Here is a 114,144-nt window from a genome sequence, read left to right on the forward strand (position 1 = left end):
CGATTGTAGCGTTTAATAAAGGCAACTCGGGTGGGACAGGTCCTTCGGGCGCAGCATCCTCTGAAGGGCGAGTTGCATAAATCCATTCGCTAACTCTCGTTCCACCGCGGCGAGAGGTGACAGTGTAGCCCCGGCTGAATAACTCCTCATAAACAATCTGTATGGTTGAACGGGAAACGCCAATTAAAGAAGCGAGTTCGCGGGAGGGGAGTAGCAATTCACCTGGCTGCCATTTTCCAGAGGTAATATTATGGATCGCTTGGTCCAGCAGCTGCTGCCAGATTGGACGTTCGTCATCTCGGTTTACGATTAGCATTGATTCACCTTCAATGTTTTTGTTGGAATTTAATAACAAATCATTGGCTGATATGCTATCATGGCAATCGTTTCTTTTGCAACAAGACAGTTGGAGGACGACTTTTTCTTATGCTGTTTTAAAATTGTCACAAATCGTTTCTATTTCCTGTGACCAGAATCACATGTGTATCTGTGAACCTCCCGTACACTTGAAATATAGAGAGTACGAAGCACTTCAAGGAGGTTCTACAATGTTAAGCCAAAAAACCATTGAAATCATAAAATCAACCGTTCCTGTACTAGAGGTGCACGGAACTGCCATTACAAAACGTTTTTATCAAATGATGTTTGCCAAGCACCCTGAGCTTCTCAACATTTTCAATCACGCCAATCAAAAGCAGGGAAGACAGCAAACAGCTCTGGCAAATGCGGTGTATGCTGCGGCTTTGTATATTGATAAGCTGGAAACAATTCTGCCTGTTGTGAAGCAGATTGGACACAAGCACCGCAGCTTGGGAGTGAAGGCCGAACACTACCCAATCGTCGGAGAAAACCTGCTTGCTGCGATCAAGGACGTACTTGGGGATGCCGCTACGGACGAGATTATACAGGCGTGGGCGGAAGCGTATGGCGTCATTGCGGATGCCTTCATCGGTGTAGAACACGAAATGTATGAAGAGGCGGGCGGGCAGCCTGGAGGTTGGGCAGATTTCAGAGAGTTTATCGTCCAACGCAAGGTGAAGGAAAGCGACGTGATCACTTCCTTTTATCTGGTTCCGGCAGATGGTCAACCGATTTCCAGCTATGAGCCAGGGCAGTATGTCAGCGTCAAGGTAGAATTACCAGGCGAGCAATATACACACATTCGCCAGTACAGTCTCTCTGATGCGCCAGGGAATGCGTACTACCGCATTTCTGTCAAACGCGAGGACGCAATGCAAGATAAGCCGGCAGGAAAAGTATCCGTTTATTTGGCTGAAGAAGTGAAGGAAGGAGATAGCTTGCAGCTGTCTGCTCCGGCTGGAGATTTTACCTTACAGCAAGAGGACAGCCGTCCGGTTGTGCTGCTTAGTGGCGGTGTAGGATTGACCCCAATGATCAGCATGCTGAACACACTGATCAAATCGGGAACAAACCGTCCGATCACCTTCATTCACGCAGCCAAAAACGGAAATGTGCATGCTATGAAGCAGGCAGTAGAGGAGCTGGCCACAAAACATCCGCAGCTCTCTGTTCACTGGTGCTATACACAGCCGACCGAACAAGATCGATTGAACGGTGCTTTCCAGAAAGAAGGATATATCGACTTGCCGTGGCTGCAAAAGGTCATCGATACAAAAGAGGCGAGCTACTATTTCTGTGGTCCAATTCCATTCATGAAGACAATCAACGGTGCTCTGTTGGAATGGGGAGTGCCAGCAGAAGATATTCATTATGAGTTTTTTGGTCCGGCAGCGACCTTGGCATAAAGAGGCTCTTACGAAAAAAGCCCCAGCTTACTCGCGATTCGCAGCTTGAGCGCGCAGCAGCCGATTTACTGTCTCGCGGCGAAGCCCGATGAGCTGACCGATTTCATCCTGAGTTAGCAACTCTGAGAGCGAAGCGACAGGGATGAATGTCTGAAACCAAAGCTGGAGCTTGCGAAGCTTTTCAGCAGGAGAGACTTCAGTCAGTTGGTCGATACGCTGCTGCATCATTCGCAGCTTCCCTTGCAGCTGTAGCGCGATATCACGGCACTTTTCAGGATTGTCATCCAAATGGCGATACCAATCAGGGGCAGACAGCACTTCGATCTCACAGGTCACGAGAGCGATTGCTGTCCCGTAATAGGGATTCGGGCTCATCAACGAATGATGCGGAATGATCTCATCTGGAACGATGATGTTGACCAGCGTCAATGCTCCGTCTGCATGTACCCGAACGATTTTTAACAGACCGCTCTTCAGATGATAGAGCGGTCCAGTTTCTCCTTGTCGAAACAGGACTTCTCCCTTGTGCAGGATCATGGGTTTCTCCTCGATTCTCTACGTTTTTCTCTAGCAATTATAGCAAGCCCGGCAGGAGGAAGTAAGCAAGCGTAAAAAGCAGTTTGCCGCTTTTTTAGGCTTGCTACAGCAAGGATGCCTTTTGCTATAATGGGGAAATCACAGCTGGATAAAGGGAGTTGTCTGATGCTCAACTTTTTTACATGGGTAGGCTCCATAGTGGGGGTACTCACACTCGGATTGATTGGCTATGTGGCTTACCGCTACTGGTACCATATGGGTCAGCTTCCGAAGCCGGAGTTTCGTCATCTGGACACGAAAAAGCCAGTGCCTGCCGAATGGAGTCATGATGAGGTTACATTTACATGGATCGGCCACTCGACGATTCTGTTGAATATGTTTGGTACGAAAATACTGACGGATCCGGTTTTGGGCGAGAAGCTGGGGATTAAGCTTGCAGGTGTCCATTTTGGTCCCAAGCGCTTTACGCCTCCTGCCCTCGACTTTGCTGAAATCGGCGAGGTAGATATCATTTTGCTATCGCATGCCCATATGGACCACGTCGATCTGCCTACCTTGCAGAAAATAGCGAATCGTTCCACTCATGTCATTACGGCAAACCAGACGAGCAAGCTGTTCAAGCATATGCCATTTGGTTCATATGAGGAAATGCAGCCGGGGGAAGCCGTTACAACCAAAGAAGGACTGAAGATTACGGCGATTCCTGTTCGTCATTGGGGCAATCGCTTTCCATGGAATCATGAGTATGGCTACAACGGCTATATGATTGAGAAAAATGGCGTGCGCATCCTCTACCCAGGTGATACTGCTTATATCTCCATGGAAAATTTGCCAAAGCAATTCGGACCTATTGATCTGGTGTTCATGCCGATCGGCGCCTACAGGCCGGACTCGTATCAAGCCGCGCATTGTACGCCAGAGCAAGCATGGCAAATGTTCAAGGAGACCAAAGCGAAGTGGCTGGTGCCTATTCATTGGAATACGTTTGTGCTCTCGCGTGAGCCAGTTGATGAGCCGTTCGAGCGTCTGTTGGCAGCAGCGGGGGACGAGAGGGACAGAATCGTTGTTGAAAAACAAGGGGAGACGTTTTCGATCCCTGTTCAATAGGTGTAAAAAAGCTGGCGACTGCTTACATGGCAGTCGCTTTTCTAATGATATGAATAAATGGGGAGGGAATAGCTACCTTATTATAGAAATATTTTTATCGAAGGAGTTTTTTGAGGAGGGGTACATATGACAAAAGCATTGCCACAACGCTGGGATATGGATGTGATTTTTCCTGGTGGTAGTGAATCGGAGGATTTTCGGTCGTTTTTAGGGACTGTGGAAGGGGATATTGCGAGCCTGAAAGCACGTTTCGAGCAATCTGGCGCAGGTTTGCATGAAACAGCGGCTTTCAAGGAAGTCGTCACTCATGTTCAAAGCATTGCCGTACGTGTGAGACAAGCAGGTGCATTCATTTCCTGCCTGACTGCTCAAAATGTAAAGGATGAGCCAGCCAAGCTGCTGAGTGGGCGTGTAAAGAGCATCTCGGCTGCGTTTGGTGCAGTATTGACGCGCTGGGAAGAACAACTGCTGGCTATCGACGAGGCTGCATGGGAGAATCTGCTGGCAGACGAAGAATTGCAACCGCTTGCTTTTGTACTGAATGAGCGCCGCCGCCGTGCACAGGAAAAGCTGTCTCCTGAACAAGAAGTGCTGGCAAATGATTTAGCTGTAGACGGGTATCACGCTTGGCAAGATTTGTACAATGCGGTCGTGGGACGTATGACCATTGAGGTTGAGGTCAATGGAGAGACGAAGCAGATGTCTGTGGGGCAAGCTTCTAATCTGATGAGCAGTCCTGACCGTGCTGTTCGTGCCCATGTTTTTGAAAAGTGGAAAGAAGCTTGGGGCAAGGAAACGGAGCTGTGCGCGCAGGCGCTGAATCACTTGGGTGGTTTCCGTCTCGCTCTCTACCGTCATCGCGGCTGGGATTCCGTCCTGCGTGAGCCACTGGATATTGGACGCATGCAGGAAAAAACACTCGACGCGATGTGGCAGGCCATCGACAATCGCAAGGATCGTCTGGTTGCCTACCTGGAGCGCAAGGCAAAGCTGATCGGTGTAGACAAGCTGAGCTGGTACGATGTAGGAGCTCCAGTCGGTAAGGTACATAAAGAAGTGTCTTACGATGAAGCAGCTGCTCTGATCGTGGAGCACTTCAACCGCTTCAATCCGAGCATGGCTGAGTTTGCGCAAAAGGCATTCGATGAGGGCTGGATCGAGGCAGAGGATCGTCCTGGCAAGCGCCCAGGCGGATTCTGCACGAGCTTCCCAGTCAGTAAGCAGTCTCGCGTGTTCATGACGTATGCGGGAAGCGCAAGCAATGTATCCACACTGGCACATGAGCTGGGGCATGCGTATCACCAACAAGTCATGTGGGATTTGCCAGCCCTTAACCAAAACTATGCGATGAACGTAGCGGAAACAGCATCGACCTTCGCAGAGATGATCCTTGCTGACGCCGCTGTAAAAAATGCAGCGAATGACGATGAAAAGCTGGTGCTCTTGGAAGATAAGCTGCAATCCATCGTCGCGTTTTTCATGAACATCCACGCTCGCTTTATTTTCGAGAAAAACTTCTACGAGAAGCGCAAAGAAGGTCTCGTTAGCGCGGCTGATCTCGACCGAATCATGGAAGAGGCACAAAAGCAAGCGTACAACGGCGCTTTGGCAGATTATGAGCCGCACTTCTGGGCATCCAAGCTGCATTTCTATATCACATCGTATCCGTTCTACAACTTCCCGTACACATTCGGGTACTTGTTCAGCATGAGTGTCTATGCGCGTGCGCTTGAAGAAGGCGAGAGCTTCGCGCCCAAATACGATGCACTGCTGCAAGATACGGGCCGCCTGATGGTAGAAGACTTGGCGAAGAAGCATCTCGGCGAGGATATGACGACAGTTGAGTTCTGGCAAAAAGCTGTTGATTTGGCTGTGGCAGACATCGACGAATTCCTGCGTCTGACAGAAGAAGCATAAATTCACGAATAAATAAGCGCCAAGCAGTCTGTCGCTACTCTGACAGGCTGCTTTTTTCGTTGAGAGATTGTTAATATTGCAGACGAAATCTTCGGATAACTTTTACCTGCGGTTTATAGAATCCTCGCTATTTTTTCGTACAGTAATAGGGAAGAGAGTACTTGTAAAGGGAGGCATCGTAATGGACACTGGCAGTCATCTTTTGTTGGGTGTCACACTGGCGGGCTTAGCTCATATCACGCCGGCAGTGGCACATGATCCGGCGCTTGCTCAAGCGCTGATGGTCGCAACGGTAGTGGGATCTCATGCCCCGGATTTCGACACTGTGGCCAGACTTCGCGGTATTTCTTTTTACATTCGCTTTCATCGAGGAATTACTCATTCGATTCCCGCTTTGTTTCTGTGGCCACTGATTATCAGTCTTCCTCTTGCCTGGGGGTTTGGTCTTATGGGGCAGTTCGGGATTTTGTACGGATGGACGCTGTTGGCTGTTATGCTGCATGTTTTTCTCGATATGCTAAACGCCTATGGAGTTCAATGTATTCGCCCCATTAGCAAGCGCTGGGTTCATTTGGATGTACTTGCGATTTTTGAACCACTGGTGTTCGCGGTTCATCTGGCAGCGGCGATATGGTGGATAGCTTTTAACGGAGATCCCAGCGTGCTGTTTCCGATAGCATATGGAATGACGCTCGTGTATATTGGCGTGCGGGCTTGGCAGCATCACCGTAACGTCAGACGGGTAGTAAGGGCATTAGAAACGAGTGGCATATCCCATGTTTTCCCGAGCATGCATCCTTTTCACTGGCGATTCGTCGTAGAGACGGAGGAACTTTTTTACACAGGGAGAATCGAGTATGCACGTGTGATACTGGAGGATGTGTATCCGAAGCAGCAGCGTGATGCAATCATTCAGGCTACCGTCGGTGTGGACGGCGTTCGTGCTTTTCTTGGATTTGCTCAACGAATCCACGTCACGTGGAAGGAGATTCATGACGGTTATGAAGTCACGTGGAGCGATGTGCGCTTTTGGTACAACCGCAAGCTGCCATTTGGCGTAGATGTTGTCTTGGATCGTGATTTGAACGTCGTTAATCATCGGTTGGGCTGGCGAAAAAAAGCGTGGGACCCGCCGTTTGTATAAGGGAAGCTAGTATAGGTAAGCCCCGTCAGTTTGGTGAAGCTGGGGGCTTACTTTTTTTGCGTGACCAAGGTGCCTCAGCGTCTGCTTCTTGCATGGTTTCAGTAAAGCTTTCTTCTCCTCCACTATGATGACCCCATTCATAAGGACCTTTACAGGCTATTCTAACGAAATGGCGCTATGCAAAATCTAACAAGAATGATACACTGAAAAAAACTAAACGTTCGATGGTGATAGAATGAATGAGTTGTATTCGATCAGAGTAGAATGGTCTCCTGCGTATGAATGTATCATTAGCCTCTACACTTACATTTACGAGAAGGAGCGCAAGCATTATTTGCTTGGTACAGCTTGGAAAGAGGAGACAAAACAAAAGCTCCCGGCGTCTTTTGCAGATGAACTCGCAGATGAACGCTGGGAAGTTCTCCACCGCTTAGTATTGCTAGTAGCGCAATCCCCCCAGACCAAATCCGTCGAAGAATTTCTTGGGTGGCTGGAGAACATCCCTCCCGGTGAAATTTATGAGCGTCTCGCGCCATGGGTGGAGACGATCCCGCTGAACTTGGGGGAAATTCGTGATCACAGCCTATCGTTGCTTACCCGGTGGAATGAGCATTATTTTTCGAAGGTGGACCCACGCATTTTGGAGAGTCTGCAACGGAGCGCCGATGAGCTGATGGTCCGCGCCAAAGAAACGCCTCCAATCGATTTGGTTGATCATGTAACGAACGGCATCTGGATTGAGCCGATGCCAGATTTGCGAGAGGTTGTACTGATCCCGCAATATCATTGTGCCCATTCTTCTGTTCTCGACTTTTATCGGGGGCTTGCCACTTGCATGTACCCTGTCAAAGATGCGGCAACAACCAAACCACAGCCGCTCCTGGAGCTGTTGCCTATCACACAGTGCCTCGCGGATGAAAAGCGCCTGCAAATCTTGCGATGCCTGGCAAAAAAGACGTGCACTCTCGGTGAATTGCAGAAGCAAGTATCCTTAGCAAAAAGCACCGTCCATCATCATGTAACGGCGTTGCGCAGAGCGGGGCTGATTCGTGCTCATTACACAGGAAGTACGACGATTTCCTACTACAGTCTGCGAGAAGCCTTCATCGAGCGTCTCCCGGGTTTGCTTCGTTCCTTCTTCCATACATCAGAGTGATTTTGCTTACGTAAATGGCATGATTTTGTTTAGAGGGTAGGTTGAATCAGTATGAGCAAAATAAGGCAAGTGTGGGAGGCGTATCACCCGATTGTTCATCTTTTAATGGCAGGGACGGTGTTCGTTCAGCTCACCCAATCGATGAGTATCCCTTTTCTGGCCATCTATCTCGGTGAAACGACGAAGCTCTCTCACGCCTATATTGGACTGATTATCGGTGCAGGTCCTTTAGCTGGAACAGTCGGGGGATTTGTTGGCGGGATTCTCTCGGATTTGTTTGGCAGACAAAAGCTGATGTTTTTTTCCTTGCTTGCTATGGCGTGCTCGATTATCGGCTTCATTACAGTGGCTCATCCGATCGGTTTGCTGTTAATTAGCTTAGTTATGGGATTGGCGGCATCGATTTTTGGGACGGTTTCAAAAGCGCTGATGGGTGACTTGACTCCCGAGCATAAACGTTTTCGTGTGTTCTCGAATCGCTATCTTGCGAACAACCTAGGCTTCGCGATTGGTCCTATGCTTGGTGCTTTTTTGGGGATTTCCGGGAGCAATCTGGCATTTATTCTGACTGCGGTATCCGTAGTGAGCTTTGCCGTCATTTTATTAGTGGCCTGTCGGAGATGTGGCGTAACCGATGATGGTGGGAGGAATGGAGAGGTAGAGCGAGCCAGTTTGGCTGAGATCTGGCAAGTGCTCAGAAGGGATGTCGTCCTTCTTGCATTTGTCACAGGCGGAATTCTGTTAGTGACGGTTTACGGTCAGATGTCTGTTACGCTCTCCCAATACTTGCGGGAAAACTTCTCGGAGGGAGTCGCCTTGTTTGGAACATTGATGAGCGTCAACGGATTTACCGTCTTGCTTTTGCAAATTCCTTTAACGAGGCTGGTTGAGCGGTATTCCTTGTTTGCGAGGATAGCGGGTGGTGCTGTACTGATGGCCATAGGAGAAGTCGGCTTTGCTTTTTCGCCAGATTGGGCTTGGTTTATTACAGCAATGATCGTTTTTACGATCGGGGAAATCTTGATCGTTCCGGCTGAATATGCGCAAATCGACGAGATCAGTCCCGCAAACATGAGAGGGACTTACTATGGGGCACAAAGCGCAACGATGCTGGGCAGCTTCCTTGGACCATGGACAGGTGGCATGGTGCTCACCGCATATGGTGGCCCCGTGATGTTCTTGGTTATGGCAGTATTAGCTCTGGTCAGCTTGATCTTTTATTGGTTAGGACGCAGATTGCATGAAAAGCGAAAGCAGCTTACAAATGCGATTGTAGAGACTGTTATGTAGCTTCTTGCTGATTGATTGAAATTGTCGTATAATGGAAAGTATCTTTTTCAAAAGGGGACGTTTTGATGTCGGTGTGTGTTCTTAACTAAGCAATTGGATAGGGTACTCCCAGTATTTTAGCAAAAACCACATTTTATGTAGGCTTATTTGCTATGGAAAAAGGGAGGCCTTGATTAGTTAAGAACTTACGGTCATCCATCTACCCATTTGCTCGACTACGGGAACCGTGCTCTTACGCACGGTTTTTTTGCGTGACTATCCACGCGCACGTAGCGAACGTATGCCCTCAAGGCGGAGATGAACGAATGTTCATGCTCTGCCTTTTTTGCATGCATCGATGGGTCTATCCCTTTTGAAAAGAGGTTTTCTACATGAAAAATTATATCGAAGACACCTATAAACAAGTGCGTTTACAAGAAGGTCAACGAGTGATCGAACAGTTTCTGCTTGCGTGTTATTTTCATCCGGGTTTGCCTACGAAAGAGCTGGCGAGAAAAGTACTCTTGCCTGTACCTGTGGCAACTGCGATCAAAAAAGAGCTGATCAAGGCAGGTGCCATACAGCAGGGGAGCGGAGTGAGATGTACCGCAGAAGGGGAGGCGTACATTGAGCAAAAGCTAGGGTATGGTGGGCTGGATCGAGAGCTGTACGAGAAGCTAATGGGAGACGACGAAGCTTGGAAAACCGAGCTGGCTGACTTGCAAGCGGAGATGGAAACGATTTTCGCTGGGCGTCCGCAAGTCGATGTACAGATCGATCAGTCTAAGTGCACAGTCGAGACGAGCTTGCGCAGGGCAATCCTATGCTTGCGGCATCAGAGCCTGGTAGGGAAAAAAATATTATGCGTCGGGGATGATGATTTGGTCAGCATCTCACTGGGGCTTTTGCTTAAGCGCTTGTTTCCAGAGAAGCAGCAACGTCCAGAGCAAATTGACGTAGTCGATATCGATGAACGCTTCCTCCAGTACATTACGGATGTGTCCAAGCAAAAAGAATTGACTGTAGCCTGCCATCAGGCTGATTTGCGGCAGCCGCTGCCGAAGAAGCTGCAGGGTGGGTACGATTGCTTTTTCACAGATCCACCTTACACGCTGCAAGGAATGGCTTTGTTTTTATCCCGCGGAATCAGTGGGCTGCAAAAGCGAAAAGGACTGTCCATCTTCCTGTCCTTTGCGCATAAATCGCCTGATTTCACGCTGAATATGCAACGGGAGTTCGTGCTGGCAGGCTTGACCGTACGAGAGGTGCTCAGTCATTTCAATGAATACGAAGCGGCCCAAATGATTGGAAACAAGGGACAGATGATCGTGCTGACCACTACAGAGCTGACGGCTCCAACGATCAAGCATCCATTTCTGGAGTCGCTGTATACAGGCGAAGAAACTCCTTCCAAGCGTGAGTATCAATGCAAGCGTTGCAAAAGATCGGTCCAGGTAGGGGCACAGGCAAAAATAGTGACAATCGAACAATTGAAAAAACGCGGCTGCCCTCGTTGCAAGCACCAGAGCTTTGAGCTGTTGTCCCGTCGAAGAGCACAAGACTGATTGTACGCAAGTGGGCATATCGTAGTGGTGGAGGGGAGGGAGAATAAGAGAAGATGGCTTACGAAAAGGCGTTTTCTTTATTACGGATCGCGACGGGAATCTTGTTTTTCATCCATGGCATAGCCAAACTACAAAAAGGAATGGATGCTGTTGTGATGACGTTTGGCGATCTCGGCTTGCCGGGGTGGCTGGCGTATCTGGTTTTGATCGTAGAATTAATTGGTGGTCTCGCGCTGATCATCGGAGTCGGGGCGAGATATGCTGCCTGGGGATTAGCTGCAATCATGGCAGGAGCGATTGTGACGGTAAAATGGGAGAAAGGCTTTGTCGGCGGTTATGAGATGGATTTGATCCTGTTGCTTGTCACGATTTGTGTGGGTCTAAAAAGGTGAAAAAGAGATCCGGCTGAACCAGTAAGCGGTCAGCTGGATCTCTTTTTTTAAACAAACAGCTCGTAATACTCAGGAGAAACGTTATCTAAAAATGGACTTTTTTCACCCGAATAGTAAAGGTGAAGCTCGTGCATGGCACGTGTACATGCCGTGTAAAAAAGCTTGCGTTCACTTTCTTCGCCATAGCATGTGGCGGAAGCATCATAAAGGATGACCGCATCGAACTCTACGCCTTTTGCCAAGTAAGAGGGAATGATCAAGATTCCTTTCTCAAAGGAAAGAGTGGCGGGCTTGATCAAGCGAATCGGCAAGCTCTCCTGCAAAGCGTCATGGACGATTTGGGCTTCCTCTAGCGTTTTTGTGATAACAGCGATCGTCTGATGACCACGATCGGTGAGCTCATGTATACGTGCTGCGATTTGATCGGCATGAGCTTGAGGTGATGTCACTTTGGTTAGTGTTGGCAAGCGGCCGTCGCGCATAAAAGGCTCAATCGTATGCCCATCTCGTAAAAGTTGTCGTGTAAACAAAACGATGGGATAGGTGGAGCGGTAGCTTTTGGTCAGGACGAAGGTCTCCGTCTCTTCAGGCTCAAATAGGGATGTGACAGAATCAAAGCTATTCTGGTAATACGCATGAGCGTAAATCGCCTGATTCCAGTCTCCCAGCACGGTCATTTTGGCACGGGGAAACAAGCTCTTGATGAGAGCAAACTGAAAAGCGGAGTAGTCCTGGGCTTCATCGAGAAATACATGACGGACGAGGTTGTTCGTCTGCTTTCCCTCCAAGCGTTCCTGCAAATACAAATAAGGAGGGATGTCTTCACATGCCAAATACTGTTGCTCTAAACGCGCTGTTGTCTGTTCGCACACTGCGGGCCATTTTTCCAATCCATCATGTTGGAGAGTATTTGGAGCAAGCGTCCCGAGCAAGTCAGGTGACAAAAAAAGCTGGCGGTAAATAGCGAGCGTATCAATAAATTGAAGTTCACGGATAAAATCGCGCAGAAGCTGAAACTGCTTTTTGACGATCCATGTGGCTAAGAGCTCCTGCTCGCGTTCGAAGTCATCGAAGGTATCCTCCCGAAACTGCTTTTTGCGGCGAAGGGATTGATAGGCAGCTACGTAAGCTTCTCGATCAAGCAGCTCCATTTCATCCTCTACCCATGATTTTGGTCGTTCATTTTGTTCCAGTTTTTTCAGCTCTGTCAGCAGTGATTTCGCAACGAGTACCATCCGATTGGGGATCGGCAGACTCGTATCGAGAGAATAAAACAGCTCATGGATGTGAGCCGCACTGATTAGTGTCTGGTTTCTAAATGTAACGGGGCGAAACATAATTCCAGATTGCTTCAAGCTATTCGCGTATTCATCCATAGCCTGCAAAAACAAGGAGCTTGATTTGAAACGGATTCCTAAAAGCCTCGCCTCGTATCCAGACTGATCACTTGCTGTCAGTACATACTCCATCTGTTCAAGCGGGTTTTCCAGGCGGAAGTCGTCACCGAGACGATGCTCCGCGTATTCCTGAAAGGTCGTTTGCTGCATATTTTCCTCGCCGAGCTCAGGAAGAACGGTCGAGACATAGCTGTTAAACAAAGAGTTGGGCGAAAACAAGACGATTTGCTCTGCGGTCAATGTCTTGCGGTAACGGTATAACAAATAAGCGATTCGTTGCAAAGCCGCAGACGTTTTTCCGCTACCGGCAGCTCCAGAGACGATGACGAGTCGGCTGCGTTCGTTGCGGATAATGCGGTTTTGATCCCGTTGGATCGTGGCTACGATGCTTTTCATCTGCGAGTCAGCCTGTTTGCCGAGTACCTCCTGAAGCAATTCGTCGCCAATCGTCACGCCCGTATCGAACAGGTGCAGCAATTTGCCGTCGCGAATAATGTATTGTCTTTTGCACGTAATCTCTCCATTTATGCTTCCACTTGGGGTATTGTACTCTGCTGGCCCCGGCGAATAGTCGTAATACAGACTGGAGATCGGTGCGCGCCAGTCGTAGACGAGAAACTCCTCGTCGTTTTTATCCAGCAAGGAAGCAATGCCGAGATAGATGGCTTCTGGCTTCGATTCCAGCTCTTCTTGAAAATCAATCCTGCCAAAATAGGGAGAGTGCAACAATCGCTGTAGCGTACGCAACTGATTTTGGGCATGGCGATGGATGCGTTCACGCTCGGACAGGACTTCCGCTTGCTGCTTGATACTGGCGTAAGTCTCGACAGCTTCGATGGCATCCTCGAAGTTGACAGTCACATCGTCCCAAAAATGCTTGCGAATTCCGATGATATCCTCGCTCACGACATTCACATGCTCTTTGAGGTCATCTATTCGGTTCTTTATCTCTGAGATGACTCGTTCAACACGTTGTTGTTCGTTTTGCCGATCTTGATCAGTCACGCTCATGGTACCGCTCCTTTTTCGTTCCCCATTTTTGGCCTGAAGGTTTGACAATCGAAAGTGAATGTGGTACTATTATATTGGAGATAAAATAGTTACATATCATCGATTGACCGACAGACCAATTCTCATTCTATCACGTGAAAATTGGCTTTTCAACATGGTGTAGGAAAAATACAAAGTGAAATGACAGGGAACTCCTTTGGGGGTTCCCTTTTTTGTTGCGGTTAGACTTGTCCGCTAAGCATTCCAGTGAGAGCTACCCATATACGGGTTGTTCCCACCAGTCTATTGAAAAGTAAAAGGATGTCTTCTCACCAGTATTTGGAACGCGAACGATGAGTGCCATTCCAGGTCCGAGAATCCACTGACCGCCAGGGGTCGCCTCAACGGTGGAGGACGCCGGAATGATTCGCGTGGCGGTATGAATGTGATCAGAAAAGGTATCCGTCATACCAGTGCCATGCAAAAGTTGTCCTTGGGCGGCGGGACAAGCGGGGAGTTGAATATAACCAGAAGTCACTTGACGTGAGAGAGTCGTACCAGTGATAGAGGAGGCTTTGCCAAACAAGAAATGTGCTTCTATCGGGTGCGGGGATGGACTGGTGATCATCCAGTGGTGGACAAATAAATGAACACCGGAGCGTAAGGGATTCGACAAGGCAGCGATCCCGATAGCCCCATCGCCCACGTTTATTTTTTCCGACTGCCCCATGAAGTATTTGCATTGATCCGCCATCGACATCGCGTACGGAATGTGAACACTCCGACTCAGCTGTTCCGTAGCAGATGGAGTGGGAAACGGATAGTACCCCATCTGCATGTAGACATCTGGTATTGCGCTATAAAAGTACGAGGGGCGAGTATAGGAGGGCTTTGTCATGATTTCCTCTCCTTGTGAGTGGGGTAACTGCTAACCCTACAGCATATGGCAATCATTCATGGAGGGTGTCAGGGGCTGGCGATATTTGCATAGCAGGTTTCGCTGAAGTCATGGCGGATAGAAAAAAGGCTGGGAGCAATATCCCAACCTTTTGCAAGCATATGAACTCTTTCGTTTACGACACGGTTTTCCAGGCATGGATCGCAAGCAATGCCCAGCCAGCGAGGAACAATACACCGCCAATCGGCGTAATCGCTCCGAGAACCTTAATACCAGTCATCGCGAGCGTGTAGAGACTGCCGGAGAAGATCAAGGTTCCGGCTGCAAAGCACCAGCCTGCCCAGACGAGGCCAGAAGAATCCGGATACCATTTTAGCAAGAGGGCAACCAGCACCAGAGCCAGCGCATGTGTTGTCTGATAGGTCACGCCCGTATGGAAAATGCCCAGCGAATAGTCGTCCAGTTTTTCCTTCAGTGCATGTGCTCCGAATGCTCCTAACGCAACCGAAAGAAATCCACTGATACTGCCAAGCATCAAAAACAGCTTCATTAGTGCGTCACTCCTTTATTCACATTACCTGTACATTTGTCTGTTCTCTATTCTAACGTAAAAATCCAAGTTCAAAAAGTCGGCTTTTCAGCACCGAGAAAGTGGCAGAATTACTTCGTGATCAAAAGTCGATTTTTTGAACAACCGCTAAAGCCCAATTGTAATTTGGTGAACATGCCTTGGACTGCCATACAAGCCGCTTGTCAATCTCCGACATAGAGTAAAGTATCGCAGTGGCAACGCTTACAGGCCGCTGCGACGGGAGGTGACGTAATATGAACAAATGGATTTCCAATGTTGGCGGACTCCTCGGTGGCTACGCATTGTTGAAAGCGCCGTTGGAAGGTTCCTTCCTTAATGGGTTGGACCCGTTGGTGGATGGAGTTGGTCTGATCACTGTGGTCGTATTTGCGGGAGCCCTTATTTATTCTGGTGTGCGCGACTGGTTCCAAGGCTAAGAAGGTAGGACGAAAAACAAATCAAGGGTGTCTCCAGTCGGGGATGCCTTTTTTTCTTCGGAAGGCTGGCGTCTTTTAGCGCGGTCCCCCATATACATAAAGTAGACCGACGGCAAAAGGGGGAGGCGAAACGATTTGACCAACGACGAGCGCAAAGAACTGGAGCGATCCATTGACGAAATTACCGAGATCGCCAAAGGGTTCAATCTCGATTTTTACCCGATGCGATACGAGATATGCCCGTCTGACATCATTTATACATTTGGCGCGTATGGAATGCCCACCAGATTTTCGCACTGGAGTTTTGGAAAGTCCTTTTACAGGATGAAACTGCAATATGACCTGAATCTGAGCAAAATTTACGAGCTCGTCATCAACTCCAATCCTTGTTACGCGTTTCTTTTGGACGGCAATTCCTTGATCCAAAACAAGCTCATTGTTGCTCACGTCCTTGCTCACTGCGATTTTTTCAAAAACAATGTGCGCTTCTCCAACACGAATCGGGATATGGTCGAAAGCATGGCGGCCAGCGGAGAGCGGATTCGACAATACGAGATCGAGTACGGCAAGGAAGCTGTGGAAAATTTGCTCGATGCGAGCTTGGCGATTCAGGAGCATATCGATCCGAGCTTGCTGCGTCCGAAGCTGCGTTGGAAACGAGAGCCAGAGGAGCCGAACAAGAAGACGAGGAACGAACGGCACTCCCCTTATGACGATCTCTGGGGATTGGACCGCAGAGCAAAAGAGGAAGCCGAGCCGGTAAAAGCACCACGCAAATTCCCGCCAGAGCCGGAAAAAGACCTGTTGCTGTTCATTATGGAATACAGCAATATCCTAGACGATTGGCAGCGGGATGTGCTGACGATCATCCGGGATGAGATGCTGTATTTCTGGCCGCAGATGGAGACGAAGATCATGAACGAAGGATGGGCCACCTACTGGCATATGCGCATCCTGCGGGAAATGGAGCTGACAGAATCGGAGACGATCGAGTTTGCCAAGCTGCATTCCTCTGTCATTCAGCCTTCGACGACGAGCATTAATCCGTATCATCTGGGCCTGAAAATTTTGGAGGACATTGAAAAACGCTGGGATAATCCGACGAAGGAAGAGCAGGAGCGCTTTGGACGCAAGCCAGGAGAGGGACGCGCGAAAATTTTCGAGGTGCGCGAGCTGGAGTCCGACATTAGCTTCATTCGCAACTTCCTGACCAAGGACCTCGTCAGTGATCTCGATTTGTATATGTTTGGCAAGCAGGGAAACGATTGGGTTGTCGCGGAAAAGCAGTGGGAGAAGGTACGGGATGGTCTTGCAGGCACACGGGTTAATGGGGGATTCCCTTATGTACTCGTGCACGATGGGGATTACTTACGCTCCGGCGAGATGTACTTGAAGCATCATTTCGAGGGGCTGGAGCTGGATGTCAAATACGTAGAAAAAACATTGCCTTACATCTATAACTTGTGGGGAAAATCTGTTCATTTGGAATCGATGGTGGAGGATCGACAAGTGTTGTTTACGTACGATGGCAAGAAGGTGCACCGCCGCTTTTTATAGGGGGAAAAAGGCCGCATGCCCGGTGGAAGCTAACCGAGCGTGCGGCCTTTTCTATGCATCCGAACTAGGACAATTGATCCGTAATTCCGATATGACTGCTGATCCCGCCGTCCATGGTGATGCTCGCTCCGTTGATGTATCCACTATGCAGTCCGACGAGATGATAAATCATCTGGGCGATTTCCAACGGTTGAGCTACGCGTTTGACCGGGCTTTTGGCGATGACCCGATTCATGTAATCTGAAATATCCTCCGGCCGCACGCCCATCGCGGTATCCACATATCCCGGACAGATGGCATTACAAGTAATCCCGTGCTCTCCCCATTCGGCAGCGATTGTTTTCGTATAGCCGATCATGCCGTGTTTGGAAGCGACGTAAGTGGACGAATGTGCAGAGCCTAGCAAGCCCTGAATGGAAGCGATGTTTACGATTCGCCCGTAGTTCCTTTCTTTCATCTTGGGCAACAGGTTTCTGCAAAATAGGAATACACTCTTCAAGTTGGTATTCATGATCCAATCCCACTCTTCATCGGAGACCTCATCGACTCGGTGGAATGGACCGCCAACTCCGGCATTGTTGACCAAGATGGTGATATCTCCGAAATGCGATTCTACTAGCTGGATGGCTTCTTCAACCTGCGCTCGTTGACCGACATCACAGCGAACGGACAAGGCTTGACCGCCTGCGTGATTGATTTCTTGGGCGACGAACTGTGCTTTTTCTTCTTGTACATCAAGAACAGCGACGCGTACCCCATGTTGAGCCAAAAGCTTTGCGGCTGCTGCCCCGATTCCATTGCCTGCTCCTGTGATGATTGCTGCTTGCTGCATTTGTAAACTCTCCTTATTCATCTGTGATTTAGAGAACGCCTTTAGGCGGAAGGATTTTGACTTCATCGATTCGAACGTGGAGGGGACGGGAGGCGATATCTAACACGGTATCTGCCACATCTTTTGGTACGAGCATCGCACTCGGATCAAAAAAATGCCGGTCCTCCGTCATATTTGTATGAACGGCGCCCGGAAAAATGGTGGAGACTCTTACATTGTCGTTTTTCCATTCTTCATTGCAAATTTGGGAAAAGCCTTGGACAGCGAATTTCGAAGCACCGTAAACGCCGTTTTCCGCAATGGGAATATACCCTGAGACACTAGAGATATTGATGATACGGCCTCCGTGAGCTTTCATGACCTTGTATCCTTCGCGGCTGCAAAGAAAGAGTCCGGTTACATTGGTGCGGAAAACATTCTCCCATTCATCCAAGCTTGTTTGTTCAACAGGCTTAAACACGCCGACTCCCGCATTGTTGACGAGAACATCTAGACGTCCGTATAACCTTTGTACTTGCGCAAATAAAGCAAGGACACTTTGCTCGTCAGTCACGTCTAGCAGTACATTCGTCACACTTCCCGGTTCAGCGTGTGCAATTTCATTTGGATGAGGCGCGGTTCGAGAGGTTGCCCAAACGATCGCTCCTTCTTCTGCCAGAACATTTGCCATCTCAAGGCCCAATCCTCGGCTGGCTCCTGTGATGACCACGACTTTATTCAGTAGTTTCATGTGTACCTCCGTATAATGAAACGTCCATTCCAATAACTGATTTTACTAAACGATTTTTAATGGTATAAAACTTTGTCCCTACCAACAAGCGCCAAAGGAATGAAATTCGGTAAAAACAGTAGGATTTTGCTGGGCAGGAACTAGGCATTTAATCGTGGAAAGCTTTGGTAGTAAACCTAATTCACCCTGGGAGGCTCTTTCTATGGAAAAGTATGCGGCTGTTATCGGATCAGGTGTTATGGGGCACGGAATCGCGCAGCTATTCGCATTGGCTGGATATCGTGTTTCTCTTTATGATTTGCAGGAAGAGTTTTTGATAAAAGCGAGAGCTAGTATCGAGCACAGCCTTTCCCTTCTGGTTGCAGAAGGAATAATTGCAGATCAGTCTAAAGCAGCGGCGCTCGAGCATATCATCCTGACCACGGATTTGCAAGCGGCAGTATCTGCTGCTGAAATCATCACAGAAGCAATACCTGAAGTCCTCGAGCTAAAGTGGAAACTGTTTGAAAAGCTGGAGCAATACGCAAGGCCAGATGCGATTATTGCTTCCAATACGTCTACGTTTTCGATTGCGCGACTGATCGAAAAAGCAACTACGCCACAACGTTTTATCATTACACATTTTTTCAATCCGGCTCAATTGGTTCCGCTAGTCGAGGTAGTCAGACACGAGAAGACCGCGCAGGAAGTGGTTCACAAGACGATACAGCTGATGGAAGAGATCGGGAAGTCTCCGGTTTTGCTGAAAAAGGATGTACCGGGCTTTATCTCCAATCGGCTGCAAACAGCCTTGATGAGAGAAGCTTTTCATTTGCTCGCAGAAGGTGTGGCAGATGCAGCCCAGATCGATACGGTGATGAAGGAAGGAATTGGTTATCGTTGGGCTTTTGTAGGGCCTATTGAGACGGCGGATTTTGGCGGACTCGATACGTGGAAGCGCGTGATGGATAACCTGGCCCCAGAGCTGGATGCTTCGACAAAAGCACCCGCCATCATTGAAGAAAGAGTAGCAGAAGGCAATCTCGGAACCAAGACCGGAGCAGGTATTTACTCGTATGAGGATACGTCTGTCTCAGAAAAGCTTCGTGTACGTGACGAACAGTTCATCCGTTTAGCGAAAATGAAGCGCGGTTGAAGTAACTTACAGATAAATTTCGCTGCTAAACAGTCAACTAATACCGACCGTCCTGTCTACCTTACATAAGCAGGGCGGTTTTTCTATGGCTCGGGATCGGTATAATCCTCGTTTTTTTTATACCTATGACAGTTCTATATATTTTTTGCTTAATTAACCTTCCTTCGTTACCGATATAAAAAATTAGGACTTCACCAACATGAAACGTTTTCCAAATACAACTTAGAAAGAAGATGAAATGAAGTGAAAGTTAACCTTAGGAATTGGCTTCGAAGCTATCGAACCAAACTCATCATCACATTTCTCTTGATTCTGTTAGTCCCTTCCCTTGTCGTTGGAAGCCTGGCTTACAATCAAGCGAAACAAGAAATTGAAAAACAGATTATGGACAGCGCCAACGAAAACGTCGATTTGGTCAACTCCATCGTCAGCAGTACGTTTGAGGGCAAAAAGAAGGATGCTGACCATTTGGCAAAAGAAATTACACCTGGCGTGAAATCAGCTGATGTTCAAGAAGAAATCATGCAACATTTGGATATGTATATGGGTATGCATGCGGATGTGTCCAGTATCAGTTTGGGAACGGCTGACGGACAGTATTTCCGCGCTCCCAAGCAAGAAGTACAGGCAGGGTTTGATCCGCGGACGAGAGACTGGTACAAGAGAGCGATGGAGAAAAAAGGGACTGTTGTCGTTACAGAGCCATATATTTCGGCGGTATCAGGTGAGGTTTTAGTAGCGGTAGCAAGAACGACAGACGATGGCGCGGGGGTAATCTGCATTACAGTTGGGATTGAACAGATCAAACACCTGGCAAACTCAGTCAGCATCGGTTCAGATGGAGATGTCATCGTAGTGGACAGCAATAAGAAGTATGTCGTCCACCCGGAAAATCAGGCAGGAACAGCGGCACAAGAGGTTTTTTACGACAATATGTACCAAGGAGAAGCAGGTCAATTCAATTACGAGGAGCAAAGCATCCCGAAAAAGATTTACTATGTGACGAATCCAGCTACTGGCTGGAAAATCGCCGGTTCGATGTACCTGTCAGAGGTTGAGGATGCTGCACAGCCGATTTTCGCGCAAACATTTTGGACGATTACAATCTGCTTGCTGCTGGGAGGACTCATTGTAGCAGCTGTAATGCGTTCCCTTCTCCAGTCCATCCAAGAAGTGAAAGTACATGCCGTCAGAGTGAGCCAAGGTATTTTGACTGACCCGATTAAAGTGCGGTCAACCGATGAAATCGGTGAGCTCGGCCATGCGTTTAATACGATGCAGGATAACTTGCGGGCGCTTATTTCAGATGTCGAGACTAGAGCGGAGCAAGTAGCAGCTTCTTCGGAGCAATTAACCGCGAGTGCACAGCAGACGAGCATTGCAAACGAGCATGTAACGACTGCTGTCCAGGAGGTAGCTGGCAGCGCGGAACAACAAACGAGCGGAATCGACCAAAATGTTCGCTCATTGCAGGACATTTCAGAAGGGGTCACACGTATTGTAGAGAGTGTCAATGTGTTGTCGGATACTGCTCAGCAAACGACGATTCAGGCGGAAGAGGGTGGCAGCTTTGTCGCTCAGGTCATGAGTCAAATGAAGTCGATTCATGAATCGGTAGAACAGTCGGATCGCATGACCAAATCGCTCTATGATCGTTCGAAAGAAATTGGCACGATCTCGGATGTCATCAGCGGAATTGCCCAGCAGACAAATTTGCTGGCATTGAATGCAGCGATAGAAGCGGCGCGGGCAGGTGAGCATGGTAAAGGCTTTGCGGTTGTTGCTACAGAGGTGCGGCTGTTGGCTGAGCAATCACAATTGTCGGCCAAGCAAATTTCCGAATTGATCACAGAGATTCAACGGGAAACCAAGCAATCCGTCGACAACATGGAAAAAGTCAGACTGGATGTGGCAGCAGGCTTGAACGTTTCGGAGGAGACGATTCACAAGTTTGAAGGCATTATGGAAAGCACCAGACTAACCAATCCACATATCGCAGAGGTTTCCTTGATCGCGCAGCAAATCTTGGCTGCTGTTCAGGAAGTAACCGCGACAGCCAATGTGCTCGTCACCATCGCGAAAAGCAATGCCGAAACAGCCGAGGAAGTAGCAGCCTCTACTGAGGAACAACTCGCTTCCATGCAAGAGATCTCATCCTCCGCTCAATCCTTGTCGTCGTTGGCGGAAGAGCTGAAAGTTTTGATCAATAAGTTTACCTATTAATCTGTGTCCTTAAACAAGCGAAGCGCCCTGTCTCTTGGCATACGAGCAGGGCGCTTTGGCGTATAGATATGATAACATATGGGCAACACAAGCGATATGGAACGAGGAGATGTGAACGATGAACATGAGGATCAGAATAGAACAAGCAGATGATTATTCCGCTACTGAACGGGTCGTAAAAAGTGCATTCGTGAATGCAGAGTTCACGGATCGCAAAGAACATGAATTAGTGTCTCGCATCAGAAAATCGGATGCATTCATCCCCAAGTTATCTCTAGTCGCGATTGATGATGAGAATCAGAAGATCGTGGGACATATTCTTTTGTCAAAAATAAACATTCGCAATGACAATCAGAGCATAGAGTCACTCGCGCTTGCCCCAGTTTCAGTCTTGCCCGATTACCAAAGCAAAGGTATCGGAAAGAAGCTAATCCTCGAAGCCCTCCAAAAAGCCAAAGAACTGGGACACCACTCCGTTGTTGTCCTCGGACACCCCGAATATTACCCGAAGTTTGGCTTCCAAAAAGCCTCCCGATGGGGAATAAAAGCACCTTTCGAAGTGCCAGATGAGGTATTTATGGCATTGGAGCTGCAAGAAAATGCCTTGGCCAATGTTTCGGGAGTTGTTGAATACTCTCGTGCATTTTTTGAATAGGTAGGGATTATTCATGAAAAGAAGCGCAGTAGATCGTTGATGCCATCTACTGTGTCTCTTCATTCCTAATTATGGTAATATGAAGTGCCTACCAATTCGAGAAAAAACGAATCGTATGTCGGAGGGGAAAAAGGAAGCAATGGAACTCAGGGGAAACGAATCGATCGTGCAAGAGAATATAGCGGCAAACCTATTCAGAGGAATGGAAGGAGTAGGTGGGAGGTTAATGATTACGAGTGAAAGACTCTATTTTCAACCACACAGTCTCAATATTCAAACACAGCCTCTCGAATTAAACTTGAAAGATATTGCGGCAGTTGAAAAGCGGAATACGTTGTTCGTGATCCCAAACGGAATGAAAATCAAGATGCATAACGGACAAGAGCATAAATTTGTTGTGTGGAAACGAGCGGAGATCATCGGAATGATTCAGGATACAAAAATGAAGCAAAAAATGACGGTGATCATTAAGACGAGGTGAGCTATCCGTTCCATGAAAATCGCCCTGCCACAACCAAAACAGAGCAGGGTGATTCCCACATCTTACAAGTCCTTTGCAACATGCGGTTTGCTATAATGACTGGTACCCCCACCGCCAACCAATACTCTTCCACCTTGTCTGAAGATGAGCAATTTCCGTGAGCCATCTGAGAGCAGTACAGTGATTTTTGCTCGATTCGCTGTTGCAATATAAATAACGTAACCACTTCTGGAGATTACCGTTCGCCAGTTGCGATCGAATTCAGAGCGCAGAACCCGATTGGAATACACTTGGTTTTCCACGCGTCTTGCGGTGATTCTTTTGTTTTTCATCGAGTCTAAGCACCTCCTGTCAATCTATCCTATTCAAGGGAAAGAAAAAGGAATGGACAAGAGTTGTAGGCGATTTTACTATTTTCGTTGCAACCACACAGGAAGCATTCTATGATAACATCAAGGACGGTATTCATCGTAGGAAGCCGTAAAAAAGGAGTGAAAGACAATGGCAAAAAGCGCAGCACGCAAGCAACGGGAAAAACTGGCTCGTGAAGGCAAAAGAAACCCAGAGCTCAACAGAAGCATTTTCGCTTTTGCAGACATGAGACAACGGACGACGAAGACGAGAGCAGAAAAACTGAATCAACAGAAGCACAAAAGGTCGTTATCCTACCAAAGTGATGATGGCCTTTTTTATTTGCGTGCGAAGCTTGTTGCAATCGTATAACATTGAGTAAGATGGTGTATCTTGAGCTTGGTGGTGAGTGATAGATGAATCGAAAATGGTTGTTTGTCATCTTTATCTTGAGTGTTCTTGGTATTGGCAGTGCCGGCATGGGCATCTTGCAAATCGAAGACTCGATCAAAGCGCAACAAGTAACTTCTATTCCTACCACTATGGAGAATACAGCATTAGATTCGCAAGATGCGAGTTGGCTCGAAAAATCGGAACACAGATCATTTGAAAGCCTCGTTCATGATGGATATTATTACGTTCCAATTGAAGAGGAGCTAACTGAAACCAATCTAGATAGCGAGCTTGGGGTAGTAAGCAGAATAGGCGAATGGAAGGAGACCAGAGAGGGCGATACTCCCTTCTACGTACCGGGCAGTACATACTACACGATAAAAGGCATACCAGATAAGAACAAAATCGCAATTGAAATCGTCAGTAAAGAAAGCAAAAAATATCAGGTGCTGGAAAAAGGTTATCCAGTTCCAAAGTGAGGCATGGCATCTATGAATAACACCATTCACCCAGAATGCGCGAGAGCCATTCAACATCTCCTCCAGCTGAAGGACCCAAAACGCGAAGACTTTTTGGCGCTGAAAACGTACGGTAATGACCGCTATTCGGCAATGGGCTGGGAGGAGCTACAGACGTACATCAATGAAAAGACCGTCATCATTGTCGAGCAGTTTGAAAATGAACAAAATATTATGTCCGCCCTGCGTTGGGTAGCGAGAGGATTGCCGGTTTGGCTAGCGATTCGAAAAGTACGGGCGGATTATTCTGTGTATGGATACAAGAAGTAGTCTGTCTATCAAAAAAATATATGCAAATAATAGAAATAATACTGCACGGAGGAAAAGATAGGTCTATTATTGTCAGTATCAGAAATTTTGGAGGGAGACATCATGACAGAATACTTACTTAGCTTACTACAAATCATTATGATCAACCTGGTCTTGAGCGGGGACAATGCAGTGGTTATTGCTCTGGCCTGTCGCAACCTGAGTCCAGAGCTGCAGAAAAAAGCCACTTTTTGGGGGAGCTTCGGTGCAATCGGATTGCGGATCATCCTGACCTTCATTGCTATCTGGCTGTTGAAAATTCCGTTTGTCCAAGTCGTTGGAGGGCTTTTGCTCATCTGGATTGCGGTCAAGCTGTTAAAAGGTGAAGATGAGGAGAGTCATATTGGTGGGGGAGCGAGTTTTGTTGAGGCACTCAAAACCATTATTTTTGCCGATCTGATTATGAGTCTGGACAATGTCATCGCCGTAGCTGGAGCAGCGAACGGGAACCTGATTTTGGTCATCATCGGTCTTGCCATCAGCATTCCCCTCATTATTTGGGGCAGCCAGTTGTTGATGAAGCTGATGAACCGTTTTCCCATCATCGTATTATTGGGGGCGGCTTTGCTTGGATATACAGCAGGAGAAATGATTGTAGGAGACAAAGCAGTTGGCAGCTTCCTGGAGGGGGTAATGCCTTCGCTGCATATGATTTTGCCGGTAGCATTGGCACTTCTGGTAATTGTGATTGGAAACTATTTGAAAAGGAAGGAGAAAAATGTGTTAAATAAAGAAGTGACAAATAATCATGCGGAGACCCTATAGCTATGGAATATCGCGATTGGTACATTCTCCAAACCTTGTATCAGGAACAAAACATTACAAAGACAGCCGAAAGCTTGTATTTGTCCCAGCCCGCACTGACGAAAAGACTGCGGCAGATTGAAAAAGAATTTGGCGTACAGATCGTGCAACGGGGGAGTAGAGGCGTTCATTTCACTCCTCAAGGCGAGTACCTGGCCAAATGTGCGGATGAAATGCTCCTCAGACTGCGCAATATCAAGGAGCATGTCTTGAACATGGGCGACGAGGTCAATGGTACGCTCCGGCTGGGAGTTTCCAACTATTTTGCGAGGTACAAGCTCCCGATGATCTTGAAAAAGTTCAAGGAAGCCTATCCAAATGTCGAGTACAAGGTAATGACCGGATGGAGCAAAGACGTCTACAAGTCCGTGTATAATCAGGACGTTCACGTAGGCTTCGTCCGGGGAAGCTACAACTGGTCCGACCAAAAGTACTTGCTGTTCGAGGAATCGGTCTATGTCGTTTCCACAGAGCCCATTCATCTCGACGACCTGCCCAGCCTGCCGCGAATCGACTATGAGACCGATCCGATGCTGCGGGCGTTAGTGGACGACTGGTGGACCGAACGATTTTCACAACCACCGCTGATCGGCATGGAGGTCGACAAAGCAGATACATGCAGTGAAATGGTAGCAAACGGTTTGGGGTACGCCATCCTTCCACGAGGCGTACTGAATGGCAAAGACGATCTGCACATGATTGAGCTGACCACTGCGGAGGGAGAGCCGATCAAGCGAAGTACCTGGATGTTTTATCATGCCGACTCAATGGACTTGCAAATGGTCAAGGCATTTGTACGCTTCATGGAGCAGGGAGAGATAGCATTCATTGATTAAGCAAGGAAAAAGAAACTGCTGGGAACTCTCTTAATGGGGCCAGCAGTTTTTTATTATTCACACAAGGAATCGCCAACGATAACCATTTTGTATTTTTGCTGCGCGAACAATTGTTTTACACTAGGTGTACCCCCACCCTAGAAGCTTCACACAACGTCGGATAATAGGAGAGGGAACGCTTATGTTGCTACGCATGCTGTTTACATTGCTGCTCGGATCACTGGGAGGCTGGCTGTTTGCTACCATTCACAGCCCACTTCCTTGGCTGCTCGGAGCGCTAGTTACGACAGTTATCTGTAATATGCTTGAGGTCAAAAATCTTTGGATTCCCCGTTGGTTTCGTCAAGCGGGATTGACAGTGATCGGGATCACCCTTGGTCTGCGAATGACATCTGAAATCGTCGAGACGATGACGGGACACATCGGTTTGATGCTCATCACCACGATTTTGACCATCTTGTTCAGTTTGGTGAACGCTTGGATATTTTACAAGGTCTGCCGAGTAGACGGAATAACGGCGATCTTCAGCAATATTCCCGGCGGTTTATCGGAAATGGTGTCGGTGGGGCAAATGGCAGGAGGAAATCAACAAGTCATCACGATTTTCCACTCGATCCGTGCGATCAGCGTCGTGCTTTGTACCCCTTATCTCGTGACATTTCTACCTACGCATGCTGCTATTCAGACGGCTACTACAGAACACATGCTGGGGATTGGGCAGACAGTCATGATTTTAATGGCTGGTCTCATTGGAGCGTTGATTGCATCGCGCTGTTATATACCTGCTCCGTTCTTGCTAGGTGCCTTGCTCGTGACCGCTTTGATTTCGATGAATACATCGCTTGTGGGAGAGAGTCCTGCGTTGCCAAGCATCTTGGTCCAAGGCGCCCAAATATTCATCGGGGTCAGCATCGGTCTTGGCTTCAAACGAGAGGACATCGCCAAAAACCGCCGATTCTTTCTGTTCGGTCTCATGCATTCCCTGTTCTTGTTCGTCATGGTGATTGTGCTTGCCATCGGCATTTCTTACGTGACTGCAACCGATATCGTGACGGCGATTTTGGCTACGGTACCAGGTGGGCTTGCCGAAATGAGCTTGACTGCCTTGGCGACAGGAGCCGATCCGCTCTTAGTGACGGCGTTTCATCTGTTTCGTTTGGTCCTTGTCCTTACGCTATTTTCCTTCGGCGCTCGTGCATGGACGAACCGCCACAGCACGATCAAACAGCCAAAGGAGACCAGTGCCTGACGCGGTACTACAGCCGAATAAATGGCAAGGCCTGTACGTTCCCTGATTGGAACGACAGGTCTTTTTGGCGTGAAAAAAATGAAAATAATCGTAAATATGGTGTTTATCCAAATTATCTGAACAAACTAAGAAGCGTTTTTAATCGGATGCTATGATCGGAAATCAGTGAAATACATCTCTTACGATGGCGGCGGAGAAGCGATCGCATCTCTCTTGGGTGGCAATGCTGACGTACGGGCAACAGATGTATCCGGTTCGGGTGAATACTTGAAATCCCGCAAAGTAAGAATCCTGAGTGTTTCTTCCCCTGATATTTGGACTAAAAGATATGACGCCAGATGCTGTTGCTTACAAAAATGTTCAAGGAAACCCTGGGCTTTCTCGGAATGGCGAAATAAAAAGATGTGTTTCTTCTCCTCCTTCATTCTGGATTCTGCTACGAACAGGAGGAAACATACGTGAGCAAAACATTTGACCGCTTCGCCAGTCTGATTTTTCTCTTGTTGGGCGTAGTATTTTTGCGGTTGAAAAAGAAGAAGAGCAGGTCGTTTCCATCCAAGTGATGAGTGGATGGCGTTGATTGAGAAGCCAGAATGATAAGGACGATGCTTCTAAGCTGTCCCCGCTTACAATCGAGCGGGGGTTTGTTTTTTGTATGGGTACGCAAGTAACGATTCGTAATGATAAGGGGGCTTTCAAGACGGTTTTTTAGCATTATTTTTTGGATATCTTGCTTCTGTATTTACTATTCGTTTGAATTCGGTCAATATAGAGTACGAATGGTCTATATGAAGGAAAATATGCTACTATAACCACAGGAGGTATGTGATGGATGAGGTTGACCTGAGAATTGTTCAATTGCTCGAGGAAAACGGAAGGATATCTCATGAGGAAATCAGCAAGCTGCTGCACATCTCGCGACCGGCTGTCCACCAACGGGTTGCCAAGCTTGAAAAGAATGGCGTCATTAAGGGATACCGTGGCATCATTGACTGGAGAAAATTAGAGCAAAGGCTGAAAGTATTGATCTTCGTCAAAGCAAGATGTCAGGACTTCAAAGAAATCACAGCAAAGATTATGGACGTTCAGGTACCGAACGTGACCATCATTGAATGCCAACGACTCGCGGGAGAGTGGTGCATGATGATAAAAGTACGTGCAACGGCACCGGAAGATATCACCAATCTGATCGATGAAATGGTCCAATATGACGAAATACTGGAAACATCTACGACTTTCATCTTGTCGACGATCTACGAGGATGGCCGGAAAGAAATTTGAAAACCAAGGTGGAAACACAATGACAGGAATAAAAGATTCGAAATTATTTGTCGTTACGATTGCGTTGCTAGCGGTCTACCTGTTTTGGGGAGGCACTTATCTCGGAATGAAGATCGCCATTGAATCGATGCCACCCTTTATTATGGCGGGGGCGCGATTTTTTCTAGCGGGATCGATCCTGTTCCTGATCGGGCGTTGGAAAGGAGCTGAGTTGCCCAGTGCTGCAGAATGGAGAGGGGCAGGAATTGTTGGGGCGTTGCTGCTTCTCGGAGGTAACGGTGTCGTCGCATGGGCACAGCTCAAGGTACCGTCAGCAATCGCGTCCTTGCTAATCGCTACGGTTCCATTGTGGATTCTCGTTTTCAACTGGATCGGTGGCAGCAAGCAAAAGCCAACAGCTGGAGTCATGGGTGGAATCCTGTTTGGTTTGGCGGGAATCGCTGTGCTGGTTGTCCATCCTGAGAGCACAGGCAATCAAGGGATTGATACTATCGGAATCTTGGCGCTCCTGTTTGCCTCGATCTGTTGGGCAGTGGGATCGCTGTATTCGCGCCATGCAAAGCTCCCTGCATCACCGATAATGGCGACGGCCCTGCAAATGATCATCGGAGGAAGTTTGCTGGGGATCGCGTCGCTGTTTCTTGACGATTGGACGAAGCTGCATATATCGGAGATCACCCTGCGTTCCTGGATTGCCTTTGGCTATTTAGTTGGATTTGGTTCCATTGTCGCCTACACGGCGTACATTTGGCTTTTGAAAAATGCAGAGCCTTCCCTGGTCTCCACGTACGCCTATGTGAACCCGATTGTTGCAGTATTTCTAGGCTGGCTGATCGCTGATGAACAATTGACAAGCCAAACCTTGATAGCTGCTGTCATGATCATCGCAGCCGTTGCCATCATCACGATGTTTCGGGAAAAACGTCCAGGTGCGGCACAAACGACAGTAAGAAAAGAAAAAGGGAAGCTTCAGGTTCATAAATGAAGCTTCCCCTTCTTTTTGCCATCAGGCATTATTTGGCCGTTTTTTGCGGAACCCAGTGGTATTTTTTTCCGGAGCCCGACGGTTTCGTAGAACGTCGTGAAAGTCGACTTTCGTAAACAGCTTGTCCACTGCTGTTTGATCATTGGTTGTATGTTGCTGTAAGCTGACGTCTCGAATTTGCAACTGGCGCCCGTTTCCATCCGAATGGTTTCGGCTATCGGTTGAATCATCTTGGAAGGATGATCGGTCTCAAAGGCTGAGATGATGCGTTCGTCCATAGCAGATAGCTTGGCGACTGACATAGCTTGCTGTCCAATATAGCGATCCAAAATGTCATCTAATATGAAGGAAAATAAAGCAGTTCCTATCCCCATGCTGATCAGGACAACGATAGAAATGAGCAGAACCATTTGAGTCAAGAGGCTGATGCGGGCTTTCACATTTGTGACACAAAGTAAATTTATAACAACATGATAGCCAATAGGTTTATGAAAAAAGTTTTGACAAATTTTTTATAAAAAATTGAACAAAATATGAACAACAAGTGAATATTATGTTACAATAAGAGCATAAAACAAAAACGGTCACGCAAAAAATCTATGATGATAGGGGTTTTGTGTTATGAATAACGATCGAAAAGCAGCAGATGTATTAAGATGGATGGCTTGGACGGTATTATTCGCCGGTGCTGTTATTATGGCTTTCACTGCAAGCGATTTCAGATCGGAGAACTTGCCGTTGATGGTGTCGATCGGATTTTTGATCGCTGGCATGAATATCTTCATTATGAGTACGGTGTTTCGCTTGATGACGCTAAAAAGAACTGACGCCTAATTAATTTAAAATAGTCCCATAGTACCTCTCATTTTCTTCATTATTAGTGAGAGGTTTTTTTATTTATACGGAAATTTCCCGTCAGCCAACTGAGCTGGCGTTTTTTTTATTTTTTTATTAAAAGTGAAAAGAAAACTTGACAATCAAAATTGGATGAGATGACCAAAAATGGGTGCTGAAAATCATTAAAGGAGAATCCTAACAAGAATATGATCAACTCGTGACTGCTATGTGAACACTTTGTAACAGAAAAGCTACGAAATATTGAACGTCGTTAAAAACAAGTACAAAAGCTCGCAGACTCTGATAGTATGTATATGCGGCAAATAGTGAAGTTCACTTGTGTTAAAAAACCCCTATTGTGAGGAACTCTCGAAAAGTGTGAATGCACGTTAAAGAAAGAAGGTTTTCCAAAACCTCGTTCGAGACCTCTCCATAGAGAGTGACTGCACTATCGACATATGTGAGGCAAAGTTCACCTGAAAAGAACTGCGCTCTCAAAGTATTACATGCTCGTTGTTTGTGACTAGGAGGGATTAGGAGAATGAGCGGAGGAAAAATGCTGAGGCATATCCAGTTTTGGATCTTGGCAGTGTTGGGCACCGTTCTGCTGACAGGCTGTGGTAGCGAATACCTCGTCTTGAATCCAAAAGGACCTGTAGCAGAAACGCAGTACAATCTCATTATTATTTCCACGATATTGGTCGCTATCATTATCGTTCCGGTTATTGCGCTTACCGCTTTCATTGTATACCGTTATCGGGATACACCGGGCAATAAAGCAAGTTACAAGCCGGAGTGGGCACACAGTACAACCCTAGAGGTAATTTGGTGGATTATTCCTATCGTTATCGTCGCATTGCTGGGTTACTTTACTGTCCGTGATGTTTATGTGTTAAAAGAGAACCCGAATAAAGAAGTTGCCCCTATGACCATTCAGGTTACGGCTTTGGACTGGAAATGGATGTTTACGTATCCAGAACAAAATATTGCAACTGTTAACCATCTGGAGATTCCAGCAGGCGTACCGATTCGCTTCCAGGTATCTGCTGATGCACCGATGAACTCTTTCTGGGTTCCAGAATTGGGTGGACAGATTTATGCGATGGCGGGGATGGCTACCGAGCTGTATCTGCAAGCAGACGAACCAGGTACATTCGCTGGATTTAGCTCCAACTTCTCTGGTGAAGGCTTCGCCAAAATGCAGTTCGATGTAGTGGCAAAACCAAAAGATGAGTTTGAAAAGTGGGTTAAAGAAGTAAAAGGTACAACTCCAGCTATGACGAAGGCAGATTATGAAGAACTTCGCAAGCCTGGCGTGACAGATAAGTTTACGTACTCTGCATTCCCAGAAGGGATGTTTGAAGAGATCGTTGCGAAATATGGCCATGGTCACGATATGGACTATGTGATGGAGAAAATGCCTGCGCCTGCAGGTGAAAAGTCTTCTAGTGAGACTTCGCTAAATACGCATCAAAAGACTGAATCGCACAACATGCATGGAATGAATCATTCCAGTATGAACCACTAGGCGAGAGGGAGGAGGAATACCACGTGTGGGAGAACATTAAGGATTTTGCATCCACGTTCTTTGTAACAGGTGACCCACTGATTTACGGTGCGGACGTATCGATTGTACTGACCATCATTGCAATCTTATTCGTTCTGACCAAGTATAAAAAATGGGGTTGGCTATGGCGTGAATGGTTGACTACAGTTGACCATAAGCGTATTGGTATTATGTATTTGATCGCATCGCTTCTGATGCTGTTCCGCGGTGGGGTTGATGCCCTGCTGATGCGTGTACAACTGGCATTCCCGAACGTAGAATTCCTGCACTCGGATCACTATAATGCCATCTTTACGACTCACGGTACGATCATGATTTTGTTCATGGCGATGCCGATGATGTTTGCCTTGTTTAACATGGTAGTACCGCTTCAACTCGGTGCTCGAGATGTAGCGTATCCGTTCTTGAACGCACTCAGCTTCTGGCTGTTTATGCTCGGTGCGATGCTGTTCAACCTTTCGTTCGTAATCGGGGGCTCCCCAGACGCTGGTTGGTTGTCTTACCCGCCATTGTCACAAAATGAATTCAGCCCTGGACCAGGTCAGAACTTCTATATTTGGGGGATTCAAATCTCCGGTATCGGTAGTTTGGCGACAGGGATTAACTTTATCGTAACGATTCTCAAAATGCGTGCACCTGGCATGAAGCTTTCCAAAATGCCATTGTTTAGCTGGTCCGTATTGTCCAGCTGCATTATGATTATCTTCGCTTTCCCAATTTTGACTGTAACATTGGCTCTGTTGTTCCTTGACCGTTTCGCAGGTGCCCACTTCTTCACAATGGACGGCGGCGGTAATCCGATGATGTACCTCAACCTCATCTGGATGTGGGGTCACCCTGAGGTATATATCGTAGTAGTACCAGCTTTCGGTATTTTCTCCGAAATCGTGGCTACGTTCTCACGTAAAAAGATTTTCGGATACAAATCAATGGTTTGGGCGATGATGATCATTGCCGTTGTATCGTTCTTTACATGGGCTCACCACTTCTTTACGATGGGTACGAGCGCAAGTGTTATCGCCTTCTTTGCGATATCAACGATGATTGTTGGGATCCCGACCGGGGTTAAGGTCTTTAACTGGCTGTTTACAATGTATCGTGGTCGGATATCCTTTAAACAACCAATGCTGTGGACCATTGCCTTTATCCCGTGCTTCGTAATTGGTGGAGCGACAGGGGTAATGCTGGCAGTAGCTCCGGCAGACTATCAGTATCACAACAGTTACTTCTTGGTTGCCCACTTCCACCAAGTATTGATCGGTGGGGTAGTGTTCGGTTACCTGGCTGGTATTTACTACTGGTGGCCAAAACTGTTCGGTTTCAAGCTCGACGAGAAACTGGGCAAATGGGGCTTCTGGTTCTGGAATATTGGTTTCTACGTGTGCTTTATGCCACAATACGCGCTCGGCTTCATGGGTATGACTCGCCGTTACTACACATACGGTTGGGATCGCGGTTGGGCAGACCTGAACCTGGTATCCACTGTTGGGGCATTCATGATGGGTATCGGTTTCATCTTCCAAGTATGGCAAATCGCTTACAGCATCAAGCATGGTGAGCGCGACACGACAGGCGATCCATGGAATGGTCGTACGCTGGAGTGGTCGATTCCGTCACCTGCACCGTTCTACAACTTTGCTGTTGTTCCACAAGTGAAAGAAATGGATGACTGGTGGGAAACAAAAGAAGCAAAAGCAAATGGCACCTATAAAGAACAACCGGCCAAACTGGAGCCGATTCATATGCCGAAGAACTCTGGAATTCCGTTTATCATGTCGAACTTCTGGTTCTTGGTAGGCTTTGGTTTCACATTTGGTTGGGTTTGGATGGCCGTCATTGGATTCATTGGAGTATTCGCATGCATGTGGGCACGCTCCTTCCAATACGACACGGATTATTACGTACCGGTGGAGGAAGTGCGTCGCACTGAGGCTTCACTGGGGAGGGTGGTGTAACGATGGCGCAGCAACATGACCATGGTCACGGCCACGACCATCATGAAGAGCATGAGCAACTTAAGGTTCTCGGTTTTTGGATTTTCGTTGTAACAGACTGCGTGTTGTTCGGTACGTTGTTTGCAACATATGCGGTAATGATGAATAGTTTTGCTGGTGGACCAACTGGACAGGAATTGTTCCAGCTGCCAGGCGTTATTGCTTCAACCTTCATCTTGTTGACAAGTAGCTTTACCAGCGGTCTCGCTGTTCTGGCGATGAACAAAGGCAACGTCAAGCAGCTGATTGCTTGGCTGGCTGTAACTGGTCTTTTGGGACTGTCTTTCGTAGTGTTGGAAGTCACTGAGTTTATGCACTTGATGAGCGAAGGCGCAACCATGGCGACTAGCGGCTACTGGTCCGCTTTCTACACACTGGTTGGTACACACGGATTGCACGTAACGCTTGGTCTGTTCTGGATGACTGCGTTGATGATGCAGCTGAAGCGTCGTGGAATCTCTGCGGTTACTCGCCGCAAAATTACCAACTTTAGCTTGTACTGGCACTTCCTTGACGTTGTGTGGATCTTCCTCTTCACAGTCGTTTACTTGATGGGGGTGATGTAAGGTGGCACAACATCAAAACCATGGCGGACATCATAGTCACGGATCGATGAAAGAGTACGTAATCGGTTTTATCCTGTCGATCGTGCTCACCATTATCCCACTCGTACTGGTCATGAACCCGATTTTGAGTAAAACGGCGACCGTGATCTCGATCTTGGTAATGGCGGTCTTGCAGTTCGTAATTCAGTTGGTCTTCTTCATGCACATCCGTGAAGGAGAAAAACCACGCTACAACGTACAGACATTGATTCTTGGACTTGTGATTGTATTTACAATCGTTGCAGGTTCCCTCTGGATCATGTTGTTTAACAAATATTAATCAGTTAAGAGCGTGGCACAGGCGATTCGTTGCTTGTGCCGCGTTTTTTTGTTTATAATTTGTAGCTGTCGTGGAGGGAAGAAGCTGCTTTTGTTAAACGTACTGCTAATGCCAGGAAGGATTTTAGCAGGACATAGTTCAAAAATTAAGATATCAAGAAAACATTGAGGTGAGAATATGTACACATGCATGGTTTGCGGGTACGATGGATTGGATTTTCCGCAGAGAGATAAACGTGGGTACGCGAGTCAAGAAATTTGTCCTTGCTGTTTTTTTCAATCAGGTTTTCACGATGATGCGCTGACTGAGCCATTTACAATCGAGGAGTTTAGACAAATATGGATCGAAGAGGGGGCAAAATGGTTTAGTAAAGATGGGAGAAAACCCGAAAACTGGGATTATAAAGAACAGCTAAAGAGGATCAATGTTCACATCTAAGGGCTGGTAGCTCTCGCTCCTTTCGACTATAATAGAAAGAATTTTACGCCAAAATGTGCAAGGGGAGTGAAGTCGATGGCTGGGCAACTGTATTTAATGAAGCCTTGTGCAGAACTTCAAGCAGAGTATATTTCCTTCTACGAAGAGTGGAAAGAAAGCGGAGAACCTATCGTACCGTGGGTGGTGGATCGGGAGCCCTATGATTTTCCTGCGTATCTGGAATTTCTGGAGAGTGAGAGCAGCGAGGAAAATCTTCCGGATGGCTATGTTCCTCATTCGACGTATTGGCTCGTGAATGAGGAGCGGCGCATATTGGGGACGGTGAATATTCGTCATCGTCTCAACGAGCGTCTACGCAAAAACAGCGGGCATATCGGATATGGAATTCGGCCTTCGGAGAGACGCAAAGGATATGCGACGGAAATTTTAGCGCAAGCCTTAAACATCACGAGCGAGCTGGGGATAAAGGAAGTACTGGTGATTTGCGATTATGATAATGTTGCATCGGAGAAAACGATTCGGAAGAACGGCGGCGTTTTTGAGTCAGAATGTACAGACGACGATGGATTGTTAATTCGTCGCTTCTGGATTACACAATCTTCGTAAAAGAAGAGGGCTATCTCATTGTCCGTTACAAGACGTTTCAGATAGCCCTTTCCCTGTTTATTCGTCTACCTTGTATGCAATCAATTTGCGTACCCATTGCTCCATCTCGTCAAGAATATAGTCTGGGGGTGGGGTTTTTCCGTCTTTTTTTGGGAGGACGAGCCATTGTAATGGTTTTGGGACATGGAGGATTTTCTCAAGAAGTTGTATCCCTTGATCGTCACTAATGATATCTCGTAAAAAGATGAACATTCGCTTGTCTAATGTATGGATGAGCTTACCTTCATATTCTGTATCAGAGATAGTGACAGAAGGGTGCCCGTGCCTCTCAATTCCCCCTAATACTTCAACCCATACAAAATCGTACAATTGGGAAAGTTCAGCTTCAAGGAAATCGGGATCTTTAATGGGTACCTGTTCTGTGGAAGAGAAGGGACGATTTAAAAAAATCTCTGGGTCCATCTCCATAAAGTCTAATACTACCTTACAAGATGCAGCTTGTTTGTTTTCATGGGTGTATAAAATCTCGTCGATTCTTTTCAAATCCAATTTTTTACCAATCAAAAAACCTATTCGCAGTTCGATTGTCATACACTCCTTATTCAAAGAAAAGAAAATCTGGCTAACTAAACTACTACTTCATTAATCTTCTCCCCAATGCTCTGGAAATTGATTTTTTCTGGTAATTTGAGTCTGACCATGATGCCACTTAAAATTATCATCTTTTTTATGCCAATGGAAGTCTATGCTTTTACCTCTATCTACCCTTTTCATATGGAACCTCAATAAGTCTTTTCCCGTCCTCTTGTCAATAATATCAAAAACTTTTTCTCCTTGGATAATGCCATTTCTAGCATTTTTGGACTCTGGACCGTCATAATCAATATCGCCACTATATTGCTCGTGCAAGGCTTCAACTTCTGCCCATAGCTCAGGCTCTATTCTTTCCTCAAATTCGTCATAAGCCATTCTCTGTATTTTCTTCCCCATTTTTTTCTTAACTGCTTCTTTAAGAGCAAACCTTAAAAGAATTGGTAATATGGTAGCTTGGACCTTTTCTTCGCTTTTAATGCTTGAGTTACTTTGCAACAGCAGAACTTCTGTTATTTCGGGCAATACCGAATGATTTTCAGCTATTTGGTCTTTTACATCACGAATTAAATTGCTCAGCTTTTTTTCATCATCTTGACTGGTGGAAAAATACTCCTCCAAATCTCTTTTTACATCATCTTCAAGTGAAGTCTTTTCTAAAAATGCTGCTTGAAGATCCCTATCGGATTTCATACCTTTAAGAACAAGGTCTAGGTTGTCGAAAGTATCGGTAAGTGATTTTTCAAGATCATCTTTGTCTTCTGACATGACCTCATTTGAAAATTCGTATTGAAGCATTTCATTCACGGATGATTTGGTTAATACATCTGTCTCAGCAGCAAAACTAGGGGTAAGAACAGTGCTGAATAGCATCATTGAGGCAAGAGAGGTTAAAAACAATCTTTTTCCTTTTTTGATAAAATCAATCATTTTAATCCTCCTGTTTCAAATATTTACCAGTTAATAAGATAATATAAACTTTTGATTATATCAATAGTTTTTTGAATATTGCATTGCATTAGAACTAAATAAATGTGAATTGCGTTCGAAGCTAAATAAAAATCACTGGATAAACTAGTTAATAGATATTGCTACGTTTATCATACTTAGCATATAATTATGTTGTGAAAGTTATTTTGGAAGGGAGAGATTTCTTTGTTTGATATCGTAATTATTGGAGCAGGCCCGGCAGGAGGAAGTGCAGCGTTGTTTGCTGCAAAAGCAGGTAAGAAGACGTTGCTGATTGATAATGACAAAAGCATGACCAAGCGCGCGTGGATGGAAAATCACTACGGCATCATGGAAATCTCCGGTCCAGATCTCATTGAAATTGGTAAAAAGCAAGCAGCGAAATTCGGTGCGGAGCTGGTAGCGGATCAAGTCAGCAACATTACCAAAACAGAGCAAGGCTTTCTCGTAGAGACAGCGGAAAAAGGCAGCTTTGAGACTCAGCATGTGATTCTCGCAACTGGAGCGCTCGTAACTTTGGCAGAAGCCATTGGGGTAAAAACCAAAGAAGGTACAGAGCCACGGATCAAAACCGTTGTCGATGTCGATGCACAAGGAAAGACGAGCATCGAAGGAATTTGGGCAGCAGGCACGTGCGCGGGAGTAAGCGTACATACGATTATTACATCTGGTGATGGCGCCAAGGTTGCAATTAACGTCATCAGCGAATTGAACGGCGAGCGTTACGTCGATCACGATGTTTTGAAAACAAACTAATCAGTTTAGAAACACCTTCTTACCATCGTAAAGAAGGTGTTTCCTTTTTTCTTCCAATCGACGATAACTTGTATCGTGATCTCGTTTTTGACATAATGAAGCTAATTGTGCTAATCAACGTGAAGAATCCTGTCAGGTTGAAGAGTGTTCCTCTTGCTCTGGAAAATTGATGCGGATTCTATTTTTATCTAGACACCCTGTATAAGTAGGGAGGGAGACAGGTAGCATGTTTGTCAATCATGTGGTGATAAGCTTGATCATTTCTTCCTGCACGATTGCGCTTATTTTCTTGATTCGAAAAGTATTTCGCTCCCATCTGTCGGCTAAATGGAAATACCATTTGTGGTTTCTCTTGTTGGTCGCTTTGACGCCAGCTTTTATCCCGAATTCCTTTTTTGATTTTGGAAATCTTTTTGTTTCAGACATGAATCAGCGTATGGAAGCTGGCAGCTCGACGCTCGCTGCGCAAGCTCCTGTGTTTGAAAATGCGAATTGGGTACAGGATTTAACGTTGTCGGTAAGTCGCTATACACCAGACTCCTTTCCTGCGATTTTCGTCAGCATATGGGTAATCGGCATGATCGTTTGTGCTTCCATCACGTTATCAGCCGGGTTAAAAATCCAGCAGATTAAGCGGACAGCATCTGTGGTCACCAATCAAGAAATCATCGATTTATTTGAACAATGCAAGAAGGATGTAAAAATAACGCGGCATATCGTGTTGGCACAATCCAATCAGGTCAAATCTCCGATGACTTTTGGCGTTTTTAAGACGTATGTAGTCCTTCCCAGTCATTTTGATGAATGGCTGTCGATCAATGAAATGAAATATATCTTTTTGCATGAACTGATGCACCAAAAAAACCATGATATCGTCATGAACTATGTGACCGTTGTGTATCAGCTTTTGTATTGGTTCCATCCTTTAGTTTGGCTGGCTTTTCGGGAAATGAGAGTGGACCGTGAAATTGCTTGTGATGTGGCTGTATTGAGCTTTTTAGACAAACGAAATTATTTGGAATATGGTCATACCATCATTAAGTTTTTGGATAAAGAAAGTCGAGCCGGAAATGTCATTTTGGCCAATCAGTTAAACGGTTCCAAGAAGGCAGTTAAAAAACGAATCGAGAACATCGCATCTCACAAGACCGAGTCAAAGCTGTTGCAGCTGAAAAGTACAGTCATTTTTTCCATGGTGGTCGTATTGGTTGCCAGTCAGGTTCTTGTTGGTTCCGCATTAGCCGACGATCGCAGCCGCTATCATTTTCAAGATGATCGAACCATTTACGAGGATTTGGACAACTATTTCCGTGGCTTTGAAGGCAGTTTTGTCTTATATGATTTGAAAGCCGACCAGTATCGGATTTACAACGAGGCAGGAAGTACACAACGAGTTTCACCCAACTCCACCTACAAGATTTTTCTCTCCTTGTTTGGTTTGGAGACGGGTGTGATTTCGAGCAAAGATTCCCTGTTAAAATGGGATGGAATCCACTATCCATATGAGCAGTGGAACCGGGATCAAGATCTATTTACAGCGATGCGAAACTCCACGAACTGGTATTTTAAAGAGATGGATAAAAGCATCTCTCCGGATATGGTTCAAGCTTTTCTGGAACAATTGAACTACGGGAATACCAATACAGCTGGTGGAATCGGCGAATATTGGATAGAATCTTCCTTGAAGATTTCTCCGGTGGAGCAGGTACAATTATTAAAAGCGTTCTATACAAACCAGTTGGGCTTTCAAGAAAATAATATCCAGACGGTGAAAGACTCCATTCGGTTATCGAAAAAGGCGGACTCGATTCTCTACGGAAAAACAGGTACGGGCACCGTCAATCAAAAAGATGTGAACGGTTGGTTTGTCGGATATGTAGAGAACAAGGAAGGCACCTACTTCTTTGCTACCAATATACAAAGCGAAGCTGAAGCGAATGGACCTGCAGCAGCAGAAATAACCTTATCTATTTTGAAAGCGAAAGGTCTCTACTAGCCTTTGCTCCTACAGTCATTATTTTCGAAAGGGGGAGACTTCAGTGTCTACATCTATGCCAAGTATTTCAGAAGCGGAATGGCGAGTGATGAACGTGCTATGGGAAAAGTCGCCGCTGACGGCCAACGAAATTATTTCCTCCTTGCAAGGTCAAACAGATTGGAACCCAAAAACAGTACGTACTCTTTTGAATCGTTTGGTTCAAAAAAATGCTGTTGGCGTCAATCAAAACCAAAGAGTCTATACATTTTATCCGTTGTACTCACAAAATGAATGCCAGCACGCTGAGGCACAGTCATTTTTGCAGCGGATTTACAGCGGCGCTCTAAAATCGATGTTGGTTCAGTTCATCCAGAAGGAGTCCTTATCGGACGAGGAGATTCAGGAGCTGCGTTCCATATTGGATGCGAAACAAGCATCGACTGAGCATCCCAAGAAATAAAGCACGCCCTTTCAAGCTGACATGGAAAAACCATTTTCGGTTATCCAGTTTGCTTGAAAGGGCGTCTTTTTTTCAAGAATAGCTGAATGTAGCTCTTTTCCTTCATAAAAGGAGATTGACACTAGTGGATTACGCGTGTAATATTATCGTAAAATCAATTGATTACAATTGTAATACGGTATTACTGATGTAATCTACAGTTGTTATCTTCCTAGAAAGAGGTTTGTCATCCATGAAAGTTCACCAGTCAAAACTATTCGGATTCACAGTGAAAACGATTTTTCTCACACTTCTCACACTTGCGGGTTGCTCTTCTGCTGAAACGCCTGTCGGAAAAACGGAAACGCCTGCATCTGCAATGGATCAAAAGTTCGCTGCGCTGGAAAACAAGTTTGATGCGAGGCTCGGCGTATATGCGATCGATACCGAAACAGATCTGGCGGTTGCTTACCGCGAAGATGAACGGTTCGCTTTTGCTTCTACGTACAAGGCTTTAGCTGCAGGTGCGGTCTTGCATCAGAAACCGTTGGAAGAGCTCGACAAAGTCATCACCTACACTAAGGACGATCTCGTCACGTATTCACCTATCACAGAAAAACATGTAGCGACCGGGATGACTCTTCGTGAGGTAGCAGACGCTGCGGTGCGCTATAGCGACAACACGGCAGGAAATCTGTTGTTCAAAGAATTGGGTGGACCTAAAGGCTTTGAATCAGCTTTGAGACAGATTGGTGATGGTGTTACGACATCCGAGCGCTATGAGACGGAATTGAATGAGGCCAAACCAGAAGATATTCGCGATACAAGCACACCTAAAGCACTTGCAACGAGCCTCCGAGCCTATACGGTAGGGAATGTGCTGCCGTCTGACAAGCAGAAGATTCTTATTGAGTGGCTGCAAGGCAACACAACGGGAGCCAAACTGATTCGAGCGGGCGTTCCTAAAGACTGGAAGGTTGGAGATAAGACGGGGGCGGCAAGCTATGGAACGCGAAACGATATAGGTATCATATGGCCACCGAATAAAAAGCCCATTGTCATTGCAGTGCTGTCTAAGAGAGATAAGCAGGACGCTGCTTATGATGATGCGCTCATTGCTGAAGCTACCAAGATTGCTGTTGACGCACTGACGGCTGCAAAACCGTAATCGATCAACGCGTGAGGTGATCACCAGATGATAGATAATGGTGCATACTTACTTGTAAAAAAAGGAGACCCCAGCCAATTTGCCACGCGCAAATATCTTACTAAGGATCGTTGTACAATCGGGCGGAGGGGGACAAGCTTTCAACTGGACATTACATTTTCCAGTCCGTACATTTCGAGAATGCATGCAGCCTTTCAAAGGATCGGGAACGATTACAAAATTATTGATCTGGAGAGCAAGCATGGCACAGAGGTAAACGGGACACCGCTTCATTATTCCTCTCACATTCTTCGTCACGGGGATCAAATAAGCTTGTCAAAAGGGGTTGCCGAGCTCGTCTTTTTACGAGAGGTCAATAGACTGGATGATACGGTAGAGCTCCCTTTCACGCAGCCGAAGATCGCGTCGCTTTTGCCAGGTTTAGAGTTTCATTTGGAGAGACGAGAAGTTCGTATCGACGGAACTAGGCAGCCTTTAACCGGAAAAGATATGGATTTGCTGAAGCTTCTATACCAAAAGGCGAACCAAGCCGTTAGTTTTGAAGAAATTATGCTGACCGTTTGGCCAGAGCGAATGCTGCAAGAGGGGAATGTCCCAAATGTTGGACGGGTGGAAGTCAATGCGCTCGTGTATCGATTAAGGAAAAAGCTTCGGCACTACGGGCAGCAAATCACGACGATTCCGCGATATGGATATCGCTTAGATGTTTGAAACAGGCAAAAGCAAAATCCGCGTTAGAAAGGTGGAGATTCGGTTGAAGATTCGTAAGGGATGGATAGGGAAAATGATATGCAGTTTGTTCCTGACAGTGGCCGTTGCTCTAACAACTTTTTCTAATCAAACGATTGCCCAGACTACAACATCAACTCCCACCCAGATTACCAATCCAGGGAAAAGCATTGTGTTAACAAAATTAAATGACAAAGTATGGTTACATACATCTTATCAGGAATGGAATGGCGCAACCTATGACCACAATGGCTTAATCGTTTCTACTTCCAAAGGAGTTGTCCTGATTGATACAGCCTGGGGCGACACCCAAAAAACGGAAGAGCTCTTACAGATGATCAAGAAGCATTGGAAGAAAGACGTTGTGCTAGCGCTGATTACACATGCACATGATGACAGCATTTCAGGTATCCGGGCATTACTCGATCAAAAAATAGATGTACGCAGTACACGTTTGACGGCAAAACTAGCGAAAGAATATGGATATCCTTCCCCCAATCCGACACTCGATGAAAAGCCAGTAATAAAGCTAGGCGACACCATCTTAGAAGCCTATTATCCCGGGGAAGGGCATACGAAAGATAACATTACCGTTTGGCTTCCCCAATCCAAAATATTATTTGGTGGGTGCTTCGTCAAAGCACTGGGTGCCAAGGACCTCGGTAATCTTTCCGATGCCAATGTAGAGCAGTGGGATGACTCCGTTCAGAAGGTAATCGAAAAATATCCACATATCGAAACCGTTGTACCCGGGCATGGGAAAACGGGAGGCAAAAACTTGCTTGATCACACTATGGAGCTAATTAAACAGCATTCCCAGAAGCAAGAAGCTGCTCTGAAATGAATCGCCCGAGAAACTCCTGCAAAACAAACTCCTTCTCAAGACCAACATGAGAAGGAGTTTGTTTATGTAAGGTGTTTTCTTTTTTCTTCCAATCGTCTAAAATTTTGATATAGGCCAGAAGTCATTGCTCTATTTCCTAATCATTCAGTCATAGGAGTCCTCATTATGAAAAAAATCGTAGGTATTGCCTTGATGGTCGCTTTACTAGGCTTCAACGCCTATTTGTGGCCGACATTGATTCACGCGGTGAAAACAGATGGACAAACGGATACGAAAACATCATCTGTCTCGCAAAAAGCAGGTACTGCCAAGCCTGCTATGGATTTGGCCAATCAAGGTCCCCGGGCCGCAAACATTTCCGCCTATCCGGTTGAAAAGCCTGTGGCTGTGTCAGCACCTGTAGCAGCGTCAGCGCAAAAACAAAGCGAAGGGAAGCCAAAAACAAAAGCGGTAGCAGCTGCTAAAACGAGCACACCGAAGAAGAAAACACAAAAGACGAAACCCTCAAGCAAAACAGTCAAGAAACAGAAGACTACACGTCCTCCGGTAAATAAGGTGCCAACGTATCCGGCCTGGGATGATAACGGCCTCTATGTCGTAGACGAGGGAGGACCAGGAAGTAGTTGGGTGGAGCTGTCGGATGGTTCTTTGCTGCGCAAGAGCGACGGGACACGGACGTTTAACCTGCCCTATAATAAGAATCCATTCACTGGAGAGATTAAGCCGACAGTGGAGCCGATGTCAGAAGCGGCGTATAAAATGTGGAAGGGCAATCAGGCCCAGCAGCCATCCCCATTTAGCCCAACACCATTCGGGCGGTAATAAACAGAGAACAATGCTCCGCGAAAAAGGAGCAGTTTTTTTCGAGATGTAGTCAAATTTGAATATAATAACGTATAGTACTTTGATTTGACCACTCAGGAGGGCGAAGCAATGATTGCAAGAGAAAGTAAAGTGAATATGGTATTAGCGGGGCTGCTGCTAGGTCTCCTGATGGCTTCCATGGACAATACCATTGTCGCGACAGCGATGGGTACGATTGTCGGTGAGATGGGCGGCATGGATAAGTTTGTTTGGGTGACATCAGCATACATGGTCGCTACGATGGCGGGGATGCCGATATTTGGTAAGCTCTCTGATATGTATGGGCGAAAACGTTTTTACGTATTTGGTCTCATTGTATTTTTGTTAGGGTCCATTTTATGCGGGACGGCAAACAGCATCGTTGAGTTGAGCATTTATCGGGCGATTCAAGGGATTGGCGGCGGAGCGCTGATGCCGATTGCCTTCACGATTATTTTTGATGTATTCCCGCCGGAGAAGCGTGGAAAGATGACGGGACTTTTCGGAGCTGTATTCGGTACGTCCAGCGTATTTGGACCTTTGCTAGGGGCGTATCTTACCGAGTATGTCAGCTGGCATTGGATCTTTTACATCAATGTACCAATTGGTGCTGTGTCCCTCTGGTTGATCTCGATGTATTACAAGGAATCGCTGGAATACCGCAAGCAAAGCATTGACTGGTGGGGAGCGATTACGCTGGTCGGTGCTGTAGTGAGTCTGATGTTTGCACTGGAGCTGGGAGGCAATCAATACGCGTGGGATTCGATGCAGATTATTGGATTGTTCTCTTCCTTTTTCTTGTTGTTTGTCATTTTTCTATTTGTCGAGAAGCGGGCATCTGATCCGATTATTTCGTTCTCCATGTTCAAGAAGCGGTTATTTGCCACGACAAATGCAATTGCACTGTTGTATGGATCTGCTTTCATTATTGCTACGGTGTACCTGCCGATTTTTATCCAAGGTGTATATGGCGGGTCAGCGACGAATGCCGGATTGCTGTTGACACCGATGATGCTCGGTTCGGTTGTTGGAAGCCAAGTAGGAGGATTTCTGACGTCGAAGACCAGCTTCCGCAATATTATGCTTCTGTCCGCAGTCTTTTTCATCCCAGGTATTTTTCTTTTGAGTACACTGACGCCTGAGATTCCTCGTTCAATCGTTACACTTTATATGGTGATTGCAGGGTTTGGCGTGGGCTTCTCTTTCTCCACCTTGGGAATTTCAGCCATTCATGGCTTTGATATGCGTCAAAGAGGATCGGCCAGCTCGACGAACTCTTTCTCCCGTTCATTGGGGATGACCTTGGGGATCACCGTGTTTGGGATCTTGCAACGCAACTCGTTTGAAAGCGGCTTGTTCTCTGCCTTCGGGGGTCAAGGGATGACGAATGCTATTACAGACCCGCGAGCGATTTTGACACCAGAAGCGCGCGAATCCATTCCGGCTCCTGTTTTGGATAAAATGATTGATATTCTCGCTTCTTCGATTGCGAATACGTTTATGTGGGCGCTCGTTCCTGCTGTTCTTGCTCTCGTGTGCATTTTGCTGATGGGAAATGATAGGGCACTGGGGAAATCGCCTACCGCACCGAAACCGGAACACGGGTAGAGGAGAATCGTCATGAGTCTAAAATTGCTTGTTCTGGGATTGCTGATGGAAGGGGAGAAGCATCCCTACGAGGTTCAGCAGCAGGTGAAGGTTAGAGGAATGGATTGTTACATGAAATACGCAAAAGGCTCCCTCTACTATGCCTTCGACCAACTGGAAAAGAGCGGGATGATTGAGGTCAAAGAAGTCATTCGTGAGACTAGCCGCCCAGATAAGAAGATGTATGGGATCACGCCAAAAGGCGAAGAGCAATTCCAACAGCTGCTCTTGGAAGAACTGCAAAAACCGATGCAGCTGACCAATCCGATCTACGCGGCTCTTACTTTTGCTTCGTACGGTGATCCGCAAAAAATGGATGAGGCCTTGGAAGTTAACATCCAAGAGGTAAGACGGTTAGCTGGATTATTGGAATCGATCCAGGAGGAAAAAAGAGAGAGGCTTAGCTGGGGAGCACGAGCGATTCTAATCGGTGCCATTGAGCATTTGCGCGCAGAGATGCGTTGGATGGAACGCATCCGAAAAGAAGCCTGGGGCCGTTGATTTTGAATTTATTATGAACATTGGACTATTTTCAACATTATGATAGTTTTTCGTTTATAATGGTGATAATTTCAATGGCAAGGATGGTACCCGCACATGATGAATTCTGCCCTCGGACGTTTCCGTCTCATCGGCCTAATCGAAGGTGTCTCGTATTTGGTCCTTCTCGGGATTGCTATGCCGCTCAAGTATTTTTGGGATTATCCAGCCGCAGTAAAAATTGCCGGCTCGCTTCATGGATTGTTTTTTGTCCTGTATATTTTGGCGTTAGCACATGTTACAATGACCAATAAATGGTCCTTCTTAAAAGTGATTGGGGCATTTATCGCTTCGTTACTGCCCTTCGGCAACTTTGTTCTGGATGCACGTCTGAAAAAAGAGCAGTAAGTATACACATTACACATTACGTAAGGCACTAGAAGGCGGGTCATTGTACCCGTCTTTCGTACATATTCAAAAAGAAAAAATGGAGGGGATCTGTGTGGAGACCAGAATTTTAGCAGGAATTCTTTTGTGGGACGAAGAGGAACAGTACGTTCTTGAAACCGTGATGGAGGAGCGTTACAAGCTGGTACTGCCGCAGATTATCACGCTTGCGAGCACCGAAGAAAAGGTAGCGACAGATGAATTGAACGAACAATATGTCGGTCAAAATGTCATTGCCAGATGTTTTGTTTGATATGAACAGATAATTCTGAAAAAAGGTGTGGATAGGTATGGAATTGCGTGACCGCTATGCTGGAAGTTTGCTAGGCTTGGCCGTTGGAGATGCACTCGGCACAACTTTAGAATTTCGCAAACCGGGTACCTTCGAGCCGCTTACAGAAATGGTCGGGGGAGGACCATTCCATTTAAAGCCGGGAGAATGGACGGATGATACCTCGATGGCCCTGTGCCTGGCTGAGAGCTTGATTACGCAGAACGGCTTCAATCCGGTTGATCAGATGAACCGCTATGTAGCCTGGTTTCGAGAGGGTTATATGAGCTGCAAGGATCATTGCTTCGATATCGGGAATATCACCAAAGAAGCGCTGTGGCGTTTTGAGCAGACGAAAAATCCATTCAGCGGACCGGATCATCCGATGTCGGCAGGGAATGGCTCCATTATGAGGCTAGCACCTGTCGCACTCTATTATGCTAATCAACCGTCGCTCGCCATCGATTACTGTGCGCAAAGTTCTCGCACTACTCACGCGACAGCAAAGGCAGTAGACGGCTGTCGTTTTTTGGGGGCACTGCTCCTGGGTGCTCTACAGGGTATTTCCAAGGAGGAGTTGCTCACTGATTCGTTTTCTCCAGTAGCGGGTCTATGGGAAAAGCAGCCGCTTGATCCTGATATCGCCCGTGTCGCGAATGGCTCCTATAAAAGGAAAACTAGAAAAGAGATCAAAGGATCGGGGTATGTCGTCGATTCGCTTGAAGCGGCGCTTTGGGCTTTTTATTCAAGTAGTTCTTTTGAAGAAGGTCTGTTCCTTGCGGTAAATCTCGGAGATGATGCGGATACGACGGGAGCCGTCTACGGTCAATTGGCAGGTGCTTATTACGGAGTAGAAGGCTTGCCTCAACAGATGCTAAAGCTGTTGGCGAAGCGAGAATTGATGGAGGAGTTCGCGCAGGCATTGTACGAGCACGCTACCCGTTAACCGACAGAACGGAATGGCTTATTTGGATTTTGTTCGCCTATACAGTAGCCATCCGATACCAATCAGCAGAAGTGCGAATAAATCATAAGAAATATCGTATAAGAATTGAGCGTGGCCCGGCTTGACGTGATGAATTTGCAGGAGATGATGGTTAACGATTCCTTCCACCAAGTTAAATATACCAGCTCCAAGGAAAAAACTACTCCAGAAATAATACGCAGTCCCGACAGGGTTGCTTTTCCACAGGAGAATGCCCGATAGGAAAATGATGACCGTTACAAATAAATGGAAGAAACCATCACTCATGATCTGATGGTGTCGATCTCCATACATATCTACACTATGCCACTGCAATATTTGGTGAAAGATAATGCCATCCAGCATGCCAATGATGCCTACTCCAAAAAGAAAGGCACCGATCATTGTTTTTTTCAATCGCGTATCCCCCAGTCCCAAATAGGCTAAAAAACGATAAGCACCACCCATCAGGCAGTGCTTATCACCAAGATTAGGCATGGACAAGTTCTGGCGCTTGCATATGAAGAGGCGGCGGAACCAACCAGCCTTTTTCTTTTAAAATGCGGAGCAATCTCAGACCAAATTGAGCTTTTGCAACATGGTATTGACCAAAAAGCATTCCGATATCTTCCCGGATGGATTGAGCCATCATTTGGCTGCAGGTAACCAACCCGGCTGCAATGTCTCTTGAAACACCAGTAGCGATCTCTGGGTCATTCATACGAGCACCAGCCGGAATACTTTCCAGATTCGCTACAGGGCGATCCGGTGGGGCTGGTGGCAATCCAATCCCATTCACTTTGAGCAATTCATCCAGCTGTTCCACTTCTTGTTTCATGCTTCGCGTAATGTCTTCGAGGAAGCTTTTCAGATCATGATCACCAGTATGGTTGAGCGCTGTTTGATAACTAGCAAGCAAGCCTTTTGTTGTTGCTAAGTACATCCATACTCCAAAAACCTCACCATAATGCATGGGTTCATTTTGCGGATTGCCTGATAAAATACCCATTAACGTCCTCCCAGTACTCAGTAGAGTTTTGATATCCATTTGGGTTCTCCTAACTTTGTGATGTAACCCAAAGATAAGATTTACAAGAGGGACAGGATATATCCCCTCAAAGGAAGAGGAGAATTATTTTCCGGGTTCTTTCTGGATACGATTATGATCGTATATACCCAAAAAGCGATGGTACGCAAGTTCTGCCACACCTAAAAGAGCTACCGTAATGATTAACTCGCCGAAACTTAATGGCCAATCCAACCATCTGGCAACTGCCCATAAGTAAATAGCAGCGATCACTGCATCTGCAATCGTGGCCGTAATATTATTGGTAGCTCGTAATATCAATTGATCGCCAATCAGATATGCGATGACGGTCAAACCGAGTGCCGTTAAAATTGCGGATGTCCAGGATGCATTTGCAAACCACCATAAACAAGCGACAACAATAATCCCGTTAACAGCCATCTTAATTAAAAATCGAGTCATTTTTATTCTCCTTTAGTGACAGTGTGAAAAAAATAGTCCTTCATCATATGGTTCTTACTGTTTTACAAAGCAGTCGGGTTTATTCAAGTGCCGTTTTCTTACTTTTTCCGGTTAAAGTAGATCGTCATCATCCAAACTAAGACGTAGCATTCATCTACTTTGGTGGGAGGTCATGCATTTTGTACTTTTACAAGGAAGATTTGATTAATATGATTGTCCCAGATAAACCAGACCCGGCGGCAGCTAAAGTCATCCAGGAGATTTTGGGTGGTCGTTTTGGAGAAATGCGCACCATGATGCAATATTTTTTCCAGGCAAACAATTTCCGTGGGAATGCCATACCGTATCGTGATTTGCTTCGGGGTGTTTTTTTGGAAGAAATAGCGCATGTGGAGCTCGTACAGCACACGATCAATCAATTGCTGACGGGGAGTGGTGAAGAGGTTCCCGGTAATGCTGGGGTTGACGGAGCACCGCTCGATGAGGCAGTTAAGCACGCGAACCCGCACCATTTCATCGTGGGTGCGCAAAGCTCCTTACCCGTCGATGCAGCAGGAAATCCATGGATGGGGAATTATGTGTATAATCATGGCAATTTGATAAGTGATCTTCTCGACAACCTCGTGCTGGAATCTACAGGTGTTCTGCAAAAGTCACGCATTTACGAAATGAGCTCGAACAAAACATTCCGTGAAACGCTTGCTTTCCTAATCGTTCGGGATAACGCCCATCAAAACGCCTTCGCAAAGGCACTGGAGACATTAGGAGTGAGCTGGGGCAAGCTGTTCCCTATCCCGAACTACGACATAAACAAGTATCCTGAGTGCCGCAAGTATGTAGAAATGGGCTTCCACAACGCTCAGTTCAATTTCCGATTGGATAACACTCGTATTGGAGAAATCTTCAACGGACAGTCACCGAGTAGAAATGGCGGCAGTCTGGAAGTAGTTCCGCCACCTGAGGGCTTCCCGGTTCCTATCATGCCGGATCAGCCAAATGAGCACAGTCCCGGACTGTATGATCTGAATGCGTAATAGGTTAAATGGGAAAAACCAGTCATCGCATAAAGAGCGTTGAACTGGTTTTTTTATCTTTTTTCCTATTGTTATTGCTGGCTTGCTTTTGCAGCCTGGAGCAGCATTTCTTTGGAAACCGTTGGCGAATCGGTAGCTACACGATACATAATCGGTTGCTCTCCAGCTTGATCCAACCAAGACAGCTCTTGATACTGACCGGATTCGCTAAACAAGAACTGGTCGTTTATCGTGTAATGCGCTTTTTTTCCGCTGACGGTTACTTCGTCGTATTTCGTAGTTTCTGGTGTGCTTAGCTGTACATCTAGCTGTTCTTTCGGGAATTTCTCTACCGTAACAAAGATGCGCTCTTTTTGCTCGTTCTCATACAGACTGGTATACGCTTCGATAGGAGAAGCCGCTTGTGGAACGACTTTCCACACGACATTTTTACCTGTTGCCTTGCTTTCTTCTTGAAGCTCATGCAGCCACTGCTGTCCTTCTTGACCCATCATGACACCGTAGGGGGTACCTTGTTTGCCTTCAAGGAATGAAAAGCTGTCAGGAAGCTGGTGTGGCAAGGCATGTGACAGAGAAGCTTCTTCGCTGAGGACGGCAGCCCATGCTTTCCAATCTTTCACGACATCCGGCTTTTCTATGCCGATCATGGGGTTTTGTTGAAAGAGAGGGTGATTCTCTTTTGCAAGCGCTGCGAAATAGACGAGGGCGGTTTCGCCTGTTACCAGTTTGTTCTCTACGTTTGCCAATTCCAGCCGTATTTCCTTAGGGGTTATTTGCGTCAATGTAAAATCCTTGCGTGCTTGAACTTCCATACGGACAGAGCCTTCATCAATTTTGTACAACAAGCTGTGCGTCGCATAACCAAAACCAGTGGTGAGGGCGAACGCTGCTGCAACATGTACCAGCTTTGGACGAAAGCGCATCCCTTTGTGCAAACGCCGCTTGCCAGCCAACTCCTGTTTGGCTATTCGTTCGATTTTGCTGTCCAGTGCAGGGTCAATGTGGACCTTTCCTGCTGCCCACTCATACTCATTTCTCAGCTTTTTTTCAATGAACATGAAAAGATGCCTCCTCACGATTGATTCGATGCTCAAAATGCTCTTTCAACTTTTTCATCGCCAAGTGATGTCTCGATTTCACTGTTCCGAGCGGGATTTGAAGAATTGCGGCAATTTCCTCCAAGGAACAGTTCTGATAGTAGCGCAGTACGACGATTTCCTTGAGCTTGAAGGATAATTTCTCTACGGCGGGAATGACCTCTAGCTCATCACTGATCGCCCCCAGCTTATCCTCCATACCTGCAACAGGTGCTTCGTAGCCTTTTTCCTTTACCCGCTCCAGCAGGCGGAATCTTCGCCAAATGCTTCGATTCCAGTTGCGAACCTGCCGAACAATCAGCCCGTTGAACCATGGGATAAAGGGCTGCTCCACATCATACCTGTCGATGCTTCGAATCAACTCCACGTACACTTCACTCATCATGTCATCAACATCCTGTTTGTGTGGCGCCAGAAAATAGATCAGGTTGTAGGCGTACGTGCGAGTTGCTCGATAGACTTCTTGAAAAGCATCTTCCTCTCCTTGGCGCATCCGGATGAGCCAAGGCTTTACATTTTCCTCTTTCATAGGCCGGCCTCCATTCAGGTCTTACATAATATATTGGCTCCCATTCGACTGGTAGGTTCACTTTGTTTTTTTATTGTGTGTTATTAGAAAATTGTAAACAGAAAAACTTTTCTTTGTCTTTTTCAGTAGTTTTGAGTAGTTCGACATTAGTATACAAAATAAGACATAGAGCAAGGGGGGATTTAAGGTTGATCAGTTTTCATCAAGTAAATAAACATTATGGAAGCTTTCATGTCCTCAAGAACATCAACCTGCATATCAACCAGGGAGAAGTCGTCGTGGTCATTGGCCCGTCAGGATCGGGTAAAAGCACGATGGTTCGTTGCATCAACAGATTGGAAACGGTTACAAGCGGAGAACTGGTGGTAGACGGGGTGAAAGTGAACGATAAAAACACCGATATCAACAAGCTGCGTCGGGACATCGGCATGGTGTTCCAGCACTTCAATCTATACCCGCACAAGACCGTACTGCAAAACATTACGCTGGCACCAACCAAGGTACTGGGAATATCGCAGAAGGAAGCCGAAGAAACCGCTCTCTACTATTTGGAAAAGGTAGGGATTCCGGAAAAGGCAGAAATGTTCCCAACGCAACTATCTGGCGGTCAACAGCAACGCGTAGCGATCGCACGCGGACTGGCCATGCGACCAAAAATCATGCTGTTTGACGAACCGACCTCTGCACTGGACCCCGAGACAATCGGAGAAGTGCTCGATGTCATGAAGAAGCTGGCGAAGGAAGGCATGACGATGGTGGTCGTAACGCACGAAATGGGCTTTGCCCGCGAAGTGGCAGATCGCATCGTGTTTATGGATCAGGGAACGATTCTCGAAGATTCTACACCAGAGGAGTTTTTCGCAAGTCCGCGTGAAGAGCGTGCACGTTTGTTCTTGAGTCGGATTTTGAATCACTAAAAAAAGAAAACGATAGAGAAAAGGGGTATTCAGATGAAAGTAAACAAGCTTTGGAAAAAAGTAGCAGGTATGGGTCTCGTTCTGATGTTGAGCGCAACAGCATTGGCAGGCTGTGGTGGGGGTAGTACAGCAGAAGGCGGCGCAAAAGGTACACCAGCTTCAGCAGGCACAGGCACATTGGCAAAAATCAAAGAGAGAGACAAATTCGTAGTCGGCGTTAAGTACGACCTGAACTTGTTCGGGTTGAAAGACCCGGCAACCGGAAATGTAGAAGGCTTCGATATCGATATTGCGAAAGCGATTGCAAAGAAAGTACTCGGGGATGAAAATAAAATCGAGCTGAAGGAAGTAACCTCCAAAACGCGTATCCCGATGCTGAAAAACGGAGAAATTGACGCGATCATCGCAACGATGACCATTACGGAAGACCGTAAAAAAGAAGTAGACTTCTCTGACGTGTACTTCCTGGCAGGTCAATCTTTCTTGGTGAAAAAGGACAGCTCAATCAACAGTCTGAAAGACATGCAAAAAGGCATGAAAATCGTGACCGCAAAAGGTTCTACTTCTGCGAAAAACATCAGAGCGAGTGCTCCTGATGTAGAAGTACTTGAATTCGAAAACTACGCGGAAGCCTTCACAGCACTCAAAGCTGGTCAAGGTGACGCGCTGACAACTGATAACGCTCTCCTGTACGGCATGGCGAAGCAAGATCCGAACTACCGTGTAACAGAAGAGACCTTCACTGAAGAGCCATACGGTATTGCAATCAGCAAGGGTGACGCTGAATTCGTGAAAACCGTGAACGATCTGCTGAAAGAAATGAAAGAAAACGGTGAATACGACAAGATTTATGAAAAATGGATCGGAACAAAACCTAAAAAATAATGCGGTTCTACTCCATAAAGAATGAGCGGTTACTCTGCCGCTCATTCCCTTATATTCCTAATAGAAGTTTGCACACAAGGAGGATCGCATAAGAGATGATCGATTTTTCTATCTTGTTTGATCACATGGATATGTATCTCGAAGGCTTTTGGAACACCTTGCAGGCGAGCCTGCTTGCACTCGTCGGGAGCTTTGTGTTGGGGACGCTCTTTGCGATCTTTCGGATTTCTCCGATTCGACCACTCAAGTGGATCGCTACGGCTTACGTCGAGTTTGTGCGTAATATCCCGTTGATTCTCGTCGTGTTCCTCTTTTTTGTGGGTCTGCCGGCCGTTGGTATCGTGCTGGAGCCCTTTATTGCAGGTACGCTTGGCTTGACAGTGTATACGGCAGCATTTATTGCGGAGACGATCCGCGCAGGTATTTTGGCGATTCCAAAAGGACAGACAGAAGCCGCTCGTTCCTCGGGATTGACGTACGGACAAACGATGCGATATGTCATTCTGCCGCAAGCGATCAAGGTTGTAATCCCGCCGATGGGCAACCAGTTTATCAATCTTGTAAAAAACTCGTCTGTATTAGGCGTGATTGCAGGTCTTGACCTGATGTACTTTGGAGACCTGATTTCCGCTGATACGTTTGTTACCTTTGATGTGTACATTTTTGTAGCTGTTTTCTATCTGATTCTGACCCTTCCGTTGAGCGCGTTCGTCAGTTATTTGGAGCGACGCTTGGCTGGAAGCCGCTAAGGAGGAGGGGACATCATGGACTTTATCGGAGCTTATGCGCCCAGTCATTTGACCTTCCTGCTCGAAGGCTTTTGGGTCACCTTGCAGGTCGCTTTCTTGTCAATTGTCTTCAGCTTTACTATTGCGATTATCGTAGGGGTTTTGCGTTACGCAAAAATTCCCGGAGTCTCGCAAGTTCTCGGGACAATCGTAGAGCTGATTCGTAATTTGCCGCTCTTGTTGATTATTTTCTTTACGTATTTTGCTCTCCCGGAAGTGGGAATCAAGCTGGACAAGTTTTGGGCCGCTGTTCTCGCGTTGGTTATCTTCGAAGCAGCGATGTTGTCGGAAATCGTACGAAGCGGTTTAAATTCGGTCGAAAAAGGACAGATTGAAGCTGCACGCTCTTCTGGTCTGAATTATGTCCAGACACTGTGGCATGTTGTCCTGCCACAGGCTCTTAGAAGAATGGTTCCGCCGATTGTGAGCCAATTCATTTCGCTCTTGAAGGATACGTCGCTGGCCGTCGTAATCGCTTTGCCAGAGCTGATGAACCATGCGCAAATCATCAACGGACGCAATGTCAACTACGTCATCCCGACCTTCCTGATGATTGCGGTGATGTACTTTGTTGTCAACTACGCATTGTCAGTCGTCTCCAAGCGACTGGAAAACAAGCACGCTTAATCGTTCTATCTTTGCAGATCTCCGATTCTTAGTAAAATAAGAATAGGAGATCTTTTTCCGTGTGAAAGGAGCAGCTATGCGAGAACGCCTTTTGATCCTGTTTATTATCATGCTGGCAACTGCTTTTTTTGGAGAGATGAAGGTAAACCCCGTAGGAGGGTCTTTTCGTTTTTCCTTGGGCATCGCTGCTTTCTTTTTCGGGTTGCTGTGGTTTTCGTCCGTACCTGTATTGTTGACGGGTTTTTTTACAGGGACGTTTATCTTCGGATTTCGCGTCGGAATGGATGTCTTTTTTGCGTACCGTCCGTACATGGAGAGTGTGGCTGCGCACCTTCCCTCCGCCTTTTACTATTTCAGCTTTACCGTCCTGTTTTATTTGCTCCGTGCGCGTAGCTATCGCGAGTTCCCTCTATGGTTAGGGCTGATAGGTGCATCCATTGATTTCGTCTCCAATGTGGTAGAGATCCAAGTACGGCAGTATTTCACTGATTTTCCGCCGATCACCTGGCAAAGCTTTTTAATGCTTCTCTTCTTTGGGGTGTTGCGCAGCTTTTTTGCTGTCGGCTTGTACAACAGCTTTTCGATCAGGCAGTTGCGGGCGGTCGGAGAGGTGCGTCAGCAGGAGTTGGAGCGTCTGCGGATGATCAATACGGAGCTGTATGAAGAAGCCTTCTACTTGCGCAAATCGATGACGCATCTGGAGGAAATCACGCGCGAGAGCTACCAGCTCTACAGGCGTCTGCTCACCTCGGATCATGCGGAATCCCCGACGGCCTTGACAATTGCCGAGAATGTGCATGAAGTGAAAAAAGATTCGCAGCGGATGCTGGCGGGCATTTCCAAGCTGATCAATCAGGAGGGACTAGCACCACAGCTTCCGATCAAAGAGCTGTGTGAGTTGGTTGCTCGGGCAAATCAGAAATACGCAGAGATGTTGGGAAAAGATATACGAATCGAGTGGAGCTGTAATGTCAACCTGTCCACAAGCCAAATCTATGCGTTGCTCTCCGTGTTAAATAATCTGGTAGCCAATGCGGTAGAGGCGATCCCCGCGTCGGGACGGATTGAGCTGAATGTGAAGCTGATTGATCGTCATCTGGTGTTCAGTGTACTTGACAGTGGTCCGGGAATCCCGCTGGAAGAGCAGGAATGGGTGTTTCAGCCCGGGTATACGACGAAATACGATGAACAGGGAAATGCATCTACCGGAATTGGACTGACGCATGCCCGCGGAATTGTCCAAAGCCTGCAAGGAAGCTTGCGTATTTTGCCTGATCAGAAGCAAATGACTCATTTAGAAGTGCAAATTCCGACCGACCAATTGCTCGGAAAGGAGGGAGTGTAAGCGATGATACGTTTCTTTTTAATTGAAGACGATGCAGTAGTGCGCCGCATGCTTGAACGGATTATCCAAGACAGCGGATTGGGCGAAATCGTAGGACAAGCCAGCGACGGCAGTCACGTATCGATTGATCAGCTGTACGGGGTCGATGTCATTTTGATCGACTTGTTGATGCCGGGGCTCGATGGCATCCAAACGATCAAAAAGCTGCAGGCAGATGGCTTCGCGGGCCGCTTCATTATGGTGTCACAGGTGGAAAACAAGGAAATGATCGGAGAGGCTTATTTGCAAGGAATTGATACCTTTATTCAAAAGCCGATCAACCGCCTCGAAGTGATGGCTGTGCTGAAGCGGGTATCGGATTACTTGTCGCTGGAAGCCTCTCTGCAAACCATCCGCAAATCATTGCAAATTCTGGACGTCAAAGCAAAAGAACCGCATACCAGCGGCTTGAAAAGTCAGTCGTCCGATCAGGATATCCTTGCTCAAAAAGCGAGAAAACTGCTGTTGCAGCTAGGGATCGCGAGTGAAGCCGGTGCTCCTGATCTGCTATTGATCATGGAATGGCTCGTACAGGATGAGCGACAAGGAGACAAGCTGCACGAATTGCAGCTCAAGGAACTGTACACCCAAATTCTGCTGAAGGTGCATGCCAGCTTGGATGAGCATGGGATTACCAAAGAGGTGCGTGCCATGGAACAACGGATTCGCCGGATGGTCCTGCAAGCCTTTACGCATCTTTCCTCATTGGGGCTGACCGATTATGCCAATCCTACCTTTGAACACTTTGCACCCCGACTGTTTGACTTTCAAGAAATTCGCCAACGCATGCAAGAGCTGGAGGCGGGCGAAAAAACGACGAAGTGCCGGATTAGTGTAAAAAAGTTTTTATCTGTCTTTTATATGGAAGCGAAGGCACTATAAATAGCAAAAACGCGGGAGCCGATCAAAACGATCAGATCTCCCGCGTTTTTTATTCATGCCTTTGCCTGATTCACAAGCTCGGAAAAGGCACCATACAAACCAATTGCCCCATACTGCTGCTGGTACTCCTTTATCGACCCATCACGCACAATTTTCCCGTTCATTAGAAAAATCGCGCGATCCGCTACCGCATCTGCCACCTGCAGCTGGTGTGTCGTAAAGAGAACAGATTGACCCGCGAGCTTTACTTCCCGCAAGAGATCGACAAATGCATCCATCCAATATGGATCGAGTCCGTTGGTCGGTTCATCGAGAACGACGAGTGCAGGCTTTGCCAATATCGCTTGAGCAAACAAGAGACGCTGCTGCATGCCTTTGGAGAACTGAGACACCCGTTTGTTTCTCACTTCATGTAGTCCTACCATTTTCAGCAGTCGATCCGCCTCTTCTGGGGTTCGGTTGCGCAGGGAAGCGTAAAATTCAAGCGTTTCTTTGGCAGTAAGTCCAGCAGAAAACGTAAAGTGATCCGGCATATAACCGATTTCTTGAAGATACTCTACGCGATTATCGTTCCAGTTTAACCCGTTTAGCTGAATGGTTCCCGAAGTAGGCGGGAGAATACCGACCAGCATCCGCAGGATCGTACTTTTCCCTGCGCCGTTACCGCCGCATAAGGCGACGACCTGACCGGGTTCAATGTTCATACTGAATGGGTGGACGATTGTTTTGCCATTGATTTCCTTGGTGACCTGATCGATGGTAAGTCCTAACATATTCATTGCATTACCTTCTTTCCCATACCCGGATGGCTATGAACAAGGTCGCACTGATCCAGACAAGACTGAGTGCGACAAAGATGAGATCACCAAGCGGAGAATCAGCCCAGTACACCCATTTGTAGTATTCAGGTCCAAAGATCGAGCCACCGCCTAATCTGGCAACAGAAAAGATTCGTACAAACTCTGCTGGATTGAGAAACGTTGCGAGCTGAAGCAGAGGCTTGATCCATGTATAAGGGACGAAGCTGAGCACAGAGATGAGCAAAGTAGGCCATGCCAGAATATAGAAGAACCAGATGCTGACCCCCATTGTCAAAGCCTGCCAACGGTTTTTACTGATGGCGCCAATCAGCATGGCAATTCCTAAAAATAACAGAATGAGACAGATGGAAAAGGCAAGCAAAAACAAGAGAGTCGAGAATGCAAAGCTTTTTCCTAACAGCAATCCAGCCACACCAGACAACCCATACCCGAAGCTGACAATCGCAACTAACACGAGTGCTTGTCCCAAGTATTTCCCCACCAAGAACGAAAAGGTCGTCATGGAGTAGGTAGAGAGGAGCTGCCAGCTTCCCTCTTCTTTTTCAGCCGTCAAAGAAAAAGAGGAGAGAAGCATCGTCATCAGTGGCAGCAAATACAAAATCAGATTCAGCATGGTACCAGTCGTATACGTATAACCCTTCATGTAGGACTGCGATTGGATGATCAAGAGTCCCAAGCTAAACAGGGAGAACAGAGCCATAAACGAGTAGGACCATGGATTGCGAAAGCCTACCTTCACTTCTCGTTTGGCAATCAGATTGATGTGCAAAGACTCCACTCCCTCTGTTAGTTATGTGTGGTTGGGGTAGTGCTGTTGCTTCCGTGATCGGCTGGCTTGCTTTCGTGACCGCCATTATGTTGACCTTCGGAAGAATGACCGTCTTTGTTCATGTGCTTGCTCATGCCATTTTCCCAGCTATGATTTTTCAACTCATCCGCACTCATAACAATGCCTTTCTTTTGTTCCTGAACGAAGCTGTCTGCAGCAGACTTCTCTTTGAAAGAATAGATGCCATATGTCATTGGCGTTTTGAAGTCTTTGTCGTAAGCGTAGGTAGCTTGCTCTGCTTTTGTCCATTCTGCTGTGTAGTAATCGCGGACAAATTGTACAGCCACGTTATCGGTTCCATTCTCTTTCGTCCAGTTGTACATGCAGCCGAGATCATCGAACTTCAGTGCTTTTCCATCTTTTAAGACGATTTCAGTAGCATTGTGATCGTTAGGAACATGCATTTTGCAAAGGTCGCATTTATCTACGCCTTCCGCGATATCTACAGGTTTCGGCTCTTCGCTTCCGCAGCCGACCATAAGTAGGCTAATGCCGATAATTGCTCCGATTGTTGTGCCCCATTTTTTCATTTTGTTCATGATTTTCTCACTCCTATATAAATGATCGAACAGCTTCCTATTAACAAGATAAGTCCAAGAATGCCTGCACCCCAACTGCTCGTTTCCCCGGATTCCATTAGAACGGTGTCCGAGGGTTGCATTAAAGGAGATGCGTCCTTGATTGCTGAGCCGGCCCCACTTGTAAACAAGCCTTCCAAAAACACGAATCCCGGTGCTTGGAAAAACAACTGATAGGCAGGAACCGCATCGGTCAAACCCAGATAAAAAGGATTCATTTCGTACGGCAAATCACTGCGGGAATCCCCGTTCACATCTAATCCTTGCAGATTGTCCCAGTAGTTTTTGTTTAAGTTGTTGTTCTGACTATCCTGGGCTTGCGCTTGGATGACGTTGGAGACAAATTGATTATCGGTTAAAACGTTGTCAGAGGAGGACAAAAACTGCATGCCGATAAAGTTGAGACTGAGCAAATTGTTTTTGACCGTAATGCCGGATGATTGCTCTAAATACAGTCCAACCCGGTTCCCCTCAATCGTGTTGTTTGCAATCAGCGTATCCTGTACGGTAATGAGAAGAATTCCTTGTGAACCAGGATTTTTTTGCTGTTTCAAAAATTGATTCCCGGTAACCGTCAATTTGCGCGACTCCATAAGCTGGGAGCCCGTCACATTTTCCATTCCAATGTTGTTGATGACCGTCGTATCAGAGGTGCCCATGAAATGATAGCCGTACCGCGATTTCGTCACCAGATTTTGTTCCAGATGGTTTCGATCGCTATTTTCGACGTAAAAGCCATCTTCGACATTTGTCACCTGATTTTTAATGAAACGGTTATGATCCGATTCACGCACGTCAATTCCGTTTCCTCGTTTCGCTTTTTCCGTTTGCTTTGGCTTTACTTCGGGTTGTGCTCCGTGATTATGTCTCGTACTGGTCGTTGGGCTGCCATCGCCTTTGATTTTTCCGATGACTTGAACGTTGTGCAGCGTGTTGTAGTCTGCTTGCCGTAATTGAATACCGATCCCTTTCGTTTCAACAATGACATTCTCCAGGAAGTTTTGATCGCCACGGATGACAAGAGCGGCTACGTCACTGTTGATTCGTTTGTCCACGATATGGATTCCTTGCACGCTCACATTGTCGCTTTCAATCGTGAGTGTTGCCTCTTCCTCGGTCGGATTGATGATCTTTACCGGATCATTGGCTACCAATTGAATCGGCTTGGTAATACGGATTGGACCTTTGTACAAACCATACGGGATGGTAACGGTATCGTTAGGGCGTGCTTGATCAATCATCGCCTGCAAGGAGTCAGAATCCGCAGGCGCCGCCTTGGCTGTGATGGGCAGCTGTAGAGCAACGATAACGGTGACGAAAAGTAGCGGGAGAGATAATTTTCGATCTTTCCATCGTAATGACAGGGTGCATCCTCCCCTATTCCACTAGAGAGCTCTCTTGTTTATTGCCGGATCATCGGCTGCTAGCTACATTTAGGATAACAGCCTCTTTTCATTTTCGTATGACTCAACCGGGCTATAAAACGTGTCAAAAAACGCAACGATTATGAAAAAATGGAAGGGGCGAGAGGTTTGCACCTTAGGTGGCATTGTGCAATCAAAGCGGTCATACTAAATGGAAGAGAAGGAAGACACGAAAAGGAGAGACGATAAATGGATACAAACATAGAGAAAGCACTGTGTACGACGCTGGAATATTGGGATCGGATGAAAAAGAGCCACGAGGACGACGCAGAGGACGATGCGAATCAGTTTGAGGCTTCGTTCTATCGCATGATGGAGCTAATCCGCGAGTGGTACGATCAGCTGGAAACGAAGCCTGATACGTTAGAGGATGCACTGCTTCTTCCGGACGTGGCAGAGGTTGCGGAGCAGCTGCCTGTAGAGATCATGCTGAATTTTGAGACGGAGCTGGAATTGATCGTAGATGGGCAAATTCGGGAGGATGATGAGAAATACGATTAAAAACAGAAAACTTGTTGCATCCTATCCTTGACATGATTTACTAGATTATTGTGTTGGGGAGGACAAGAACAAGTGGTACCCACTCTGTTATGCGTCATTATCATCATCCTTCTTCTGCCACCCATTGTATTTTTCGGTTATATGTACGCCCTGTCTAAACAGCCGAAGCACTCCATTATTCGTTCCCATCCTTTTTTGGGGTGGATGCGTTATTTGCTAGAAAAGCTCGGGCCTGAGTTTCGCCAGTATTGGTTTGAATCGGATACAGAAGGGAAACCGTTCTCCCGTTCTGACTTTGTCGGTATGGTTTATGCGGCCAAATACAGGACTGACCTGATTTCGTTTGGTGGAAAACGCGATTACGAGAAGCCTGGCTTTTATTTGTCCAATGCGATGTTCCCGAGGCTGACGAGTGAGCTGCGGGTAGATAATGAGAAAGTTGTCCCTGGCAAAAAGTATGAGATTACTCATGAGGGACTGTTTACAAGAAGAGAAAAGTTGATCGAGGAACAAGAGGTTAAGCCGTGGATGCTGCATGACGAGGATGTCATTGTCGTGGGCGAAAACAGAAGGCAGCCCTGGCGGCTAAAAGGGATGTTCGGCGCTTCCGCTACCTCCTTTGGAGCAGTGGGAGAGAACTATATCATGTCCACTGGGTATGGGGCACGTATGGCAGGTGGCTCTTGGATCAATACAGGAGAGGGTGGCGTTTCAGAGGTTCACCTTTCAACCGGCGTAGATATTATTTCGCAAATCGGGCCGGGGATGTTTGGCTTCCGTGATGACAAGGGCAAGTTTTCGATCGAAGAATACAAAAAAAAGGCTAGCATTCCGAACATCAAAGCATTCGAGCTGAAATTTCATCAAGGAGCCAAAATACGCGGAGGGCACCTCGAGGGCACCAAGGTCACGGAAAAAGTCGCGGCAGCAAGGCTGGTGCCTGTGGGCCAAACCGTCAATTCACCAAACCGCTTCGAGTTCCTCACCAATCCAGATGAAGCTTTGCGTTTCATCGGCAGTTTGCAGGAGGCGGGAGGCAAACCGGTGGGAGTCAAAATCGTCGTCGGCGATCCGAAGCGATTGGAGCATTTTTTTGAGAAAATGCTGGAGCTGTCCATTTACCCGGATTTCATTACGGTTGACGGTTCTGAGGGCGGTTCAGGCGCAATGTTCAAAGCAATGGCAGATGGCATGGGCTTGCCGCTTTTCGCTGCGCTTATCATTCTCGATGATACGATGAGGAAATTCGGCGTCCGGGATCGCATCAGGATTTTTGCTTCCGGCAAGCTCGTTACCCCTGACAAAGTAGCAATCGCCATGGCATTGGGAGCGGATTGCGTCAACTCTGCGCGCGGCTTCATGATTGCAACTGGCTGCATCATGGCGATGCAATGCCATACAGGTAAATGTCCCACAGGAGTCACTACGACGGATTCCAAATACCAGGAGGCATTGGTTCCGGCAGAAAAGCAGTGGCGAGTCATGAACTATATCTTGCAGTTGAGGGAAGGTTTGTTCTCGCTGGCGGCAGCATGTGGCTTGGAGAGTCCCACCGAGCTTCGAAGAGAGCATGTTGTGTTTACCAACGAAAGCGGGGAGACTGTACGTGTTGTTGACTTGTTTCCGTATCCGGTCGCGTCCAGATAAGCATTTACAAATGGGGTAAATAATGGTAGAGTAAATGAATCAGGCTATAGTACACCTTCCTTCTAACCCAACTTGAGATTAGGGGTACTGCTTTCCTGATTTTTTTATGTCTATTCTTAAATGAAAGAAGGCCGTATGATCCTGTACTAGCGATCATACGGCCTTTGTTTTTTGTCTATTGATTAGGATATCGTGTTTTGCCCAGGCTTCCAGTCCATTGGGCACAATCCGCCTGATTGCAGAGCTTCGATCACACGGAGCGTTTCATCAACACTTCTGCCAACCTTGGAATTGGAAATGACTGCATATTGCAGGATGCCTTCTGGATCGATGATGAAGCTGCCGCGCAGCGGAGCTTTGGTTGCTTCGTCCAGCACACCGTATGCAAGGGTTGCTTCTTTGCTGTAATCGGAAGCGAGCGGGAACGAGAGTGGACCGATGCCTTCGCCCGATCTCATCCATGCTTTGTGCGTATGTATGCTGTCGCCGCTAATGCCAAGCACCTCGACATTTAAATCCGTGAACTCTTTGATCCGGCGGTTGAGGCTGAGGATTTCGGTCGGGCATACTTTCGAAAAGTCAAACGGGTAAAAGAACAAAAGAAGCCATTTTCCACGATAGTCTACCAAGCTCTTTGGCAGGGGAAATCCGTTGTCAAACGTCACGGTGTCCATCGTAAAATCAGGTGCAGGAAGTCCAATACGTGCTGTCATAAATCGATCTCCTCGTTTCTGATACCGAATGTCAGGTACTGGTAACAAAGTATCACGAATGATAAGGAGAATCAATTAGTTCGGAATATCAGAAGTGTCGTAGAGCTTTTTTGCAACGTTCTTTTGAAGAAGAAAGAAAACGATTGGAAAGAAGGCGACCAAGAAACAAAAGGCGGCGAGAATCGGAAATACGGACATTTCCAAAACAGCCCGACCGAGATAGGTTTGCCAGCCGATTGCAGCTAAACCGAGCAGATAGGCGATACCTGCGAGATGGATGAATCCAGTACGAGCATTGGACACGTGCTTTTTACGTTCAGCTAACCAAGCGACAAAAGGTACTGCTTGCAGCGCATGAAAGCCAATCCCATGGAGCCAAATGATATTCCCTTCCTGTCCGACCACCCGGCCATCATTGAATGAAATCCAGAGGCCTGCCACAAACGATAGCATAATCGCAAGCATTGCATAACGAATGCCTACGGCCAGCTCTGGGCGTAGTTCATACGTTTTTCTGCGGAAAAACTGAATGGCAATGAATACATAAAAGAGGACCAAAAGAAGAGCCACAAAAGTAAAAATGGAACCGACAGCGACGTCGAAGGGTGTGCCATTTTTGACGAACCTCGGGTCCACGCCGCGGAAGTTTTGTACGGTTTCCGCTCCGTAAGAATAGAAAGCCAGCAGGATATAAGACCAGCGAAAGAAAGCTCTACTTCGCGTGCCCAGGGCAGATAACGGAATGATTGCGGCTGTCGACAATAAAAATATTCCGAGTGCGGCATTAAAGGAAAACGCTTTCGAGACATCACCATTAGGAGCGACGGGTCCCCCGTACAGCATGACCCAGATTGCGCATAGCGCAGCGAGTAAGAAGCCGAGCAAGCCGGTATACACTAACCATTTCTCCCCTTGAAAGAAAGGGGGTGCAGTATGACTTTTCATAACAGATGCATTCATGAATGGAGTTCTCCCTCCTGTAAAGTTTTGGTACTCTGCTACTCACTTTACAGGGATGAAGAATACAGAATAACGGGCAGCGGAATGAAATCGAATTAGGTCCGGGGACGGATTTATGTCTCGTTCCCGAGAGAGAGCTTTACCATCTGACAAAATTGAAGTAAGATGGTTAAAAATTACAAAAGGAATAAAAAAATCAGGCTATTGTACACCTTCCTTCTAAGCGAAAGGATTAGTCACCATTAGGGGTACTGCTTTCCTGATTTTTTTCGTGATGCCAATGAAAAATCAAATCTACCTTCGCCGGAAAAATAAAATCATCGTACATCAGGGGCAGCATGAACTGCCTATCCCTTATTTAGCTGCGGCTTTGCGTAATATAGAGAGCTTGGGCTATACCTTCTCCTTGGAATTATTAGAAAGAATCCGGACCCTGTCGGAAGGAGAGTTTTTTGCGCTCTATTCGGATGTGGTAGCTGTGCTAAAAGTAAAGATCGGGGCATCCCGCCAGTACAAGCCGATGTATCCGAATTTTCCTAAGCAAGTTATGGAGGCTAGCGAGGGTGAGCTGTTTATAAATGCGATTATTCATTATTTGACGTTGGACCTTCCTGTGCGCGAAGTAAAAAAACGGTTGCCTTTGCTGAGAGAATCTCGCCTGAAGCTGATTCATCTGGGCACAGACGAAGAGCTGTTGCAGGTAGGAATGAACTTGCTTCGCTCCAATAGCTCGCTGTCGGCTACTGACAAGGAAGACTTGGAGGGCTTGATTCAGAGCTATGAAGGAATCGCAGAAGCTCTGCCAGCAGAGATTCCGCAAAAGGAAAACGTGGCAATCGCTGCTAGCCTGCTGCTCAAGTATGACAAGCTGCCTGCTGCTTTTTTTGCCCATCATTGCAAAACAGCGACAGATGTATTGCGTCTGGCGGTGGCGCTGTCTGATGGGGATGTTAGCTTGGCAGAGCCTGCAAAATTTCGCAAGTTCAAACGCGGGGAAAGAAGATTGCTCCTCCGTCTTCTGGAAGCCAGCTCGAATATCGTAGAAGACATGAATCGTTACAAAAACAGATGGATTCGTCTCGGGGAAATCTTGCATCCGTTTGAATATAAGGATCGATATCCGAAAGCGGCACAAGCATTCGATATTTTGCGCAACAATCACAAGATTGAGACGTTCAATAGCCAAGTAGAGCAGGCGCTGGTCCGTACGGATGTGAATGCGGCGATCAAGCTGCTCGAACAGCGTCCAGGGGAATTTGCTCGTCGTCTGGATCATTTATTGCGTTTGACGGAGCAGGGGAATCCAGTCCTTTCAGCCTTCGAGAAAATTGCGGACGGTGTATCGACTCCGGTTCTTCTGCAAGTCATGAATCACTTTGATAAACGGGACAGCTACGGGGAATGGCGGACCTTTTTTCCGAAAGGGCAAGTGGCAAAAGTACAGGCAATCGAAAACCGAGTGCCAGGCTTGCAAGAGGACATCAGACAGAAGGCAGCGGATATTTGTCGGACATCGTTGTTAAACCGTTTTGCCCAATTACCTTCGCTGGGCAACGTCTACATCGATCCGCGGCTGCAGGAGCATCTCGTTCCGTTTTCGATGCGATCCGCCAGTAAAGCACTGCGAACGATCGCACGCGGCTCCCGACTATCGATCCCGGATGGAGGAACGATTCGCTTTTTCCTCTGGTGGAGGGAAGGGATCGTCAACGATGTCCCTACAGGCCGAGTCGATATCGATTTGTCTGCCGTGCTCTATAACGGAGACTGGAAGTACATGGAGCATATTTCCTATACCAATCTGCGTTCCGACAAGTATCAAGCGTGCCATAGCGGGGATATTGTGGAGGCTCCCAATGGCGCGTGCGAATTCATCGACATCGACATGGAATCTGTCATCCGCTATGGCGGTCGATATGTCGTCATGAACCTGTATTCGTTTACGAGTCAGCCTTATTGCGATTTGCCTGAATGCTACGCAGGCTGGATGATTCGGTCGGCACCACAGACAGGAGAAATTTTCGAGCCACAGACGGTACAGGACAAGATTGATCTCGCCGCAAACACGCGGATTTGTATCCCGGTCATTCTGGATCTCGTGGAGAGAAAAGTGATTTGGACAGATATCGCCTTGAATTCCGATCCGCGTTTTGCCAACAATGTGGAGTCGAATGCCGGAGGGGTGGAACTGATGGGAAGAGCGCTCACCTCGTTGGTGAAGCCAACCCTGCATGAGTTGTTCATGCTTCACGCACAGGCGAGAGGGAAGCTGACTGATCAAGCTGAAGAGGCAGATACGGTATTTTCCTTGGAGGAAGGGATTACCCCGTTTGATACGGAGATCATCATGGCGGATTTTATGCAGTGATTGTTTCATAAAGGAATAAGCAAGACCGTCAGGCAGTATTGTGCTGACGGTCTTTTCATTTCTTACATCGACAAAACTCCGCTCTTACATCGACAAAACTCCGCCATAGATCGGCTCTTGCTGCGTTTTTTGTCCCCAGGTGCGCGTGCCATACTCGAAATGCCACCATTCTTTCGGATAGTTGACGAATCCGGCGGCAGTCATCAAATGATACAACAGTCGGCGATGGTCTCGAATCTCGATGTCTTTTTGGGTAGGCTGTACAAGTTCTTCATAATGGCGAGTCTCAGCCCTTTCACTGAAATCATCGAAGGCTGTTCCCATCTCCAGCCAGCCATCAGGTCCTGCGATAGTCAGATCAACTGCACCACCGGATAGGTGAGGCGACGGTTTGAAGAGGTCCGTTGTTGGATAAGCGACGAATTTGCTCAATTGTTCCGTGAGTGCGGGCCCTTCCTGCCAGCCTTGTAGAAGCAAGGCTTCACGAAAACGGGCATATAACGATGCCTGTACCTCGAACGAGCGCCAGCCATCCAGTACGACGAGCTTGTAGCCAACAGGCAGTTTCGCGGCTGCCGTGGCGAGCCTGCGTGCTGCCCCTTCTCGCAAAAAGGCTTCTGGCTGCGTTCCGGCATAACCCTCGTGGTAGTAGGCTGGATAGACTGTGATTTGTTCCGCAAGGGAAGAGAGGGGGATCATCGGTTCGCCGCATTCCTTGATCGGCAGTGGGCTGGGCAGGACCATGTCTGGTATTTTTGGAATCGGAGGAAATAGCATGACTGCACACCACTTTCGATTGTTTTGCCAATAGGGTAACGAAAATTTTCAAGTAAGTAAACGGTGATTATCTTATTTTTCTGCCAATAGACACCTGTGATGAATCGGCAGCTTTTGCTTGAATCCTCGGTAGCTTTTGCTATTATTAAAGCAAGTGCTTGTCAACGAAACGAATGACATTTACATATGGAAGAGAAACAGGTCCTTGTTTTAGCGAAACCGATTCGCAGGAGCAAGGTTAAAAGGGAAGTTTGGTGAAAAGCCAACGCGGTCCCGCCACTGTAAGAGAGTAGCTGTTCTTCAAGGCACCATGCCATCCACTGCCCATCCGGGAGCGGGAAGGAGAAGAAGAGCGATGATCCTCGAGCCAGGAGACCTGCCTGTTTTATGTTTACACTGATTTCCTTCGGGTCAAAGGAAGAGGTGAGGATTGTTGCTTTTCAGCTATCCGCGCTTTGTTTTTCCTTACGTACTGGGGGGAAACAGAGCGCTTTTTTTCTGTGAAAAACGTCTCGACGTTTTTCATAAAAGTGGATGCGACCGCTTGCGGTCAACAAAACGGTCATGACTGTTTTGTTGCTTCGGAAAGTATGGATGGAACAGCGGAGTAAAATACGTCACTTTTTGAGGTGGTCAGGATGGAGAAAAACGATAAGAAGCGGGGCTTGACCCTCGTTTACACAGGAGACGGCAAAGGAAAAACAACAGCAGCAGTCGGGTTGGCTGTGCGAGCGACAGGGCGCGGGAAAAAGGTGCTGATGGTTCAATTCATCAAGTCGCCGGAGCGAACATACGGAGAAAAGATTATTTTCGATAAATTGGGCATTGAAATCGTGCAAATGGGCGTCGGCTTCACCTGGACGAAGACACCGGAGGAGCATCGTCAGGCATTGAAAGAAGCTTGGGCTTTTGCGAGCGAGAAGCTCTCTTCCGGCGCGTACGATGTCGTTATTTTGGATGAGCTGAATAATGCATTGGCGATTGACCGCTTCCCGATTGACGATGTGTTGCCACTGTCCGATGTGTTGGAAGCGATTCAAAACAGGCCAAGTCATATCCACCTCGTGATTACGGGACGGGCAGCAAAGCAGGAGATTTTGGACATCGCAGATTTGGTGACAGAGATGAAGCCAATCAAGCATTACTACGATGAAGGGATTCCAGCTGTGCTGGGGGTAGAGTTTTGACAAGCGCAGGTGTAATAGAAACGTACGGTCATGGTGGAGACCTGCTGAGCGCAGCGCAGCGCTTTGGTCGAGAGCCTGGGCAGTTTCTGGATTACAGTGCCAATATTAATCCGCTAGGGATGCCAGCAAGCGTCCGTGAGTTGCTGCTGGCTTCGTTGGCTGCTGTAGCGCATTACCCAGACCCTGGACATCGTGTGTTTCGTCGTGCGCTGGCGAAACGGCTGCAAGTGCCGGAGGAATGGTTGCTGCCTGCCAATGGTGCAGCGGAGGCAATGGCATTGGCCATCCTCGGTCTTTCGCCGCAAACAGTTGGTGTGGTATATCCTTGCTTTTCGGAATACGCGCAACTTTCCGAGCAGTATGGAGCCCGTGTCATTGGCTGCTTTGGGAAGGAAACGAACGGGTACAAGCCTGATCCTGCAGAGCTGTACACGCTTTTTACGCAGTCTGATCTCGTATTTGTCGGGTCACCAAACAATCCGACAGGAATCCTGTATCAGCCGGATGAGCTGCGCCAAATGGCGGAATGGACGAAAGAGACCAATACGTGGCTCATCGTGGATGAGGCTTTTCTCGACTTTGTGGAGGAGGAGCGGCAGTATACATTGGCGATGCAGCTGGAGCGCTTTCCCCGTGTGATTTTGATGCGTTCGATGACGAAAATGTACGCGATTCCGGGATTGCGCCTGGGCTATGCGATTGCGCATCCGGATGTCATTGCGAAAATGCGCCAAAAGCAAGTGACCTGGAGCGTGAATGCACTGGCCCTTTTGGCAGGCGAATTGTGCTTGCAGGAGCAGGCATACGAGGAACAGACGCGCAGGCTCATAAAAGAAGAACGTGCGTATTTGACTGATTGCATCCGCAGTGAGTTGGGCTGGCAGGTATGGCCTTCTGAGGCAAACTTTTTGCTGCTGCGCACGCCGGAAGGATTGACAGCCGAACAATTGCAGGCACGGCTCGGCAAAAAAGGCGTATTGATCCGCAACTGTGCGATGTATCCCGGTTTGACCGCACATGATGTGAGAATCGCCGTGCGTGAACGAGCGGAAAATGAACGGCTTCTGGCAGCGCTTCGCGAGGTCCATGCGGAAGGAAGTGAACAGCGATGAGCTTGGTGCTGGTAACAGGCGGTGTCCGTTCAGGAAAAAGCCGCTACGCGGAAGAGCTTGCGATGAAGTTGAGCAGTCGAGTCCTGTACGTGGCGACAGGCAAGGCCTGGGATGATGAAATGAAGCAGAGAATCGAGCTGCATCAAGCACGTCGTCCGTTGGAATGGGGCTGTGTGGAGGTAGGAGAGCGGTTAACCGATTACCACGCATTTCGTGAGCAGTATGATGTGGTGCTGATCGATTGTCTGTCCACTTGGGTGAGTAATCGATTGATGAGCGTGGATGAGTCGGAATGGAGAAGTGCTTCACACACGCAAGCCCTGTTGCAGGAGGCAGAGGCATGGCTGTCCCTCGTTCAGAATTCCCCTCAAAAAGTCATTGCTGTCACAAGCGAGGTCGGATTGGGCGGGATAGCCTTGAGTCGTTTGGGCAGATGGTTCGCGGATGTGCTGGGCGATGTCAATCAGAGAAGTGCGCGACAAGCGGACGCCGTCTACGCGGTTTTGTCAGGGATACCGTGGAGGATCAAAGGATGAATGCATTTTTACACGCGATCTCGTTTTTTACGCGTATTCCGGTTCCATGGCTTCGTCCTTCAGAGGAGGCGTGGAGAAAAAGCGTCAATTGGTATCCCGCAGTTGGTGTAGTCATCGGTTTATTGCTATGGGGTGTGCATCAGGCAGGACTGGCGTTGTTTAGTCCATGGATCGCCGCTATTTTGACGCTGATCGCATGGGTCTACGTGACCGGTGGTCTTCATATGGATGGGTGGATGGACCTCGCGGATGGTCTTGGCAGCAGTAGACCGAGAGAGCAAATCCTTGCGATTATGAAGGACAGCCGCGTAGGTGCGATGGGCGTTCTTGCTGCGATTATGCTGTTGCTGATCAAGGCGGGTGCAGTCGCGGAGCTCGCACATCCGGGATGGGGCAGCTTTTTGATTGTAGCACCAGTAGCAGCGCGGACACATGTGCTTTTGGCGATCAAGCTCTGGCCGTATCTTTCGGCGGACAAAGGAATCGGAAAAGGCATCAGTGCCGGGCTTTCCGCTTCCTCTATCATCGTGAGCTACATCATCGTGTTTGCCGCAGGATGGTATCTTGGGGGCTTGCAGGTCATCACGGCTATTTTCCTGTCGCTGTTGTTCGCTCTATGGTTTTCACGCTCGGTTGCCAAAAAACTAGGCGGTTTAAACGGAGACTGCTACGGGGCTGTTATTGAAAGCAGTGAAGCGGTCGTTCTGCTGGTGTTAGTCGGGAGCTGGTGGTTATGAAGCTAGTTTGGATACGTCACGGGGAGACAGACAGCAATCGTGAGCATCGATATTTGGGGCACAGCGACGTTTCTTTGAATGAACACGGGCATCTACACGCGAGTGATTTGGCCAAGGAATTACCAGTGCTCATCGGGCGACCTGCTGCGATTTACTCGAGCGACCTGCTCAGATGCGTGCAGACTGCAGAACCACTCGCAGCTGCTTGGGGGCTATCGGTTATTTCGGAGCCAGCCTTGCGAGAGCTGTCTTTTGGTGAGTGGGAGCTGATGACCTACGATGAGTTGATGCAGTCGGACCCTGTGCGTGCCACGAGGTGGTACGACGATCCTTTTCGAAATCGGCCTCCACGAGGGGAGAGTCTGGAAGAGTTAGGAATGCGCATGGATCGTTGGCTACGCTCCCTGTTGGAGGGAGCGGGCGAGGACGAGGCCTCCGGTACAGTCGTCATCGTCACACATGGCGGCGTGATCCGCTGGTTCCAGGCCGCGTGGCTCGAAAACAATCCTGACCGATATTGGCAGGTCGATGGCATTAAGCATGGGGAGGCTCTGGTAGCGGAATGCTTGGATGCGGCAGGGCAGAGTTGGATGCGACAACCCCTGAAGAGTAAGAGAGGGACAACATGACAGAAGTATGGATACTATGCGCGGCTTACTTGATTGATCGGGTGATAGGAGACCCCCGGAGCTTGCCGCATCCAGTGATCATCATGGGCTGGTGGATTACACGATTGGAACGGGTCATACGTTCTCTCGTCAAAGAGGAGTCGCATTTGAAGCTGGCAGGAGTCCTGTTCCCGCTCGTGATCGTTGGCGGCAGCTACGCTGTTGTTTGGCTGCTTTTGTGGGGAGCGGCGTTCATCCATCCGGTGCTTGCCTGGATCTTGGGTGCCTGGTTGATTTCCACGACGATCGCGACAAAAGGCTTGGCCGATGCCGGTATGGAGATTGCCCGCCATCTCGCGGCTGGGGATATGGAAGCGGCGAGACGCTCCTTGTCCATGGTAGTCGGACGCGATACAGAGCGGCTAGATGAACCGGAAGTATGTCGGGGAGCGGTGGAAACCGTGGCGGAAAACATTGTCGATGCGATCGTCTCTCCGCTGATTTACGCAGCGATTGGGGGAGCACCGTTGGCAATGGCGTACCGAGCCGCCAACACCCTCGACTCCATGGTTGGCTATAAAAACGAGAGGTATCTGAATCTGGGCTGGGCCTCTGCCCGCTTTGACGATGTACTGAACTACATACCCGCCCGTTTAACAGCTTTGTTACTCGTTGCAGCAAGCTGGCTGCAGCGATTGGATGGGAAGCGGTGCTGGGCAATGATCAGAAGAGATGCGCATTTGCATCCGAGTCCAAACAGCGGTTTGCCGGAAGCCGGAGTCGCTGGAGCATTAGGCGTGCAGCTCGGGGGACTGAATTATTACCAAGGTGTTGCGTCGAATCGGGCAAAAATGGGAGATGCGAAGCGACTATTGCAGGCAAGTGATATTGTCGCGACGATTCGTTTGATGTATCTCGTTTCGCTCTTATGTCTGCTCGTTAGCGTGATGATATCGATTTTATTATAAACAGGAAGCGAAAAGGGGAGGGGCCTTATGAGCGGCAAATTGTTTGTGATCGGGTTTGGTCCAGGAAGTTTTGAGCATATCACCAAGCGGGCGCGGGAAGCTCTGCAGGAGTCCGATGTCATTATCGGCTATTCCACCTACGTAGACTTGATCCGCGGACTTTTGACGAATCAGCAAATCGTCAGCACAGGGATGACGGAAGAAGTGGCGCGTGCACGAGAAGCCGTGCGTCAGGCGGAAGAGGAAGGCAAAAAGGTAGCGGTCATTTCCAGTGGGGACTCAGGTGTTTACGGGATGGCAGGTCTCGTATACGAGGTGTTGGTGGAAAAAGGCTGGACAGAAGCTACCGGCGTACCCATCGAAATCGTACCGGGCATCTCGGCGATCAATTCCTGTGGGGCGATCCTCGGTGCGCCTATCATGCACGACGCATGCACGATCAGTCTGAGCGATCACTTGACGCCGTGGGAACTGATTGCCAAACGAATTGACGCAGCAGGGATGGCTGACTTTGTTATCGCGTTGTACAACCCGCGCAGTGGACGACGCACACGCCAGATCGTCGAAGCGCAGCGCATTCTTTTGCAGTACCGTTCACCAGATACCCCGGTCGGTATCGTGAAAAGTGCCTATCGCGAACGCGAAACGGTTGTCGTGACGACGCTGGCGCAAATGCTGGAGCATGATATCGGCATGTTGACCACCGTGATTATTGGAAATACATCGACGTTTGTCTACGACGGCAAAATGATTACGCCGCGAGGCTACCAGCGCAAATATACGCTGTCTGCCGATGAGCAGCCACTGAAGCCGCATCAGCGTCTGCGTGTAGAAAATGAGCCTTGGTCGCTCGAGGCCTCCGAGGAGAGTCTTGCGTCAACTCCGGCAGCACCAGCAACACCGAAGGCAGAAAGACCAGTAGCTGTGACCGAGGACAGCGTAACGGCTACAGAGCCGGCAAATCGTGCAGCAACAAGCACGGCAGTACTGGAAGCGCCGCCTGTAACAGAAGAATCGGCACCAAAAGCGCCTTTCGCATGGGCCATGGAGGCGTTGACGGCTATCAATGCGGCGAAAGGCATTGAAACCAAGCCAGCTGTAGGCCAAGTCCATCGTCCGGTATCTACCTTTACGCCAGAGATGATTTTCGAATGCGCGGTAAGTCCTGGTGTTGCCAACAAAAAAATCACGCCGCAGCAAATGATGGCGATTGCCGAAGTGGCTGGCGAAAAAGGCGAGATCGAATACACCCCACACCACCAAATGATTTTGCGCGTGCCGACTGCCAACCCTGACAGCATCACGAGCCGCTTGCGAGAGCTTGGACTCATACTCAGCCCGATCGGAGACGTTTTGCAGGTAAAAGCGTGTGATTTCTGCGACGGCGAGAAAAAAGACAGCATTCCTTATGCTGACGAGCTGCACCAAAAGCTGGGTGGAAAAGAAATGCCGAAGGAGCTGAAGATCGGCTTCAACGGCTGCGGGATGGCGTGCTATGGCGCGGTTCAAGAGGATATCGGGATCGTATTCCGCAAAGGAAAGTTCGATTTATTCCTGGGAGCAAAAACGGTGGGACGCAATGCACACTCCGGTATTCCGGTAGCAGAAGGCATTGAAAAAGAAGAGATTGTTCCACTCGTGGAGCGAATCGTGAACCGATTCAAAAAAGAAGCATTTCCGAACGAGCGGTTCCACAAGTTTTTCCAACGTGTAGGCGAGCTGGAGGGCTTCGCATGGTACGAGCCAGCAAAAGCTGAAATCGAGAATGCTGCATGCGGAGATTAATGCAAGAACACCGAATAAAAAACGAGGGGGACATAAAATGGACGCAGTATTATTTGTAGGTCATGGAAGCAAGGACCCGGAAGGCAATGAAGAGATTCGCCAGTTTGTGGCGACGCTAACACCGGACTTGGATGTACCGATTATCGAGACGTGCTTTCTGGAGTTTGCCCGTCCTGATATGCTGCAAGGCTTGAATACCTGCGTGGCACGGGGTGCAACCCGCGTGGCGGTGATTCCAATCATCCTGTTCTCTGCCGGACATGCAAAAATTCATATTCCAGCTGCCATCGACGAGGCGAAGGAGCTGCACCCACACGTTCAGTTCATCTACGGACGCCCGATCGGCATTCACGACGAAGTCATCAATATTTTGACCGCTCGCATGGAAGAGGCAGGCTTTGCCTCCGGGGAAGACCACGATGACCTGGCTGTACTCGTAATCGGACGCGGCAGCAGCGATGCAGATGCCAATAGCGATATTTACAAAATGTCCCGACTGTTCTGGGAGCGCTACAAAGCCAAGTGGGTAGAGACCGCCTTTATGGGCGTGACGTATCCACTGTACGACGAGGGTGTTGAGCGTTGTCTGAAGCTGGGTGCGAAGCGCATCGTTCTCTTGCCGTACTTCTTGTTCACAGGTGTGTTGATCAAACGGATGAGCGACCAGCTGGAGAAGTTCCGTGAGCAATATCCAGAAGCCCAGTTCGAAATGGCCGAGTATTTTGGCTTCCATCCGTTGTTGAAAGAAGTGCTCAAGGATCGTGTGATGGAAGCGTTGCAAGGTGAAGTGAAGCTGAACTGTGATACCTGTCAGTACAGGCTGGCAGCGATGGAGCACATCGATCATCACCATCACCACCACGATGACGAGCATGGGCATCATCACCACCATGGTCACCACCACCATCATCACGATCATGATCACGATCACGATCATGACCATGACCATGATCACAAGCATGACCACGTTACCAAGTAGGAGGGAGACAGCATGATTCTGGTACTGGCTGGAACGAGCGACGCACGCGAGTTGGCTTTGCAAATCAAGAACAAGGGCTACGAGCTGTTGACGACGGTCGTCACTGACAATGCTGCGAAAAGTATGGAGGAAGCAGGTGTTCCTGTCCAGGTCGGACGCCTGACTGCCGACGATATCCAGCAGCTGATCCAAGACAGAGCGGTCCAATGCGTGGTCGACGCGAGTCATCCCTTCGCAGAGGAAGCCTCCAAAAACGCCATGGCAGGAGCGCAGGGCGCGGGAGTCCCCTACATTCGTTACGAGCGGGAAAGCCTCTCCTCACCGGGCAGTGAAAAGCTGATTGTGGTAGAAGACTACGTCCAGGCGGCTGAGCTGGCGGCAGAAAAGCGCGGCGTCATCATGCTGACGACAGGCAGCAAAACGCTGAAAACGTTCACGGATCGGCTGTTGGGCTTGCCGGACACGACCCTGGTAGCACGCATGCTGCCGCGTCTTGACAATATGCAGAAATGCGAAGAGCTCGGTGTCGAGCAAAAAAACATTGTCGCGATGCAAGGTCCTTTTTCCAAGGAGCTGAACAAAGCGCTCTACGATCATTATGGTGTCACGCTGATGATTACCAAGGAGAGCGGCAAGGTAGGCGCTTTTGACGAAAAGGTGGAAGCGGCACTGGAAATGGGCATCGAAACAATCGTCATCGGTCGTCCAAAGATCGATTATGGAACGAAGTTTTCGGATTACGCCAGCGTGCTGGGCGAACTCAAACAAGTGACTGGAGGAAACTAACCATGGATTTCAAAACGGAATTTAAACCGATGACCGTACAACCGCAAGAGATTGAGGACTTGAGCTTTCAAATCATTACAGATGAGCTGGGCGAGCATTCTTTTACGGAAGAACAATATCCAGTAGTACAACGCGTCATTCACGCATCCGCAGACTTTGATCTTGGACGCAGCCTTGTTTTCCACCCGGACGCAGTAAAATCGGGAATCGAAGCGATCCGTAGCGGCAAAATCGTCGTAGCAGATGTACAGATGGTGCAAGTCGGCATCAGCAAAAACCGCATTGAAAAATTCGGCGGACAAGTGAAGGTGTACATCTCTGACCGCGATGTGATGGAAGAGGCGAAGCGCCTGAATACGACCCGTGCGATCATTTCCATGCGCAAAGCAATCAAGGAAGCGGATGGCGGAATCTTTTGCATCGGAAACGCACCTACGGCACTCCTGGAGCTGATCCGCATGGTGAAGGAAGGCGAAGCAAAGCCAGGTCTGGTGATCGGGATGCCAGTTGGCTTTGTATCTGCGGCAGAATCCAAGGAAGAGCTGGCGAAGCTCGATATCCCATTCATCACAAACATGGGACGCAAAGGCGGAAGTCCAGTAACAGTAGCAGCATTGAATGCCATTTCGATCATGGCGGAACGGTTGGGCTAATAAGATGGCAGCCAAAGCAGCAACGGACGAAAAAGAGGCAAAGCCCCTCCGCCACGGATATACGACTGGATCATGCGCAACGGCGACGACCAAGGCTGCTTTGATCGCGCTGATTACTCAGGAAGAGCAAAGCCAAGCGACGATTCGCCTGCCAATCGGTGAGGACGTCACCTTTCAGATGGAGAGCTGTGAGTTTTCATTGGAGAAGGCGACCGCAAGCACGATCAAAGATGGGGGAGACGATCCAGACGCGACACACGGTGCCCTTATTCTCTCAACCGTGGAATGGTCGGATGAGCCCGGCATTATTTTGGATGGCGGACTCGGAGTGGGACGGGTGACCAAGCCAGGGTTGCCCGTTCCGATTGGCGAGGCAGCGATCAATCCCGTCCCGCGTAAAATGATCAGGGAAACCGCGCAGGCTGTTCTGGATGAGTACGGGACCCAGCGTGGGGTCAAAATCGTCATCTCCGTGCCTGCGGGCGAGGAAATCGCCAAAAAAACATTGAATGGACGACTCGGCATACTCGGCGGCATCTCCATATTGGGGACGCGTGGAATCGTGGTGCCGTTTTCCACTTCTGCTTACAAGGCGAGTGTGGCGCAAGCGGTCAACGTCGCAAAGGAAGCCGGCTGCGATCATATTGTGCTGTCGACAGGCGGAAAGAGTGAATCCTACGGGGTCGCTACTTATCCTGAGCTGTCGGAAGAAGCATTCGTGGAAATGGGCGATTTCGTCGGCTTTTCCCTCAAGCAGTGCAAGAACAAGGGTATGCGCAAAGTGACCTTGGTCGGGATGATGGGCAAGTTTTCCAAGGTAGCGCAGGGCGTCATGATGGTTCATTCCAAAAGCGCACCCGTCGATTTCGGCTTCCTCGCTCAAATGGCAGCAGATGCAGGAGCTTCGCAGGAGCGTATTGACGAAATTTTGGGAGCTAACACCGCTTCGCAGGTAGGCGATATGATGGTGGACACGCCCGCCTTTTTCGAGATCATGTGCGAAAACTGCTGTCGCGCTGCATTAAAGGAAGTGGGCGGCGGCATCGAGGTCGAAACCATTATCATCACAATGAAAGGGTCCCTATTGGGAAGGGTGACGATCAATGACACAGGCGATGAAAGTAATTGGAATCGGGGATGATGGACAGCAGAGCCTGCTGCCGTTGTACCGGACTTGGATAGAGGAAAGTGAACTGTTGGTTGGAGGAGAGCGGCACCTCAGCTTTTTCCCGGAGTATACAGGGGAAAAGCGTGTACTGAAGGGTGGTCTGACTGCCATGGTGGAGGAGCTGCGTACGGAGACGCGCAAGACGGTCATTCTGGCGTCAGGCGACCCGCTCTTTTACGGAATTGGCGGCTTACTTGCGAAAAAACTGAACGTGGAGATTTACCCGCACCTAAGCTCCATCCAGCTCGCCTTTGCCAAAATGGGCGAAGCATGGCAGGATGCGACACTGGCTAGTGTGCACGGACGCAGTATCAAAGGTCTGGCACAGAGGATCGACGGGAAGGAAAAGGTCGCACTGTTGACGGATCGGGAAAACTCGCCAGCAGCGATCGCCCGCTATCTCCTTTCGTTCCAAATGACCGAGTACGATGCGTTCGTGGCGGAGAATCTGGGTAGCGCGGAAGAGCGGACAGGCTGGTATTCCCTTGAGGAAATGGCAGATGGAATCTTCTCTGATCTGAATGTCGTGATTTTGAAAAAACGCCGTCCAAACCCGGTATGGCCGTTTGGAATCGCAGACGAGGAGTTTTCCCAGCGCAAGCCGGACAAGGGACTCATTACGAAAAAAGAAGTGCGCATTTTAAGCATTGCGCAACTGCAACTGCATGCGAAAAGCATCGTCTGGGACATCGGCACCTGCACAGGCTCTGTCGCCATTGAAGCGGCACGAATTGCGCGTGAGGGTGAAGTGTATGGCGTAGAGAAGAACGCGGACGATCTGGAAAACTGCCGCCAGAACATGGCGAAGTTTCGCACGGATTTAACAGTGGTGGGCGCACGTGCCCCACAAGGCTTGGATGAGTTCCCCGACCCGGATGCCGTATTTATCGGCGGCAGTGGTGGAGAATTGCGCGAGCTGTTGAACATCTGCTGCACACGACTGCGCCCGAATGGCCGGATTGTGGTGAACGCAGCGACCATTGAGACATTGTACGAAGCGACACAAGCATTCGCGCAGGAAGGATTCGAGACATCGGTGACACTGGCGCAGCTATCGCGGAGCAAGCCGATTTTGTCTCTGACGCGTTTTGAAGCATTGAATCCGATCTACATCATTACGGCCTGGGCCAAGCAGGCAGAAGAACAAGGAGGAGACAGCAAGTGACTAAGATCGGAACATTGTACGGACTGGGCGTAGGTCCCGGCGACCCTGAATTGATTACCGTCAAAGCATTTCGTCTATTGCAGCAATCGCCAGTGGTTGCGTACCCGAAAAAACGGATGGGCAGCAAGAGCTACGCGCATCAAATCGCAGAGCTGTACGTGCAGTCACCAGACAAGGAAATGCTCGGACTCGTATTCCCGATGACGCGGGACAAAGAGATTTTGGAGCGCGAGTGGAACAACACAGTGGAGATCGTCTGGGAGCGCCTGTCTGAAGGCAAGGATGTCGCTTTTGTAACGGAAGGCGATCCGATGTTTTACAGCACGTTTATCCATATGATGCGCGTCATGCACGAGGAGCACCCGGAAGTGCCAATCGTGACCGTACCAGGGGTCTCTTCGTTTCTGGGAGCAGCTTCCCGCTTTAATCTGCCACTGGCGGATGGCGACGAGCAGATCGGCATCATCCCGGCAACAGAAGACAAGGAAGCCATGCGCAAAGCGCTTGAGAACCACGATACCGTCGTGTTCCTGAAGGTAGCGAAAGTACTGCCAATGATCATTGGCTTGCTGAAAGAAATGGGGCTGGCTGAAAAGGCAGCGGTAGCGACCAAGGTCACTTCCTCCGAGGAAATGGTTTGGACCGATATGCGTGAACTGGAGCGGGCAGAGCTTAGCTATCTTACACTGATGGTGGTGAAAAAGTAATGAAACTGTACATAGTAGGAGCGGGTCCCGGCGACCCTGATTTGATTACGGTAAAAGGCTTGAAGCTGCTGCAAAAGGCAGACGTCATTATGTATACCGACTCTCTCGTGAACGAGGAGTTGGTTGCGCTCGGTAATCCGAATGCAGAAGTACTGCAAAGCTCGGGTATGGCATTGGAAGAAATGGTAGAACAATTGGTAGAACGGATTAGCAGTGGAAAAACAGTCGTACGTCTGCATACAGGTGATCCGTCCATTTATGGCGCGATCATGGAACAGATCGCCCTATTAAAAGAAAAAGGCATCGAGGTAGAAATCGTTCCAGGTGTGAGCTCGGTATTTGCGGCAGCGGCAGCAGTAGGCGCCGAGCTGACGATTCCTGATCTGACACAGACGATTATCCTCACCCGTGCGGAAGGTCGCACACCGGTACCAGAAAGAGAAAAGCTGTGTGCGCTCGCTGAGCATCATTGCACGTTGGCTCTGTACCTTAGTGCGACTTTGACGAAAAAGGTAGTCCGTGAGCTGATCGAAGCTGGTTGGAGCGAGGATACCCCAGTAGCCGTCGTACAACGTGCAAGCTGGCCGGATCAATTGATCGTTCGTACTACGCTGAAAAATTTGGACGAGGACATGGGCAAAAACGGCATTCGCAAGCACGCGATGATTTTGGCTGGCTGGGCTCTGGACCCGAATATCCACGACAAGAGCGAGCAGTACCGTTCCAAGCTGTACGATAAAACCTTTACACACGGGTTCAGAAAAGGTGTGAAGGAATAATGAAGATCATCGAACTGATCGAGGGAGAAATTCCTGTTATCGAGCAGCGCGGAGACTATGCGATCGTCGCAATCACGAAGCACGGGGTAGAGATGGCGCGGGACCTGGCACAGAAATTCCCTGGGACAGATCTGTACTACATGAGCAAGTTCGAGCACGGAGATGAGGAAGCGCGCGGCATCCAGCTGTTTTCCAACAGTGTACGGATGCTGTTTCCCGCTCTCTGGCCTGCTTATAAAGGTTTAATCATCATTATTTCACTGGGTGCGGTTATTCGGATGATCGCACCTTTGCTCGAAGACAAAAAGAAAGACCCGGGTGTCGTCGTCGTCGATGACCGTGGGGAGAATGTCATCAGTGTGCTGTCCGGTCATTTAGGCGGTGCCAATGAGCTGGCTCGCGAGGTAGCGGCTGTCATGGGTGCTCGTCCGATTATCACCACAGCATCTGATGTACAAAAGACGATTCCGGTCGATCTATTCGGTAGACGTTTTGGCTGGGAGTGGGATTCCGCTGAAAAGCTGACCCCTGTCAGTGCTTCTGTTGTAAATGAGGAGCGCGTAGCCGTCATCAATGAATCCGGTGAACGCGACTGGTGGATGCATGACACACCGATGCCGCCGTCCATCAAGGAATACGCAACAATCGCTGAGGCCAGAGCCGATCAGCCGCAAGCTGCTCTCGTCGTTTCTCATCGCCTGCTTACACCGGAGGAACAATCGATTTTGGACAATGGCGTCCTTTATCGTCCGAAGGTAATCGTGCTCGGGATGGGCTGCAACCGAGGAACCTCCGCAGAGGAGATCGAGGCAGTCATCAAGGAAACGCTGGATGAACTGCAATTTTCGATTAAAAGTGTTAAAGCGCTGGCGACCATCGAGCTGAAAAAGGATGAAGCGGGTCTCATCGCCGTTTGCGAAAAATACGGCTGGCCGTTCGTCTGGTATTCGCCGGAAGAATTAAACAAGGTCGAAATCAGCGATCCGTCTGATACCGTCTTCAAGTTCACGGGAGCGTACGGAGTGAGTGAGCCTGCCGCGAAGCTGTACGCTGGCGTGGGCGAACTCGTTTTGACCAAGAAGAAGTCGGGCAATACCACCATTTCGGTCGGATTGATGCCCTATCACGAGGAGGAGCGCGCATGACGGATAGCCGCCGTATTGTGATTGCCGGAACAGGCAGCGGAGCGGGTAAGACAACCGTTACCATCGGACTGATGGCTGCTCTGAAAAGAAAAGGGCATACCGTTCAGGGCTTCAAGTGCGGACCTGACTACATCGATCCTACGTATCATACGGCTGTGACGGGCAGAGCCTCACGCAATCTGGACAGCTTTATGCTGGAGCACGAGATCGTGAAGGAGATCTTTGTCCGCGGCAGCGAGGGTGCGGACATCTCGATTATCGAGGGTGTCATGGGCATGTACGATGGCAAGGAAGCGACCAGCGATAAAGGCAGTACGGCAGAAATTAGCATCCTGACTGGCTCTCCGGTTTTGTTGGTGGTCAATTGTCAGAGCATGGCGCGCAGTGCGGCTGCGATTGTCAAAGGCTTTCAATTGCTTAATCCACAGGCGAGAATCGTCGGTGTCATCGCGAACAAGGTCGGCAGTGAAGGGCATCACAAAATCGTGAAGGCAGCGATCGAGCAGGAATGCGGGATTCCGGTCGTGGGCTACCTGAAGCGGGAAAACGAGCTGGAAATACCGGAACGTCATCTCGGATTGGTGCCATCTGTCGAGCGTGGAGAGTTGACTCCTTTGTTTGAAAAGCTGGCTGATCTGATTGCACAGACAGTCGATTTGGAGCAAATCTGGGAACTGGCAAAGGCAGAGCCGCTGCAAGCGGAACCTACCCTGTTTGCTCCGCGAAAAGCATCTGCCAATGTCACTATTGCTGTAGCGAAGGACCCTGCTTTTCATTTTTACTATCCGGAAAATTTGGAGCTGCTCGAAGCATATGGCGCGAAGCTCGCGTTCTTTTCTCCGTTAGCCGGAGAGGGAGTGCCTGAGGATGCGGACGGATTGTACATCGGGGGAGGCTTCCCGGAGGAATTTGCAGCAGAGCTGTCGCAAAATGAAGCAGTAAAACAATCGATCCGATCTGCGATCACAAAAGGCTTGCCTACCTTGGCTGAGTGCGGCGGCTACATGTTTTTGACAGAGGCAATCGTGACGACAGAGGGCGACAGCTATCCAATGGTGGAGCTCATCCCGGGAAAGGTGACCATGCAGAAAAAGCTCGCAGCGCTTGGCTATCGGGAAGTGCGCGGCAAGGAAGGCAATTTCTTGCTCGGCACCGAAGAACAGGCAAAGGGGCATGAATTCCACTACTCTACGTATGCCTCGGATCAACAATTGCCGACAGCCTACGAAACAAAAGGACTTCGCGGCACGAAGCCGGAGGGCTATGCCAAGGATAATCTGGTCGCAGGCTATACTCACCTGCATTTCGGCTCCAATCCCGAACTGGTTGAGCGTTGGCTGAACCGATGCGCGGAGGTGGCCGCTCGTGCCTAAAGCCCTCCCGTTGATGGTGCAAGGTACCAGCTCGGATGCAGGAAAAAGTGCGATTGCAACAGCGCTGTGCCGGATTTTTGCCCAAGATGGCTACAAGACAGCTCCATTCAAATCGCAAAATATGGCCCTGAATTCCTACGTCACGCTGGATGGAAAAGAAATCGGGCGGGCACAGGGCGTTCAGGCAGAGGCAGCGGGGATTCTGGCAACGACTGACATGAACCCCATTTTGATCAAGCCGACGCGAGATTCCGAATCGCAAATTGTCGTCAACGGCGAGCCATACGGTAACATGAAGGCTTTTGCCTATCGGACGGAATTTTATGACGAGGGCTTGCGTGTCATTGAGGAAGCGTATCAACGACTTGCCAGCACCTATGAGCGGGTCGTCATCGAAGGGGCTGGCAGTCCGGCAGAGGTCAATCTAAATGACCGCGAGCTCGTCAATATGCGGGTCGCTCGTCTCACGAACGCGCCCGTCATTTTGGTGGCAGACATCGAGCGTGGGGGTGTGTTTGCCAGCTTGGTCGGTACCCTCCAGCTGCTCGAGCCCGAAGATCGGGACCGCGTGATCGGCGTCATTATCAATCGTTTTCGCGGTGATTTGACACTTTTGCAGCCGGGGCTGGACTGGTTCGAGGAGTATACGGGCAAGCCTGTCCTTGGTGTCGTGCCATTTATTCCAGACTTGTGGATCGATGCGGAGGATTCGTTGATTTTGCATCGCTATCAAGGTCAGCGTGAGACACCGCGTGAGATTGACATTGCGGTTTTGCGCTACCCGCGAATTTCCAACTTTACAGATGTGGACCCGTTTTTTGTAGAGCCGGATTGCCGGATGCGCTTTGTGACACGTTTGGAAGAGCTGGGTGAACCTGACCTGATTGTCTTGCCGGGCAGCAAGAATACACTCGAGGATTTGCAGTTCTTGCGAGAGACAGGTCTTGCCGCGGCGGTCAATGACCTTCATCATAAAGGGAAGACGTATATCGTCGGATTGTGCGGCGGCTATCAAATGCTGGGAGAAGCCATTCATGATCCGGCTGGGGTCGAGTCTCCGTTGCAGCAGCTTGATGGGCTGAGTCTCATCCCGATGATCACGACGATGGAGCAGAAGAAAACGACCGTTTTGTCCCGCGGAGAAGCTGTTTTCGCGAAGGAAAAGCTGTCGGTGGAAGGCTACGAAATTCACATGGGGCAATCCGCTTATTCGCGAAATGATTTTCCTTTTATCCAGATGGAGGGGCGTACAGAGGGCTATTGTCAGGAGGAGCGGCAGTTGATCGGCACGTATTTTCATGGCCTGTTCCACAATGACCACTTCCGCACACTGTTGCTGAATGCCATCCGTGAGAAAAAAGGTCTCCCCCCCATCACCGATCGCCCATCTTTTGTGGCTCTACGAGAGCAGGGGTACGATCTGTTGGCGGATACCGTTCGCCGCCATGTGAAGTTGGATACGATCGAAGAGTACATGAAGGCTTTTCAAGAAAAAGAGGTGCAGGTGTAATGTCAGTCATTTATCCGGCGATTGAGCCACGAAATCAGGAAGCAAGTGAGCAAACGAGACAGCATGTGGATCAGTTAACCAAACCGCTTGGCAGCCTTGGTCGCTTGGAGCAATTGGCTATTGAGCTGGCTGGGATGACAGGTGAGACAATGCCTGTTGTGACACCGCCGGGCGTGCTTGTTTTTGCGGCCGATCACGGTGTGGCACGGGAAGGTGTCTCTGCCTATCCGCAGGAAGTGACAGCGCAGATGGTGCTGAATATGATTCATGGCGGAGCTGGAGTCAACGTCTTTGCCAGACAGATCGGAGCCATTCAAAAAATCGTAGATGTCGGTGTAGCGGTCGAGGTCGAAGCACCGGGTGTTTATAATAAGCGAATCAGAGCAGGCTCAGGCAATATGCTGAAAGAAGCTGCGATGACCGCAGACGAAGCGCAGCGCTCCATCGAAGTTGGCCTCGAGATGGCTGAAGTGATGATCGGGGAAGGCGCCAAAGTCTTGATCGTCGGTGAAGTGGGCATTGGCAACACGACAGCGAGCAGTGCGATCCTGTCGGCCTTAACCGGAGCTGATCCTGAGCAAATCGTCGGACGGGGAACAGGGCTGGATGATGCAGGCTGGCAGCGAAAAAAGGCAGTTGTTCGTGAAGCACTCGCCTTGCATCGCCCGGATGCAACCAATCCGTTGGACGTTTTGGCAAAAGTCGGCGGACTGGAAATTGGAGCAATGGCAGGGGCGATCATGGGAGCAGCCTCTCGCCGTGTCCCTGTGCTGCTGGACGGCTTTATCGCTACGGTAGCGGCTTTGCTTGCTGTTCGAATGGAGCCACTCGTTGCTGATTACTTGATCGCGGGTCACCGTTCTGAGGAGCCAGGGCATGATTTTGTCCTGCAGGCATTAGGCAAGGAGCCACTGCTTAGCCTGAATTTGCGACTGGGCGAAGGAAGTGGAGCAGCATTGGCGTTTCCAATCGTGGAAGCAGCGACACGGATGGTTCGTGAGATGGCGACATTTGCATCAGCAGGAGTAAGTGACCGATGAGCGGCGCGGGGAAAGTCTATCTCGTAGGAGCTGGCCCTGGCGATCCAAAGCTGATTACCGTAAAAGGAATGGAATGTCTGCAAAAGGCAGAGGTGGTTGTGTATGATCGTCTGGCAAATCCAGCGCTGCTGGAGTATGCGCCACAGACGGCAGAACGCATCTACTGCGGCAAGCTGCCGGATCATCACACGATGAGACAGGAATCGATTAACGAGCTGTTAGCGGAAAAAGCGCTGGAAGGAAAAGTCGTCGTACGGCTAAAAGGCGGCGATCCTTGTGTGTTTGGCCGTGCGGGAGAAGAAGCGCAGCATTTGGCTGAGCGAGGAATCGCCTTTGAAATCGTCCCGGGAGTAACAGCTGGAATTGCAGCCTCGGCGTACGCAGGTATTCCGGTGACACACCGTGATCACGGATCGTCATTCGCTGTCGTGACGGGACATTTGCGCGAAGACAAGCCAGAGCTGGCGGTAGAAAAATGGAGCGCTCTCGCAAATGGCATCGACACGGTTGCCTTTTACATGGGTGTAGCCAATCTGCCGTTGATCCGCACCCAGTTAATCAAGCACGGACGCGATCCGCATACGCCAGTAGCCGTCATCTCTTGGGGAACACTCCCGCAGCAAGCGGTGGTAACGGGTACCTTGGCTGATATTGAGGAACGTTTGGCCCAAAACAGTCACATCACGAATCCAGCTATCATTCTGGTCGGTGATGTCGTGAAGATGCGTGAGAAAATCAACTGGTTTGAAGCTACGCTTGGAATAGAGCAAGTACAACAATAGAAAGCCGAGGGGAAGGGAACGCTGATGACGCACTATGCCATGATGGTCAATCTACAAAACAAGCGTTGCCTGGTGGTCGGTGGCGGACAGGTAGCCGAGCGGAAAATCGGCAGTCTGCTTGCTGCTGGTGCGGATGTCACCGTAGTGAGTCCCTCCTGTACGGCAACCATCCTTGAATGGGAACACGCTAAGCAGCTGATGGTAGCACTGCGCCCTTTTACCCCACAGGACGTTGAAGAGGCAGTGCTCATCATCGCGGCGACGAGTGATCCCGCCGTCAATCTGGCTGTATACGAAGCGTGCCGTCCGCATCAGTGGATCAATATCGTTGATCGCCCAGACCTCTGTTCCTTTACCGTTCCATCTGTCGTTGCACGTGGAGACTTGCAGATTGCGATCTCTACGGGTGGAAACAACCCGGGACTGGCGAAGAAAATGCGCCGCCAGCTCGAGGAGTGGGTGGGACCGGAATACGAGGACTACACGCTTTTTCTCGGCAGCATGAGAAGACGAGTACTCTCGCTGGCGGTGAGCGAAGCGGATAAACGGGCAATCTTGGCAGAGCTTTTGGACGACCGCTTTTTACAATGGACCAAAAATGGCGAAACCGACCGAAGAGATCGGGAGGCCGAAGCGCTGCTTACCATAATAAAAGAGTAGATCAACGCAAAAATTGGATGGCTCCCACTAAGCTACTTGGTGGGAGCTTTTTTCTAGCTCTTTCGCCAGATCATTTCCAAATGCCTCCCGACCTCTTGAAAGCCGAGCTTTCTGTACATTTCCTGCGGCGTATCATCTGCATAGGTCGTCAAGTACATATGGGTGGCGCCGAGATTTTTGGCGTCCTGCATCATGACTCGAATCATTTCCGTACCGAGTCCTCTACGCTGCCAGGCATCCAGTATAAAAAATTCCTCCATACGAACGAGCTCCTTGTGAAGATGCCATTCACATGCGCCGACGGGCTCCTGATCGACAAAGCACACATACGGGATGATCTCACCGGTTTCATAAACTTCTCTTTTCCGATTCGCCTTACGAACAGCAAAATCAGGATTGATCATAACAGAATCATAAGCAGTAAGGCAGCGAATGCCTGCTTCCATGACGTCAGTAGAATCTCCTCGTAAAACGGAGCATTGTGGATTCGGCGCGAGTTTATCGGCAACCTCCAGCGGAGCGAGCATGTACAGCATCGTATTCACTTCAAACCCAAGCTGGTTGGCGAAAGACACTAACTCTTCTGAAAAAGGTAGCGACGGGTGCAATTCCAGCTTCAAGTGGCTGAGCTGCTGCTCTTTGGCATGTCGAAGCTCTTGCTCGATGTAAGCTTGTATCCAGTCTTGAGTGGGCACCGACATTACTTCTGTATAATTATGGCTATACATGTCCGGGACCGATTCATCACGATATACGCGTACTTGTGGATGCTCCGTTCGCGTAGAAAAAGCAAGGGCATAGCGCTCCTGCAAAGTAGAAATATTCGTGAGCATTCCTTTATTCCCCATTTCCTGATATGGTGATAGTTGTTTGAATACTTGTCTTCCCTAGAGTAAGGCATTTTCCTAAAGGAGGAAACGAAAATGTCGGATGCTTTTCAAATAGGCCCCTTTTTATTGAAAATGAGCATGCTGGCGGTCATTGTTTCGCTTTCGCTCGGCTTTGTGGCTGTATCCGCTCAGCTTAAAAATAACAGAGAAATGAAATCAGCGGTTATTGAGCTGTTGAGTAATGCACTGGTGCTGGCATTTCTCGTTTGGAAGTTCAGCTACGTCCTGTTTTATTTTTCGAAAGCGGTGGAGAATCCCTCAACCATTCTTTACTTTTCCGGGGGAGAAAACGGAGCCATGCTGGCAGTCGTGGCAGTTGCCGTCTACCTCACCAAGACGGTACGCAAAAAAGCGATTCCGGTTCATTTCGTCGCTTTGGGAATGGCGACAGGCTTTCTTGCTGCAACTAGCGTTTACCAACTGCTTACGATCATGTTAGAACAAAGCAGCATGTGGTATCACATACAGCAGGTCGTCATATGCGCCTTCTTTCTTTGGTGGCTGCATCGGGCAAAGGAAGGACTCATTCATTTGGCGACTTGGCTTGCACCCGTAATGTGGTTTGCCATTAGCCAAGTCTATGTGCACTTTTTTGTACCGAATCGAGAAGCTGTGTTTGCAGGACTTTCCGGCGATCAGCTCATGTACTATGCATTCGCTCTCTTGTTGCTCTTTTTGTCCAGACGATTGAAGCCGATAGGGGGAACGACCGATGAAGAAGCAGCATAATGTTTGGGCGATTGTCGTACTCTTGGGGCTTTTGGGATGGGGTATTTTCGATGCGGAAATCTTGAACAGGCAGGAGCCCACCGCTTCATCTGGCGAGCAAGGCAACGGGCAGATTGGAATTGAAAAAGGAAATACCGCTCCAGATTTTGAACTCCAGCAGATAGGTGGCGATACGGTCAAGCTGTCTGATTTACGGGGGAAAAAAGTCATTCTCAATCTGTGGGCGACATGGTGTCCTCCTTGCCGTGCAGAAATGCCGGATATGCAGCGTTACTACGAAGAGAACAAGGAAAAAGGCGTAGTTATTCTCGGGGTCAATCTGACCGATACGGAATCGAGCCCGGAAGCGGTAGCGGATTTCGTGAAGCTGTATGGCATCACCTTCCCGATCTTGCTCGATCCCGATAAAGAAGTGGCGAATGTGTATAAAGCCATTTCGATTCCGACCACCTACATTATTGATTCCAACGGTGTGGTCCAGAATAAATACATCGGCCCGATGAGTGAAGAAGTCATGGAGAACATGTTGTCTGCAATCAAATAGAAAAACCGACAGCAGGCATATTGCTGTCGGTAGTCATACTTCTCTGATTATCCAGCGTCTGCTTTGTTTGCTGGTTCTTTGACGGGTGTCTTTCGATCCAGACGAAACACAGCATTGAGCAACTTGTAAATATGCTTGGATTCCTTGGTCAGCAATGGACCTAAAATAGCGAGAATCAAAACGTAAAGAGCCGCAAATGGTTGCAAAATTTCCATGAGTGCGCCCGCTTTTCCGAGATTAGCCATGATGATGGAGAACTCACCGCGAGATACGATGGTCAGTCCGATATTGGTAGAAGCCTTGGGAGACAATCCGGCACTCCGCCCAGCCAAAAGCCCCGCGACGACGTTACCGAAAAGGGTGAGGGCAACTGCACCAATGGACAACCATACGGCTCCACCTAATGACAATGGATCAATTGTCAAACCAAAGCTGAAGAAGAACATGGCTCCGAAGAAGTCACGAAACGGCAGGATAAGGTGCTCGATGCGCTTCATGTGTTGTGTTTCTGCCAGGACGAGACCTACGAGCAATGCTCCGATGGCTTCGGCAACATGGATCGTTTCGGAAAAACCCGCAATCAGAAACAGAGCGGCAAACACTGTAATCATAAATACTTCGTTTGATTTGATGTTCAATGCCCGATTCAGGAAAGGAACGAGCTTGCGGCCTACGATAATGAGGAGGAGCATGTAGCCGAGTGCAATCAAAGCGGATGAGAGTACGCCAGCAAGGGAAGTTGCACCGCTTAGCACCAAGCCGGACACGATCGAGATATAGACGGCCAAGAATATGTCTTCGAACATGATGATCCCCAAGATCATCTCTGTTTCGCGATTTGCTGTACGTTTGAGATCCACCAGTACTTTTGCCACAATGGCGCTGGAGGAAATAGTGGTAATACCGGCGATAATCAAAACTTCTTTGAGTGGGAATCCAGCGGCCCAACCAAACAAGAGGCCGAGGGTAAAGTTGATGATGATGTAAATGGTACCGCCAACGGCAATAGATCGACCAGCCTTGATCAGGCGGCCTACTGAAAATTCAAGTCCGAGGTAAAACAACAGGAAGAGTACGCCAATTCTGCCCATAAATTCGATGAGCGGGGCGCTTTCAATAAAGCGGAGATCGAACAAACCGATGTCGGGAGCGTGTGGACCCACGATCATCCCGACGAGAATGTAGAAGGGTACGATGGAGAATTTTAACTTCATAGAGAGGAACCCCGCCATTGCTATGAGTGCGAGGGCAAGACCGACTTCAAAAACGATGTGCTCCAATATCACTCACCTCCGTTGCTGAGAATAGTCTTGAGAGCCTTCACCTGCTTCCGTTCACCTGCAACGACCAATGTAGATCCTGTACAAAGGATATACTCGGGGCCGGGATTAATCGTTTGTTTGTGGTCTTTTTCAATAACAGCGATGATGGTAGCACCTGTTTCTTGACGAATGTTGAGTTCCCCAATCGTCTTGCCGATGGCAGGAGCTTTCGATTCAATCTTGTACCATTCGATCATGAGTTTGTCTAACGCAACCTCGACTGTTTCCAGTGCAGATGGTTTGTACGTCAATCCGCCTACGATGGCAGCAATTTGTCTCGCCTCATCATCATCAAGGGTAACCATGGAGATCGTTTCGTCCATATCATCACGGTCAAAGTGGTACATTTCACGGCGGCCGTCATCGTGAATGACGATTACCAGCTTGTCGCCACTTCTGGTTTCGACCTGGTACTTCCTGCCGATTCCTGGTAAATCGGATTCTCTGATCGAGAACATGTAAGATCCTCCTTCGCGCAAAACACTGTATTTGCTTAGATAGCTGCTCTTTTTTACCAGTGAGGCAACAAGTCGTCAATAATTATTTGGAATTATATCCATCCCGGTGATATTTTAGTAATAATCCCCCCGTTGTGCGGATTATTGTCGACATTCATACCTACAACAACCATTATACACGAGATGACGTCATTTTTCTTTAAAATGAAACATTTTTATTAAAAATTGACACACTTATAAACGAACGCGAATATCAACTTTCCTCTAAAACGTGGCCGCTCCTCCATGAGTGGGCTTCGATAGAGGTTATTTTAAGGATGATGAAACATGGCGAACAAACAGTATCGATTAACAGAAGCGGAATGGATCTTTATTCAAGACATGCGGTCCATGGATATGGATGAGCTATTGGACATCGTGATCGCATTGCGCAATGAGGTAAGGGAGCTGGAGAAAAAGGCGGAGCTGATCAGAGAGCGCGAGAAAGAGGGCTGGCAGGAGGAGTATCAGGCAGCACAGAAGCGAATTAATCACCTGCGCCAATTTGAGGTTGAGCTTCGTAAAACATGGCCAAATGACTAAAGCAAAAAGAGGTTCTCTCGGGAATAGGAGAACCTCTTTTTTATAGGGACTAGGCCATGATCGGTTTTGCTTTTGACTCGTCGTCCGACTCGCTGGCAGTTTCATCTGATTGCTGGACACGTCCCGGATGGAACTCATTTTCATGCTTGGCTATGACCACGGCAGCTACGCCATTTCCGATCAGATTCGTGATGGCACGAGCTTCTGACATGAAGCGATCAACGCCGAGCAAGAGGGCAATGCCTTCGACCGGAATGACAGGGAAGGCTGCCAAGGTAGCGGCGAGTGTAATGAAACCAGAACCTGTGACACCAGCAGCCCCTTTTGACGTGATCATCAGGATTCCTAAAAGGGTGACCTGTTCCCAGAAGCTGAGCTCGATGCCATATGCCTGGGCGATAAAAATGGCAGCCATGGATAAATAGATCGAGGTGCCATCCAGGTTAAACGAGTAGCCCGTCGGTACGACCAGACCGACAACGGATTTGGAACAGCCGTATTTCTCCAGCCGATCCATCATTCGCGGAAGAGCGGACTCTGAGGAGGAGGTTCCGAGCACGAGCAGGATTTCCTCCCGAATGTATTTGATAAATGAGAAGATGCTGAACTTGTAGTAGCGCGCGATCCCGCCCAGGACGAGAATAATGAACAAAAACATCGTGATATAGACAGCCGTCATCAAAAGGCCCAGTCTGGTCAGCGACCCGATGCCGAATTTGCCAATCGTGTACGCCATCGCGCCAAATGCAGCTAATGGGGAAACCTTCATGATCATGTTGACGACGCCAAAAAATCCGTGTGTCAGCTTGTCAAACAGCTTGATGACAGGCTGGGACGCTTGCCCCATGGCAGCGAGTGAGAGACCAAACAGGACAGCGAAGAACAGAATCGGCAACAGCTCGCCATTTGCCATAGCACCGACGACGTTTTCCGGGATGATCTTCACAATAAAATCAATAAAGCCGTTGTTACTCTGGGCAGCAGCCTCCGTGTACTTGGAAACGTCCCCGCTGGTCAGTCCCGTTTTGTCAAAGCCTACTCCAGGCTTGATCAGGTTGACCACCAACAGTCCGATCGCCAATGCGATTGTGGTAACGATTTCAAAATAGAGCAGCGCTTTGCCGCCGATCTTACCGACCTTTTTCATGTCTCCCATACTGGCGATTCCATTCACTACAGTAAAGAAGACAATCGGCGGAATGACCATTTTGATCAGTTTGACAAAAATATCGGCCAACACCTTCAGCTCTGCGCCGAATTTGGGTGCAAAATGACCAACTAAGATACCGAGAATGATGGCAATAACGACCTGTACGGTCAGATTTTTAAAGTTGATCCGCATCGAATCCACTCCTCCTCCAAGAATTGAAAGCGCTTTATTCCTCTCCTTCGCATTGTATAAATGGTGTGGAAAATTGAAAATGATACGGTCATATTGGTTGTTTTGGTCCTTTTGGTCATAGAAATCCCCTCAAATTGGAAAGGAAAAAATCAATTGTTGACATACTCTCGACACGAACAATAGGTAAAGTAGGAGATGTACATAGTGACACGAAAGAAACAGACAACCGGGAGAATGGAGGATTTTCTATGTTCAAGAAGCAATATCTGGCGATTGCCTCAGCGTTGATTCTGACTACCACACTTATTCCGACGAGCTCTCAAGCGGCTACTGGAACGAAGAATCTGCAAGCTAAGTACAACAACATTAAAGTTATCTATAACGGTGCAGCTGTTCCAACTACAATCGAACCATTCATCGTAAACGGAACCACGTACATTCCACTTCGCATGATGGCTGGCGTATTCAGCAAGGATGTAGCATGGGATGGCGCGAAGTACACCATTACGGTAAAAGACTTGCCTAACTCACAGCACGCAAACGAGTTGGCTGCACGTGATGCTCAAATCAGAAGCCTGCAAAACACCATCGATAGCCTGAACAAAGAGATCTCTGATTTGAAAAACAGCAAGAAAAACAATAACAACGATGATGATGATATTCAGGATGCCTTGGATGATCTGGAAGATGATCTGAATTCTGATTACGATGACTACAAAGACCTCAAATGGAGTATCTCCCTGAGTGGCGATGAAGATGATGTCGATGTAGAAATCGAGATCAATCTGGATAAATACCAAGATGAATTCGATGATCTGGATGACGATGGCGATGTAGAAGCTCTCGTTGAAGATATCATCAAAGATATCTGGGACGACAAGGATTTCGAAGATGCCGACATTACAGGTGAAATCATCGACAGCGATACTGACGATACGATTTATGAGTTCGAAGGCGATGCTAGCGACGAAGACATCAACTTTGACGTGTAAAATGATCGAAAGTGGGGACGTTTCTCACAAAAAAAGCCTTGCTCCTTTTCACAGGATGCAAGGCTTTTTTCCTATTTTCCAAAAACATCAAAGCCAAATTTAAATACAAGGTTGTAAACTGATAGAATAGAAGTACGTAGACTATTAGAGAGACCATGCGAGAATTCTCGAATAGGAATGATCATATGTCTGTAAATCAGGTAGGGAAGATATGAAAAGCATTTTGTTGGTAGAAGATGAACTGGTGATATCGCGCGTGCTGAAGGCTTACTTGCAAAAGGCAGGGTATGAGGTCTGGCAAGCGAACGACGGAATCGAGGCAGTGGAGCTTTTTGACGAAAAAAAGCCGGATCTTGTTCTGTTGGATGTCATGCTCCCTGAGCGCAACGGCTGGGAGATTCTCCAGTACATTCGCGAAAAGAGCTCCTGTCCTGTCATTATGATGACGGCGCTCGGTCAAACAGACCAGAAGCTCAAAGGACTCAATCAAGGGGCAGATGACTACATAACGAAGCCTTTTGTCGCAGATGAAGTAGTTGCACGAGTCAATGCGGTGCTGCGCCGCTCTGTTATTTTGGTGAAAGATCAGGAAACCCGACTATTTGGAAGCTTAAAAATAAACTTTCAGTCCCATCATGTGACGCTGCACGGTCTCGAGCTGACGTTTCACCCGCGCGATTTGTCCTTGCTGCTTTTTCTGGCACAAAATCCGAATCAAACCTTTACCCGCGAGCAATTGATCGAACAAGTATGGGGAATGGACTATGGCGGGAGTGACCGTGCTGTAGACCTGGCGATCAAGCGGGTCAGAAAGACGCTGGAGAATTGGCCAGTTCAGGAAGGCGAGATCAAGACGCAAAGAGGGGTTGGGTATCAATTCTGTGTTTATAAAAAACAATGAGCCCGTATCGCTGCTGCGCTATTGGACTACACGCTATCTACTCACCCTCGTGATCGGACTGCTCATCATTGGGGCTGTCTCTGCCTATTGGATCAAGTACGCTGCGATTGAAAAGCAGATCGAGGTTACGCGGCTGTTTGCCGAGGAAGTGGCTGATCGAGTCGTCGATGATGTTGGAAATATTTTGGTAGGGGAAAAGCTTCACCAGGTATTGGATAACCGACGCAAGTTTATGGGCGTTGATCGCAACCTGATTTTGTTCATTGAAGATGTAAAAGGCGAGGTCGTATACAGTCGGCCAACCAAGCTGCCGCCTCCTTTGCAGCAGGCAGCGCCTGAGTTGTTGGAGCAGGCAGATAAGCGGAATAAAGTGAGGCATCCGTCGGGTGAGACCCTGTATGTAATCAGGAAAAATTTAGAGTTCAATGACCAAATTATTGGCAAGGTGATCTTGCTTTTCCCAGAAACAGATATCAAGGTAGGGAAAGAGGAAATTCAATATTTGGTCGTCATGCTGGGGAGTTTGGGTGTGCTTGGTTGGGCAGTTATTTATTTTCATGCGCGGAAGCTGTCTGAACCGATTCAAAATGTGGTGATGTCCGCACGACAGATCGTAGAAGGAAACTACGACGTCTTGATCAATAAAACGATCAAGGAAAAAGAAATTCACGAGCTGGTGCATACGTTTGCGGAAATGGCCGACCGTCTTCGGCAGTTGGAAAGCATGCGAACAGAGCTTTTGGCTGGGGTGACGCACGAGCTGAAAACCCCTGTTACGTCGATTAGCGGATTGATCCAGGCAATTAACGACGAGGTGGTTTCCGGTGAGGAACAGAAGGAGTTTTTGGAAATCTGTTTGAAGGAAACAAAGCGTCTGCAAAAAATGGTAGAGGATTTGCTAGACTTCAATTCATTTGCCGTAGGAGCGATCACCGTTTGTCAGGAAGAGCAAAACGTGAACAAGCTGATCCGCGAGATCGCCTCACAATGGCAGATTGTCCACGACCTGGGTCACGTCACGCTTACCGTTGGGGTTCTGGAAAAGCAGACGATGATCTATGTCGATCCGGGTCGTGTGCAGCAAATCTTGATTAATCTATTGAACAACGCGAAACAGGCTGTTGGTGAGGCTGGGAACATAGCGCTCACACTCTACAAAACGGATACCGATTTACGAATCGATGTCAAGGACGATGGACCAGGAATACCCGCAAAGGAACAGCCACTTGTGTTTGAGCGTTTCTTCCGGGGAAGCAATAAAAAAGACAAAGTACGTGGACTTGGTTTGGGGCTGTCCTATTCTCGTATGATGGCGAAGGCTCTTGGCGGAGATCTTCTTCTCGCAGAAAGCACGCCAGAGGGATCTGTTTTTACACTCATTTTGCCGATGCGCAAGGAGCAAAGCGAGGAGATTGCGTGAGAGCTTCACCGGCGTTGGTGGAGCTCTCTGATTTTCTGCATCAAGGGCTCTCCGATACTCGGAGCGAATTGATCGTATACTGGCTGCAACGCTTCGATCCAGGCCGCACGTTCTTCTGCTGTCTGTACGTGGATGTGCATCCCCCTATTTTCTTGGAGCAAGCGCAGCTGTTTGTCATTCATCGAGACAGCCAATTGATTATTGTACGCTGTTGCTTCCTGCATCGCTTCCGATATGGCCTGCTGAATATCGGCGGGGAGGTTGTTCCAAAACGTTTTATTAATCACGACGGCGTAGCCCAGATAGCTGTGATTGCTGATTGTCATGTGCTTTTGTACGTGGTAGAGCCGTTTGGTGTACACATTAGAGATCGTATTTTCTTCGCCGTCTACTTTTCCGGCAGCCAGCATGCTGTATAATTCATTGAAGGAAGAGCCTACAGGGATTGCCTGGAGCGTGCGAAACTGAGCTTCGATCACGTCGCCAGGAATGATGCGCAAGCGTTGGCCAACAAAATCGGAAGGCATGATCAACGGGCGATTGGCTGTCACTTGCTTAAAGCCGCTTGCCCAAAAGGCCAGCCCTTTCATGTCGGAATCTTCAAGCTTATCAAATAGTATTTGGCCGATTTCTCCATTGAATACGGTCTCGACGTCCTCCTGCGATCGAAACAGATAAGGCAGATCAAGGACAGCCCACTCGGGAATCGTGTTCGACAGATAGGAGAATGCAGGGGCAATCATCTGGATTTCACCGTTTTGCAAAGCAGTCATCTCGGTTTTCTCGGTGTGAAGGATACTGTTGGGAAAGACTTGTACCTCTACACGTCCGTTTGTCTTTTCCTTCACGAGCTGGGAAAAGCGTTCGATAGTCAGACCCTTCGGCGTATTTTCCGCGATCACGTGGCTGAACTTGATGATAATTTGATTGGACAGACCTACCTGTTCTTCGTCGTATCCTCTGTTTTCCATCAGGGAATCTGGACCGAAGCCAATAATGACAGCGCTCACAAGTCCGAGTATGACAATGAATGTACTGGTTACCAACGATTTCATTTTCAAACACCTGCTTATGTTGATGAATGTGAGTTGCAAACCCAATGGAAAGGAAAGAACGAACCTGTTCGAACGCTTAACAATTAAATGGAAGATTATGCTGCTCTCCGTCGGAATCGTTCTTTTTTCTTTGATCATCGGAAACCTGATCATGGCCGGAGGGATTATTCGGATTACCGAAACCCAATTGGGACAACGGCTGATGACTACAGCGCGCACGGTTGCGACGATTCCAAATGTACAAAAAAGCATTCAGGAACCAGACGGCTGGAAGGTGATCCAACCGACAGCAAACAATCTGCGCGTCGTTAATGATGTGACGTATATCGTCGTGCTGAATAAGGAGCGTGTCCGTTATTCAGACCCGCTAGATAAGCGGATTGGTACGGTGTTTATGGACCCTGCGGTTGATGAGGCCTATGCCGAGCACTCCTATTTTCAAAAAGTCAAAGGAGAGATGGGAACGGCTCTACGGGCCTACGTGCCGATCATGGATGATCAGCATCAGCAGGTGGGTGTTGTCTTGGTCGGACGTGTCATGCCAGATGTTTGGGGGATCTTGTACAGCGAGCGAAACAATATCGCGCTGACCTTTTTCCTCTCCTTATTGTTCGGAGTGTGGGGCTCCTATCAGTTGGCCCGTCACATGAAAAAGCAGATGCTCGACCTGGAGCCGGACGAAATCGCGCGAATCCTGGTAGAGAGAACCGCAACCTTCCATGCCATGCATGAGGGAGTTATCGCCATCGATAATCGGGAGCGAATCACAATCTTTAACGACAGGGCGAAGCAAATTTTTGGCATAGAAGGAGAGGTGCTGGGCAAGCACATACGGTCTGTCCTGCACGACACCAGATTACCAGAAGTGCTGGAGCTTCGCCAGAATTTTACCAACACGGAAATTCACGTCGGCAATACACTGCTCTGGTCCAACCGTTTTCTAATCAAGGTCGAGGACAAGATCGTCGGCGCCATTGCGATTTTTCAGGACAGAACAGAAGTGGCGAGAATGGCGGAGGAACTGACGGGCGTAAAAGAATTCGTCGGTGCGCTGCGGGTACAAAATCACGAGCACATGAACCATTTGCACACCATCGCAGGCTTGCTTCAGCTCCATCAGCATGAAAAGGCACTGGCGTATTTGTTCGAGGTCAACGAGCAGCAGGAGGAGCTCACCTCCTTTTTAACGACGCGGATCATGGATGAGAATCTGTCTGGACTCTTGATTGGTAAAGTAAGCCGCGGAAGAGAGCTGGGCATCCATGTTGTCATTGATCGCAGGAGTCATCTGGAACGTTTTCCGCCGTACATGGATCATCATAATTTCGTGCTTATTTTGGGGAATCTGATCGAGAATGCCTTTGATTCACTTGAGCGAATCGAACGCGAGGAGAAGGAGATCATGATCAGTATCGAGCAAGACGAAGAGATATGCTCCATCCTGGTGGAGGACAATGGAATCGGCATGGACGAAGAGACGCGCCGACATATGCTGGAACGGGGATTTTCTACGAAAGAACGTGCGCACCGTGGACTTGGTCTGCATCTGGTGCAGCAGTTGGTCAATAAAGGGGGAGGCGAGCTGGTTTGCCATTCGGCACGCGGAGAAGGGGCCAGCTTTCTCATAACGTTTCCGATGGGGGAGGTGGAGAGTCATGGAGAAGGATAACGATAACATTCGCGTATTGATTATGGAAGACGATCCGATGGTACAGGAAATCAACAAGCAGTTCATTGAGCGCGTCCCGGGCTTTGTCGTGGTCGGAATTGCAGCCAACGGGGCAGATGGACTCAAGCTAGTGAATGAGCTCACTCCTGACTTGGTGATCATTGATATTTTCATGCCGATCCAGGACGGGGTGAAGGCGCTGATGGAGCTGCGCGCCGCCAAATATGCTGTGGACGTCATCGTCGTTACCGCTGCAAAGGACAAAACTACGATCCAATCGATGCTGCGCAATGGGGCGATGGACTATATTATCAAGCCGTTTCAGTTTGAACGGATCAAGCAGTCGTTGGAAAACTATCGGGAGTTTCGCCGACGGATTGCTTGGGAGGGAACTGCATCCCAGGATGAGGTTGACCAGCTGCTATTCCGCAAAAGCCCGGAAAAAGAACAAGCCGATGCCACTGCAGGCAGGGCAGTTCTGCCGAAGGGACTGCACGCTGTCACCATGGAGCAAATCATGCGCCAGATCGAAAAAGAGAGTCAGCCGCTTTCGGCAGATGACGTGGCGGAACGCGTAGGGATCGCGAGAGTGACGGCCAGACGCTACTTGGACTATCTGGAGAAGAGCGGGAGTGTCAGAATGGATGTCAGCTATGGTGGGGTAGGCAGACCGACGAATCGCTATATACGTGTCATCTCACAAGATGCGGGGGGCACGGGAGGTAAAGGGCGCCATGATCGATTATGAAGCGTTATTAGGCTCGCTGTTTGATATCGTGCACGTAACAGACGCAGAAGGCAGAACCTTGTTTTGCTCGGGACGATACGAGGAATTCTTCGGAATCGATCCCAGGGAGATGATGGGCAAACCGATCGAAGAGTTTTATCCTCTCGGTTATTTTGCGCCATCGATCACGATGCGAGTCATTCGCGACAAGAAAAAGATACATACGATTCAAACCACCCGCAAAAATCGCAAGCTTTTTGTGGAAGGCACACCGATTTGGGATCAGGACGGGAAGTTTAGCGGAGTGATCCATACGTTCATTGATATAACGAGCCAGGAGCAACTCCAGCAGGAATTACATGAAGTCAAGTACGTCGGGACGGTCTTGCAGAGTGAAATGACCAAGGAGAACAACAGACAAAAAGGAGAAACTAGCTTGATCTACCGCAGTCAGTCCATGGAGCAGGTCGCCATGATGGCCAAAAAGCTGTCTCAGGTAGAATCATCCATGATCCTGCTAGGAGAATCAGGCGTTGGAAAAGGCGTGCTGGCAAAATACATCCATGAGTGCAGTCCGCGGGTGGACAAGCCATTCGTGCACATCAACTGCGGAGCCATTCCCGAGACTTTGCTGGAGTCAGAGCTGTTTGGCTATGAAAAGGGTGCTTTTACGGGAGCATTCAAAGATGGCAAGGCAGGTTTGATTGAAAAGGCAAACGGAGGCACGCTGTTCTTGGACGAGATCGGGGAGATGTCACTCTCCTTGCAAGTGAAGCTGTTGAATGTGTTGCAAGAAAAAACGATAACGCCCGTAGGCAGCTCTGTTTCGCGAAAAGTAGATGTAAAGCTGATCACGGCGACGAATAAAAACCTGCGGCAAATGGTCAAGGAAGGCAGGTTTCGCGAGGATTTGTACTATCGCATTCATGTCGTCCCATTGGAAATTCCGCCGCTGCGCGAACGGCGGGAAGAGATACCCGTGCTCGTTCATTACTTTCTCAATGTCTTTTCGCAAAAGTACTGTTTGGAAAGACATCTCGCAGACACCTGCTACCGCATCCTCAGTGAATACGATTGGCCTGGCAATGTGCGGGAGTTGGAAAATGTAGTGGAACGGCTCGTCGTCACGTCTCACGATGTCCTCATTACACCCGCGCAAATTCCACGTTACATTCATAACCAAGAGTACAGGGAGCACAAAGGGATCAAGGTCGATCGCGTAATGCAGATGCAGGAAGCCATGGACGAGGTGGAGCGGCAGCTCGTGCAACGGGCGTATGAGCAGCATAAGACGACGACAAAGGTAGCGGAAGCGCTCGGAATCAGCCAGCCGTCTGCAAGTCGCAAGCTGCGAAAATGGCTATGCACCATGTGACATAGATGTACGATAATGGGGAGAGAACCCGGAGGAGACTGGACAGATGAACAAAGGGAAAGCATTGCGAGCGGGAGATACAATCGGAGTAGTGGCAACCTCTAGCCCTGCTACAGAAGAAGTGCTGAACAAAGCAATGGCAGAGCTGCAAGGTTTGGGATACAAGGTGAAAATATCGGATACATGCAGAGAATCGTACGGTGGGTATTTGGCGGGAACTCCTGAGCAACGGGCGGCTGAGCTGAATGCCATGTTCGTCGACGAGGAAGTGGACGGGATCATGTGCATGCGTGGCGGTTACGGTTCCCCGCAAATACTTCCTTTGCTCGACTATGACCTCATCGCCCAAAACCCAAAGCTGTTTATCGGCTATAGTGACATTACGGCGCTGCATACTGTTTTCGGACAGCGTTCGAATCTGGCTACCCTTCACGGGCCGATGGCTACTTCAGACATCGCGCATGGTCTGGATGACTGGTCCAAGCAATATTTGCTGCGGGCTATGACTCGCCCCGAGCCATTGGGATCGATTATGAATCCGCCGGGGGAAGAAATCGTCTGTCTCGTCGAAGGTCAGGCAGCTGGACCCGTAGTCGGCGGGAATCTCGCCCTCATCTCCGCCTTGATGGGGACGCCTTACCAGCTCGATACGAGAGGCAAGCTGTTGTTTTTGGAGGATATCGACGAGGAGCCATACCGGATTGACCGCATGCTGACACAGCTTGCTCAAGGCGGCTTGTTCGATGATTGTGCGGGCGTCGTCCTCGGGACATGGACCGATTGTGAGCCGAAAAAGCGCGAAGGCTTCTCTGTCTGGGATGTGTTTCATAATATCGTCGTACCGTACGGAAAGCCGACCATCTGGAACATTCAGATCGGACATGGCGCGTGCAACATCGCTCTCCCTCTGGGCGTAGAGGCCAGTCTCGATGCGACAAATGGTGAGCTGGTGATCGAAGAGAGTGTAACGATATAGCGTGAATATGCTTGAATGCAAGAAGGCTTCCCCAACCGTTGCAGAGTTGGTGGAGGCCTTTTTGGGTTTCTTAGAAAAATAAGGAAACAGGACGTTTGACCCATAAAATATTTTCCAGTTTATCCCGATTATTAGATGGAATGTAAAAATAAGACGGAATATGGAAGTTGCTTGCGGAGGATTTTTTTGGAAGGGGAGATAGGTCTAATGATGCTAGCGTTACTTCAAGCACTTACAATGGGGTTGTTCAGCCCCGAGTACTCATATGTCGTGCGGGGAGCGACCCTCAAGTGCAGTCAGGGAACCGACCCCGGCATTTTGAATTTACCCTTGTGCCATGGCGTTTATAGTCTTAACAAGCCTGTCATGAATGTCGCCGATCATGTCCCCGGCGTGAATATCGGATGCTTTGGGTTTTGCAAAGCAGCAGGAGGAGATGAGTGTGTACCACAGACGTTCTCGAAATGGACAGATGGAAAACACGATGTGCTCATCGACAACGAGCATGCCTTGCTGAGCAGGTCGCAGCTGGTTTGCAATCGTTCGGGCATCATCACGATTGAAAAAGACGGTCAGGATTGACGCTTATCGTGCTTGCTAGAGAAGGAGGGGAGAACATGCAGCGTACAAGCGGCGTCATGACCTATCAGGATATAAAAGTCGTCTGGCCGTATGGACCGATCCGGCTGGATCAGCTGGAGTTCGTCCATCAAACAGGCACGCATGCCAAGCTCACGATCACAGGAATTGTCCCGGAAGACAAAGAGGACGAGATCATCAATCGTGCCGGCACCCACGATCCCATCGAGCTGTACAAGGTGGAAGGCGGGCAAAAACAGCCGATTTTCATGGGGCGGCTGGATCATGTGGAGATCAAGGTCGTACGGGACATTCACTACGTCACGATAAAGGCCGTGTCGCATACATATGCGTTGGACATGAGTGTGAAAACACGTTCGTTTCAGCAAGTGAATCGGTTGTACCGGGATGTCGTAGACGAAATCATGTCCATCTATCACGGTGGAGATGTCATCGATCAAGCCTTCGACGACCGCCAGCAGGGCAAATTCATCATGCAGTACGAGGAGACAGACTGGACCTTTTTAAAACGAATCGCGTCCCATGTTGGAGCCGTTCTCGTACCGGATTTGAGTGCGCATAAGGTACGCTTGTGGATCGGCATGCCCGAGGGACGCAAGCAAATCAAGCTGGAAGATGAATCGCCATACGAGGTCAACCGGGCAATCGCGCCGTACATGAAAAAAGCCGCAAACGGCTCCTCGTCTGTCAGCGAGTACCAGTACACGACATACGCCTTCGATTACGACGACCTGCTGCAAATCGGGGATGAGGTGCAGCGGGAAGGGCAAACGTTTGTCATTACAAAAGTGACTGGAAAGCTGGAGCAGGGACTCCTGAGGTGGAGCTACGTCTGCGCCGTGCCAGAAGCCGTCAAGCAAACGAAGCTGTACAATAAGGCCATTATCGGTGCGGCGATCGACGGAAAAGTGATTCAAATCGGACGCAATCAGGTCAAGCTCCACCTGAACATGGACAAAAAGCAAGAGCCAAGCAAGGCCCAGTGGTTCCCGTATGCGGCGGAAGGCAACCAGATTTTGTACCTCATGCCCGAGATCGGGTCAAAGGTAAAGCTGTACTTCCCGAGCGCCGATGAAGACGATGGCATGGTCATGAACTCCGTGCGCCATGCGCCCAAAGGAGCCGCTGCCGAGAAGCAGGAGCGGCAAATGCAGGACCCCGGTGTGAAAACGTTTGGAAATCCGCAGGGAAAAGAGTTTACGCTCGGGGATAAAGAGCTGACGATGACGGCCCAGGAAGGGATGCTCTACATCTCGATGAACAAGGATGTAGGCGTCAGTCTGAAAAGCACCTCGAATGTGAATATCAGTGCGAGTGGTGCGCTGACCTTGAAAGGGGCAGCCGTGTCTTTGTCCGGGACTAAGAGCTTGAACGTGAAAACGGCGTCGGATACGATAGAGTTGTTGGAGGAAAACAAATCCAGTAGTGAGGAGATTAAGCTGGATGCGACTGTACGTCAGGAGTTTCCGAGAATATTAAGTGCGTTTGAAAAGGACGTTCAGGAAAACGGTTTGGCTGCCGTCATGTTGCGCAGAACTGTCAACAACCAATTATCTGAGGCGAAAGGGAAATTAGATGCTCTCGGAGATACCTTGTTAGGCTTGTGGAATGTGGTAGTAGATGCCGGAGATATTGCGTCGACCGCGTTACCAACATCGTATCTGGTAGACGCCATTTACGAAGGGGTGACTGGGGAAGAGCGACCTTCACTCCTCGAACGAAATGATCTCGCGAGAGGAGCTGTAGAAACCGCTACGAATGCAGTCAATTACGTGGGAGATACGGTAACGGGCAATAAATCGTGGGAACAAATCAAATCCGATGCAAAGTCGTTTGGACAAGGGCTATACGATGACTATATCGACCCATTCGTGAAAGACGCCCAATATGATCAAGATAACTTGTTTAAAGGCGGTCTGTGGACCAGATCAGAAGAACAAAGCTATGCCAAGGGCCAGAATGAGTTTAAGAAAGACATGGTGGTTGCAGAGGTAGCGGTAAGCGCTCTTAGTGCTGGTACAGGTACAGCCGTTACGCGGACAGTGAAAATGGCCGATAAGCTGGATGGGCCGAATGGCAAGAAAAAGTCTGGTGACCATGAGGGAAATGGGAATGGGAAAGGTGTCCTTTTGCCTGATTCCAGTATCGATGAGGCAATGCACGTCATTCTTAAGGATGGAAAGCTAAAGACGCATGGTAAGAGTTTTGCAGAGTCGATGCTTGAATTACAAAAAGAGGTTGAAAAGATTCGCAAGCAGATGACTGATTTGTTGAATGGAAGAGTTGTCGTTCTCAGAGATGCTGTTACAGGCCAACCTATGGTTTATTGGATGCGGCATGATGATTTGCCTGGTAATAGAGGCGGTGGTGGAGGGAATCATCGTCATAGGGATGGAAGGGAAGACCGGGAGAGAGACGAAAGGGAGAGAAGAGAAAGAGAGAGAAAAGAGAGAGAAGAAAGGGAGAGAAGAGAAAGAGAAGAAAGAGAGAGAAAAGAGAGAAAAGAGAGGGAAGAAAGGGAGAGAAGAGAACAAGAGCAGAGGGATACTGAGGGGACGGGTAAACCTGATAGACAAAAAATAATGAATGATCTTTATAATAGAACTAAAAATACAAGGGATCAAATAAAGCAAAAAGCGGATGAAATAAGAAAATCAGAGGCATTTAAAAATCTTTCAAGTAAACAGCGAAGAATGTTAGATCAAAAACTAAGAAGATTAGAAACAGGAAATTTAGCCTCTGCAAAAGTTGAAATTTCTGGTATAAAGAAAGACTATATTTCTCATAGTCAAATTAATACTTTGGATGATTTATTTTCAGACCTTGATAATTTTACACATCTAAGAAACGATAAAATATTTGAAACATATGTAGAAGATGTTTTTCCAAGGTATCAAGATACTGAAGCAAAAATTTTAGAGGATATTGCTTCACAGATTAAAGACCCAACTATAAAAGGTGAAATTGATTTGTTTTCACATTTTGACGTATGCCAGAGTTGTACGAATTTGATATTTGAGTTTAGACGAAAATTTCCTAATATAAAATTAAACGTCTATACTAATAGCATGAGATAAAGGGGGGATTTTATATGAGTAGCTATGAAGAAATAAAAGATTCTGTGAATCTTGGGTTTGAAGAATACGTTATTAACAACAAGTATAACACTGCACAGGCGTCTGCAAGAATTCTAGAAGAGGACTGGTGGATATTAAACGAGGACAATTTCAGTAAAACAGCTTTCTTTATATGTCTAGCCTTAGAAAGTTTAAAAATGAATGAAATTGCTGATTTTATATTATTAAAGCTAGATACTTTTTTGGGAAATTTAGAATTTGAAGATTCTACTAAAATTAATGATGTGAATCAACTTCTTCATGATATTAGCTTGTACAAAGAACGTATTGAAACGGATGATTATAAAATAATTGAGACTAATAATACTTGGAAAGGTAGACTTGAATATATTTTGAGTCTGAAACGAGAAGACTTGTAAGCCTTCACAAGGGGTTGTAAAAAATTGTGTACACCTATTTACACCCCTAACAACAAGATCATACAATACAACTAACAAACCAAACACTAAACAATTCAAACACTTGATAAACTTTCAAAAGCTCTTTCCAACTTGAACTATGAGTAGGAATGAGCTTTTTTTGCGTGCCAAAAATCAAAGGAGGATGAAACGAATGGCAAAACGTGAACAAGTAGGGGCAGAAGAGTTGAAGAACCAGCAACTAGCATAGGGAGCAAAAAAAGAAGTGAGGTCTATTGCTCAGGCACGAGCAGCATACGAGCAGCTTATGGATGAAATTCGTGGTTATTGTCAGCAAGCAAGGGAATTACGTGAACAGGCGGCAGTGCTACAGCGATCAGGCCATACAGATTTTCAGATTAGCGAAGAGATTCAGCAGTTGTTGAAACATGCGGAGCATTTGTATGCGGTAGCAGATCAAAAGGATAAACTACCACGCCAGCAAGCACTAGAACTCATAGAGAGGTTAGAGCAAGAAGCATCAGATTGCAAGCAGCTTATACAGTATAACGGGGCAGTTCAAGCACGACAGGAGCAAGAACTTGAAGATGCAAAGGCAGCGGCGGTGAAAATGGTTCAGGACGCAGAGGAACGGCTGGAACAAACAAGGCAGATATTATCTGAAAAAATGGCTCAGCTTGCAGAACTGGAGGGCTAAGCAGATGAAACATTCAATTCGTGTACAGGTAAAACAGTTAAAGAGTCCAACAGAAAATAGAGTTCTTAGGTTTATAGACTCAACCGAAGCAGAGGACAGAGATCGAGACGTTATTCGTGCTACTGGCTGGCAACTTGAAAATTACAAGAAAAACCCTGTGTTCCTCTGGGCGCATGACTATACGGTTCCCCCGATTGGACGGGCGCTAGATGTGCGAGTAGAGAATAAACAACTGGTATTCGACATTGAATTTCCGGTGAAAGGGCTGTACCCCTTAGCGGATACCGTCTATGAACTATAAGAAAAGCAAGCAAGTTAAACTGGTGGTGTCGCTAGTATATCTAGCAGCCACCGCTCCTTTTCAATAGTTTAGCTTTACAACATAGGGGACGGGTAAAGGTGGTAAGGGCGAAAAGCCTCATTTATATGATGTAAATGGGAATTATACTGGAGGAAGAAATCAAGAAGAATTGGATAGTTTAGCCCGAGATCCTGCAAGTAATGGGAAAATAGAACCGAAAAATATTAGGGAAAGGTTTGTTGGATTAGCACTAGAAGAAAGAGGTGACTTAGGAAGAATAATACCTGATCAACAAGCAGAAAATGGAGCGGAGTTTATTGATACACAACAGGCTTAAAGTGGGACGTGAAAAGTTTTGAATCATATCCAAGTGGCGATAATGGAGTACCTATAACAAATCCCAAAAAGGGTGCTTTTACTGTCAAACAAGGTATGAAAAAGATACGAAACGAATTTAGTAATGGGAATAACGTAATTATTGACACGAGAAAAATGGTGCCTGAGCATATTGAACAATTGAAGAAAGCGATTGATGAGGCAGGAGTAGGGAAATGGTATAATGTGGTATCCGTGAGGAGTAAGAAAATGGAAGGAAATATTATTAGTAAGTTTGAATTGCATAAAAAGTGGGTTGAGACAATTGGTAAAGAAGGTGAGATGTTAAAGTTAGATGAAGTGGACTTAAGAAGTTTTGATTTATCCGATATATTGCTTGAACAAGCATATTTAATAGAGTGTACTTTTGATGATCTCAAACTGGAAAATATCGATTTTCACACATCATTATTAGCCTCGTCAACATTTAAAAATGCATATTTAGATAAATGCGATTTTTATAAATCAGATCTTAGATATACAGATTTTTCTAACTGTGTCATTAAAAACAGTAGATTTAGTAAAGGTGATTGTTGGGAAGCAATATTTAGAAATGCATATTTAATAGATTGTAATTTGATTAATGTATCGTTCTACTTAACGGATTTTAGCTGGGCAAGACTAGAAAATGTAGATATAAGTGTTTCGACATTTAAAGAAACATTGTTAAACGGAGTAACATTAAAAAATATTAAAGGTATAAAAGAAGCCTTTTTTGAGAGTATTAATATTGGTACATCGGAGAAACCAATATTGTTGGAATCAGAAAAAGCAAGGGAATGGATGTTAGAAAAATGTGAAGTAAATGGTTAAAAGGATTGGCTACCAGTGCCGAATGAACCCATCATTCAACCAATAACACATATGACAGATACAAAAATGTAGATCGGGTTTACAACTCTAACAACAAGGTCGTACAATACAACCAACAAACCAAACACTAAATGATTCAAACACTTGATAAACTTTAAAAGCTCTTTCCAACTTGAACCATGAGTAGGAATGAGCTTTTTTTGCATGCCCAAAATCAAAGGAGGACGAAACGAATGGCAAAAGAAGTACAGGCAGTAGCAGAGGAAACAGGATTAATTGCACAGGCTCAAGCAGAGTATGAAGCGATTAGAGCACAAATTGCGGAGCATTACCAGCAAGCCAGAGAGCTAAGAAATCAAGCGGATAAGCTGAACCAGTCAGGACGAACCGACGTACAGGTGATGACAGAAGTAAATCAGTTGCTTGACCAAGCAAAAAGATTGACCTCATTAGCAGATCAGCTAGACGATCATGAGAGGTTAGAAGCGATTCGCAACATGAATGAACTTGAAATCGAAGCATGTGTACTAAAGGAAAAGAGAGCCTATAACGAAAATATGTTGGCTCGACAACATACAGAGCTTGAAAAAGTGAAAGAAGAAGCCGCAGCAATGATACGACGAGCAGAAGAAGAAATGAAGGAAACATCAAGATGCTTGGCTGTTCAAAAGAAACGGTTAGCTGAACTGGAGGGATAAGCTAATGAAGTCATTGAGTCCGGAAGCATTAGAAGCACGTCGAGAATATAGAAGACAATACGAACGTGAGTATCGGCGCAAATGGAGGCGGAAGCCGGAGAATCGTCTGAAAGCGAAGGAGTACGAGCGCAGATATTGGGAACAAAAGGTACAGCAATCTAAGGAATAACACATGCAGCCAAACGCTCGTAGGTAGCGCACCCATTCAAATGTACGACCAAGGAAAGTTTACCGAAACAGACACGAAACCACGAGAGCAACCAAATACGAAAGTCACAGGAGGAAGTAACACAATGACGAAACATGAAGAATTTTTATGGGAACTGCTACTTCACGAGATCGAAACGAAAGCAGAACTAACACGAATGTACTTTGATTGCTTTACGTTCATAGTTAAAACAGAACAACTTGAGGCATTTCAGTTGCATAAGAAACAGAGGGAAGAAAGTAGAAGGAAAGCATTAAAGGAGTCATTCCTTGAAGAAGATGAACAAGAATAGTGAACATGTATTGAAACAGATAGATAAACAGCTTGGAGGCAAGTTGCCCTCCCACGGTCGGGGAAACGATACCCCATGAAATGAGGTTAGGGGATATAAAAATGGAACAGAAACAATGCGGAGCCAAGACGAAAAGCGGTGAAGCTTGTAAAAAAGCGGCTCTAAAGAATGGACGTTGCAGGTTCCATGGTGGAAAATCCACGGGTCCGAAGGATAAGACGAAGCATAGCGAGCGTCTAAAAGGCAACAAAAACGCCTTGAGGCATGGACTGTATGAAACGATCTGGCTAGATACGCTAACCGAGGAAGAACGGGAATTGTACCATCAGGTTTCAATCGACCCGAATGTACAGGTGGATAGCGAGTATCGGCTTTCAGAGTTACGGAAACGGCGTATGATGCTGCGTATTCAGCAAGAGGAACAGAAGGACAAGCCTGACCCTGCTGAAATTAGAGCCATTGAAGATGCCATCACCAAAGTGCAGATGAATGTTGCGGCACTTATTCGGGAGAACGGCAAGCTCAGGGATATGCAGAAGCAGAAAAGCGATGGCTCGTTAGACCAGTTGGTCGAGATACTGCACCAAGCGAGAAGCAAGTTTCAAGGATGAAGACAGGAGCAGACAGAGCACACGCTTTGTTTCGCTCCTTTTTACTACCGCAGAAGGCGTGGCATCTAAAAATGAATGTAAAAATGTCTTACCACGATCACGGTTGGTGGCGTATGGGAAGGCAAAAAGGACTTTTAATTTGTTTTATCGAGATCGTATAGTGTAACAAAAAGGTGGCACTGGACATGGGTTACATGAACATCAAGAAGGTGGTTGGGTACGCTCGTATCTCATCAGATAGTCAGTTAGAAAACACGTCCATAGCTGAACAAGTGAAAAAGATTGAGGCGTACTGTATTAGCCAAGGCTGGGAACTGGCAGGAATGTTTATGGACGAAGGAGAAAGTGGAAGTACGACAGAGCGTGACGGATACAGAGACATGATGAAATGCGTTCAGCAAGCTGAAAACGAGGTCAGCGGTATCGTCGTAGTGAAAGCAGACCGTATACATAGACGACTGAAAAACTTACTTGGATTGATCGAGGACGAACTGGAGCCGAAGGGAATTGCTTTCATTAGCGTAATGGAACATTTTGATACCTCCACCCCGCAAGGGATGCTGTTCCTTCAAATGATCGGTTCTTTTGCAGAGTTTGAACGGAAGATTATCAACGAGCGGACGAAAGAAGGTCGAATTGCTACCGCTAGAGAGAACAAATATGCTGGCGGCGCACCTGCCTATGGGTACAGTGTTCTAAATGGTGTCATTGTCGTAGACGAGCAACAAGCACAAACGGTAAAGAGCATCTTTCAACTCTATGTAGAGGGGAATAATCCATACAAAATTGCTTGCAAGTTGAACCGAGCAGGCATAACGACGAAGACAGGGAAGCAATGGACGGTTGTGCAGGTGTTGAACATTCTTAGAAATGAGACGTACACAGGGTTCAACATGTACAACGGGCAAAAAGAGCAGAACGGCATTAGACAGAAAGATGTGTTCCCTCGTATCATTAGTCGCCAGTTGTGGAACAAGGCAAGGCAGGTCAGCTAATCATTACGTAGACATTGGGAGGCTGGACAAATGAACGAATTCAAAGAACGGATGATGATGTGTTCTGAAGACTACGACGAAATGATTGACATGGCTCTAGCCATGAAGGACAAGGAATGGTTTGAGGAACTGGTTACCAAGCAAAAGCAGTTACGTGAACTGGAAATTGAAATGCGACGCGAATTAGGTGTACTCGACTAGGATACGAGCATACTCCACAGCAGACCCACGAGAATCGGGCGAGACGACGTTCTCATGTAGGATTACCACAAATGACACCGATGAACGGTGATACAAACGAGAGCGAACCATCTCATAGGGTTAAACGTTATTGTTGACTCCAAACAAAGCGTGTGTCATAATCTCCGTACAGTATTCGATTGTGGTTCAGGGGATACTGCTAACTTGGAAAACTTTTACTCTTAGAGCACTTGATTGTCTGTAATGGGCGACAAGTGCTTTTTTGCGTTTAACACGTTGAAACGGACAGCGCCCGATAATTACTTAATTAGTCGAGTAAGTGTTACATTTTACAATCGCATGGAGCAAAAAAGCGTATGAGAACGGGAGTGTAGCGTGTGATGAAGGCAAGTGTATCCATAGACAAATTTGTCATGGAGTACAAGGATGTGCCGCTTGGGGCTTATTACGGATTGATGAGAGATGCGGCAATGAACAGTTTTCAAATCAAAGAAACGGTGTATTGGGGCGACTACTGTTACGAGTTGCATATACGGAAAGGGAATCGAGCCTACCTGCATGTGTTTTACAAGAACTTTAGGGAGACGGAGGGACACTTGCATACATTGCGGCTAGAGACGCACCCCGAACATTACTTGCATTTTCGGGAGTTGGTGGAACCGATACGCAAGGTGGCAAGCAGGATATACTTTGTGGGCTGTGATGTGGCGTACGATGTGCGTACCTCACTGGAAAATGTGGTAGTCATCCCGATGCATGGAAGGAGAAAAATGACTCATGAAGGAACAACGAGGTACTTTGGATTACCTCATCAGCGCAAGACAAACGGATACTGCCGTATTTACGACAAAAGGCTGGAACTATGGGAAAAGCAAGGCATCGCTATTGACCACGAGTTGAGCCGGATGGAGATAGTATATAAACCAGACCAGAAAATATTGCTGTCAGATGTGGGCAGGTATCCGCCCGAGCAGAACGATAAATATTTTGCGGCAGTGGTAACAGATTGGGATGCACTTCCTAGAAAACGGGCAGAACAGATTCGCAACATGCGGGACGGAGTAAAAATGTATGATCGTCGTATGCGAACAGTGGTAAAAGAAACCCTTGCAAACCCGTATCACGTAGATTTCAACAGGTTAGCAAGGGAACAATGGGTATCGCTAGTTGAAGTACCTTGTGCGGCATTGCTGAGGGCAGCATAAACCGCAGAGTCAAACAGCGATTGGTGTAACGATTTCGTATTTACAGTATACGACCTTCCCACAGAGGAAAACGACAGGAAACATACAGGGTTGTGCAGATTTTGGAAAATATCGTATACTGCGCATCACTGTTTACCCGTTGTGTAGGGAATGTCGAAAAATATTTTCGTACGCTCCTTTCAAAACGTTGAAATTTTATTATATGTAGTTATACAGACGTTGAACGATTAGAAAATGGACTGGCTGGCGTCCCGTTGCGGGTCACTTGTTGACTAACGCTTGAGCTGAGGTTGCCGACATTTTTTTAGCTTTCAACGTACTTCATAGACAGAGGTGATGCCTTGCATGCATTACAAACAGAAGCATATTTACATTGGAGTTGACCTGCATAAGAAAACCCATACGGCGGTGGTCATCAACTGCTGGAACGAGAAGCTGAGGGAAGTGACGTTTGAGAACAAGCCGTCCGCTTTTGATGAACTGACCACCTATGTCAAGCAGCTCAAGAAGCGAGGCATGACCCCTGTGTATGGATTGGAAGATGTAGGTGGGTATGGTCGTTCGTTAGCAGTATACTTGCTGGAAAATAGGCAACTGGTGAAGGAGGTCAATTCCGCTCTTTCATATGCCGAGCGCAAGAGTTACCCAACCACGCAAAAGAGCGATAGCTGGGATGCGGAGAGTGTAGCGAAAATCCTGCTGAACAAGCTGGACATTTTGCCCGACGCGAACCCGCAAGACGTATACTGGACGATTGGTCAACTGGTGACGAGAAGGAATGGCTTGGTGAAGGGATTGATCT

Annotated in this window: 123 protein-coding genes, 1 pseudogene and 1 riboswitch (2 of these 125 cut by a window edge); of the genes and pseudogenes, 96 read left to right on the plus strand and 28 right to left on the minus strand. The window is 47.9% G+C overall.

The genetic code is table 11. From position 1 onward, the window contains the following. On the minus strand, positions 1 to 316 hold the beginning of the coding sequence (gene pdxR / locus C7R94_RS03640; RefSeq protein ID WP_106778505.1) for a MocR-like pyridoxine biosynthesis transcription factor PdxR. The gene continues 1,127 nt to the left of window position 1, outside the view; only the first 316 of its 1,443 coding nucleotides appear in the window; it begins with the start codon at positions 314 to 316; its stop codon lies off the left edge, out of view. Between the two features lie 232 nt (positions 317 to 548). On the opposite strand from pdxR, the gene hmpA reads away from it, so the two are divergent. Further along, a complete protein-coding gene (hmpA, locus tag C7R94_RS03645) occupies positions 549 to 1,766 on the plus strand; it encodes an NO-inducible flavohemoprotein (protein WP_106778506.1) in 1,218 nt (405 codons plus the stop codon). 27 nt (positions 1,767 to 1,793) lie between these two features. Here the strand turns inward: hmpA and C7R94_RS03650 are convergent, their stop codons facing one another. Then, positions 1,794 to 2,303, minus strand: coding sequence for a Crp/Fnr family transcriptional regulator (locus tag C7R94_RS03650; RefSeq protein ID WP_106778507.1), 510 nt, complete (start codon positions 2,301 to 2,303; stop codon positions 1,794 to 1,796). Between the two features lie 165 nt (positions 2,304 to 2,468). On the opposite strand from C7R94_RS03650, the gene C7R94_RS03655 reads away from it, so the two are divergent. The 7 genes from C7R94_RS03655 (at position 2,469) to C7R94_RS03685 (ending at position 10,853) form a co-directional block, all read left to right on the plus strand. Beyond that, entirely contained in the window at positions 2,469 to 3,410 is a 942-nt protein-coding gene (locus C7R94_RS03655; RefSeq protein WP_106778687.1) for an MBL fold metallo-hydrolase, read from the plus strand. A gap of 126 nt (positions 3,411 to 3,536) precedes the next feature. Beyond that, on the plus strand, positions 3,537 to 5,327 hold the full coding sequence (locus C7R94_RS03660; protein ID WP_106778508.1) for a M3 family oligoendopeptidase: 1,791 nt from the start codon (positions 3,537 to 3,539) through the stop codon (positions 5,325 to 5,327). Between the two features lie 181 nt (positions 5,328 to 5,508). Next, positions 5,509 to 6,471 (plus strand): metal-dependent hydrolase, encoded by a 963-nt coding sequence (locus C7R94_RS03665; protein ID WP_106778509.1) that lies wholly within the window; start codon positions 5,509 to 5,511, stop codon positions 6,469 to 6,471. Positions 6,472 to 6,706: 235 nt separating this feature from the next. Next, positions 6,707 to 7,627, plus strand: coding sequence for an ArsR/SmtB family transcription factor (locus C7R94_RS03670; protein ID WP_106778510.1), 921 nt, complete (start codon positions 6,707 to 6,709; stop codon positions 7,625 to 7,627). A 51-nt stretch (positions 7,628 to 7,678) separates the two neighbouring features. Further along, positions 7,679 to 8,917, plus strand: coding sequence for an MDR family MFS transporter (locus tag C7R94_RS03675; protein ID WP_106778511.1), 1,239 nt, complete (start codon positions 7,679 to 7,681; stop codon positions 8,915 to 8,917). Positions 8,918 to 9,288: 371 nt separating this feature from the next. Then, positions 9,289 to 10,461: a bis-aminopropyl spermidine synthase family protein gene (locus C7R94_RS03680; protein WP_106778512.1), complete on the plus strand. Its 1,173-nt coding sequence runs from the start codon at positions 9,289 to 9,291 to the stop codon at positions 10,459 to 10,461. 53 nt (positions 10,462 to 10,514) lie between these two features. Continuing rightward, a complete protein-coding gene (locus C7R94_RS03685) occupies positions 10,515 to 10,853 on the plus strand; it encodes a DoxX family protein (RefSeq protein ID WP_106778513.1) in 339 nt (112 codons plus the stop codon). A 47-nt stretch (positions 10,854 to 10,900) separates the two neighbouring features. Here C7R94_RS03685 and helD read toward each other — a convergent pair whose 3' ends face one another. The 3 genes from helD to C7R94_RS03700 all read right to left on the minus strand — a co-directional run bounded on the left by helD (position 10,901) and on the right by C7R94_RS03700 (position 14,688). Continuing rightward, positions 10,901 to 13,261 (minus strand): RNA polymerase recycling motor HelD, encoded by a 2,361-nt coding sequence (helD, locus tag C7R94_RS03690; RefSeq protein ID WP_106778514.1) that lies wholly within the window; start codon positions 13,259 to 13,261, stop codon positions 10,901 to 10,903. A gap of 253 nt (positions 13,262 to 13,514) precedes the next feature. Next, positions 13,515 to 14,138 (minus strand): DUF6143 family protein, encoded by a 624-nt coding sequence (locus tag C7R94_RS03695; protein ID WP_106778515.1) that lies wholly within the window; start codon positions 14,136 to 14,138, stop codon positions 13,515 to 13,517. A gap of 175 nt (positions 14,139 to 14,313) precedes the next feature. Beyond that, complete coding sequence (locus C7R94_RS03700; RefSeq protein ID WP_106778516.1) at positions 14,314 to 14,688, minus strand: DUF423 domain-containing protein; 375 nt, start codon at positions 14,686 to 14,688, stop codon at positions 14,314 to 14,316. 275 nt (positions 14,689 to 14,963) lie between these two features. Between C7R94_RS03700 and C7R94_RS03705 the strand changes: the two genes are divergently transcribed. Together C7R94_RS03705 and C7R94_RS03710 are read left to right on the plus strand one after the other, a co-directional pair. Continuing rightward, positions 14,964 to 15,146 (plus strand): hypothetical protein, encoded by a 183-nt coding sequence (locus tag C7R94_RS03705; protein WP_106778517.1) that lies wholly within the window; start codon positions 14,964 to 14,966, stop codon positions 15,144 to 15,146. Positions 15,147 to 15,281: 135 nt separating this feature from the next. Then, on the plus strand, positions 15,282 to 16,703 hold the full coding sequence (locus C7R94_RS03710) for a SpoVR family protein (protein ID WP_106778518.1): 1,422 nt from the start codon (positions 15,282 to 15,284) through the stop codon (positions 16,701 to 16,703). A gap of 64 nt (positions 16,704 to 16,767) precedes the next feature. Here the strand turns inward: C7R94_RS03710 and C7R94_RS03715 are convergent, their stop codons facing one another. Then, positions 16,768 to 17,535 carry an SDR family NAD(P)-dependent oxidoreductase gene (locus C7R94_RS03715; protein WP_106778519.1) on the minus strand — a complete coding sequence of 256 codons (768 nt, stop codon included), beginning with the start codon at positions 17,533 to 17,535 and terminating at the stop codon, positions 16,768 to 16,770. Positions 17,536 to 17,563: 28 nt separating this feature from the next. Further along, positions 17,564 to 18,265 (minus strand): SDR family oxidoreductase, encoded by a 702-nt coding sequence (locus C7R94_RS03720; RefSeq protein ID WP_106778520.1) that lies wholly within the window; start codon positions 18,263 to 18,265, stop codon positions 17,564 to 17,566. A 202-nt stretch (positions 18,266 to 18,467) separates the two neighbouring features. Between C7R94_RS03720 and C7R94_RS03725 the strand changes: the two genes are divergently transcribed. The 4 genes from C7R94_RS03725 to C7R94_RS03740 all read left to right on the plus strand — a co-directional run bounded on the left by C7R94_RS03725 (position 18,468) and on the right by C7R94_RS03740 (position 22,759). Then, entirely contained in the window at positions 18,468 to 19,400 is a 933-nt protein-coding gene (locus tag C7R94_RS03725; RefSeq protein ID WP_106778521.1) for a 3-hydroxyacyl-CoA dehydrogenase family protein, read from the plus strand. Positions 19,401 to 19,643: 243 nt separating this feature from the next. Then, the gene (locus C7R94_RS03730; RefSeq protein WP_106778522.1) at positions 19,644 to 21,623 is read left to right on the plus strand and encodes a methyl-accepting chemotaxis protein; all 1,980 of its coding nucleotides are present in this window, start codon (positions 19,644 to 19,646) and stop codon (positions 21,621 to 21,623) included. Between the two features lie 118 nt (positions 21,624 to 21,741). After that, a complete protein-coding gene (locus C7R94_RS03735) occupies positions 21,742 to 22,278 on the plus strand; it encodes a GNAT family N-acetyltransferase (protein ID WP_106778523.1) in 537 nt (178 codons plus the stop codon). A gap of 139 nt (positions 22,279 to 22,417) precedes the next feature. Continuing rightward, positions 22,418 to 22,759 (plus strand): GRAM domain-containing protein, encoded by a 342-nt coding sequence (locus tag C7R94_RS03740; protein ID WP_047070448.1) that lies wholly within the window; start codon positions 22,418 to 22,420, stop codon positions 22,757 to 22,759. A gap of 62 nt (positions 22,760 to 22,821) precedes the next feature. Here C7R94_RS03740 and C7R94_RS03745 read toward each other — a convergent pair whose 3' ends face one another. Then, on the minus strand, positions 22,822 to 23,091 hold the full coding sequence (locus C7R94_RS03745; RefSeq protein ID WP_106778524.1) for a hypothetical protein: 270 nt from the start codon (positions 23,089 to 23,091) through the stop codon (positions 22,822 to 22,824). 169 nt (positions 23,092 to 23,260) lie between these two features. Between C7R94_RS03745 and C7R94_RS03750 the strand changes: the two genes are divergently transcribed. From C7R94_RS03750 to C7R94_RS03790, 9 genes and pseudogenes are all read left to right on the plus strand, one after another. Continuing rightward, complete coding sequence (locus tag C7R94_RS03750; RefSeq protein WP_106778525.1) at positions 23,261 to 23,482, plus strand: hypothetical protein; 222 nt, start codon at positions 23,261 to 23,263, stop codon at positions 23,480 to 23,482. A 44-nt stretch (positions 23,483 to 23,526) separates the two neighbouring features. Further along, complete coding sequence (locus C7R94_RS03755) at positions 23,527 to 23,982, plus strand: hypothetical protein (protein ID WP_106778526.1); 456 nt, start codon at positions 23,527 to 23,529, stop codon at positions 23,980 to 23,982. A gap of 12 nt (positions 23,983 to 23,994) precedes the next feature. Further along, entirely contained in the window at positions 23,995 to 24,291 is a 297-nt protein-coding gene (locus C7R94_RS03760; protein ID WP_007722285.1) for a hypothetical protein, read from the plus strand. Between the two features lie 102 nt (positions 24,292 to 24,393). Next, positions 24,394 to 25,095 (plus strand): TerC family protein, encoded by a 702-nt coding sequence (locus C7R94_RS03765; RefSeq protein WP_106778528.1) that lies wholly within the window; start codon positions 24,394 to 24,396, stop codon positions 25,093 to 25,095. Between the two features lie 2 nt (positions 25,096 to 25,097). Then, positions 25,098 to 25,970, plus strand: a complete 873-nt coding sequence (locus C7R94_RS03770) for a LysR family transcriptional regulator (RefSeq protein WP_106778529.1) — start codon at positions 25,098 to 25,100, stop codon at positions 25,968 to 25,970. Between the two features lie 181 nt (positions 25,971 to 26,151). After that, complete coding sequence (locus C7R94_RS03775; protein WP_106778530.1) at positions 26,152 to 27,219, plus strand: AbrB family transcriptional regulator; 1,068 nt, start codon at positions 26,152 to 26,154, stop codon at positions 27,217 to 27,219. A gap of 153 nt (positions 27,220 to 27,372) precedes the next feature. Continuing rightward, positions 27,373 to 27,531 (plus strand): annotated as a pseudogene (locus tag C7R94_RS30505) (tripartite tricarboxylate transporter substrate binding protein); the annotation flags it as partial. Positions 27,532 to 28,047: 516 nt separating this feature from the next. Further along, positions 28,048 to 28,500: an Lrp/AsnC family transcriptional regulator gene (locus C7R94_RS03785; protein WP_106778531.1), complete on the plus strand. Its 453-nt coding sequence runs from the start codon at positions 28,048 to 28,050 to the stop codon at positions 28,498 to 28,500. A gap of 19 nt (positions 28,501 to 28,519) precedes the next feature. Further along, positions 28,520 to 29,485, plus strand: a complete 966-nt coding sequence (locus C7R94_RS03790) for an EamA family transporter (RefSeq protein WP_106778532.1) — start codon at positions 28,520 to 28,522, stop codon at positions 29,483 to 29,485. Here the strand turns inward: C7R94_RS03790 and C7R94_RS30510 are convergent. Further along, on the minus strand, positions 29,476 to 29,925 hold the full coding sequence (locus C7R94_RS30510) for a hypothetical protein (RefSeq protein WP_233220469.1): 450 nt from the start codon (positions 29,923 to 29,925) through the stop codon (positions 29,476 to 29,478). The genes C7R94_RS03790 and C7R94_RS30510 overlap by 10 nt on opposite strands. A 181-nt stretch (positions 29,926 to 30,106) precedes the next feature. On the opposite strand from C7R94_RS30510, the gene C7R94_RS03800 reads away from it, so the two are divergent. The 6 genes from C7R94_RS03800 to C7R94_RS03830 all read left to right on the plus strand — a co-directional run bounded on the left by C7R94_RS03800 (position 30,107) and on the right by C7R94_RS03830 (position 35,812). Further along, complete coding sequence (locus C7R94_RS03800) at positions 30,107 to 30,319, plus strand: hypothetical protein (protein WP_047070459.1); 213 nt, start codon at positions 30,107 to 30,109, stop codon at positions 30,317 to 30,319. Positions 30,320 to 30,863: 544 nt separating this feature from the next. Further along, complete coding sequence (gene qoxA, locus C7R94_RS03805) at positions 30,864 to 31,850, plus strand: cytochrome aa3 quinol oxidase subunit II (RefSeq protein ID WP_106778533.1); 987 nt, start codon at positions 30,864 to 30,866, stop codon at positions 31,848 to 31,850. 23 nt (positions 31,851 to 31,873) lie between these two features. Next, positions 31,874 to 33,844: a cbb3-type cytochrome c oxidase subunit I gene (locus C7R94_RS03810; RefSeq protein WP_106778534.1), complete on the plus strand. Its 1,971-nt coding sequence runs from the start codon at positions 31,874 to 31,876 to the stop codon at positions 33,842 to 33,844. Between the two features lie 2 nt (positions 33,845 to 33,846). Further along, positions 33,847 to 34,449, plus strand: a complete 603-nt coding sequence (gene cyoC, locus C7R94_RS03815; RefSeq protein WP_106778535.1) for a cytochrome o ubiquinol oxidase subunit III — start codon at positions 33,847 to 33,849, stop codon at positions 34,447 to 34,449. Between the two features lies 1 nt (position 34,450). Continuing rightward, on the plus strand, positions 34,451 to 34,768 hold the full coding sequence (gene cyoD, locus C7R94_RS03820) for a cytochrome o ubiquinol oxidase subunit IV (RefSeq protein ID WP_047070463.1): 318 nt from the start codon (positions 34,451 to 34,453) through the stop codon (positions 34,766 to 34,768). 513 nt (positions 34,769 to 35,281) lie between these two features. Next, complete coding sequence (locus C7R94_RS03830; protein ID WP_106778537.1) at positions 35,282 to 35,812, plus strand: GNAT family N-acetyltransferase; 531 nt, start codon at positions 35,282 to 35,284, stop codon at positions 35,810 to 35,812. 57 nt (positions 35,813 to 35,869) lie between these two features. Here the strand turns inward: C7R94_RS03830 and C7R94_RS03835 are convergent, their stop codons facing one another. Together C7R94_RS03835 and C7R94_RS03840 are read right to left on the minus strand one after the other, a co-directional pair. Further along, positions 35,870 to 36,403 (minus strand): hypothetical protein, encoded by a 534-nt coding sequence (locus C7R94_RS03835; RefSeq protein WP_106778538.1) that lies wholly within the window; start codon positions 36,401 to 36,403, stop codon positions 35,870 to 35,872. A 51-nt stretch (positions 36,404 to 36,454) separates the two neighbouring features. Continuing rightward, on the minus strand, positions 36,455 to 37,333 hold the full coding sequence (locus C7R94_RS03840) for a YpjP family protein (RefSeq protein ID WP_106778539.1): 879 nt from the start codon (positions 37,331 to 37,333) through the stop codon (positions 36,455 to 36,457). A gap of 225 nt (positions 37,334 to 37,558) precedes the next feature. Between C7R94_RS03840 and C7R94_RS03845 the strand changes: the two genes are divergently transcribed. From C7R94_RS03845 to C7R94_RS03900, 12 genes are all read left to right on the plus strand, one after another. After that, positions 37,559 to 38,128, plus strand: a complete 570-nt coding sequence (locus C7R94_RS03845) for an FAD-dependent oxidoreductase (protein ID WP_106778540.1) — start codon at positions 37,559 to 37,561, stop codon at positions 38,126 to 38,128. 226 nt (positions 38,129 to 38,354) lie between these two features. Beyond that, a complete protein-coding gene (locus tag C7R94_RS03850; protein WP_106778541.1) occupies positions 38,355 to 40,124 on the plus strand; it encodes a BlaR1 family beta-lactam sensor/signal transducer in 1,770 nt (589 codons plus the stop codon). 43 nt (positions 40,125 to 40,167) lie between these two features. Then, the gene (gene blaI, locus C7R94_RS03855) at positions 40,168 to 40,566 is read left to right on the plus strand and encodes a penicillinase repressor BlaI (RefSeq protein WP_106778542.1); all 399 of its coding nucleotides are present in this window, start codon (positions 40,168 to 40,170) and stop codon (positions 40,564 to 40,566) included. A 232-nt stretch (positions 40,567 to 40,798) separates the two neighbouring features. Beyond that, positions 40,799 to 41,713: a BBI family class A beta-lactamase gene (gene blaBBI / locus C7R94_RS03860; protein ID WP_106778543.1), complete on the plus strand. Its 915-nt coding sequence runs from the start codon at positions 40,799 to 40,801 to the stop codon at positions 41,711 to 41,713. 27 nt (positions 41,714 to 41,740) lie between these two features. Further along, on the plus strand, positions 41,741 to 42,424 hold the full coding sequence (locus tag C7R94_RS03865) for an FHA domain-containing protein (RefSeq protein ID WP_106778544.1): 684 nt from the start codon (positions 41,741 to 41,743) through the stop codon (positions 42,422 to 42,424). A 43-nt stretch (positions 42,425 to 42,467) separates the two neighbouring features. After that, entirely contained in the window at positions 42,468 to 43,286 is an 819-nt protein-coding gene (gene bla, locus C7R94_RS03870) for a subclass B1 metallo-beta-lactamase (RefSeq protein WP_106778688.1), read from the plus strand. 165 nt (positions 43,287 to 43,451) lie between these two features. Next, positions 43,452 to 44,108: a hypothetical protein gene (locus tag C7R94_RS03875; protein WP_106778545.1), complete on the plus strand. Its 657-nt coding sequence runs from the start codon at positions 43,452 to 43,454 to the stop codon at positions 44,106 to 44,108. A gap of 111 nt (positions 44,109 to 44,219) precedes the next feature. Then, entirely contained in the window at positions 44,220 to 45,737 is a 1,518-nt protein-coding gene (locus C7R94_RS03880; protein ID WP_106778546.1) for an MDR family MFS transporter, read from the plus strand. A 12-nt stretch (positions 45,738 to 45,749) separates the two neighbouring features. Next, a complete protein-coding gene (locus C7R94_RS03885; RefSeq protein ID WP_106778547.1) occupies positions 45,750 to 46,277 on the plus strand; it encodes a PadR family transcriptional regulator in 528 nt (175 codons plus the stop codon). A 96-nt stretch (positions 46,278 to 46,373) separates the two neighbouring features. Further along, on the plus strand, positions 46,374 to 46,664 hold the full coding sequence (locus C7R94_RS03890) for a DUF3817 domain-containing protein (RefSeq protein WP_047070474.1): 291 nt from the start codon (positions 46,374 to 46,376) through the stop codon (positions 46,662 to 46,664). A 94-nt stretch (positions 46,665 to 46,758) separates the two neighbouring features. Continuing rightward, positions 46,759 to 46,956, plus strand: a complete 198-nt coding sequence (locus C7R94_RS03895) for a hypothetical protein (RefSeq protein WP_233220470.1) — start codon at positions 46,759 to 46,761, stop codon at positions 46,954 to 46,956. Between the two features lie 37 nt (positions 46,957 to 46,993). After that, positions 46,994 to 47,920 (plus strand): ADP-ribosylglycohydrolase family protein, encoded by a 927-nt coding sequence (locus tag C7R94_RS03900; protein ID WP_106778548.1) that lies wholly within the window; start codon positions 46,994 to 46,996, stop codon positions 47,918 to 47,920. A gap of 18 nt (positions 47,921 to 47,938) precedes the next feature. On the opposite strand, the gene C7R94_RS03905 is transcribed toward C7R94_RS03900, so the two are convergent. The 3 genes from C7R94_RS03905 to C7R94_RS03915 form a co-directional block, all read right to left on the minus strand. Further along, complete coding sequence (locus C7R94_RS03905) at positions 47,939 to 48,355, minus strand: DUF2243 domain-containing protein (RefSeq protein ID WP_233220471.1); 417 nt, start codon at positions 48,353 to 48,355, stop codon at positions 47,939 to 47,941. Positions 48,356 to 48,428: 73 nt separating this feature from the next. Continuing rightward, positions 48,429 to 48,947 (minus strand): DUF3231 family protein, encoded by a 519-nt coding sequence (locus C7R94_RS03910; protein ID WP_106778550.1) that lies wholly within the window; start codon positions 48,945 to 48,947, stop codon positions 48,429 to 48,431. 123 nt (positions 48,948 to 49,070) lie between these two features. Beyond that, on the minus strand, positions 49,071 to 49,427 hold the full coding sequence (locus C7R94_RS03915; protein WP_106778551.1) for a DUF2512 family protein: 357 nt from the start codon (positions 49,425 to 49,427) through the stop codon (positions 49,071 to 49,073). A 179-nt stretch (positions 49,428 to 49,606) separates the two neighbouring features. Here C7R94_RS03915 and C7R94_RS03920 point away from each other — a divergent pair, with 179 nt between their 5' ends. After that, entirely contained in the window at positions 49,607 to 50,461 is an 855-nt protein-coding gene (locus C7R94_RS03920) for a manganese catalase family protein (RefSeq protein ID WP_106778552.1), read from the plus strand. 71 nt (positions 50,462 to 50,532) lie between these two features. Here the strand turns inward: C7R94_RS03920 and C7R94_RS03925 are convergent, their stop codons facing one another. Beyond that, positions 50,533 to 51,519 (minus strand): TBP-associated factor 9 domain-containing protein, encoded by a 987-nt coding sequence (locus C7R94_RS03925; protein ID WP_106778553.1) that lies wholly within the window; start codon positions 51,517 to 51,519, stop codon positions 50,533 to 50,535. After that, complete coding sequence (locus tag C7R94_RS03930; RefSeq protein WP_106778554.1) at positions 51,509 to 52,087, minus strand: sigma-70 family RNA polymerase sigma factor; 579 nt, start codon at positions 52,085 to 52,087, stop codon at positions 51,509 to 51,511. Before C7R94_RS03930 ends, C7R94_RS03925 begins: the two co-directional genes overlap by 11 nt. Before the next feature lie 188 nt (positions 52,088 to 52,275). Here C7R94_RS03930 and C7R94_RS03935 point away from each other — a divergent pair, with 188 nt between their 5' ends. From C7R94_RS03935 to C7R94_RS03960, 6 genes are all read left to right on the plus strand, one after another. Then, the gene (locus C7R94_RS03935) at positions 52,276 to 53,004 is read left to right on the plus strand and encodes an amino acid ABC transporter ATP-binding protein (RefSeq protein WP_106778555.1); all 729 of its coding nucleotides are present in this window, start codon (positions 52,276 to 52,278) and stop codon (positions 53,002 to 53,004) included. A gap of 33 nt (positions 53,005 to 53,037) precedes the next feature. After that, positions 53,038 to 53,889 carry a transporter substrate-binding domain-containing protein gene (locus C7R94_RS03940; RefSeq protein ID WP_106778556.1) on the plus strand — a complete coding sequence of 284 codons (852 nt, stop codon included), beginning with the start codon at positions 53,038 to 53,040 and terminating at the stop codon, positions 53,887 to 53,889. A gap of 95 nt (positions 53,890 to 53,984) precedes the next feature. Further along, on the plus strand, positions 53,985 to 54,638 hold the full coding sequence (locus tag C7R94_RS03945) for an amino acid ABC transporter permease (RefSeq protein WP_106778557.1): 654 nt from the start codon (positions 53,985 to 53,987) through the stop codon (positions 54,636 to 54,638). 15 nt (positions 54,639 to 54,653) lie between these two features. After that, on the plus strand, positions 54,654 to 55,304 hold the full coding sequence (locus tag C7R94_RS03950) for an amino acid ABC transporter permease (protein ID WP_047070486.1): 651 nt from the start codon (positions 54,654 to 54,656) through the stop codon (positions 55,302 to 55,304). Positions 55,305 to 55,380: 76 nt separating this feature from the next. Continuing rightward, on the plus strand, positions 55,381 to 56,649 hold the full coding sequence (locus C7R94_RS03955; protein WP_047071245.1) for a sensor histidine kinase: 1,269 nt from the start codon (positions 55,381 to 55,383) through the stop codon (positions 56,647 to 56,649). Positions 56,650 to 56,652: 3 nt separating this feature from the next. Beyond that, positions 56,653 to 57,570 carry a response regulator gene (locus tag C7R94_RS03960; RefSeq protein ID WP_106778558.1) on the plus strand — a complete coding sequence of 306 codons (918 nt, stop codon included), beginning with the start codon at positions 56,653 to 56,655 and terminating at the stop codon, positions 57,568 to 57,570. 53 nt (positions 57,571 to 57,623) lie between these two features. Here the strand turns inward: C7R94_RS03960 and C7R94_RS03965 are convergent, their stop codons facing one another. Genes C7R94_RS03965 through C7R94_RS03980 form a run of 4 tightly spaced genes read right to left on the minus strand, consistent with a single transcriptional unit; the run spans position 57,624 to position 61,048 of the window. After that, on the minus strand, positions 57,624 to 58,349 hold the full coding sequence (locus C7R94_RS03965) for an ABC transporter ATP-binding protein (protein WP_106778559.1): 726 nt from the start codon (positions 58,347 to 58,349) through the stop codon (positions 57,624 to 57,626). A gap of 4 nt (positions 58,350 to 58,353) precedes the next feature. Further along, on the minus strand, positions 58,354 to 59,160 hold the full coding sequence (locus tag C7R94_RS03970) for an ABC transporter permease (RefSeq protein WP_106778560.1): 807 nt from the start codon (positions 59,158 to 59,160) through the stop codon (positions 58,354 to 58,356). Positions 59,161 to 59,177: 17 nt separating this feature from the next. Then, on the minus strand, positions 59,178 to 59,759 hold the full coding sequence (locus C7R94_RS03975; protein ID WP_106778561.1) for a nitrous oxide reductase accessory protein NosL: 582 nt from the start codon (positions 59,757 to 59,759) through the stop codon (positions 59,178 to 59,180). Further along, the gene (locus tag C7R94_RS03980) at positions 59,756 to 61,048 is read right to left on the minus strand and encodes a right-handed parallel beta-helix repeat-containing protein (protein WP_106778562.1); all 1,293 of its coding nucleotides are present in this window, start codon (positions 61,046 to 61,048) and stop codon (positions 59,756 to 59,758) included. The genes C7R94_RS03975 and C7R94_RS03980 overlap by 4 nt, the downstream gene beginning before the upstream one ends. A gap of 363 nt (positions 61,049 to 61,411) precedes the next feature. On the opposite strand from C7R94_RS03980, the gene C7R94_RS03985 reads away from it, so the two are divergent. Then, the gene (locus C7R94_RS03985) at positions 61,412 to 61,723 is read left to right on the plus strand and encodes a hypothetical protein (protein WP_106778563.1); all 312 of its coding nucleotides are present in this window, start codon (positions 61,412 to 61,414) and stop codon (positions 61,721 to 61,723) included. A 72-nt stretch (positions 61,724 to 61,795) separates the two neighbouring features. Beyond that, a complete protein-coding gene (locus tag C7R94_RS03990) occupies positions 61,796 to 63,370 on the plus strand; it encodes an FMN-binding glutamate synthase family protein (protein ID WP_106778564.1) in 1,575 nt (524 codons plus the stop codon). A 182-nt stretch (positions 63,371 to 63,552) separates the two neighbouring features. Here C7R94_RS03990 and C7R94_RS03995 read toward each other — a convergent pair whose 3' ends face one another. Beyond that, on the minus strand, positions 63,553 to 64,083 hold the full coding sequence (locus C7R94_RS03995; RefSeq protein WP_106778565.1) for a peroxiredoxin: 531 nt from the start codon (positions 64,081 to 64,083) through the stop codon (positions 63,553 to 63,555). A 75-nt stretch (positions 64,084 to 64,158) separates the two neighbouring features. After that, complete coding sequence (locus tag C7R94_RS04000) at positions 64,159 to 65,043, minus strand: hypothetical protein (protein WP_106778566.1); 885 nt, start codon at positions 65,041 to 65,043, stop codon at positions 64,159 to 64,161. 280 nt (positions 65,044 to 65,323) lie between these two features. On the opposite strand from C7R94_RS04000, the gene C7R94_RS04005 reads away from it, so the two are divergent. Then, the gene (locus C7R94_RS04005) at positions 65,324 to 67,411 is read left to right on the plus strand and encodes a TerD family protein (protein ID WP_106778567.1); all 2,088 of its coding nucleotides are present in this window, start codon (positions 65,324 to 65,326) and stop codon (positions 67,409 to 67,411) included. 84 nt (positions 67,412 to 67,495) lie between these two features. Here C7R94_RS04005 and C7R94_RS04010 read toward each other — a convergent pair whose 3' ends face one another. Further along, positions 67,496 to 68,188 (minus strand): M15 family metallopeptidase, encoded by a 693-nt coding sequence (locus C7R94_RS04010; RefSeq protein ID WP_106778568.1) that lies wholly within the window; start codon positions 68,186 to 68,188, stop codon positions 67,496 to 67,498. 182 nt (positions 68,189 to 68,370) lie between these two features. Then, a riboswitch (cobalamin riboswitch) is annotated at positions 68,371 to 68,586 on the plus strand. Between the two features lie 240 nt (positions 68,587 to 68,826). Between C7R94_RS04010 and cobO the strand changes: the two genes are divergently transcribed. The 20 genes from cobO to C7R94_RS04115 are packed head-to-tail and all read left to right on the plus strand — an operon-like array spanning position 68,827 to position 87,868. Continuing rightward, complete coding sequence (gene cobO, locus C7R94_RS04020; RefSeq protein ID WP_017247397.1) at positions 68,827 to 69,375, plus strand: cob(I)yrinic acid a,c-diamide adenosyltransferase; 549 nt, start codon at positions 68,827 to 68,829, stop codon at positions 69,373 to 69,375. After that, on the plus strand, positions 69,372 to 70,487 hold the full coding sequence (gene cobD / locus C7R94_RS04025; protein WP_106778569.1) for a threonine-phosphate decarboxylase CobD: 1,116 nt from the start codon (positions 69,372 to 69,374) through the stop codon (positions 70,485 to 70,487). The genes cobO and cobD overlap by 4 nt, the downstream gene beginning before the upstream one ends. Continuing rightward, entirely contained in the window at positions 70,484 to 71,023 is a 540-nt protein-coding gene (gene cobU / locus C7R94_RS04030; RefSeq protein ID WP_106778570.1) for a bifunctional adenosylcobinamide kinase/adenosylcobinamide-phosphate guanylyltransferase, read from the plus strand. Before cobD ends, cobU begins: the two co-directional genes overlap by 4 nt. After that, complete coding sequence (cobS, locus tag C7R94_RS04035; RefSeq protein ID WP_106778571.1) at positions 71,020 to 71,760, plus strand: adenosylcobinamide-GDP ribazoletransferase; 741 nt, start codon at positions 71,020 to 71,022, stop codon at positions 71,758 to 71,760. The genes cobU and cobS overlap by 4 nt, the downstream gene beginning before the upstream one ends. Continuing rightward, complete coding sequence (locus tag C7R94_RS04040; protein WP_106778572.1) at positions 71,757 to 72,389, plus strand: histidine phosphatase family protein; 633 nt, start codon at positions 71,757 to 71,759, stop codon at positions 72,387 to 72,389. The genes cobS and C7R94_RS04040 overlap by 4 nt, the downstream gene beginning before the upstream one ends. Continuing rightward, positions 72,386 to 73,336 (plus strand): adenosylcobinamide-phosphate synthase CbiB, encoded by a 951-nt coding sequence (cbiB, locus tag C7R94_RS04045; RefSeq protein ID WP_106778573.1) that lies wholly within the window; start codon positions 72,386 to 72,388, stop codon positions 73,334 to 73,336. The genes C7R94_RS04040 and cbiB overlap by 4 nt, the downstream gene beginning before the upstream one ends. Before the next feature lie 27 nt (positions 73,337 to 73,363). Beyond that, positions 73,364 to 75,121 carry a precorrin-3B C(17)-methyltransferase gene (gene cobJ, locus C7R94_RS04050; RefSeq protein WP_106778574.1) on the plus strand — a complete coding sequence of 586 codons (1,758 nt, stop codon included), beginning with the start codon at positions 73,364 to 73,366 and terminating at the stop codon, positions 75,119 to 75,121. Positions 75,122 to 75,158: 37 nt separating this feature from the next. Then, entirely contained in the window at positions 75,159 to 76,100 is a 942-nt protein-coding gene (locus tag C7R94_RS04055; RefSeq protein WP_106778575.1) for a sirohydrochlorin chelatase, read from the plus strand. A gap of 12 nt (positions 76,101 to 76,112) precedes the next feature. Then, complete coding sequence (gene cobK, locus C7R94_RS04060; protein ID WP_106778576.1) at positions 76,113 to 76,886, plus strand: precorrin-6A reductase; 774 nt, start codon at positions 76,113 to 76,115, stop codon at positions 76,884 to 76,886. A 2-nt stretch (positions 76,887 to 76,888) separates the two neighbouring features. Then, entirely contained in the window at positions 76,889 to 77,539 is a 651-nt protein-coding gene (locus C7R94_RS04065; RefSeq protein ID WP_106655678.1) for a precorrin-8X methylmutase, read from the plus strand. Between the two features lie 4 nt (positions 77,540 to 77,543). Continuing rightward, positions 77,544 to 78,680 (plus strand): cobalt-precorrin-5B (C(1))-methyltransferase, encoded by a 1,137-nt coding sequence (locus C7R94_RS04070; protein WP_047070508.1) that lies wholly within the window; start codon positions 77,544 to 77,546, stop codon positions 78,678 to 78,680. Beyond that, positions 78,643 to 79,872 carry a precorrin-6y C5,15-methyltransferase (decarboxylating) subunit CbiE gene (gene cbiE / locus C7R94_RS04075; RefSeq protein WP_106778577.1) on the plus strand — a complete coding sequence of 410 codons (1,230 nt, stop codon included), beginning with the start codon at positions 78,643 to 78,645 and terminating at the stop codon, positions 79,870 to 79,872. Before C7R94_RS04070 ends, cbiE begins: the two co-directional genes overlap by 38 nt. Beyond that, positions 79,869 to 80,579 carry a precorrin-2 C(20)-methyltransferase gene (gene cobI, locus C7R94_RS04080; protein ID WP_047070510.1) on the plus strand — a complete coding sequence of 237 codons (711 nt, stop codon included), beginning with the start codon at positions 79,869 to 79,871 and terminating at the stop codon, positions 80,577 to 80,579. Before cbiE ends, cobI begins: the two co-directional genes overlap by 4 nt. Next, a complete protein-coding gene (gene cobM / locus C7R94_RS04085; protein ID WP_106778578.1) occupies positions 80,579 to 81,358 on the plus strand; it encodes a precorrin-4 C(11)-methyltransferase in 780 nt (259 codons plus the stop codon). Before cobI ends, cobM begins: the two co-directional genes overlap by 1 nt. Then, positions 81,358 to 82,503 (plus strand): cobalt-precorrin 5A hydrolase, encoded by a 1,146-nt coding sequence (locus tag C7R94_RS04090; RefSeq protein ID WP_106778579.1) that lies wholly within the window; start codon positions 81,358 to 81,360, stop codon positions 82,501 to 82,503. Before cobM ends, C7R94_RS04090 begins: the two co-directional genes overlap by 1 nt. Then, entirely contained in the window at positions 82,500 to 83,876 is a 1,377-nt protein-coding gene (locus C7R94_RS04095; protein ID WP_106778580.1) for a cobyrinic acid a,c-diamide synthase CobB, read from the plus strand. The genes C7R94_RS04090 and C7R94_RS04095 overlap by 4 nt, the downstream gene beginning before the upstream one ends. Next, the gene (locus C7R94_RS04100; RefSeq protein ID WP_106778581.1) at positions 83,869 to 85,386 is read left to right on the plus strand and encodes a cobyric acid synthase; all 1,518 of its coding nucleotides are present in this window, start codon (positions 83,869 to 83,871) and stop codon (positions 85,384 to 85,386) included. Before C7R94_RS04095 ends, C7R94_RS04100 begins: the two co-directional genes overlap by 8 nt. Further along, positions 85,386 to 86,426 carry a nicotinate-nucleotide--dimethylbenzimidazole phosphoribosyltransferase gene (gene cobT, locus C7R94_RS04105; RefSeq protein ID WP_106778582.1) on the plus strand — a complete coding sequence of 347 codons (1,041 nt, stop codon included), beginning with the start codon at positions 85,386 to 85,388 and terminating at the stop codon, positions 86,424 to 86,426. Before C7R94_RS04100 ends, cobT begins: the two co-directional genes overlap by 1 nt. Beyond that, the gene (gene cobA, locus C7R94_RS04110) at positions 86,423 to 87,208 is read left to right on the plus strand and encodes a uroporphyrinogen-III C-methyltransferase (RefSeq protein ID WP_047070516.1); all 786 of its coding nucleotides are present in this window, start codon (positions 86,423 to 86,425) and stop codon (positions 87,206 to 87,208) included. Before cobT ends, cobA begins: the two co-directional genes overlap by 4 nt. A gap of 24 nt (positions 87,209 to 87,232) precedes the next feature. Beyond that, complete coding sequence (locus C7R94_RS04115) at positions 87,233 to 87,868, plus strand: precorrin-2 dehydrogenase/sirohydrochlorin ferrochelatase family protein (RefSeq protein ID WP_106778583.1); 636 nt, start codon at positions 87,233 to 87,235, stop codon at positions 87,866 to 87,868. Between the two features lie 53 nt (positions 87,869 to 87,921). Here the strand turns inward: C7R94_RS04115 and C7R94_RS04120 are convergent, their stop codons facing one another. Beyond that, entirely contained in the window at positions 87,922 to 88,701 is a 780-nt protein-coding gene (locus C7R94_RS04120) for a GNAT family N-acetyltransferase (RefSeq protein WP_106778584.1), read from the minus strand. A gap of 90 nt (positions 88,702 to 88,791) precedes the next feature. On the opposite strand from C7R94_RS04120, the gene C7R94_RS04125 reads away from it, so the two are divergent. Together C7R94_RS04125 and C7R94_RS04130 are read left to right on the plus strand one after the other, a co-directional pair. Next, positions 88,792 to 89,487, plus strand: a complete 696-nt coding sequence (locus C7R94_RS04125) for a hypothetical protein (RefSeq protein ID WP_106778585.1) — start codon at positions 88,792 to 88,794, stop codon at positions 89,485 to 89,487. Beyond that, the gene (locus C7R94_RS04130) at positions 89,471 to 90,031 is read left to right on the plus strand and encodes a peroxiredoxin family protein (protein ID WP_106778586.1); all 561 of its coding nucleotides are present in this window, start codon (positions 89,471 to 89,473) and stop codon (positions 90,029 to 90,031) included. The genes C7R94_RS04125 and C7R94_RS04130 overlap by 17 nt, the downstream gene beginning before the upstream one ends. Positions 90,032 to 90,078: 47 nt before the next feature. On the opposite strand, the gene C7R94_RS04135 is transcribed toward C7R94_RS04130, so the two are convergent. Beyond that, positions 90,079 to 91,311, minus strand: coding sequence for a cation:proton antiporter (locus tag C7R94_RS04135; RefSeq protein ID WP_106778587.1), 1,233 nt, complete (start codon positions 91,309 to 91,311; stop codon positions 90,079 to 90,081). Positions 91,312 to 91,313: 2 nt separating this feature from the next. Next, positions 91,314 to 91,811, minus strand: coding sequence for a cation:proton antiporter regulatory subunit (locus C7R94_RS04140; protein ID WP_106778588.1), 498 nt, complete (start codon positions 91,809 to 91,811; stop codon positions 91,314 to 91,316). Between the two features lie 327 nt (positions 91,812 to 92,138). Here C7R94_RS04140 and C7R94_RS04145 point away from each other — a divergent pair, with 327 nt between their 5' ends. Then, entirely contained in the window at positions 92,139 to 92,393 is a 255-nt protein-coding gene (locus C7R94_RS04145) for a hypothetical protein (protein WP_047070523.1), read from the plus strand. Between the two features lie 49 nt (positions 92,394 to 92,442). On the opposite strand, the gene C7R94_RS04150 is transcribed toward C7R94_RS04145, so the two are convergent. Next, a complete protein-coding gene (locus C7R94_RS04150; RefSeq protein WP_106778589.1) occupies positions 92,443 to 93,735 on the minus strand; it encodes a dicarboxylate/amino acid:cation symporter in 1,293 nt (430 codons plus the stop codon). Between the two features lie 248 nt (positions 93,736 to 93,983). Here C7R94_RS04150 and C7R94_RS04155 point away from each other — a divergent pair, with 248 nt between their 5' ends. From C7R94_RS04155 to C7R94_RS04165, 3 genes are all read left to right on the plus strand, one after another. Beyond that, positions 93,984 to 94,727, plus strand: a complete 744-nt coding sequence (locus C7R94_RS04155; protein ID WP_106778590.1) for a stalk domain-containing protein — start codon at positions 93,984 to 93,986, stop codon at positions 94,725 to 94,727. Positions 94,728 to 94,938: 211 nt separating this feature from the next. Further along, on the plus strand, positions 94,939 to 95,628 hold the full coding sequence (locus tag C7R94_RS04160; RefSeq protein ID WP_047070526.1) for a response regulator transcription factor: 690 nt from the start codon (positions 94,939 to 94,941) through the stop codon (positions 95,626 to 95,628). Continuing rightward, positions 95,594 to 97,048: a HAMP domain-containing sensor histidine kinase gene (locus tag C7R94_RS04165; protein ID WP_106778591.1), complete on the plus strand. Its 1,455-nt coding sequence runs from the start codon at positions 95,594 to 95,596 to the stop codon at positions 97,046 to 97,048. The genes C7R94_RS04160 and C7R94_RS04165 overlap by 35 nt, the downstream gene beginning before the upstream one ends. 5 nt (positions 97,049 to 97,053) lie before the next feature. Here C7R94_RS04165 and C7R94_RS04170 read toward each other — a convergent pair whose 3' ends face one another. Next, positions 97,054 to 98,103 (minus strand): DctP family TRAP transporter solute-binding subunit, encoded by a 1,050-nt coding sequence (locus C7R94_RS04170; RefSeq protein WP_106778592.1) that lies wholly within the window; start codon positions 98,101 to 98,103, stop codon positions 97,054 to 97,056. A gap of 97 nt (positions 98,104 to 98,200) precedes the next feature. On the opposite strand from C7R94_RS04170, the gene C7R94_RS04175 reads away from it, so the two are divergent. From C7R94_RS04175 to C7R94_RS04255, 19 genes are all read left to right on the plus strand, one after another. Further along, positions 98,201 to 99,772 carry an ATP-binding protein gene (locus C7R94_RS04175; RefSeq protein WP_106778593.1) on the plus strand — a complete coding sequence of 524 codons (1,572 nt, stop codon included), beginning with the start codon at positions 98,201 to 98,203 and terminating at the stop codon, positions 99,770 to 99,772. Further along, complete coding sequence (locus C7R94_RS04180) at positions 99,759 to 100,520, plus strand: response regulator (RefSeq protein ID WP_106778594.1); 762 nt, start codon at positions 99,759 to 99,761, stop codon at positions 100,518 to 100,520. Before C7R94_RS04175 ends, C7R94_RS04180 begins: the two co-directional genes overlap by 14 nt. Further along, complete coding sequence (locus tag C7R94_RS04185) at positions 100,507 to 101,874, plus strand: sigma-54 interaction domain-containing protein (RefSeq protein WP_106778595.1); 1,368 nt, start codon at positions 100,507 to 100,509, stop codon at positions 101,872 to 101,874. Before C7R94_RS04180 ends, C7R94_RS04185 begins: the two co-directional genes overlap by 14 nt. Positions 101,875 to 101,920: 46 nt before the next feature. Continuing rightward, positions 101,921 to 102,850 (plus strand): S66 peptidase family protein, encoded by a 930-nt coding sequence (locus C7R94_RS04190; protein WP_106778596.1) that lies wholly within the window; start codon positions 101,921 to 101,923, stop codon positions 102,848 to 102,850. A 207-nt stretch (positions 102,851 to 103,057) separates the two neighbouring features. After that, entirely contained in the window at positions 103,058 to 103,432 is a 375-nt protein-coding gene (locus C7R94_RS04195) for a DUF4280 domain-containing protein (protein ID WP_106778597.1), read from the plus strand. A gap of 35 nt (positions 103,433 to 103,467) precedes the next feature. Further along, positions 103,468 to 106,527 carry a deaminase domain-containing protein gene (locus C7R94_RS04200; protein ID WP_106778598.1) on the plus strand — a complete coding sequence of 1,020 codons (3,060 nt, stop codon included), beginning with the start codon at positions 103,468 to 103,470 and terminating at the stop codon, positions 106,525 to 106,527. Positions 106,528 to 106,541: 14 nt separating this feature from the next. Then, positions 106,542 to 106,946: a hypothetical protein gene (locus tag C7R94_RS04205; protein ID WP_106778599.1), complete on the plus strand. Its 405-nt coding sequence runs from the start codon at positions 106,542 to 106,544 to the stop codon at positions 106,944 to 106,946. A 265-nt stretch (positions 106,947 to 107,211) separates the two neighbouring features. Further along, a complete protein-coding gene (locus C7R94_RS04210; protein WP_233220473.1) occupies positions 107,212 to 107,643 on the plus strand; it encodes a hypothetical protein in 432 nt (143 codons plus the stop codon). A gap of 4 nt (positions 107,644 to 107,647) precedes the next feature. After that, positions 107,648 to 107,944 carry an HK97 family phage prohead protease gene (locus C7R94_RS04215; protein WP_106778600.1) on the plus strand — a complete coding sequence of 99 codons (297 nt, stop codon included), beginning with the start codon at positions 107,648 to 107,650 and terminating at the stop codon, positions 107,942 to 107,944. A 169-nt stretch (positions 107,945 to 108,113) separates the two neighbouring features. Continuing rightward, entirely contained in the window at positions 108,114 to 108,281 is a 168-nt protein-coding gene (locus tag C7R94_RS29965; RefSeq protein ID WP_158264649.1) for a hypothetical protein, read from the plus strand. An 8-nt stretch (positions 108,282 to 108,289) separates the two neighbouring features. After that, positions 108,290 to 109,132 carry a pentapeptide repeat-containing protein gene (locus C7R94_RS04220; protein WP_197241773.1) on the plus strand — a complete coding sequence of 281 codons (843 nt, stop codon included), beginning with the start codon at positions 108,290 to 108,292 and terminating at the stop codon, positions 109,130 to 109,132. A 233-nt stretch (positions 109,133 to 109,365) separates the two neighbouring features. Then, positions 109,366 to 109,830: a hypothetical protein gene (locus C7R94_RS04225; RefSeq protein ID WP_106778601.1), complete on the plus strand. Its 465-nt coding sequence runs from the start codon at positions 109,366 to 109,368 to the stop codon at positions 109,828 to 109,830. A gap of 4 nt (positions 109,831 to 109,834) precedes the next feature. Then, on the plus strand, positions 109,835 to 109,999 hold the full coding sequence (locus C7R94_RS30185; RefSeq protein WP_170831576.1) for a hypothetical protein: 165 nt from the start codon (positions 109,835 to 109,837) through the stop codon (positions 109,997 to 109,999). A gap of 124 nt (positions 110,000 to 110,123) precedes the next feature. Next, positions 110,124 to 110,330 (plus strand): hypothetical protein, encoded by a 207-nt coding sequence (locus C7R94_RS04230; protein ID WP_069846244.1) that lies wholly within the window; start codon positions 110,124 to 110,126, stop codon positions 110,328 to 110,330. 101 nt (positions 110,331 to 110,431) lie between these two features. Then, a complete protein-coding gene (locus tag C7R94_RS04235; protein ID WP_106778602.1) occupies positions 110,432 to 110,941 on the plus strand; it encodes an HGGxSTG domain-containing protein in 510 nt (169 codons plus the stop codon). Positions 110,942 to 111,126: 185 nt separating this feature from the next. Beyond that, on the plus strand, positions 111,127 to 111,936 hold the full coding sequence (locus C7R94_RS04240) for a recombinase family protein (protein WP_106778603.1): 810 nt from the start codon (positions 111,127 to 111,129) through the stop codon (positions 111,934 to 111,936). A gap of 30 nt (positions 111,937 to 111,966) precedes the next feature. Next, positions 111,967 to 112,137, plus strand: a complete 171-nt coding sequence (locus C7R94_RS04245; RefSeq protein WP_106778604.1) for an IDEAL domain-containing protein — start codon at positions 111,967 to 111,969, stop codon at positions 112,135 to 112,137. Positions 112,138 to 112,517: 380 nt separating this feature from the next. Continuing rightward, positions 112,518 to 113,342, plus strand: a complete 825-nt coding sequence (locus C7R94_RS04250) for a replication initiation protein (protein ID WP_206767928.1) — start codon at positions 112,518 to 112,520, stop codon at positions 113,340 to 113,342. Between the two features lie 345 nt (positions 113,343 to 113,687). Continuing rightward, positions 113,688 to 114,144, plus strand: partial view of an IS110 family RNA-guided transposase gene (locus tag C7R94_RS04255; RefSeq protein ID WP_106778606.1) — the beginning only. It continues 779 nt past the right edge of the window; 457 of the gene's 1,236 nt are visible here — the first part of the coding sequence; it begins with the start codon at positions 113,688 to 113,690; its stop codon lies beyond the right edge, outside the window.

It is taken from the genome of Brevibacillus sp. NRRL NRS-603, assembly GCF_003013445.1.
GTDB lineage: Bacteria > Bacillota > Bacilli > Brevibacillales > Brevibacillaceae > Brevibacillus > Brevibacillus formosus.

Bases quoted from the DNA above. Each gene is read 5' to 3' on its own strand.
- C7R94_RS03655 (WP_106778687.1), top strand. From the start codon at position 2,469: ATGCTCAACTTTTTTACATGGGTAGGCTCCATAGTGGGGGTACTCACA.
- C7R94_RS03735 (WP_106778523.1), top strand. From the start codon at position 21,742: ATGAACATGAGGATCAGAATAGAACAAGCAGATGATTATTCCGCTACT.
- C7R94_RS03965 (WP_106778559.1), bottom strand. From the start codon at position 58,349: ATGAATATGTTAGGACTTACCATCGATCAGGTCACCAAGGAAATCAAT.
- C7R94_RS03885 (WP_106778547.1), top strand. From the start codon at position 45,750: ATGAGTCTAAAATTGCTTGTTCTGGGATTGCTGATGGAAGGGGAGAAG.
- C7R94_RS03835 (WP_106778538.1), bottom strand. From the start codon at position 36,403: ATGACAATCGAACTGCGAATAGGTTTTTTGATTGGTAAAAAATTGGAT.
- C7R94_RS03960 (WP_106778558.1), top strand. From the start codon at position 56,653: ATGATACGTTTCTTTTTAATTGAAGACGATGCAGTAGTGCGCCGCATG.
- C7R94_RS04130 (WP_106778586.1), top strand. From the start codon at position 89,471: ATGAAGAAGCAGCATAATGTTTGGGCGATTGTCGTACTCTTGGGGCTT.
- C7R94_RS04230 (WP_069846244.1), top strand. From the start codon at position 110,124: ATGACGAAACATGAAGAATTTTTATGGGAACTGCTACTTCACGAGATC.
- C7R94_RS04160 (WP_047070526.1), top strand. From the start codon at position 94,939: ATGAAAAGCATTTTGTTGGTAGAAGATGAACTGGTGATATCGCGCGTG.
- C7R94_RS03695 (WP_106778515.1), bottom strand. From the start codon at position 14,138: ATGACAAAGCCCTCCTATACTCGCCCCTCGTACTTTTATAGCGCAATA.
- C7R94_RS03830 (WP_106778537.1), top strand. From the start codon at position 35,282: ATGGCTGGGCAACTGTATTTAATGAAGCCTTGTGCAGAACTTCAAGCA.
- cobU (WP_106778570.1), top strand. From the start codon at position 70,484: ATGAGCTTGGTGCTGGTAACAGGCGGTGTCCGTTCAGGAAAAAGCCGC.
- C7R94_RS04225 (WP_106778601.1), top strand. From the start codon at position 109,366: ATGGCAAAAGAAGTACAGGCAGTAGCAGAGGAAACAGGATTAATTGCA.
- C7R94_RS03950 (WP_047070486.1), top strand. From the start codon at position 54,654: ATGGACTTTATCGGAGCTTATGCGCCCAGTCATTTGACCTTCCTGCTC.
- C7R94_RS04090 (WP_106778579.1), top strand. From the start codon at position 81,358: ATGAAGATCATCGAACTGATCGAGGGAGAAATTCCTGTTATCGAGCAG.
- C7R94_RS03760 (WP_007722285.1), top strand. From the start codon at position 23,995: ATGAATAACACCATTCACCCAGAATGCGCGAGAGCCATTCAACATCTC.
- cobM (WP_106778578.1), top strand. From the start codon at position 80,579: ATGAAACTGTACATAGTAGGAGCGGGTCCCGGCGACCCTGATTTGATT.
- C7R94_RS03665 (WP_106778509.1), top strand. From the start codon at position 5,509: ATGGACACTGGCAGTCATCTTTTGTTGGGTGTCACACTGGCGGGCTTA.
- C7R94_RS03705 (WP_106778517.1), top strand. From the start codon at position 14,964: ATGAACAAATGGATTTCCAATGTTGGCGGACTCCTCGGTGGCTACGCA.
- C7R94_RS04010 (WP_106778568.1), bottom strand. From the start codon at position 68,188: ATGCTATTTCCTCCGATTCCAAAAATACCAGACATGGTCCTGCCCAGC.
- C7R94_RS03685 (WP_106778513.1), top strand. From the start codon at position 10,515: ATGGCTTACGAAAAGGCGTTTTCTTTATTACGGATCGCGACGGGAATC.
- C7R94_RS03850 (WP_106778541.1), top strand. From the start codon at position 38,355: ATGTTTGTCAATCATGTGGTGATAAGCTTGATCATTTCTTCCTGCACG.
- C7R94_RS04120 (WP_106778584.1), bottom strand. From the start codon at position 88,701: ATGCTCACGAATATTTCTACTTTGCAGGAGCGCTATGCCCTTGCTTTT.
- C7R94_RS03720 (WP_106778520.1), bottom strand. From the start codon at position 18,265: ATGAAACTACTGAATAAAGTCGTGGTCATCACAGGAGCCAGCCGAGGA.
- C7R94_RS03715 (WP_106778519.1), bottom strand. From the start codon at position 17,535: ATGCAGCAAGCAGCAATCATCACAGGAGCAGGCAATGGAATCGGGGCA.
- cobJ (WP_106778574.1), top strand. From the start codon at position 73,364: ATGAGCGGCAAATTGTTTGTGATCGGGTTTGGTCCAGGAAGTTTTGAG.
- C7R94_RS03675 (WP_106778511.1), top strand. From the start codon at position 7,679: ATGAGCAAAATAAGGCAAGTGTGGGAGGCGTATCACCCGATTGTTCAT.
- C7R94_RS04065 (WP_106655678.1), top strand. From the start codon at position 76,889: ATGGATTTCAAAACGGAATTTAAACCGATGACCGTACAACCGCAAGAG.
- cobK (WP_106778576.1), top strand. From the start codon at position 76,113: ATGATTCTGGTACTGGCTGGAACGAGCGACGCACGCGAGTTGGCTTTG.
- C7R94_RS04140 (WP_106778588.1), bottom strand. From the start codon at position 91,811: ATGTTCTCGATCAGAGAATCCGATTTACCAGGAATCGGCAGGAAGTAC.
- C7R94_RS03740 (WP_047070448.1), top strand. From the start codon at position 22,418: ATGGAACTCAGGGGAAACGAATCGATCGTGCAAGAGAATATAGCGGCA.
- C7R94_RS03865 (WP_106778544.1), top strand. From the start codon at position 41,741: ATGATAGATAATGGTGCATACTTACTTGTAAAAAAAGGAGACCCCAGC.
- qoxA (WP_106778533.1), top strand. From the start codon at position 30,864: ATGAGCGGAGGAAAAATGCTGAGGCATATCCAGTTTTGGATCTTGGCA.
- C7R94_RS04190 (WP_106778596.1), top strand. From the start codon at position 101,921: ATGAACAAAGGGAAAGCATTGCGAGCGGGAGATACAATCGGAGTAGTG.
- hmpA (WP_106778506.1), top strand. From the start codon at position 549: ATGTTAAGCCAAAAAACCATTGAAATCATAAAATCAACCGTTCCTGTA.
- C7R94_RS03670 (WP_106778510.1), top strand. From the start codon at position 6,707: ATGAATGAGTTGTATTCGATCAGAGTAGAATGGTCTCCTGCGTATGAA.
- cobT (WP_106778582.1), top strand. From the start codon at position 85,386: ATGTCAGTCATTTATCCGGCGATTGAGCCACGAAATCAGGAAGCAAGT.
- C7R94_RS04170 (WP_106778592.1), bottom strand. From the start codon at position 98,103: ATGAAATCGTTGGTAACCAGTACATTCATTGTCATACTCGGACTTGTG.
- C7R94_RS04150 (WP_106778589.1), bottom strand. From the start codon at position 93,735: ATGCGGATCAACTTTAAAAATCTGACCGTACAGGTCGTTATTGCCATC.
- C7R94_RS03650 (WP_106778507.1), bottom strand. From the start codon at position 2,303: ATGATCCTGCACAAGGGAGAAGTCCTGTTTCGACAAGGAGAAACTGGA.
- cbiB (WP_106778573.1), top strand. From the start codon at position 72,386: ATGACAGAAGTATGGATACTATGCGCGGCTTACTTGATTGATCGGGTG.
- C7R94_RS04250 (WP_206767928.1), top strand. From the start codon at position 112,518: ATGAAGGCAAGTGTATCCATAGACAAATTTGTCATGGAGTACAAGGAT.
- cobA (WP_047070516.1), top strand. From the start codon at position 86,423: ATGAGCGGCGCGGGGAAAGTCTATCTCGTAGGAGCTGGCCCTGGCGAT.
- cyoC (WP_106778535.1), top strand. From the start codon at position 33,847: ATGGCGCAGCAACATGACCATGGTCACGGCCACGACCATCATGAAGAG.
- C7R94_RS03930 (WP_106778554.1), bottom strand. From the start codon at position 52,087: ATGAAAGAGGAAAATGTAAAGCCTTGGCTCATCCGGATGCGCCAAGGA.
- C7R94_RS03770 (WP_106778529.1), top strand. From the start codon at position 25,098: ATGGAATATCGCGATTGGTACATTCTCCAAACCTTGTATCAGGAACAA.
- C7R94_RS03800 (WP_047070459.1), top strand. From the start codon at position 30,107: ATGAATAACGATCGAAAAGCAGCAGATGTATTAAGATGGATGGCTTGG.
- C7R94_RS03995 (WP_106778565.1), bottom strand. From the start codon at position 64,083: ATGACAGCACGTATTGGACTTCCTGCACCTGATTTTACGATGGACACC.
- cobS (WP_106778571.1), top strand. From the start codon at position 71,020: ATGAATGCATTTTTACACGCGATCTCGTTTTTTACGCGTATTCCGGTT.
- C7R94_RS03765 (WP_106778528.1), top strand. From the start codon at position 24,394: ATGACAGAATACTTACTTAGCTTACTACAAATCATTATGATCAACCTG.
- C7R94_RS03890 (WP_047070474.1), top strand. From the start codon at position 46,374: ATGATGAATTCTGCCCTCGGACGTTTCCGTCTCATCGGCCTAATCGAA.
- C7R94_RS04195 (WP_106778597.1), top strand. From the start codon at position 103,058: ATGATGCTAGCGTTACTTCAAGCACTTACAATGGGGTTGTTCAGCCCC.
- C7R94_RS04095 (WP_106778580.1), top strand. From the start codon at position 82,500: ATGACGGATAGCCGCCGTATTGTGATTGCCGGAACAGGCAGCGGAGCG.
- helD (WP_106778514.1), bottom strand. From the start codon at position 13,261: ATGAGCGTGACTGATCAAGATCGGCAAAACGAACAACAACGTGTTGAA.
- C7R94_RS04245 (WP_106778604.1), top strand. From the start codon at position 111,967: ATGAACGAATTCAAAGAACGGATGATGATGTGTTCTGAAGACTACGAC.
- C7R94_RS03975 (WP_106778561.1), bottom strand. From the start codon at position 59,759: ATGAACAAAATGAAAAAATGGGGCACAACAATCGGAGCAATTATCGGC.
- C7R94_RS04200 (WP_106778598.1), top strand. From the start codon at position 103,468: ATGCAGCGTACAAGCGGCGTCATGACCTATCAGGATATAAAAGTCGTC.
- C7R94_RS03755 (WP_106778526.1), top strand. From the start codon at position 23,527: ATGAATCGAAAATGGTTGTTTGTCATCTTTATCTTGAGTGTTCTTGGT.
- C7R94_RS03985 (WP_106778563.1), top strand. From the start codon at position 61,412: ATGGATACAAACATAGAGAAAGCACTGTGTACGACGCTGGAATATTGG.
- C7R94_RS04115 (WP_106778583.1), top strand. From the start codon at position 87,233: ATGACGCACTATGCCATGATGGTCAATCTACAAAACAAGCGTTGCCTG.
- cobO (WP_017247397.1), top strand. From the start codon at position 68,827: ATGGAGAAAAACGATAAGAAGCGGGGCTTGACCCTCGTTTACACAGGA.
- cbiE (WP_106778577.1), top strand. From the start codon at position 78,643: ATGACACAGGCGATGAAAGTAATTGGAATCGGGGATGATGGACAGCAG.
- blaBBI (WP_106778543.1), top strand. From the start codon at position 40,799: ATGAAAGTTCACCAGTCAAAACTATTCGGATTCACAGTGAAAACGATT.
- C7R94_RS04040 (WP_106778572.1), top strand. From the start codon at position 71,757: ATGAAGCTAGTTTGGATACGTCACGGGGAGACAGACAGCAATCGTGAG.
- C7R94_RS04005 (WP_106778567.1), top strand. From the start codon at position 65,324: ATGAAAAATCAAATCTACCTTCGCCGGAAAAATAAAATCATCGTACAT.
- C7R94_RS04235 (WP_106778602.1), top strand. From the start codon at position 110,432: ATGGAACAGAAACAATGCGGAGCCAAGACGAAAAGCGGTGAAGCTTGT.
- C7R94_RS03925 (WP_106778553.1), bottom strand. From the start codon at position 51,519: ATGTTCATTGAAAAAAAGCTGAGAAATGAGTATGAGTGGGCAGCAGGA.
- C7R94_RS03725 (WP_106778521.1), top strand. From the start codon at position 18,468: ATGGAAAAGTATGCGGCTGTTATCGGATCAGGTGTTATGGGGCACGGA.
- C7R94_RS04205 (WP_106778599.1), top strand. From the start codon at position 106,542: ATGAGTAGCTATGAAGAAATAAAAGATTCTGTGAATCTTGGGTTTGAA.
- C7R94_RS04175 (WP_106778593.1), top strand. From the start codon at position 98,201: ATGCTGCTCTCCGTCGGAATCGTTCTTTTTTCTTTGATCATCGGAAAC.
- C7R94_RS04215 (WP_106778600.1), top strand. From the start codon at position 107,648: ATGAAACATTCAATTCGTGTACAGGTAAAACAGTTAAAGAGTCCAACA.
- C7R94_RS03875 (WP_106778545.1), top strand. From the start codon at position 43,452: ATGAAAAAAATCGTAGGTATTGCCTTGATGGTCGCTTTACTAGGCTTC.
- C7R94_RS03750 (WP_106778525.1), top strand. From the start codon at position 23,261: ATGGCAAAAAGCGCAGCACGCAAGCAACGGGAAAAACTGGCTCGTGAA.
- C7R94_RS03660 (WP_106778508.1), top strand. From the start codon at position 3,537: ATGACAAAAGCATTGCCACAACGCTGGGATATGGATGTGATTTTTCCT.
- C7R94_RS04125 (WP_106778585.1), top strand. From the start codon at position 88,792: ATGTCGGATGCTTTTCAAATAGGCCCCTTTTTATTGAAAATGAGCATG.
- C7R94_RS03945 (WP_106778557.1), top strand. From the start codon at position 53,985: ATGATCGATTTTTCTATCTTGTTTGATCACATGGATATGTATCTCGAA.
- C7R94_RS30185 (WP_170831576.1), top strand. From the start codon at position 109,835: ATGAAGTCATTGAGTCCGGAAGCATTAGAAGCACGTCGAGAATATAGA.
- C7R94_RS03775 (WP_106778530.1), top strand. From the start codon at position 26,152: ATGTTGCTACGCATGCTGTTTACATTGCTGCTCGGATCACTGGGAGGC.
- C7R94_RS04155 (WP_106778590.1), top strand. From the start codon at position 93,984: ATGTTCAAGAAGCAATATCTGGCGATTGCCTCAGCGTTGATTCTGACT.
- C7R94_RS04055 (WP_106778575.1), top strand. From the start codon at position 75,159: ATGGACGCAGTATTATTTGTAGGTCATGGAAGCAAGGACCCGGAAGGC.
- C7R94_RS03900 (WP_106778548.1), top strand. From the start codon at position 46,994: ATGGAATTGCGTGACCGCTATGCTGGAAGTTTGCTAGGCTTGGCCGTT.
- C7R94_RS03700 (WP_106778516.1), bottom strand. From the start codon at position 14,688: ATGAAGCTGTTTTTGATGCTTGGCAGTATCAGTGGATTTCTTTCGGTT.
- C7R94_RS04070 (WP_047070508.1), top strand. From the start codon at position 77,544: ATGGCAGCCAAAGCAGCAACGGACGAAAAAGAGGCAAAGCCCCTCCGC.
- C7R94_RS03880 (WP_106778546.1), top strand. From the start codon at position 44,220: ATGATTGCAAGAGAAAGTAAAGTGAATATGGTATTAGCGGGGCTGCTG.
- C7R94_RS03915 (WP_106778551.1), bottom strand. From the start codon at position 49,427: ATGACTCGATTTTTAATTAAGATGGCTGTTAACGGGATTATTGTTGTC.
- C7R94_RS03940 (WP_106778556.1), top strand. From the start codon at position 53,038: ATGAAAGTAAACAAGCTTTGGAAAAAAGTAGCAGGTATGGGTCTCGTT.
- C7R94_RS03840 (WP_106778539.1), bottom strand. From the start codon at position 37,333: ATGATTGATTTTATCAAAAAAGGAAAAAGATTGTTTTTAACCTCTCTT.
- C7R94_RS03955 (WP_047071245.1), top strand. From the start codon at position 55,381: ATGCGAGAACGCCTTTTGATCCTGTTTATTATCATGCTGGCAACTGCT.
- C7R94_RS03680 (WP_106778512.1), top strand. From the start codon at position 9,289: ATGAAAAATTATATCGAAGACACCTATAAACAAGTGCGTTTACAAGAA.
- C7R94_RS03790 (WP_106778532.1), top strand. From the start codon at position 28,520: ATGACAGGAATAAAAGATTCGAAATTATTTGTCGTTACGATTGCGTTG.
- C7R94_RS04000 (WP_106778566.1), bottom strand. From the start codon at position 65,043: ATGAATGCATCTGTTATGAAAAGTCATACTGCACCCCCTTTCTTTCAA.
- C7R94_RS04145 (WP_047070523.1), top strand. From the start codon at position 92,139: ATGGCGAACAAACAGTATCGATTAACAGAAGCGGAATGGATCTTTATT.
- C7R94_RS03785 (WP_106778531.1), top strand. From the start codon at position 28,048: ATGGATGAGGTTGACCTGAGAATTGTTCAATTGCTCGAGGAAAACGGA.
- C7R94_RS04185 (WP_106778595.1), top strand. From the start codon at position 100,507: ATGATCGATTATGAAGCGTTATTAGGCTCGCTGTTTGATATCGTGCAC.
- C7R94_RS04180 (WP_106778594.1), top strand. From the start codon at position 99,759: ATGGAGAAGGATAACGATAACATTCGCGTATTGATTATGGAAGACGAT.
- C7R94_RS03910 (WP_106778550.1), bottom strand. From the start codon at position 48,947: ATGGGTATTTTATCAGGCAATCCGCAAAATGAACCCATGCATTATGGT.
- C7R94_RS04240 (WP_106778603.1), top strand. From the start codon at position 111,127: ATGGGTTACATGAACATCAAGAAGGTGGTTGGGTACGCTCGTATCTCA.
- C7R94_RS03745 (WP_106778524.1), bottom strand. From the start codon at position 23,091: ATGAAAAACAAAAGAATCACCGCAAGACGCGTGGAAAACCAAGTGTAT.